The following is a 115,343-nucleotide window of genomic DNA, read 5'->3' as shown; positions in this document are numbered from 1 at the left end:
GATCGGCCGGATCGAGCATCGCGAGGGTCTGGCCGGCCTTGACGGTGTCGCCGATTCGCACGCGCCGCTCGACGATCTTGCCGCCGACCCGGAACGACAGCGGCGTCGAATATCGCGCCTGAACCTGCGCGGGCAGCACGCGCTGCACTGCGCCAGTGTCCGCATGAACCGGCAGCGCGACCACTGGTTGCAGTTCGGGCGCCGGGGCCTCGTGCGAGTGGCAAGCCGCGAGAAGAATCGCACAGCAGGCGAATGCGATCGGGGCGCGCCGAAGCGGTGGCGCGATGCGTGTCAGAAGCGGGCGCGTTGGGGTCCGCGCGTCAAGTCCGGGTGATTTCACGATGTTTCCAAGACAAGTGAGGGTCAAACTAAAAATGGTTCGGCGACCACGGCGGGTCACCCCGGTTTATGCAGGCGCGCGAGGGCGTCTCCGCCGACGGTGCGCATGACGATCAATCAGTACTCCGACGTTCGAGGTGCAGATCGTTCCGATTGCCGACATGACACGGCTTGCGCACGACGATGGCCGCCGAGTGTGCCGACGGGGCCGCCTGCGCGTCACCGACGCTCGCTGACGTGGGTCCGGAACAGTGTCCGGACAGGAACCGGTTCTGCTGTTTTCGAGATTAGACTCATAACTGATAATGGTGTCAAGTATGAGTGAGTCATCTAGAATTGCGTCATGCAGAAAATTCTTATGGAAAGGGAAGGTGCGCTCGTGGACGACAAACCGGTCCGGCCGCGTCGCCCGAATGCGTCAGTGGCCGAAGCGGAACAGCGTCAACCGCGCGGTGCCCGGCGCAAGGAGGCGACACGTATGCGCTTGCTGCGGGCGGCGTTCGGCCTGATGGCGGAAAAGGGCAGGGACAACGTCGCGATCAGCGAGATCACCGAGGCGGCGGATGTGGGGTTCGGCTCGTTTTACTACCACTTCGAATCGAAGGACGGCATCTTCGCCGCGCTGACCGAGTGGGTGTTCGACGATTTCGCGGACGGGCTCGAGCGCCTTGCGAGCGGTTTGTCGGATCCGGCCGAGGTCGTGTCGGTTTGCGTGCGTCACACGCTGATGCGCGCGCGCCGCGAGCGGCTCTGGGGGCGGTTCCTGATGCGGGAGGGCTTTTCCGCGCGTGCGCTCGACCACGGGCTGGGCCGGCACTTGCGGCGGGACAGCGAGCGCGGAATCGCGGCACGCCGCTTCGTCGTCGGCGATCCGTTCATGAGCGTGCTCGCGATGACGGGGACGATCCTGGCGGCGATCGCGGCGGAGTGCTACGCGGCCGACACGGCTGAGGGCGAAGCGAGGAAGCCGGCGGGAGACGAAGGCCGGCTCCCCGAGCGGGCTGCGGCGATGGTATTGCAGACGCTCGGCCTGACGCGCGCCGAAGCAAAGGACGTGGCGAACCGACCATTGCCGCCCGGCGACTTCTCCGCTGCGGAGAGTAGTTGACGGTTGGTGGGTGCCGACGCGGGGGCCGGCCGATCCAGTTGGGCGACGAGGCAGTGGCTATGGTGTCCCCTATGGGTTACAATTCATTCATGTTCAAAGTCCTTACCACCCCCCAATTTGATAGCTGGCTCGATGGGCTTCGCGATCCGGTCGGCAGCGCGGCAATCAGTCTGCGCATCGAGCGGGCGAAGCTCGGCAACCTTGGCCAGTGGCGCGCAGTCGGTGGTGGTGTCAACGAAATGAAGATCGACGTAGGGCCGGGATACCGGGCCTACTTCGTGCGGCGCGGAAAAATCATCATCGTGGTGTTGTGCGGCGGGGACAAGTCGACGCAAAAAAAGGACATCAAGACGGCGAAGCAAATCGCCGGTGAACTGGAGGATTGAAGATGAAAATCAGCGAACTGGCCGAATTCGACGGCTCGAAGTACCTGAAGGACGAGGAAACGATTCGTCACTACCTGGCGCAAGCGTTCGAAGATGGCGATCCGCGCCTGATCCAGGCCGCGCTCGGGAACGTCGCGAAAGCGCGCGGCATGACCGCGCTGGCGCGCGAGTCCGGCGTAAAGCGAGAAGCACTCTATCGTGCGCTGTCGGAAGGTGGGAACGCGGAGTTTGCAACGATCATGAAGGTTGTCGGCGCGTTGGGATTGCACCTGACCGTTGCGCCGGCGCAGCCGGCGGCGGAAGCGACGCCGGAGCCAGCTCCGACACGAACGCGCGCCCGCACTGCGGCGCATGCGTAGCGTCACCGGGGCCGACTGCGAATGTCGCGCCGGTCCACCGCGGTCTATCAGCCGGCTGGGCCGGCGGAATGGCGTATGGATCGAAGCTCACGACTTCTTCGACGAGCCAGTCGTTCAATCACCGCGCGAGGGCGGCGGCGAATGGGCCGTCGTGCTTCGCGCGCGAATCGCGTCGACGACGTTCCTGCCACGCACGTAGTGCACGAGGTTGCGCTGGCTCGAAAGGTAATGCGACGCGTGCACGCCGAGCCAAGCGAGCATTTCGTCGGGCGTCAGTTTTTGCCGATTCGGGGCATCGGTTTGGTCAGTCCTCGTAGTTGACATAACGTGAATTATCAACGTTGAATCGCGGAACTGAATCTGACCCCCGAAAAGATTGATCTGACCATCTGATTAAAGTCGCCGAAAGGTCGACGCCGCAACATACAAAGCCCGGATCCTCCGGGCTTTTTTTTCGGACAAAAACAACGATGCGATACCCAAACCTACGATACGGGAACCCGGCCGAGCTTCGGCATTACGCCGCCGGCCGGACCATCAAGCAACTGGCGCGCGAGCTGCGTCGATCGGAACGCACGGTGCACGACTGGCTGGCCGGCCGCGAGCGCGTTCCATTCTGGGTGCCTGAGCTGCTGCGCCTGCGCCGGTTCGAGCACTGGAACCGCGTGCGCGAAATGACCTGGGCGATACACGACGAGAAAATTTCGGCGCGCGCCTGCGCGCAACGTGCCGCTGCCGCGCCTTGCGCCGCGAATGACCCAATCATCCAATACCCGGCGCTCGTGCAGCTCGAGTTGATACCGCCACCGCCGGCCGAGCGCTGGATCGCCTGAAGGCAGAATTCCCAACCGAGAGCTTTTTCCGTTGTGTTCGGTAATAATTGCGCCCGGACAAAAGGAGACCACCTTGAAAATCACCGTTGCAACCATGCTCGCTGTCGCGTGCCTTTCCGCCCACGCCGAGGACATTTCCCCGGCGATCCGTTCGTGCAGCTCGTACGCCACCCCCGGGGAGTTTGTTTCGCTGACGGCCGCAGCGAAGGCGAAACCGCACATGACAGACGGGGTTGCCTACTTCAAGCCTCGTGCCGGAGTCACGTTCAACAGCGATCCGGTTGTTGCCGTATACGCGTACGGACATGACGTTCCGTATCCGGCGGGTGTGAAGCACCCTGGCGCTGATACCTATGGCTACGGTGTCGTCGTCGAGGGCACCATAGCTTTCGGCAAGATGCAGGTAACGGGAAGCCCCGCTCACGTGACCACATCTCCGGTGTCCGTGCCAGGACATGAATTCGTCGAGATTGGATGCAACGACTAACAGCAAAAAGCCCCGGTTTCCCCGGGGCTTTTTCACTTCCAGCTGAGATTTTCACTTCCGGCGACGGAAGCGGCCTTTGCTGTCGCGCGGCGGCGTACGGCGATGGTGCTTCGACATAGATCCTCCGATCAGTCTGCGATTCCGAGTTTGGCTTCGATCCGCGTGAGGCGTTTCTCCACCCCCAAGATGTAGCGGAAGCAGCCCACCGGCACGACCAGGATCTGCACGATGCTCACGCCGATGGTCAGCCATTGAGCTGCATCCATAGGCCCTCCGTTACTGGCCGGCCGGCGGCGTCGACGCGCTTTCCGGCGCGAAGACAGCGAACAGGCCCACGAGTGCCTGCAGGATCGCGGCGATCGCGCCGACCTTGGTCGGGTTCGCGCCGAGCTGGATCGCGGCCGTCGACGCCGCGGTTGCGATCACGCCGATGCCGGCGTGCGTGCTCGGTTCGCCGAGCCGATCGAGAAAGGACATGGTTTTTCTCCTGGTGTCACAACGAAAGGAAGTTGCCGAAATCGGTCGGCGCCGCACCGTTGCCTGGTGAAACCTCACTGGTCCCGCCGCCCCACCCTGCACTGCTGCCGGTGTCAAAGGTCGGGTCCGGCGACGTGCCGGCGGGCGTGAACCAGTTTTTCACGCTGGACCATTGCTCTCCGAGCCATTCGCGCGTCGCCTGGCCCGACGCGTAACCGGCCGCGGCCGGGTTGAAGTCGCCCGTCGCCGGATCGGTCAGGGCGGATGCGCCCGGAATCTGCAGCACGGCATCCGTCAGCGTGCCGTCGACGTTGCTGATCGCCTGGCCGGCCGACGCGACGATCGAGCCGCGCTTCGCGTAGGCCATGCCGATCAGGATCACGCCCGCGCCGATCGCGAGCCCTGCAGCGTTCGCCTTGAGACTCATGGCAGCGTGAACCCGTACGAATTGATGCCGCGCTCGTTCGCGGCCTGCAGCGCCGCGCCCAGGTCCTGCGACATGGCGGCACTCAGGGCATCCGGATTCCACGACATGGAGGCATACGGGTTGTCGACGGCGAGCGGAGACGGTCCGTTCGTCGAGCCGCCGAAGTTCAGCAGCGTCGACAGCGCGCCCGGGAAGCCGCTGCCGGTCTGCCCTGAAACGACGGCCGGCGTCGACGACGACGGCGCGGCCGCGTTCGTTGCACCCTGCCCCTTGAAGTAGCGATACAGCGCGAAGCCGAGCACGGCGACGCCGAGCCCGAGCGCGAGATTGTTGGCCGTGTCTTTCATGCGAGCGCACCCCCTGCCGCCTGATACCAAGCCTGCAGCTGCGAGGGGCTGCGGTTGTGCCCCTGTGCATTCGGCAGGCTCTCGAAGATGACGCCGGTCGCGTTGATCTGCGCGTATGCACCGCTCAGATCGCCGGCTTCGATATACGGCAGCGCGCCCAGGTCCGAGAGGTATTGCACCGCGCCGGCATCCTGGCTGGCCGGCGTGAAGTCGTACAGCCCCGCTTCGGCCGCGACCCTGTTCCAGGTGCCGATGATGAACTGGTACGCGCCGGCCGCCGTGCTGACCTTCCCGGGGCGCCACGGAATCGGCACGCCGATATTCGGATGCCGGCTGTAGTCGCTGAACGTGCGTCCGCCATTGATGACGTTGTAGCGGTTGTTCGACTCGGCCATGCGCAGCATGTACAGGAACGCGGACAGGTTCGCGTCGTAGCCGTTGTAGTTCGGGTTGTCAGCCGTGCCAAGCATCGTATTCACCGTTCCGTTTAAGTCGCTCCATGCGCCTGATGCGCTATCGAGCAGGTCAGAAAATCCAAGGTCCGTCGAGCTGCTCGAATCGCTCGGCGCGACATTCGCGCTGCTCGATTGCGAATAGAGCAGCGCGGCCGCGCCGGCTACGAGAACGAGGAAAGGCGCGGCGCTCGGCATCACGCCGACTCCAAAGCGTTGATGATGTTGCTCGCGACCATCGAATGTCCGAGCAGGTTTTCGTGCAGGCCGTCAGCCAGCACCGAACCCAAGTCCACGCCCGCGAAGATCGTGTAGTTGTCGATCACGTCGAGCGCGTTGTCGCTACCGAGCTGGTCGATCACGTTGCGCACGGCCTGCATGTCGAACGAATACGTTGACGGGCTTTCGTTTGCCGCCGGACTCGCGTTCATCAGGATCACGCCCGCCGTCGGCGTGATGCGCCCGAGCAGCGTGGTCATGTTCCGCTTGAAATTGTTGGTCCCGTTCGGCTGGTTGTGCGATGGCGCGTTGTTGCCTCGATCGTTCGTGCCGAGCTGGACGAACACATAGTTCAGGTCCGACGTGATGATCGACGGCCCGAATCCCCCGAACATGTACGTGTTGTAGTTGTACGCGGTCGTACCGATGATCCCTTGGTTCACGATCGTGCATGCCTTCAGGATCTCGATCGCTTCGAGATACAGGTACGCGACGCCGCCCGTGCCGGCCGCCGGGTACCGTGCCGCGATCTTGACCGTCTTGTTGCGCACGTAGCCGAACGTATGCGTGCGGCGCTGCTGATTCGCGAGCGCGCCCGTGTAGGTCTGGAACGTGCCCTGACTCACACCGTCCACGAACAGCTCGTAGTCCGCGCTCGACGCGGCCGTGATCGAGCTGAACACGAGGTTGAAGGTGGTGCCGGTGAATTGGAACGTCAATTCCGCCGTGGCGCCCGTCTGCGTGATGCCGATCTGATTCTGATAGCCGAGCAGCGAGCCGGCCGACGAGTTGTCGGTATTGCTCGCGGTGCCGGTCAGTGCCGTGCTGAACGGCGACAGGTTCGGGTACAGGTCGATCGTGCGCTGATAGGTCGCGGTCGACTGTCCGGCCGACGAATACGACCAGTTCGAGAGCGTCGGCGCGACACCGTCGAAATAGCGCGCGCCGATGAAGCGCTTGAACTGGTTCGCCCACGATTCGGACGCGAAATTGTCGCGCGGATCCGCGAGCGTGCCGTTGCGCGGCGTGCTCGTCGCGTTCTCCGGCAGCGCGAGCCCCCACGTTTTCGAGTCGCCCCACAGGCCGATAGTGGTCTGCTGTTCGAGCGGATTGCAAAGCGACTTGTGCAGCGCGCGCAGCTGTCCGCCGTAGGCGTGGAACTTCGCCTTGTTGCCTGCGAATGACTTCCACGTCATCGCCTGCTGCGTGACGCCGCCTACCTTGAACACGCCGTTGAAGTACGCATTCTTGACCGGCACGGCCGTGACGACGTACGTCTTGCCGAGCAGGTCCACCACGCGGCCGACGTTCTCCGCTTCGAATGCCGTGAAAGCCGCCGTGTCATCGGTCGCGCCGTCGCCCTTCGCGCCCTTGTCACCCGGCGTCGGCCGCTCGCGACCCTTGTCTTGTTCCGTGCGTGCCACGTTGTTCGCGCCTGCGGGCGTGAACGCGACCGCACTCGCGACCAACTGTCGAATCATCCCGCTCATGCCATCACCTGAACATTGATGGAGGTTCCGACGTCGCTCGTGCCGTACCACGCGGCCGGAGCGCCATCGTTATCGAGCCACACGTCGCCCGGATTCAAGGAAATGACCGCGTTGGTCGGCGTGACGCCGACACCACCGATGTATGCGATACCCGCACCAGCATTTTTGAACGCCACACGCCGGCGGCCGGCCGATGCGGCGAGCAGCGGTACCTGGTTCGGCGTTCCGGACGTGAACGCGGGCGCCGCGATCGGCGCGTTGTCCGTGATGGTGCCGGCCTGCGTGATGCCGACGTTGGTCGCGGTCAGCGTTGCGCCCGTCACGGCCACCGAGCCGTCAACGGTCACATGAAACGGCGTGCCCGAATTGCTGACCTGGAACGGTTGCCCCGGCTCGCTGACGATCGACACCGGTACCGGGTTCGCGTTCGTGTTGGCGACCGTCACCCCGAGCTGCGCCATCTGCACGTCGAAATCACCGTCGCCAACGATGAACGTCACGTTGGTGTCGACCGGCGCGGTGAACTCGACGACTGTGAAGCCGCCTGGAGGCTTTGCCTTGAACGACGCGCCCACCGGCCCGACTTCGGCGACCACTGCATTTCCGGTCCGGAATCGAATGCCCAGATTCGTGCCGTTGTCGGCCGCCATGACGAGCAGCACCGACCCGGCGATCGAGAACGGCGTGCGCATCCCTGCCTTGAGCAGCTGCGAAATGGTCTGCATTACGCGGCCTCCCGCAGCACGGGCGCGAGCACGACCAGGCCGACGACGACGAGCGCGCCGATCACAATCACGCGCTGGTTGCCGGTCTTCGCGTCCTGGTATGCAGCCGTGATAGCCGACGTCGCGCTTTGCTGCGCATCAGCTGCTTGCTGGCCCGCATTCTGGTAGGCGTTCGCGACGGCGGCCGTCGCCTTGCTGAAGGCGGCCTGCGCGCCCTGCACGCTGTCGAGCGCACCGTTGATCGCGAGCTCGGCCGTGTGCGCGCTCGCGCTCACCGACGACGTGCCGATCGCCGTCACGTCCGACAGCGCATCATGCGCGAGGCCGAACGACGCGGTGATCGAGCCCTGGTCGGTCGGCGTCACATTGATGTTGACCGAGCCGCCGCTCGAGGCGGTCGCGCCGACACCACCACCGCCGACATCGAGCCGTTGGTCGACGTTCTGGTTGTCGGTCTTCGTTTGGCTGTCCGAGCTGCCGCCGTTGCACGGCGTCGCCGGCAGGCCGAGGCGGACGAGGTGGAGCTGGTGAGGGCGAAGAATCATTTCAGGTCCTTTCGCATCAGCACGACGTCTCCCTTGCGCCAGGCAGGGTAGAAGCCGTTGTCGATGGCTTTTTTCATGAGGCCGCGCCGGCGCGTGCGGAAGGCAATCGACCGGAAGCCGTCCGCCTGGCGTTCGACGAGCGCGAGCCCGAACTCGGTCAGATCGAAACCAGCACGACCGGCGGCCGCCTGGATGAACAGCTCGTCGCCGTTGACCTTCAACGACCAGGCGAGCACGGGCAAGCCGTCCTGCTCGAGCACGAAGCAATCACCGCGCGCGGCGCACGCGGCCGCGCCCTCTTCCGTGGTCATCCAGCGGTCGACGGGCGCGAACATACGCGCGATCTCATCGCGCGTCGCCGGCCGCATGCTCACGCTTTGCGGTGCTTCAGCACGTACCATGCGACCGCCCCGAGCAAGAGGTAAGGAAGGTATTGCTGCAGGATGCCGCTGCCGACCGCCGCGGTGCCAGCCAGCGCGGTATCGAGCGAGCCGCCGCCGTTCGAGACGACGAACGAGCCGTCGTTGAACGAGCTGTTCGTCGTCGCGTATGCGCCGGACGGGCCGCCGCCGAGGCCGAGCGACAGATTCGGCATGCCGGCCCACGACGGCGCGCCGGAAGTGATCGGGGAAGTCATCAGCCCTCCCCGCGATCAAGCACCAGCACGACCAGGCCGATCAGCAGCAACATGCCGAGGCCGTTGCCGTGCGTCAGGCTCGGCCCCTGCCCGACCGGGTACGTCACGCCGTTCGGCGCGCGGTAGTACGGCGTGCTGCCTTGCGCGGTCAGCCCGTGCGAGATCGCGTCGCCGGCCACGGCCGCGCCCAGCAGCGTCTGGAAGCCCGACAGCCACAGCGCGCCGTTCGAGCCGCTCGAATCGGTGCTGCCGTTCGTCTGCAGCTGGCCTAGCGTCGACGGCAGGCTCGTGTTGTTCGACGTGTCCTGGCTCGTCGCGTACGTGTAGTTCGAATTCGTCGCATCGGGTCCGTAGATCCCGTACAGCGTCGACGCATCCGCCCCACTCGGATCGTACGAGCCGGAACCGACGTCGGTCCCGTCGAGGGAGAAGTCATAGAGCGACATGCCGCCTCCCGTCCGGTTAGCGGTTGATCGGATCGACGATCTTCGCGTAGCCCGTCAGGAACACCGGCCCGGTCTGCGTGATGAGACGGATGAACACGTTCTTCGACAGGGTCGTGTTGAGCCACTTCTCGCGCATGCCCTGCAGGTCGAAGTCGACAACGAACAGGCCGGCCTGCGGCACCTTCTGGTAGTCGGTCTGGTCGTCCTGGTACACCTGCGGGGTGCCCTCGGAAATGATCACCTGGTTGTTGCGGATCTGCAGCGACTGGATCGAGCCCGCGCCGGCCTGACCGAAGTTCGACTGGTGCAGGTAGATCTTCGTGATCACCGAGCCGGCCTGCTGCACCGGCAGCGGGATATCGTTCTGGCCGACCGTCATCAGCGCGTAGGTCGCCGACTGTTCCTTGAACACCCAGGGGTTCCGCGACGGGTCGCTTTCCTGCGCCCAGGCCGTCATGCCGATGCCGCCCGGGGCGCTCGCATTGATCTTGATTTCCATCGTGCACTGCTGCAGGCCGGACGTGGCCAGGCACGTGAACAGCTCTTCCTGCACCTGGGTCGACTGGATCACGACGCCCGCGCTGTTCTTCGTCGCCGAGCTTTTCGCGCCGCGCCGCGTGAAGTCGATCAGCGCAACGTTGGTCGGGTTCGGCTTGCCCTCGTACAGGTTCTGTGCGAGCAGGTCCGAGCCGGCCACGGCCCACACGGGCTTGCCGTTTTGCTTGATCGTGATCAGGTCGATCATCGAGATCAGCAGGCCGCCGGTGAAGTACAGCTTCAGGCGCTCGTACGTCGGGCCGCACGGGATCGACAGCAGTGCGGTCTGCCCCGGGTTGACGTTCTGCAGGTTGACGAGTTGTTCTTTGCGCATCGCGCGCTCCTATGTTCGTGAAGGTGGACCGGTGCCGCGAGGCGCTTACGCTGCGTTGGCACCGCCCGGGAGGTACGGGCCGATCACGGGAATCGGGAACACCGACTTCTGGATGAAGGCGCAAAGGGCGAAGGTGCCGAGAACGACGATGGCAGTCTTGACGTGCTGGTTTTTCATGTGGACCTCAGGGCGTGGGAAAGTCAGATTGCGACGTGGACCAGATCGTGTTTCCGTCGACCAGCTTCTTCGCGGCCGGCCACTTGGAGATGATCCAAGCCGCGACCAGGACGCCGACCGTCGTCGCGATGACTTCCTGGGCGAGCCGGTGTTTCGAGGGCAGGTAGGCAGAGAGGGACACGTAGCGCTCTATGGGGTGAAAGAGCCCCCATCGTGCGGGCGGGCGCCGCAAATGACAAAAGCCGGGAATCCCTTGTCAGATCAGGGATTCCCGACTTTCTGGTGCTGCAAAAAATGTTGTCTCGACGCTACTCGTACGACACAACGCCCGTCGTGACCTCCCCTTTCTCCGCGTCGCGATGGATGTAGTGGAACTTCTGCAGGCCGAGGATTTCGGCCTTATCGACGAACAGCACGTCGGCCATCACCTTCGCGTCGGCCACGTTCGACACCGCGTAGCAGTGAATCTCGGTGCAGTTTCCGAGGAAGTCTTTGTCGACCTGGGCGGGCCGCTGCGAGACACCGATCAGCGTCATCTCGCGCGAGTGCGCGCCGGCCGTCGTCATGCTCTTCCAGGCGGTCGGGGCCTTGTGCGGCTTCGTGACCAGCATCAGCTCTTCGACGATGACGGTCCACCGCTTGAACCCGGGATTCTCCAGGATTCTGCAGAACCGATCGAACTGCGCTTCGCGCTCCGCGTCGTCCTGGGACGGCACGAACACCAGGCGCGTCTTGCCGGCCGCGAGCGCCTTCACCAGCTCCTGGATCGTGTAGACGCGTTCGCCGCCGATCTCGCCCGCGTAGTCGTCCGGGCGGGAGATTTCGAGCGGCGACCAGACCAGGATCGGGCCGCGCACCTTCGGGAGGAAGTAGCGCTTGATCCACACGCCCTTGCCCGAGCGCGAGCGGCCGATCACGCCGATGATGCCGCCGTGCCGCGTGCCGGTGCGCCGCGTCATGCCGCCTCCAAGGTATCAGCCATCAGCGCGCCCGGGTCGACGCCGAAGGCTGGCTCGGCGGCCGGCGCGGCCGGTGCCGGTTCTGCAGCTGCAGCCGGCATCGGTTCGACGTTCTGCCCGGGCTTCGCCGGTGCCGGCGCGACGGCGTGCACGACGTGATGCTTGCCGGCGCTGCCGGCCGCCGCGGCTTCCAGCTGCGCGCGCATACGCCGGTTGCGCAGCGCGAAACCGAGGCTCCAGGCGAGCGGCACGGCGGCAACCACCAGCTTCAGCAGCGGATGCTTGATCGCGTTCGCGACGCCGCCCCAGCCGTAATACGCATCGCATTCGGCCAGCGCGTCCGCAATCTCGCGCGTGACGTCGTCGGTCCAGTCGTCCGCGCACTCCGGCAGCATCTTCAGCACGACGCCGCGCGCCTTGTTCAGCCCGAAGAAATACTGGTCCGACAGCGACGCGGCTTCCTTCGCCTCTTCGGCCTGCAGCTGCTGCTGCTGTTCTCCGGCCAGCGCCTCGCGCTCGGCCGCCTCTTCCTGCCCGATCTGGTCGAGCGCATTAACGTCCATCATGGTCAGAGCCCTGCGAAGGGAGTGCCGTCGAGCAGCGAGCGCCGCTTCGGTTTCTCCGGGGTTTTCTTGGGATCGACGGCCGGTGCCGGGCCGCCGGGAGGCGTGGTTTCCCCGGGATTCCCGGGGTTGTCGTCGTACGGGTCGGCCAGCAGCGTGACTTCCTCGCGCACGAAGCGCTGTGAGTGCGCAACGCCGTCGAACTCGAAGCGGCAGGTGCACCGATCGCACTTGCCGTAGGCGCGTCCGCCCCTGTTCAGCTTGACCCTTACGACCTCCGAGCAGCCCTTCGTTTTGCAGGGCGTGGTGCCGATGTACTTGCCAGGGGTGGACATGGGTGCGCCCTCCCCTTAAGCCTGGTTGCCGCCGGCCTGCTGTGCGGCCGTCAGCGCGTCGACGGCGGCCTTCGCGCTGTCGGCCAGGGTCACGGCCTGCTGGACCTGGGACATGTGGCTCTGCAGCGTCGACGTGACGCCCTGGGCGAACGTGTCGATCTTGCCGTTGACGAACGCGGTCAGTTTTTCGGTCAGCGCGTCTTCGAGCGCCGACAGGTCAGCCTTCGCGTCGTTTTCCAGCGTCGCCACGCGCGCGTCGATATCGGACAGCGCCTGGTGAATGACGCCGGCCAGGTCGGTCAGCGTCTGCGTGTGCGGCAGGTTGCCGGCGATCAGCTCGGCGAGCGATTCGGCCTTCGCTTTCACGGCCGCGATCAGGGATTCCAGGTCATTCATGGTCTACCTCTTGGTGATGTGCGGCCGTGGTCGGCCGGCCGCGTGCCGTTACAGCGATTCGACTGCCTCGACCAGGCGCAGCACCGCAGCGATCTCGTCGCGGGCGATCCGCTTTTCCATCGCCGACAGCTTCGCGTATTTGCTGCGCAGCGCGGCCGCCTCGACCTTCGCCTTGCGGACTGCGTCGACGATGTCCTGATTGACCATGTCGCCGTAATACACGCCGGTCTTCGATTCGAATTCGTCAGCCATGGGAGGTTTCTTTCTCGGGGTCGTAGAACTTGCGGGTGCGGGCGCTCCAGTACGGCGCGCTGATGGCGCCGCTCGCCCTGCGTTCGTGCTCGCGCGCGAACGCCATGAAGTCGTCGATATCGGCCTGGGCCGTCGACGGGTCGTAGCAGTACTCCGACACGAACGCGAGGAAGCGGCCGAGCATGCTGCGCGCGGTCAGCACGGACAGATCTTCGGCCGAGATCGCGCCGACCACCTCCTCTTCGGGCAGCTGCGCGGCCGCGGCTTCTTCGTCGGACTGTTCCAGGTCGTCCAGGCCGAGCGCGGCCTTCAGGCCAGGCGTCCAGGTCAGCATGCGGCGGCCAGTGAATGCGGCGACGTAGTCGCGGAACTGCGCGGCCGCCTGGCCGTCGCCGGCCGCCGCCCACTCGAGCAACTGGAACGGGTGCGCGCCCTTCTGGCCGCCGCCGGTCTTCGCCGCGTTCATCGTCAGCTCGCGCGACAGGCCCCACTTCGTGTCGCGGCCGAACTTCGCGACGTATTCCGCCGCGTACTGGCCGCCGCGCACGTCCAGGCCGTGGTCAAGCACGTCGGACATCTGCGACGACTCGCACAAGCCGACCTTGAGCAGGGCCTCGTACCAGGCGCGCTTCAGCTCATCGATGAGCCGCGACGACATGCGGCCGGTGTCGCCTTCCTTCACGTCGCCGAACGCGTCAGGCGTCGCGAATACCAGGGAGTGCGTGTGCGGGTGCCAGCCGTGCGTGCCGAGCGTGATTTCGAGCGCCTTGATCGAGCCGGCGCGCACGCCCTTGCCGAGGATCCGCTTGTACGTGCGGCAGTTCTGGAACTTCTGCATCGCCTTCGCCTGCAGCGCGAGCATGTCGACGAGCGGCCGCTCGCCCGCTTCGTGCGGGAAGGTGTTGGTCATCAGCCAGACGTAGCCGCCGTTGCCGACGTGCGCCTTCATGCCGTCGGCCACTTCGGCCTGGCGCTGCATGCAGACCTTCAGCGAGCAGACCGGGCAGGCCCAGACAGATCCGCACGTCGACACGCCGGCCAGGCTCGCGCCGGAGCCGTCGACGTTGCGCCGCACGCCGAGCGTCTCGCCCGGGGACGTGAGCGCGCGCTGGCACCAGCACGTGCGGTGCTGCGCTTCCTTCGCCGCGGCCGGATCGTAGATGACCGACTGCGAGACGCGCAGCAGATCGTGCAGACGGCCCTTCGCCTTCGCCCGGGAAACCGCGTCGGTATTGGGCGTGCGGGGAGCGTGTATCGATTTCGCGTTTATACCAAGAAAACCAGACGGCGATTTTTCGGGGTGGCTCATCGCGCGCGCCTCCCCATCCGGAAGGCGCGGCCGAGCGCGCCCACACGCGTGATGCGGCCGCAGCGCGGGCAACGCGGCTCGTTCAACCAGCGGCCGCCGCAGCGGCGGCACTTTCCACCGATGGAAGTCATTGCCCGCCTCCCGGCACTTCGACGTCGCCGATGAAGGCGCGCGCGCCAGGCACGTTCAGGTCGGCCGCGAAGGTGTTGTAGAGCGCCAGGGCCGAGCGCAGCCGCTCGTATGCGAGCGTGAGCTGCGTGCGCGCGAACGGGTCATCGCCGGCACGCACGCCCTGGTCGGATGGCAGATAGCCCTTCTTCGCGTCGAGCTGCGTGCGCATGGTGCGCAGCGCGGCAGCAGCGGCCGAGCGATCGCCAGGGGCGGTTTCGTGATGGGCGGGAACGGAGACGGCAGAAGCGCGGCGGCCGCGCGGGGGACGGGGGTCGGCGGGCTCGGTATAGCCCAGATCCGTGAAAGCGGAGGATGTTCGCATCAACCCTCCTGGTCGTCGGCGCTGCGCATCGCGAGCGCGATCACGCCAGCGACGGCGCCGATCGCGGCCGTCGCGCCCAGGGCGAAGCCAATTCCGAAGGCGAGCATCATCAGAACGCCTCCCCTTCGTTGAACTCCGCTTCAGCACGGCACCAGCCGGCGCGCCAGGCGTGCCAGTCGTCGGAAAGCCATTCGTGCGGGTTGTCGTCGAGGACCAGGTCGTTGTAGAAGCCGCTGTGCCCGCGCTCGTCGGGCGTCAGGCCCGTGGTACGGGGGTTTTCGCGCAGTTCGGGGAAGCCGGCCATGTCACACCCCCGAGCGAAAGAGCCGTGCGACCAGGCGGCGGAACGCAAAAAAGCGGGGCGGCTTCGCTACTAGCCCGCCCCGCTCGCCCGCTCTCGCCTGAGGTGTGTACGGCCCGTCGATCGTGTAGCCGCCCAAGGCGGCCTGGTGAATTTGTAACGGCTCTTTACGCATGATCTGCCCCTACCTGACCCCGTCCTGAAGGATGGTCGCCCGGGCCGCGCCCCCGTCAGGGCGCGCCGACGGGGTCAGAAGTCGGCCCCGGGCGATGGTCTGGAGAATAGTTCAAGTTACTTGAACACGTCAAATTCAGTTTCACGTTTGCGTAGCTTTCACGTTGTCGCAACTTGAGCGTTGAACTACCCTTGACGTCGGGTCAACGATTTTTGTAAGGGGTCTGTCATGAAAACCACTGTTCAGTGGCTCGACGCGGTGAAGGCGCGTCTCGATCTGCCGTCCGACTACGCAGCAGCGAAAGCGCTGGGCGTGACGCGCTCTGCCGTCAGCGCGTATCGCAACGGGCGTTCGGTATTTGACGAAAAGACGTGCATTAGGGCGGCCGAGCTGCTGGGAATCGATCCGTTGGAAGTGATCGCTTCGGCTCGCGTGGAGAGTGCAAAGGATCCGCTGACGCGCAGCGTCTGGACCCATGCTTTGGAGATTTTTTCCGAGGGTTTTCGCACGCTGGTGCTTCGCGCTAATGCTTGTGGGGCTTGGGTCCCGCAGGTGTAGCACCAGCTTTAGTTAGCGATTTGACGTGTCGTGAATTATCGATATGACTGGTGTGGGAGCAAAGTTGTAATGTCGCGTTCGGGCCGCGTAAGCTGTCCGGCCGCCGGGTGTCCGGGCCGGAGGCTGCGATGGCTGCAACGGAGCGGATCACGATGACGATGCGCGAGCTGGACCGATTCAAGGTCATTCAGGACGTGGCGGACGGCAAGCTCAAGCCGTGGCGCGCGGCCGAACGGCTGGAATTGACGACGCGGTAGATTCGCCGGCTGCTCGCCCGGCTGCGGGAATACGGCGCGTCGGGCCTGACCTGGGCACCGGCACTCATTCCGACGCCAGGAAGCCATTTCGCACGTCGACGACGGGCACCGGTCGATAGCAACCTCACTGCAGCCCGCCTCACCTCGATCAAATCGCCACTTCCGGCGGTGCCTGACGAAACAGCCGCGTAATCCAGCACAGATATCCCAGCCCGAGCACGAACCACGCGATGCCGAGGATCAGTGCCGCCTTCTCGAGACTCACGAGCAGCCAGATATCGGACACCGCGCCGATCACCGGGAACACGAGCCCGCCGAACACCCCGATCCTGCGCTCGCCGTGATTACCCGACAGATACAGGCGAATCACGCACAGATTGACGGCCGTAAAGGCAAGGAACGCGCCGAAGTTGATGAACGACGTCGACGTGGCGACGTCCAGCTTCAGCGCGATCAGGCCGACCACGCCCGCCAGCGCGATGTTGATCGCCGGTGTCTTGAAGCGCGGATGAATGAAACCGAAGACGCGTTTCGGCAGGATTTCGTCGCGTCCCATCGCATAGAGGAGCCGGCCGACGCTCGCTTGCGCGGAGATACCCGACGCGAATTGAGCGAGGATCAGACCCGCGAGGAATACGGTGACGAACACATCGCCGCCGATCATCTTGGCGACCTCGAACGCGGCTGAATCCGTGTCCTTGAATTCGACGCCCGGGTGCGCGAGCTGCATCGTGTACGCTGCGATCACGAAGATCGCCCCACCGATCAGCGCAATCAGCAAGATCGCACGCGGCATGTTCTTTTTTGGCTCGATCGTTTCCTCGGTCAGCGTCGACACCGCGTCGAAGCCGAGGTACGAATACGCAGCGATCGCGGCGCCCGCCATCGTCGCGCCGAACGGCACGTGCGGCTTGAAGAACGGCTCCGCCATCGCGATGCCGCCCGGCCCGGCCGCGGCCGACGCATAGTGCCAGCACAGCGCCACGAACATCACGACGATCGCGAGCTGCACGATCATCAGCACGATATTGAAGCGCGCAGCCAGTTCGATGCCGACGATGTTCAGGCCGCTCGTCAACACGATGAACGCGACGATCCAGATCCAGGTCGGCACATGTGGAAACGCGGCGTTCAGATATGCAGCGCCGATCAACCAGATCACCATCGGCAGGAAGAAATAGTCGAGCAGCGTCGCCCAGCCGATCATGAAGCCGAGGTGCGGGTTGAACGTCTTGCGCGTGTACGTATAGGCTGAGCCTGCAGTCGGATAGAGCCTGGCGAGCTTGCCGTAGCTGAGCGCGGTGAACGCGATGGCGATCAGCGCGAGCAGATAGGCGAGCGCGGCCGTGTCGTCGCTGGCCTTGGCGAGCACGCCGTAGGTACCGTAGACGATCAGCGGCGCCATATAGGCGAGGCCGAACAGCAGCACGGACGGCAGGCCGAGCGTGCGCTTCAGGCTCGGCGATTCATGGGATGACGACGCTTGCATGTTATCTCCTGGACCTTCGGGGCCGATGCGAATGCCTGTATGCCTTCGGCCGACATTTCGATTGAACGGGCACGCCCGGGCGACGCATGACGCCCGCGCGATGCCGTGAACGGACTGCGAAACCGGATTATTCGCCGCGCTGACAACGCGCTTCGATCATGAATGCGCGATGTCCGTCCGACTGTTCGAGCGGCGCGAGATCAAGCGCCACGCGCGTGTCGTGCAGGTAGCTGTAGTGTTCGCGGCTCGCTTCGAGACGCGTGAGATCGAGGTTCGCCCGCACGACCGCCTCGTCCCTGCCCAGTTCGATCGCGGTCTCGCCGAACGGATCGACGAGCGCGGAAAGGCCCGCGAACGTCAGATTGTCGTCGCCGGCCCCGCAGCGGTTCACCATCACCGCGAACATCTGGTTTTCCATCGCGCGTGCCGCGATCGCGCGGCGATGCACCGGGCCGAACGGGTCCATGTTGCCGTTCGTGACGATCAGCAGATCGGCATCGAGCGCGCCGACGGCTCGCGCCGTTTCGGGAAATTCGATGTCGTAGCAGATCAGCAGGCCGACCGTCAGGCCGTTCCAGATGCACGTCGCGAAGCGGTCACCCGGCGTGAAGACACCGACATCCGATGCCCACAGATGCGTCTTGCGATAGCGCAGCACGATGTCGCCCTGCTCGTCGACAAGTACCGTGGTGTTGTAAAACCGGTTGCCGTCGCGCTCCGCGAGGCCCACGGCGACAGCGACGCCCTTTTGTCGTGCCGCGTCGCGTACCGCGGATAATCCGGGGCCATCGAGCGTCTGTGCGACTTCGGCGACATTGTCCCGGGTCGGAAAGCCCGACAACGTCGTCTCGGGGAACACGATCAGTTTCGTGCCGCCTGCCACGTCGACGCGCCCGATCGTGTCGATCACCTTGCGCGTGTTGTGCGCGACGTCGCCGTCGATCAGCGAGAGTTGCGCGAGTTCTACCTGCATGAAACCGTCTCCTTCCAATAGCCTTTCATCGGCGCGTCGTCTGCCCTGCCCTTCTGATACGACGCGCGGTCGAGCGAAACAGGCCGTGTTACCCCTGCCTGTCGAAGTGAGGCCGATTATCGGGTTATTATTTTTGACCTGAAATTCCCCGCCAGGGTTACCCTCACCGGAGCACACGATGGACTTCGAATGGCGAGATCTCGCTTTTCATCGGGAGATTGGCTCGGCCATCGACGCCCTCGATGGCCCGCATTTCTGGGCACGCCTCACGCGTGTGCTCGAGCGGCATCTCGAGTTCGACAACTGGGTCGCGCTGCGTTTCGCGCGCGCCGCGCCGCCTCTCGTGCTTGCCGAGCAGGCGATGCCCGACGGCAAGATCGACCTGATGTTTCAGGACTATCTGGCCGCCCTCTATCAACTCGATCCGTTCTATCTCGCCGCGTTCGAAACGCAGGCGTCGGGCTTCTACACGCTCGCCGACGTCGCGCCGGACAATTTCCGGATGACCGAGTACTACCAGCGGTACTTCAAGAAAAACATCGTCGGCGACGAAGTGCATTTCAACGTCATGATCGATCGCGATCACACATTGGGCTTTTCGCTCGGCAAGACGAGCAAGTACGACGATCGCGAGATTGCGTTGCTCACGCTGTACACGCCCTGGGTCCTGTCGTTGATGCAGCAGCGCTTGCGCTTCGAGATGTTCGCGATCAAGGATGCGCCGCGCGTGACCGAAGGCGAAGCGCCCGACCCGCAGGCGCGCTTCGGGATGCTGACCGGAAAGAGCGGGCGCGGCGCGTTGACCACGCGCGAAACCGAAGTCGCGATGCTGTCATTGAGCGGATTTTCGTCACGCGCGATCGGGGAAAAGCTGTCGATTTCGTTCGAGACCGTGCGTGCGCACAAGAAGCACATTTACGCGAAGCTGGGTGTCGGATCGCAATCCGAATTGTTCGCGATGTTCTACGATCGGGGCAGATCCGGCGAATCTGCGTGATGCGCGTCTCGGTGTCACGGCACGAATACCGGCAGGCGCGCTGCCGCTTCAGGTTTAGCCGGTGAGCATGGAATCACGTGCGTCCAGATTGAGCCGGAGATTCGTGACGGACGCGAATTCCGGCTCCCGGGATAAATGACATTGCCTTGCGATGCGTTTTTGAACCGGGCAATCCTGTCACGACGCGGCGACGCTCGATCGACTACGCCGACGGTGTCTGCCGTCTTGAAACCGTTCGAATCCGCGCCTTGCCCCGTTGCTGCCGGTGCCATTACACCGCCCCATCCCCGGCTCCTTTATGCCGCCCATCGACGCGCCGAGTCGGCAATGCGGCGAGCCCGCGCACCGCCGCCGCGTTCTCGGCGCCATCGTCGCTGCGGCCGGTGATCTCATCCAGCGCCCGGTTGTTGGTGTACGGCCCGAACACACCGATCGACACCATCACGATCAGCATGCTGCCGCCGATCAGCACGAACACTGCGGACACCCCGGCGCGCTCGAGCAGCAGCGCGACGATGAAGCTGCTCGCGATTCCGGTCAGGCGGCCGATCGAATGCACGAAGCCGAGCGTGCGCCCGCGGATCTCGGTCGGAAACACTTCCGACTGGTACGCGGTGCCGTTGCTCGCGAGCACCGTGTTGGACAGCGTGACGAGCAGGCCGAACGCGATCACGAACGGCGCCTGCGCCGACATCGCGAACGCGGTGCCGAACAGCGCGACGCCGAACGCCGACGCGACGATCAGCCACTTGCGCTCGATGCGGTCGGCGAGCACGCCGGCAACGAACGGCGACACCGGATACGCGAACGCGATCACGAACGCATACCAGAGGCTCTTCGTGACACTCGCGCCCTGCGCGGCCAGCAGCGTCGGCAGCCACTGGCTGAAGCCGAAGAAGCCGATGCTCAGGAATGCGTTGAATACGATCAGCATCGCCGTGCGGCCACGATGCCGCGCATCCCACATCGACGGCGCGCGCCGCGCGGCCGGCGTTGCGACAGCCGGCATCCGGACCGCGGGCAGCGGCCGGCCGGATTCCCGCTCGACCGCCTGCTCGAGCCGCCGCAGCACGGCTTCGGCGTCGGCCTCGCGGCCGGTGCTGGCAAGCCAGCGCGGCGACTCCGGCAGCCGCGACTGCAGCCACCAGACGACGACCGCGCCGCTGCCGCCGAGCAGCACGACCCAGCGCCACCCGGACACCCCGAGCGGATCGCGCGGCACCCATAGCCACGACACCAGCGCGAGCACCGGCATCGCGAGATAGCCGATCGCGAAGCACAGCGCGAACGCACGCCCGCGCACTGCTTTCGGCACCAGCTCGGTCAGGAACGCGCCGATCGTGATCAGCTCCGCACCGATGCCGCAGCCCGCGATGAAGCGGCACACGAGAATGCCGAGCGCATGCGTCTGCACGCACATCGCAAGGCTTGCCGCCGTGTAGAGCAGCAGCGCACCGGTGAACAGCGCGCGCCGTCCGATGCGGTCCGCGAGGCGCGACACGAACATCTCGCCGACAAACAGCCCGGCGAACGTCGCCGCACCGAGTGCGCCCTGGTCCGACATGCCGAGCACGCCGTGCGAGCCCGCGTGAAAGATGCCGTCGCGGATCAGCCCGGGCGGCAGGTAGGTCATCTGGAACAGGTCGTAGATCTCGAAAAAACCGCCGACGCTCAGGAACATCACGAGCGTCCAGATGCTGGCCGTCGCGGGCAGGCGGTCGATGCGCGCGGCGATCGACGCCGCATGGGAATGGGACATGGCGATTCCTCGGTGATCCGCCCGCGCGGTCTGCGCGAAGCGGCGGACAGGGCGCCGGCGCGGGTGCGCGCGGCGCCGGCGTTCATACGGTGGCGACCGGATTGACCGGCGACCCGACGAGCCCGCGCAGGTGCAGCGGCGGCGCGGTCAGCAGGAAGCGGTTGCGCCGATGCGCGCGCAGCCAGTCGGCGAGCGGCGTCAGATGCCACAGCTCGCCGAGATGAATGCCGAGCTTGAACAGGCACTGCTCGTGCAGCGGCATCAGCGCGCCGGGCCGCTCGCGCGCCGACGCATGGCGCGGGCGCTCCTCGACCGCATGGTTGTCCGCCGCGAGCGCGGCAAGCCCCGATGCGTCGATCCAATCGAGCAGGCGCGGATCGTTGCCGTCGAGCACGCAGCACACGTCCGGCGCGGCGGGCTCGCCGAGCGCGTCGGCTTCGATCAGGCGATCGGCGAAGCCCGTATGCACGCATACGATGTCGCCGCGCTCGACGACCACATCGTCCGCGCGCAGTACCGACATCCATTCCGCGTAGCCGATCTTGCGCCGCTCGTCGCCGAAGTGGCGGCGCAGGTCGACCATCACGCCGCGCCCCTGCACGCCGGTTTGCGCCATCACCTCGATGCCGAGCGCGCGCGCACCGCCGCGCGGCGCACCCGCTTCGGGCACCCGGATGTGCTCGTCCATCCGGTAGCCGTTGTAGAACACGCGGGCGCGCTCGCCGTTGCCCGCCGGATCGAACAGCGAGCCGACGTGCGACAGTGCATCCCACTGCGTCGAGAACTGCGAGTGCATGCAGAACGAATCGTCGCAAACCACATCGGTTGCGTTGGCAACCTGTTCGTCCGCCCGATAGCCGAAGTACGGCTTGTCGCCGTGCAGCGCCGGCATGATCGCCGGCGGCCGGCGCCGCGCGTTCAGGCCGCCGCCGCGCGGCACGTCGAGCGGCAGGCTCAGCGAGAACACGCGGCCTTCGCGCACCTCCGCGACGCCGCGCAGCACCGCGTCGGGTGTCAGCCAGTTCAAGCGCCCTTTCTGATCGTCAGGGCCGAAATCCCCCCAGTTCGAGCCGGGCGGCCGATGGGTCCAGCGTGGCTTCATGGTGTCTCCTCCATGCAATGTCCAGTGTGCGGCGGCCGTCGTTCGCGGCCGCCTCGCACGGCGCGCCTAGCGCGTGCGGATCACGCCCAGCCCGGCGAGCCGCTCGTATTCGCGTTCGCCGAGCAGCGGCAGCAGGATCTCGCGATTGTTCTCGCCGAGCGCGGGCGCAGGCCGGCGGAACGCGCCGGGCGTGGCCGACAGGCGCGGCGTGATGTTGTGCATCGGCAGGCTGCCGACGTCGTCGTCCGGCAGCTCGACGAGCGCCTCGCGCTCGATTACGTAGTGATCCTGAACGATCTGCGCGATGTCCTGGATCGGCCCGACCGTCACGCCTGCTTCCTCGAAGAACGCGAGATTGGCGTCGAGATCGCGCACGGCGATGAATTCGCCGACAATCGCGTCGAGCGCCTCCGCGTGCTGCACGCGCAGCACGTTGGTCGCGTAGCGCGGATCGTCGATCAGGTCCGCTCGGCCGATCGCGCGGAACAGCCGCTCGGCCATCGCCTGCGTCGAGCTCGACAGGCACAGCCACTTGCCGTCGCGCGTGCGATACGCGTTGCGCGGCGCGGTGTTCGACGAGCGGCTGCCGGTGCGCGCCTTGATCTCGCCGGTCATCACGTAGTTCGCTGCAGCCGGCCCGAGGATCGACAGCAGCGGCTCGAACAGCGACACGTCGATCACCTGCCCCGCCGCGCCGTGCGCGTCACGCGCATGCAGCGCGACCAGCACGGCGATCGCGCCGGACAGCCCGGCCGTCATGTCGCCGAGGAACATCGGCGGCAACACCGGCTCGCGATCGGCGAAGCCGTTGATCGCCGCGAACCCCGCATACCCTTCCGCGAGCGTGCCGAAGCCCGGCTTGTGGCGGTACGGCCCTGTCTGCCCCCAGCCGGAGATCCGCGCGATCACCAGCTCGGGACGGATCGCGAGCAGGTCGTCCGGGCCGAGCCCCATCTTCTCGGCGACGCCGGGCTTGAAGCTCTCGACGAACACGTCCGCGTCGCGCACCAGCCGGCGGACGATGTCGATCCCCTCGGGCGCGCGCAGGTCGACGCACACGCTGCGCTTGTTGCGTCCGTACACCTTCCAGTTCGTGCTGATCCCGCCCGCGCCGACCGCGCGCAGCGTATCGCCGCGCTCGCTCTCGACCTTGACGACGTCCGCGCCGAAATCGGCGAGCTGCACGCTCAGCATGTTGCCCGCCATCAGGCGCGACAGATCGACGACGCGCACGCACGCGAGCGGCCCCTGCGCGCCGGCGTCGAACGGTTTCGGATGGATCGGGCCGGTGGACGCGCGACGGCGCGCGCCGGCCGCGTGAGCGGCCTGCGGGTCGGGAACGAACATGCTTGTCTCCTGGTTGGTGGGTGTGTCGTTCGATGCGGACTTCGAAGTGCGCGCGCTCGGCCGCGCGCCGGCGCTACTCGAGCAGCGCGCCGAGCTGGTCGGCTGCGCGAAACGCCGCGCCCGCGGCGGGCAGATCGCCGCCCAGCGCACGCGTCAGCTCGGCGGCGGCTGCCTGCACGCGCGGCAGGTAGTCGGCCAGCACCTTCTTGTTGAAGCGATAGCGCGGCACGCCGAGCGAGATCGCGCCGCTCAGCACGCGTCCGACGCCGAACGCCGGGCACGCGATCGCCGCGCTTTCCGGGTCGCGCTCGGCAATCGACACCGCGTAGCCCTGCTCGGCCGTCTTCTCGTAGTCGCCGCCGCGCGTGCCGCTGAACGCGAGCAGCACGCGCCCGGCCGCGCCGACGTCGAGCGGAAAGCGGTCGCCTTCGCGCAGGTGCGTGCGCACCGAGCGCTGCGCCTGGATGCGGAACAGGCACACGCGCTGATCCCCTTCGCGCACGTAGAACGCGGCCGTCTCGCCGGTTTCCGCCGACAGCGTCGACAGGATCGGCATCACGTACTCGCGCAGCTGAAACGACTCGCGATACATCATCCCGAGCTGGAACACGGCGGGCCCCAGCACGTAGCGCCCATCCGGCAGGCGCTTGATGAAGCGGAACTGCTCGAGCGACTCGAACATCCGCAACAGCGTGCTCATGTTGAGCCCCGTTTCCTCGCTGACCTGCGCGAGCATCAGCCCGCCGGGCGCGTTGCCGAATGCCAGCAGCGCGGTCAGCGCGCGGTTGACCGCGGCCACGCCGCCCTCTGCGGGATTGCTTGTCTCCATCTTGCTCATGTCCACCTCGTGCGATGCCGGCAGAGTCGTGCCGCGGCGCGGCTGCCGGCATCTAAAAATGAAAGTTGCTTTCATTATACGCAGATCATCGACGACAGCAACATGAATCAACACAGATTCACTCGCTCGTCATTTCTGAAAATCCCCTTTAAAACTAGGCGTTAACGATAATCTTGACGAATGCCATCATCCGCCTCAAAAATGAAAGTGACTTTCATTTTTATGGATCATCGATGGAATTCTCGTCTCAACCGGTCTGGCGCTCGCTGCTGTACGTCCCCGCCCACGTCCCCCGTTTCGTCGCTTCGGCCTCCGCGAGCGACGCCGATGCCCTGATCCTCGATCTCGAGGACAGCGTCCCGCCAGCATGCAAGGAGACCGCTCGCGACGGGCTGGCCGATGCCGTGCCGGCGCTGAGCGCGCCGGGTCGAGACGTGCTGGTGCGCGCCAACGGCCCGCTCGACCTGCTGGTGCCTGACCTGCGCGCGGCGGTCCGGGCCGGCGTGGACGGCGTCGTGCTGCCGAAGGTGCGCGGCGGCTCGCACGTCGAGGCGATCGACGAACTGCTGGCCGCGCTCGAAGAGGAAAGCGGCGCGCCGCCGGGCCGCACGCGGATCGTCGCGATCGTCGAAACGCCGCGCGCGTTCCAGGCGATGGACCGGATCGCGCAGGCATCGCCGCGCGTCGTCGCGATGATGCTGGGCGGCGGCGACTTCGCGCTGAACTGCGAAAGCGCCGCGAGCGCCGACGTGCTGCGCGTGCCGAAGCAACTGCTGATCATTGCCGCGCGCGCCGCCGGCGTCCTGCCGCTCGGCCTCATCGGCGGCCTCGACGAGCTGCGCGATCTCGACGCGTTCGAGCGCATCGCGCGCGCGTCCGCGGAGCTCGGCTATGCGGGCGCGACCTGCATCCATCCGCTGCAGGTCGGCGCGCTCAACCGCGCGTTCCGTCCCGACGAAGACGCGGTGCGCGACGCGAATGCGGTGCTGGCCGCCTACGACGACGCGCGCGCGAACGGGCGCGGCGCGCTGCGCGTCGACGGCAGGATGGTCGACGCGCCTGGCGTCGCCCGCGCGAAGCGCGTGCTCGCGCGTCACGCGGCCGTGCAGGCGCGTGCCGACGGCGCGCCCCGGTGATGCACGCGCCGTCCTGCATCGCCGTGCTTCACCCCGGCACATGCGCACGTCGCGCGTGCGTCCCGCGCCGACGCAGCCGGTTCGCCGCCCTGCCCGGATAGCGCCGCCCGCAGCACCACCGCGCTGCTCGACCAGCGCGGCGCCGCAATCAAACAAACAACAAACCCTCGAAGGAGACAAGCCATGGGCAAGCGAATGTCCGCATTGTGCGGACTGGGCCTCGTATCGGCCGGCGCCTGCGCGCAAAGCACGATCACGCTGTACGGCGTGGCCGACGTCTATACGGAATTCCTCACCCACCAGGCCGCGCCCGGCGACAAGTCGTCGGCATCGCTCGTGCGGATGGCGTCGGGCGGCAAGAGCGGCTCGCGCTGGGGCCTGAAGGGCGTCGAGGATCTCGGCGGCGGCTGGCAGGCCGCATTCCGGCTCGAAAGCGGCATCAACCTGAACAACGGTTCCGGCACCGGCGCGGGCGGCTTCGACCGCTCCGCGTGGATCGGGCTGCAGCACGAGCGCTGGGGCACGCTGCGGCTCGGCCACCAGTATTCGACGCTGTTCGACGTCATGGAGCGCTATTCGCCGACGGGCGCGTACTCGACGCTGTACGAGCCGGCCGGCGCGATCGTCGGCGTCAACTTCCGCGAGAACAACGTCGCCAAGTACCTGGCGAAGCTCGGCTCGCTGACGCTCGAAACGCACTATTCGTTCGGCGGCACGCCCGGCGCGTTCCAGTCGAATGCCGCCTACGGCGCCGGCTTCGATTATGCCGGCGCCGCGTTCTCGTTCGCCGCCGCATTCGACAACGTCAACACGCCGCAGCCTGGCGGCTTCGCGCATTTCCGCCGCTACGCCGCCGCCGCGATCGTGTCGGTCGACCGCGCGCAGCTGCTGGCCGGCGTCACGCACGGACAGAGCGGCGTCGCCACGCGGTCGGTCGTGACGAACTACACGTTCTGGTGGGCCGGCGTGCGCTACATGATCACCCCTTACCTGCAGGCGCTCGGCGCGTTCTATTACGAGGACATCCGTGCGCAGAATCCGCCGGACGCGCAGGCGAGCGCGCCGCACCCGGCCAACCCGCAGCAGGTCACGCTGCAGCTGAACTACTTGCTGTCGAAATCCGTCACGCTGTACCTCGCGGCCGGCTACGCGCGCCGCGCCGCGCTCGATTTCGACAACTACAACTACAACTTCCTCCACTACACGCTGGCCGCCGACCGCGCCGGCAGCGCGGGCGTGGCGCTCGGCCTGCGCAAGCTGTTCTGAGCCCGCCTCTCTCGCCCTTTCAGGAACCTTCGGAGTCTTCAAACCATGAACCGCCGCCACTTCCTTTCCACGCTGACCGGCGCCGCGCTCGCGCTACCACTTGGCCGTGCCCGCGCCGGCTCGCTGCCGGCGGCCGCCGGCCGCCCCGATCTCGCGCAACAGCTCGCCGACTACGCGGCCGGCCTGCAGTATCGCGACCTCGACGCCGCGACGATCGAGACGATCAAGGCGCATCTGATCGACGCGCTCGGCTGCGCGATCGCCGCGCACGACGAACGCCCGGTGCGGATCGCGCGCGACGCGGCGCTCGCGTCGCCGGGCGGCGTGTCGACGATCATCGGCACGAACCGACGCACGAGCCCCGATCTCGCCGCGTTCGCGACCGGCACCGCGCTGCGCTACTACGATTTCAACGACGCGTACGCCGGCAAGGAAACCGGCCATCCGAGCGACAACATGTCCGCGTGCCTCGCCGTCGCCGAAGCGCAGCATGCGAGCGGCCGCGACCTGATCCTGTCGATCGCGATCGCGTACGAGATCGCGTGCCGTCTGATGGACGCCGCCGCGATCAGCCCGCGCGGCTGGGACCACACGTGCTACAGCCTGCCCGCCGTCGCGCTCGCCGCCGGCAAGCTGATGCGCATGCCCGCGCCGCAACTGGTGCAGGCGGTCAACCTGTCGATCAACAGCCATCTCGCGCTGAACCAGACGCGCGTCCAGCAGTTGTCGAACTGGAAGGCGCTCGCGGATGCGGACGCGGCGCGCAACGCGGTGTTCTCGACGCAACTCGCGCGCGCCGGGCTGACCGGCCCCGCGCCGATCTTCGAAGGCATGGCGGGGTTCTTTCCGCAGGTGTCCGGGCCGTTCGCCGTCGATACGCGCGAATTCGGCGGGCGCGACGGCGCGTTCCGGATCGGCAAGTGCTTCGTGAAGTTCTATCCCGCGCAAGGACTCACCCAAACCGCGATTCCGGCCGCGCTCGACGTCGCCGCGCAGGTCGGCGACCTGCGCCGCATCCGACGCATCGAGATCCACACCACCGCGGTCGGCTACGTGACGGCCGGCCGCGACCGCGAAAAATGGGCGCCGTCGACCCACGAGACCGCCGATCACAGCCTGCCGTACATCGTCGCGCGCGCGATGCTCGACGGTGACATCACGACCGAGAGCTACCGGCACGACGCGCTGCACGATCCGGCGCTGCGCGCGCTGATCGAGCGGGTCACGGTGCAGGAGGACCCGGCGCTGACCGCCCGCTATCCGGCGCAGGCGCCGAACCGGGTGATGGCCGTGTGCGAAGACGGCACGACCTGCGCGAAGCAGGTGGACGAGCTGCCCGGCTCGCCGACGCGGCCGATGCGGCGCGACGACTACGAGGCGAAGTTTACGAAGAACTGCCGGCGGCACTGGAGGCCGATGCAGATCCGCGCGGCGCTCGATTACCTGTGGCGGCTCGACGAGCAGCCCGACGTCGCGACGCTGCCGCCGCTGCTCGTCGTCGGCTGAGCCGCGTGAACGAACCTTAAGCCTCCGCCGCGACGCCATGCCGCTCGAGCGCTTCCGCGACCTCGACGACGCGACCGCGCAGCCACGCGTGCGCGTCCTGCCGAGCCTTTACCTGCAGCAGACGCGCGGCGCGAGCGCGCTGCGTGCCGGCTTCGAGCTGTTTCCGCTGAGATGGAAGCCGACGGAAACCTTCGAGACGGGCACCCTGAAGACACTCGACCGGTACCTGTAGACGTTCGGACAGCATTCGGCATCGGCCGCGGGCAGGGTCAGGCGTGGCCGTGCGGCGACGTCGCGTGCCGGCGTCGTCGCAATGCAGAAACTTAATACGGATTCCGATCGACCCATCAAGGCAACGACAAACCATCAATTGCTATTGTCGTTCGCTTCGAAATGTAGCTGCGATCGAGCTCCCCGACCGAGCGGCAACCGATGAGGGCGAGCGTCCGGTCTGTTTCCCGTTTGATCATCTCGATGACGTCGCTCACGCCGATTTCCCCTCTGGCTGCCAACCCGTACAACGTGGCGCGCCCGAGCATCACGGCATGTGCCCCCAAGGCGATCGCCTTGACGACGTCAGCTCCTGTCCGTATCCCACTGTCGAGAATGACAGTCGTTCCCGAGGTGCGCTCGACAATATCCGGCAGCACATCGGCTGTCGCGGGCAGGTCGGCGAGCTGCCGGCCGCCGTGGTTCGAAACGATCACGCCGTCCGCGCCGAGCTCGACGCACCGCGCGGCATCGTCGGCCGTCACGATGCCCTTGACTAGGAGTTTGCCAGGCCATTCGTCCCGCAAACGGCGCAGGTCGTCCCAACTGAAGCTCGCATCCATCTGTCTGCGAAGAATCGCTGCCTGGGAAGCCGTGTCCGATGCATCGTCCGTAGCGAAATTTCTGAACTCCGGCATGCCGTGCATCAGATAGGACCAAAGCCAACGCGGGTGCGACAGTCCATCGACGGCCGCGCGTGCACTTGCCTTGAACGGCATGGCAAAGCCGTTGCGAAGATCGCGTTGGCGAAAACCGTTGACCGCTACATCGGTGGTGAGGATCAAGGTCGAATAGCGAGCCGCGCGGGCACGATTGACCAGGCTCTTCGCGAGGTTGCGATGAACCACATACAGTTGAAACCACAGTTCTCCGTCGGCTCCTTTTGCCACCTCTTCGATGGACATGTTGGAAGCCGTCGATAGCGCAAAGGGAATACCGGCCTTGGCCGCCGCACGCGCAAGGGCGAGGTCGCCCTTGGGCCAGAATGCGCTATTCAGGCCCGTGGGTGCGATCACCAGCGGTGATGGAATCCGCCGGCCTAAAAGCTCCACCGACTGCTCTCGCATGCTGACATCCGACAGCCGGCGCGGCAACAACTGCAATTTATCGAACGCCGAACGGTTGTGCCTCAGTCCCGATTCATCGTCCGCCGCGCCTTCCAGATAGTCGAACACCATTCGTGGCAGGCGCCGTCTGGCTTCGTCACGATAGTCGCTGACGGAGAAAATGCCGGGAAATCCTGTTGTCATGATTGACGTACTGTCGGAGTAGATCGTGATGCGAAGAACACGAGGCGCGCTGGAGTCCGGATTCGCGCGCCTCTGTCAAGCTGGAGCCTGAGGTCAGGCGCGATTGACGGGCGGAACATGACGACGCACGATCATCAGGCAGATAAAGACCATCGACATCGCCCCACCAAGCATGCCCAGGTACGCGGCCGCTCCCCCCTGCGTGATCACGAATGCCCCGGCGAACGCGCTGAGGATCGCTCCGAGCCGCCCGAATGCAAGCGCGGATGCGGTCCCGGTCGCGCGTATCTCGGTCGGGTAGACGTAGGCGCAAAGGGCATACATCGTCGACTGAACTGCATTCACGAAGAGGCCGTGCAAACCAATTCCGAACACGAGCAACGTCGTGTGGGCAGAGACGTCGATACCGCGCAGGAAAAGCGCGCTCGCGGATGCCATCAGGCAGCACACGAGCAAAGGCCAGCGTGACCCGAACCGGCCGATTGCCACTGCGCAACCCAGGGCGCCGATGACGCCACCCAGGTTGTAGGCGGTCAGGCCCGAACCTGCCACCGAAGGGCTGAGCCCCTCGCCTGCAAGCATCGTCGGCAGCCAGCTGAATGCGCTGTAGACCGCGATCAGGTTCATGAAGAAAGCGATCCAGATTGCAATCGTGTCACGGCCTTGATCGTCCGCGAACAGAGCACGAAAGCCCGGACGCTGTACCGCTTTCTGTTCCTTCTGATCGGCGAACACGGCGTCCGGCTGAATCGAGCGGGACATGCGGGTCAGCAGGAGACGCAGTTCGTTCCAGCGTGCGTCATGGCGGACAAGATAACGGGGCGATTCCGGCATGGCGAGATACAGCAGGAACGCCAGTGCCACGGGAAGCGTGCCGCCGATGAGAAAGAGCCCACGCCAGCCATAGTGAGGAAGCACGACGCTCGCGAACAGTCCCGCAAGCATGCCCCCCAGCGGTACGCACACGATGGTTGCGGTGACTGCGAGCGTCCGCCGGCGAGCCGGCGTAAATTCCGCCGTCATGGTCGTCGCGCTTGGCAGCGCACCACCGATACCCAGTCCCGCGAAGAAGCGCAGGATTGCAATGGTCATGACGTCCGGCGATAGCGCAATCGAACTCGTCGCCAGGCCAAATACCAGCACGCTTCCAATAATGGCCCAGCGCCGACCGAACCTGTCCGCGAAAAGGCCGGCGAACGCGCTACCGATACCCATGCCTACGAGGCCGGCAGCAACGGCGGGCGCAAATGCGTTGCGCGTAATGCCCCATTCCTTGATCAAGCTGGGAATCGCGAACCCGATGAGTTGCCCATCGAAGCCATCCATCACGATCGCGAACGCGGCGAGAAAGACGACCATTCGCTGAAACGCCGAGAACGGTCCGTCATCAAGGGTGCGGCCTATGTCGACGATCGGCAGACCGGGATTACGATCGTTCATTTCGCCCCCCCGACCAGAGCAGTGAAGCCTGAATCGCAGGCCTGGGTAATCCGTTCTCCGACGTGATGGCCCGACTCGAACCGGGTGCGATCGAGCGACCACTCCAAATTGACAATAGGCATTGCAGTCTCCTTAAGCCGATCGCTCGTTGTTCCACGAGCGAAGGCTACTCACCGGTACAGGGTTGTTGTTTTGTTCGCGCCCACGATCCAGCGGCCCGTCTCGTCCGTCGCGAACAAGACGCGGCCCGACCGTGGCAACCATCAGAACGGATAGTGACGAGGCGTCGTTTGCACGGTGATCCAGCGCAAATCGGTAAATTCCGCGATTCCCGCCTTGCCGCCGAAGTGCCCAAAACCACTGGACTTCATCCCGCCAAACGGCATTTGCGCCTCGTCGTGAACCGTCGGCCCATTGACGTGGCAAAGCCCGGACTCGATACGCTTCGCTACCGTCAACGCACGCGCGACGTCACGGCTGAAGACTGCCGCCGACAGACCATATTCGTTGTCGTTCGCGCATGCGATGGCCGCTTCGTCTCCCTCGACGCGGACGATCGCCTTGACTGGCCCGAACGACTCCTCCCGGTAGATACGCATGTCGGCCGTGACGTGATCGAGCAGCGTGGCCGGCATGAGCGTGGTCTCGGATTTTCCTCCGCAGACCAACGTCGCACCTTTCCCCAGCGCGTCGTCGATCAGGTCGTTGCACTTCCTGACGGTCGCCATGTCTACAACGGAGCCGAGTACGGCCGGGCCCTTTCTCGGATCGCCAAGCGGCAGGCTCTTCGCCTTTTCGGCCAGGCGCGCGACGAATTCGTCGGCGATGTTCGCGTCGACGACGATGCGTTCGGTGGACATGCAGATCTGACCGGAATTTGCGAACGCCCCGAATGCCGCGCCTTGAACCGCAGCGTCGATATCGGCATCGTGAAGAACAAGAAACGGAGCCTTTCCGCCGAGCTCAAGTACCGAGGGCTTCAGATACTTCGCGCACTGGGTGGCGATGATGCGGCCGACGCGGGTCGAGCCCGTGAAGTTCACCCGCCTGACCGCGGGCTCGGCAATGAGCGCTTCGACAATGGCGCCGGCATTCGCCGGCGCATTCGTGACGAAGTTCACGACGCCGCGCGGCAGCCCGGCGTCCTGCAACGCCTCGATGATGAGGCCGTGGGTCGCGGGGCAAATTTCCGAACCCTTGAGCACGACGGTATTGCCGCAAGCCAGCGGCAACGCGATGGCACGCACGCCGAGGATGACGGGCGCGTTCCACGGTGCGATCCCGAGCACGACGCCGGCGGCCTGCCGAACCCCGAGCGCGAGATTGCCGGGCACGTCCGACGGAATCACTTCGCCCGAAATCTGCGTGGTCATCGCAGCAGCTTCGCGCAATCCGTCGGCCGCAAGCTTGACGTTGAAATCGGCCCACAGGCGGGACGCGCCCGTTTCGGTCGCCATTGCCAGCGCGAAAACGTCGCCCTTTTCTTCGAGCGCATCTGCGGCTCGATTCAGCAATGCGCGTCGCTCGCCGGGCCCCATCGCCGACCAAGCGGGAAAAGCGGCGGCCGCAGCGTGCACTGCGGCCTGTGCATCGGCGACGGTCGCGGCGGGTGCCGTCGATGCAACCGTGCCATCGAGCGGATTACGGCGCTCGAATGTCGCCCCATCGCGAGCCATCGTGCGCTCGCCGTTGATCAACATCGATACCTGATTCATAGCCGCCTCCTGGAATATGTTTGAAAAGCCAGCCTGTCGAACCACCGACTCGCGGTCAGGCCACGACAATTTCTACAAGGCGCGTTTTGCCCGAAGACAATGCGTCTTCCAGCGCGGACTTCAGCGACGGCGCGTCGCTCACTCGCACCCCTTCGCAACCCATGCTGTTGGCCAGAGAAACGAAATCCAGCCCCGCGAGGTCGGTGCCCTGTACCGGATCCGACGCGGAGAAGCCAAAGACGGGCGCAAATTCCTGCAAGGCGGCGTAGCGGGCGTTATTCAGGATGACAAAGGTGATCGGGAGATCGAGTTGGACCGCGCTATAGATCGCCTGCGGCGAATACATCGTCGAGCCGTCACCGATGAGGCCGATCACGCGGCTGCCGGGTTTGCCCAACGCCACGCCCACCGCGGCGGGCATGCCGTAGCCCAGACCGCCGCTTGCCATCGTGTAAAACGTCTGACTGCGCGTGAACGGCAGATACCGCTGCATGACGGGCCGCGAGCTTGGCGCCTCCTCGACCACGATATCCGCTGCGTCGCGCACCTCGGAGAGCGTCTGCAACGCATACGCGACCGACATGACCGCCGTGGGCTCGGCTCGCTCGACGACCTCGCGAGGCGCCGGCAACGGCCGGCCGCGCGGCGCCGGACGGGCGAGCAGGTCCGCCAGCCCCAGGCGAACGTTCGCCACCACCGACGTGCCGACCGGGGTCCACGCCGCGGTAGCCGGATCGTCGATCAGCTGGTACAACGCCGCGCCATCAGGCACATGCGGCCCACTGCCTTCGACGTGATACGCAAAAGCCGGCGCCCCGACGACGAAGATCAGGTCATGCCCATCCAGAATCCGAACGATTTTTTCGCGCATCGCCGGAAGGAATCCGGCGAAAAGTCGGTGATCTTCAGGGAAGCTGCAGCGTGACGACATCGGCGCGACATAAACCCGCGCGTTGTGGCGCTCGGCGAGCTGGATGGCCTCGCTCCAGGCGTCGGCACGATCGAGTTCCGCGCCGACGACGATGGCCGGCCGTTTGCAGTTGTCCAGCGCGTCACCGATCTCCGCGATCGATGCCGGATCGGGGCGGAACCGGGTGCTGACCCGTGTCGCCTCGACGAGGTCGGCCGGCTGATCCCAGTCGTCGACCGGAATGGAAACGAACACCGGGCCACGCGGCTCCTGCATCGCCACGTGATAAGCACGGGCGAGCGCACGCGGAACATCCGCGGCACGAGCCGGTTCGATGCTCCACTTCACATAAGGCCGCGGCAACTCGGTTGCTTGCGATGCCGACAGAAACGGATCGAACGGCAGAATTGAACGGGCCTGCTGGCCGGCAGTAATGATCAGCGGCGTCCGGTTCCTGAAAGCCGTGAATATGTTGCCCATCGCGTTGCCGACACCGGCCGCCGAATGCAGATTGACCAGAGCGGCATTGCCGGTGGCCTGGGCATATCCATCCGCCATACCGACGACGACGGCTTCCTGCAATCCCAGCACGTACCGGAAGTCCTCCGGGAAGTCGCGGAACATGGGCAGCTCGGTCGAGCCGGGATTGGCAAACACCGACGTCATTCCGAGGCGCCGCATCAAGTCCACGACGGCATCGCGAACGGTCGGCTGCCCACTTGTGTTTCGTTGCATCTCGAGTCCTCTGCGGTTCGCCACTCAGGCTGGCGGTGATTGGATGAGCCGCAGTATGGGATTCGGTGCATTGTTTGAAAATTGCCAAAATTGCTCAAAGTCATTACTTTCTGGCATGGGTCCATCGGGCTGCCGGATGCGTCCATTCCGCCCGGAAGCCTTGCGGGTCAAGGCCGTACGCCGTCATCGCCGGCTCTGCGGCAGCCGCGGTGAGCGGCCATGGCGATCCCGTTCAGGGAAGACACCTAGTACCGGACAACTCGGGATCTTGTTCTCGCGTCCCGACCAATCGTCCGATTGCGCCGCGCGGCCACGCGCGGCGCGCAATGCCGATGAAGAATCGACTCCGAACCGCCCTCTTCCGGCACGCTCGCGATCGCGGGAGCTGTCGCGTTCGCCGCCTGCGCGCAGATTGCGCCGCCCGCGACCGTTCCTCACCCCGACGCACACGCCGACCTGCGCCGCTACGACGATGCATGGTTTGCCGCCGCGCGCCTCGGCCGAACCGCACTGCAGGACGCCATCCTGCAAGGCAACGACGCCGCGGTTGCGGCGCTCGAAAAGGTGGGCGCGACGCCGAATGCCGATGTGACGTTGCGAGCGAGGCCGTGACCGCTCGAGCTTGCCGTCGAGGTTGACTGCCTGTCGATCGTCATGCGGCACAAGGTCACGAAGGCACACGTTCCGGCCTTAACACCGGAGCCGGCTTGCCGGCGCGTCGGTCATGCCGCTGATCGTCGCGCCTCGCGCCCTTCCCGCCGGCTCTCACGCGCGCTGGCACAGCCATCCGGAAGCCGCCATCGTCTCGACATTGCTCACGTTCGTCATGCTGATTTCGAACAGATCGCGGCCGGGCATCACCGGTATCTGCACCGTCATCCCGCAGCGGTCGTCGGCCAGCGGCTTCAACAACTGGTAGTTGAAGTGGGCGCCGCCGCTGGTGCTGTAGGCGAACAGGATATAGCCCGGCAACGCGTCGAGGCTGCCGAGCGACACCCGCAGCTTGCCGCCCGAGAACACCGACTGCGCCGATTCGTTGATCACGTTCCACGACGTGTTCACACGTGCCTGCCAGGCGGCGTCGAGCCGCGGCAGCGCCGGCAGTTGCTGCGCATACGGCGTGACGCGGAACACATAGCCCGAGCCGTCGACGACACGCTTGGTCAGATACCGATTGCTCACCGCGTTGCCCGCGTCGTCCGTGCCCGGCAGGATATCGAACCGGTACGACACGGTATCGCCGTCGCTCCACCACCAGCCGTCGCTGCGATACACGTACGGCGCGCTGTTCGGGCCGGCGTCCATCCACGCCGTGCCGTTCCATTGCGTCAACGCCAGGCTGCCGTCCGCGTTCACGGCGACCTGCATCGGCGCCGATTCGTTGCCGTAGACGCCGCCGACCGCGGAAACGTCCGGCGACGCAGCCGCCGGCGGTGCAGCGACATTCACCTTCGCGGGCGCACCGGCGATGCTGCCGTCTTCCTGCAACGCCTGCAGCAGGATCGCGGGCGCGATGCCGGCCGCGTCATAGCCGGTGCTGCCGGTGATCATCAGCGCCATTTGCGCCGCCGGCAGCACGTAGAAATGGCTTGAAAAGAACTGCGTGCCGCCGCTCTTGTACGCGCCGGCGGCGCCGGCCGCGCGCAGGACCGGATCGTCGACGTCGTCCCAGCCGAGACCATAGGCATACGAGTAACCGAGCCGGGTCGACTTGATCTGCCACCGGTCGGTCTGGTCCGTCAGCATGTCGGCGATTCCGGCCGCCGACGCGATGCGCCGCCCCTGGAACACGCCGTTGCCGATGAACAGTTGCGCGAGGTTCATCATGTCGAGCGGCGTCGTCGACAGGCCGCCGGTGGCGTACGGATTCGCGAATTCCTGCCCGTACTGGATGCCGTTCGCGTACGCCAGCGCGAACTGGCCGCTCGTCGGCACACTGGTCAGGAAGCCGGAATTCGTCATGTTCAGCGGCGCGAGAATGTCGCGCTGAACGAAATCGGCGAAGCTCAGCCCGGTGACGGCCGCGACCACCAGCTCGAAGATCGTGAAGCCGTCGTTGCAGTACACCGCGAACTGGCCCGGCGGATGATTCAGGTGTTCGTTGGCGAGCACCTTTTGCGCGGTTGCCGCATAGCCCGGAATCGGCGCATACGAGAACATGTCGTCGACGTTCTGGCCGGGCAGCCCGGACGAATGCGACAGCAGATGACGCGACGTGATCTGCGCATACTGCGGCGACAGCATGGTGAACGACGGCACGTACCGGACGATCGGCGCGTCGAGGTCGATCAGCCCGCGATCCTGCAGGATCACGCCGGCCAGCGCCGCGATCACTTTGGAGACCGAACCGATGTTGTAGCGCGTCGTCGGCGTGGCGGTGACCGCCGGGTTGATCGACGCATTCCCGAACGCCTGCGCCCACACGACCTGATTGCCCTTGAGCAACGCGACCGAGATGCCCGCGAGGCTCTGCGGATGGGCATCGAGAGCGGCCTGGATCGTTTGCCGCCCCGCCGCGATGGTCGCGTCGTAGGTCGACCGCTGAATCGTGTCCGCGCCGCCGCACCCGGGCAGCATCGCGGACAACAACCCCGCGCCCGCGTATTCGAGGAATTGCCGGCGGCCGGCGCTGGATGGCGCCGCATCGTGGCGCCGGTCGTGTGGATCGCGTGTGTGAGCCATATCGCCTTCTCAGGAAACCTGCTGTGCGGCACGCCGCGCGTCGCGCGTCGTCAGGGAACTGCCGTCGGGACTCCAGCCGGGCGGCCGGATCAGATACTGGATCGCGGTGTGCAGGCTGTCGGCTTTCGCGAGGTCGCGCGCGATATTGCGCCACTCGTAGAACGCGATCCTGAACGGATTGTCGGTGCCGATGCTCGACGTCAGCCCGTAGTGCGGCGTGAATCGCTCGGGCGTGTACGAGCGGAACAGCCGATCCCAGATCATCGTGGTGCCGGCGTAGTTGGTATCCAGATAGTCGAAATCGCTGCCGTGATGGACGCGATGCTGCGACGGCGTGTTCAGCACCGCCTCGAACCAGCGCGGCATCTTGCCGATCGCTTCGGTGTGGATCCAGAACTGGTAGATCAGGCTCACCGACTGCATGAACAGGATCATCTTCGGATGGAACCCGACCCACGGCATCCACGCCCAGAACAGGAACGATCCGGTGATCGTGCCCGTCCACGTCTGGCGCAGCGATACCGACAGGTTGTATTGTTCCGACGAATGGTGGACCGAATGCGACGCCCAGAACCAGCGCACCTCGTGACTCAGGCGGTGGAACCAGTAGTAGCTGAAATCGTCCGCGAAGAAGCACAGCACCCACGCCCACCAGACGTTCGTCGGGATCGTGAAGAGCCGGTGCGCGTACACCCAGCTCAGCACCGCGAGCACCAGCCCGCCGGTCAGCACGCTGGCGACGAATGCGCCGGCAGCGAGCGCGAGGTTCGCCAGCGTGTCGCGGGTCCGGTACAGCGACCGGCCGAGCACCGCCGCGAGTACGATTTCCACGGCGATCAGCACCGCGAAGGCCGGGAACGCGGCCACCATGATATTGGGCAGATTGTCCATCACCATTGCGCTCCAGACAGGCGGGCGGCGAGGCCGCGCCATGGCCGTTCAAGGATTCGACCGCGAGAGGCCGGTCGGCTCGTGCGCAAGGCGAGCGCGATTCAGGGTGCAGGCACGGCACCCTGTCGCGATGCTTTCAGAAAGGACGGCACCCGGAACAGGATCGGCCACACTGCGACCGATCTGTTCCGCGGCGTCGGGCCGTGCCGGCGCCGTGCCGATTCGATCGGACGTGCGGCCCGAACCGTGGGTTGGTCTCCCCGGCTGTCCTGCCTTCTTCGCTACCCCGCGCGACTGTTTTTTACGATTGCCAGCAGGTGCGAAGGTACTGCACCCGTTTCGTTTGGGAAATACCGCAGATGCAGTAGTGCCGTCGCCGCTGCGCCGGCCGCGCCGGCTGCCGTCGCGAACGCGTCGCATTCGCGTGCGGGTGCCGAGCGGGCGCGGTGCGACGACATCGCAGCGCCGTCACGCCGACGCGTCGATCAAGGTCTGCATTTCCTGCGGGTCGAGCGGCTTGTGCATCACGCTGAAGCCGCTCGACGAAGCGGCATGGATGCCCTCGGGCGACGTATCGCCGGTAATGATGATGGCCGGAATCTCGCGTTCGATGACGCGGAACACCCGGTGGACGACATCGGCGCCGGTCACGTGCCCCGCCAGCCTGAAGTCCGTCACGATCATGTCCAGTTCGGCGCGCCGCGGCGCGGCAAGCTCGATCGCACGCTCCAGCGATGGCGCGGCGATCACGGTGTGCCCCCAGGTCTGAAGCAGCGTCTGCATGCCGGCCAGCACGTCGCGATCGTCGTCGACGACGAGGATGGTCTTGCGCGCCTGTCCGCGCCCTGTGTCCGCACGCTCGCCCGGCGGGTGCGCGCCGGTGGCGCGCGACGGAGCATGGTCGGCCATGGCCAGCCGCAGCGAGAACAGCGAGCCGCGGCCCGCGGTCGAACGCACCTGCACGCTCGCATTGATCAGCGCCGCCGTGCGCTGCACGATGGCGAGCCCGAGGCCCAGCCCCTGCTCGCGGTCCCGCGCCGCGTTGCCGATCTGGTAGAACTCCCGAAAGATATGCGGCAGTTGATCGCCCGCGATGCCGATGCCGGTATCGAAGACCTGGATCTCGACGTCGGTGCCGCGACGCCGGCAGGCCAGCAGGATGCCGCCGCGCTGCGTATAGCGCACGGCATTCGACAGCAGGTTCGACAGGATCGTGTGCAGCAGCACCGCATCGGTTTCCAGCCAGATCGCGGTCGGCCGGATCCTGAGCGTCACCCCCTTGGCCAGCGCGGCCTGACGAAACTGGCTGTCCAGCGCGTCGAGCGCCTGCTGCAGCGCGAAGCGGCGCGGCTCGACATCGATCACGCCCGCGTCGAGCCGGGAAATGTCCAGCAACACGTTCAGCAATTGCGACATGCCTTTCAACGCGGTGCGGAGCCGTTCGGCGATGTCGTCGAGAGCGGTTCCGTCGACGCTCGGCGCGCGCGCCATCGCCCGCAGCGTCGCGATGTAGAGGCCGAGCGCATGCGTCGGCTGACGCAGGTCATGGCTGGCGGCGGCCAGGAATTGCGATTTGCTTCGATTGGCGAGTTCGGCCCGCTCCTTCTCCTGCGTCAGTTGCCGGATCAGGTCGACGTTCTCGAAGCGCAGCGACACGGCATCGCGCACGGTACGCTGCAGCGTCCGGCTGAAGGCGAGATTGACCGCGAGCAGGAACAGCGACAGGAAGCCCAGCACCGAAAACAGCGCGCTGCCGTACGCGAACGAGCGGATCGCGAACGGCAGCACCGTCGGCAACGCATAAGCCACGTAGGTCGGCCACCACGACGAGAGCGACGCCACCGAGCCGCCGGTCATGCCGGCCAGCACGATGCAGATTAGCGCGGTCACGATCGTGTTGTCCGGCGAAAAGAACAGCACGCCCATGGCGCCCCACAGGCAGCCGGACACGCCCGCGAACACCATGTATTTCCGCGCGCGGCGCGTGGCCGTCCCGGCAGGATGTTCGCCCGCGCGGCGATCCCGCCAGACCATGACGGTACGGATCGCGGTCAGCACGCAGATCGCCGCGGCCCACGCGAGCAGCGCATGCCGCGACACCTCGTGCCACAACAGAAAGGTAGTCAGGCTGACGACGGCGATGTTGCCGAACAGGATCGGCGGAGACTGTCGGTACAGCGTATTGACCAGTTCCAGCTGCACGTCGGCACGGTATTCTTGCGCTATCCTGTTTGCCATTTCAAAATCGCGTAGCGGGTCCGGCGTTGAACGGGGCGGGCGTCGATCTCGCCCGCCGCGTGACACGTCGCAACGGGGTTGCATCGTATTGTCGCAAAGGAACGAGCTTCCGGGTGCCCCGGGAGAAGGCGAAAGAAAAATGAAAAAAATCGTGCTTGCCGAAGATCACGCCATCATTCGCGACGGGCTGAAGTTGCTGCTGAAGACGCGAGCGAACTGGACCGTCGTGGGGGAGACCGGCGACGGCCGGATGGTCGGTCGGCTGGTGTGCGATACGCAGGCCGATTTGCTGCTGCTCGATCTCGATCTACCCGGCTTCCCCGGCATCGAACTGGCGAAGCAAGTCAAGACGCAATCGCCGCAGACCAGGATCCTGGTCGTCACGGGCAATCAGAACCCGGCCACGGTCCGGGCGGCCGTGGCGATCGGCGTCGACGGCTACATGCTCAAGCACGAAGACGGCGACGAGCTGCTGCGTGCCGTCGCGCTGGTGCTGTCGGGCATCCGCTACGTCAGCGATTCGCTCGCCCATGTCCTCGAGCACACCGGCGCCGCCGCCGTGCCGCCGGTGACGGCCCGGGAGAAGGAAATCCTCGTGCTGATCGCCAACGGGCACTCGAGCAAGGACATCGCCATCAGGCTGAATCTCAGCGTGCTCACGGTACGCAAGCATCGACAGAACCTGATGTCGAAACTGGCGCTGCACAACGTCGCCGAAGTGATCGCGTATGCGCTGCGCGACGGCCTGACCGTGCTGCCGCGGTCCGACGATGTCGGCGCGGAGGCAATGCTGCGCTGACGCACGGGCCGGCGACGACGACGCATGCATGCGCGTCGTGGCGCGGCCGCCCGTCGGTCGTCGTCACGCGCGACGTGTCGCTTGCTTCCGCCCCGCACACGTTCCGCGCGCCGCCCTCGTCACCCGACCACGACCAGCTGCCCCGGATCAATCTCGCCCGGCTTGCTCGCCAGGTTCGGGTTCAGTTGCAGGATCTCGTTGAGCGCGACATTGATCCGCTGACCGTCCGACATCCGCTGCTGCTGGTCGGCCGGCACGTGTGCCGCGGCAAGCAACGATCCTTCGTGACTTTGCGCGATCGTCCACAACGAATCGCCGGCCGCCACGGTCACCGTCAGCGGCGTGGGCGCGGGGCTCGGTGCACCCGTCGAAGGCTGCGCCGGTTGCGATGACGTACCCGACGGCTGCGCGCTCGCCGACGCCGATGCCGTCGCCGATCCCGACGGCGTTGCCGACGCATTCGGCTGCACCGGTGCGCTCGTCGTGCCGGGCGACGGCGCAAACGACGCACCCGGCGTCGGCGCCCCGGCACTCGAACCCGACGGTTTCGGCGACGAACCCGGCGCCTTGTGTTGATCGTCCGACGCGGTTGCCGACGTGTACAGGCTGATCCCCTGCATGATCCCGAAGATCGCCACGGGCGCCAGCGCGATGCCGGTCGGCAAGCGCTCCATCCACGGCGTCGCGTTCGGGAAATGCGAATGCAGCCGCCCGGCGCCGAGCAGCGCGCCGGACATCGCGGTCAGCGTGCCGGTCACCGGATCCACCGTCAGCGCGGTATGCACGCCGGTTGCGATGCCGACCGCCGAGGTCAGGTAGTCGCCGGTCGCGCTCGCGATCCGCGCCAGCTGGCTGCGGTTCTCGGCATTCACGCCGCGCAGGCTGCCCTTGTAAACGATGCCGGTGTAGACGGCGCTGAACGCGCCGCCGATCGCCTGTCCGCCGGCCAGCAGGTCGCCGTGCGTGATCGCCCTGAACGCATTCATCGTGATCGAACCGCCGTAGCCGCCGAGCGCCAGCACGCGACCGACGCGGCCGACCGAATGGCGCGGGCTGCCGTGATGCAGCAGCTTCAGCGACGTCCCGCCGACCACGCCCTGCATCTGCGCGAGCATGTCGGCGGCGATCGCCTTCGTATGCGCGACGGTATCGTCGAACGACAGCATCCCGTCGTCGTTCAGCGCGCGCAGCTGGGCGGCCATCGCCTTGCCTTCGTGCGCGATCTGCTCCAGCTGCGCGCCGCGTGCGTCCACGTCGAAGCCGTTCGCCTTCAGTTGTGCCTGCAGCCCGCGCACGAGCCGGTCGACGACGCGATCGAACACGCGCGGATCGCCGTTCTTCAGGCTGGCGACCGCGCCGTGATGCAGCGCCTGGAACACGCGCCCGACCCGCAGGCCCGCATACAGCGAGTTCGTCGCGGTGCGCACCGACTCCCGGCCGACCGCGACGAGCACGCCCGCGCCGGCGCCGCCGGTCACGGTGGCCGCCGCGATGTCGCCGGCGATCCGCCTGGACGACGGCGGCGGCGTGTTCTCGCCGATCGGTTCGTCGTGCACCCGCAACGCATGCAGTTCCGCCTGCGCGCGCTTCGCGTCGGGAATGTCGACCTTCGCGAGCTGCGCCGCTTCCCGGCGGCTCGTGCCGATCGGCTTGGTGCCGTCGTTGATCAGCGCCGGATCGTGCACGACCGCGCGCCAGTGGTCGAGCGGGTCGGCGGCGGCCGGCCGCTTGCCGGTGGTCACGCGGTCGGGCACGCCGGCGCCGTAGTCGGCCAGCCAGCGGCCGCCGAACCTGCGTGCGCCCTCGTCCGTCCCGGTGCGCGGCGGGTTGCCGTCGGCATCCCACAGCGGCATCGCATGCTCGATCGTCGCCTTGCGCGCCTGGTTCAGCCAGACGGTCGTGTTGCCTTCGTAGAGCTTCTGGCGCAGCGCGGCGATGTCCGCGGGCGTCATGCCGTCCGCGGCGCCGAGCCGCTCGACTTCCGCGAACAGCAGCTGATGCTGGTTCGCCAGCGTCTGCTGGTCGACCCGCTCGAACACGCGCGTGAGCGCATCGGCGCCATGCAGGCGGTCGATGATCTCGGGCCGGTTGCGGTTCTCCACGATCAGCTTCGCGAGCGCGCCGGTGAGATCCTGGTTGCCGATGAAGTCGGCGCCGTGGGTGCCGTACGACAGCCCCATGTGCACCCATTCGAGCCCCTTGCGCTCGAGCACCGCGCGCAGCAGCTTCTCGTGTCCGCCGCCCGGCACCGATTCCGGCACCGCGTCCCAGCCGTGGAACGTGACCATCACGTTCGGCGCCTTCGTGTCGGGATGCGCGTTCGACCAGCGTTCGAGGGCGGTCATCACACGCACGTAATCGTGATACGTGTCGTTGGTGCCCGACTGGAACCGGTAGTCGGCGCCGGACACGAGCGCGCGCGACGGCGCCGTCTCGAGCCGGATCGCGAAACCGGTGCGTGCGGCCTCGTCGAGCCAGCGATGCAGATGCGCGAGATCGTCGAGCGCGAGCGCCTTCCCGTCGGAGCCCGGCGCCGGATGGATCATCCCGTTCTCGCCGTCGAACACCGCGTGCTTCTGGTCGCCGAGCGCGCGTACCGCGCGCAGGAAATCCGGATCGTGCGCCTTGCCGAGCACCGCCGCGAGCGAATGCGGATCGATCACGAGCGTGGCGACCGGCATCACGCCGCCATACCGTTCGACCAGCGCACCCATCAACGCCGGATCGTCGCTCAGCGAGAACGAGCGCGCCATCGGCACCATGCGATCCTGCAACGCTTCGCTCGAGCGCGTGAAGATCTGCCGGATCCGCTTGTCGGCGACGGTCGCCGCGCCCAGGTTGCGCGTCCGCGCGCGCAGCTTGCCCGGCACCGGCAGGAACCGCGATGCGGACGTCGACACGTCGCGCGCGACGTACAGCTTGTTGAGCAGCGTGCGCCACATGCCGACGTCGACCATCACGGCCTGCGGCTCGCCCTTCAGCACGAGGTTCACGTCGCCGGGCCGCTGCGCCTGCTTGTTGTATGCCTCGATCTGCTGGTGCGTCGCGAAATACTGCTCGGGCTTCGCCGCGCCGTGGCGCAGACTGAACTCGACGGAGGTCGCCGACGACAGCCCCGGCTGGTACGGCTCGATCGACAGCGGCTCGGGCGCGGTGCCCTTGCTCCTCAGGCGCCGCAAGTCCGCGAGCACCTCGTTGTAGCCGTGCCGCGTGCGGGCCGCGAGCGCGCGGAACGGCGCCGAGTGCAGGCCGCGCGCTTCCGCCGCCTTCCATTGATCGTGCAGCGCCTTCGCGCGCGCTTCGAGCGCGGCGACGCGCGTCGGCCGCGCGCTGTTCAGGAAATCGCGCGGCGACAGTTGCGTGAGCAGGAAATGCACGTCCGTGCCGAAGCGATCGTTGCCGATCGGCATGGCGTCGAGCGGCACGCCCGGATGGTTCTTGTTGCTGACCTGCGGGATCTTGTCGAACCAGCGCATCTCGCCATCGCGCTCGGCGATCACGCCGAGCGGATCGCCGAGCGCCTCGGCCACCGCGCCGTCGGTCCTGAACACGTAGATCACATGGCGGCCGCCGTCCAGCGCGCCGTTGCGGATCGCGGTCAGCAGGTGCGACACGCTGTTGCCGCTGAAGTCGACCGCGTTGAGCGCGGACTTGTCCGACGGCAACAGATGCGGATCGACCGGCGCCAGCGGCGCGGCGTTCGCGTCGTCGCCCTGCTCCGCGCGCGATAGCGGCCGGCGCACCGGCACGATCGACTGGAACAGGTCGCCGGCCGAGCGGATCGGTTTCTTCTCGACGGCCGGGGCCGCCTTCGCCGGCCGGAACCCGCCGATGCGGTCGACGGTGGCCGGCGCCACGTCGCTGACGACGAAGCGGATCCCGCGGCGCGGCGACCGGCCGACCGGAATGCCGCCGCGGCGGCGGCGCCGGAACACCGTGCGCAGATCCTGCTCGGGAATCTCCGTATCGCCGACCGACGCCTTTTCGAAATATTTCCACTCGTGGTTTGTGTTGCGCTCCGCATGGCCGAGCACCTTGCCCGTCTCGTCGTCGACCACGTGAATCCAGCGCTGTGCGCCGGAGACCGCACGCACGGCCTGGCGCGGCCGCTTGAAGACCGGCGCGTCCTGCAGCTTCGACACGTCGCCGGCGAGCGTCGTCTCGATCGCATGGCCCGAGCCCGTCACGTCCCACGAAGTCTTGCCGTCCGGCGTCTCGATCTTCGACGGGCCGCCGAACGCCACCAGTTCGTCGTGCGCGACCGGCGACACATGGAAATCGAACTTGCCGCGTGCGCGTCGGCCGCCGCTGTTGGCATTTTCCAGCGCCTTGGTGAGCGCGGGCGGCACGCGCTTGCCGTTCAGCATCCGCACCGGACCGAGCGCGCCGTTCGCGTCGGTCTCGAGCACCGCGACGAAGGCCGGCGGCGTATAGGCCGCGGCGCCGTCGGGCGGCGTGTGATGCGCGGTGACCAGCACATGCGCGTTGGGGCCGAGCTGCCGGGCGAGTCCGTCCAGCGTGGGCGCATGCCGGCCGTCGACACGCGTGAGCGTGCGGCGGCCCAGGGTGTCGAGCCAGTCGGCGGCGCGCGCCTGATGTTCCGCCTCGACCGCCGCGGCACCCTGCGGCGCGGCCGGGGCGGCTGAATGACCGGAAACGGTAGCCGGGGTCACTGCAGCGGACGGGTTGCTTGCCGGGTCGCCGGACGGGCTCGCCAGACGGCCGGCCGGCCCCGCGTGGCCGAACCTCGGCCAGGTCGGGTTGCCGTCGACCGCGCCGAGCGCGCGCGTTCCGCCGGCATGCACGGCCGCATAGCCTTCCGGCAAGCCGGAACGATCGACGCCGACGAGCCGGTACGACACGTCGCCCGTCGCCGCATCGCGGGTGCGCACGACGTACATGTCGACGCCGGCCGGCTTGAACAGCGAGCCGCCGTCGGGCGTGGTGATGCGCAGCGCACTCGCCGGATCGTGGCCGAGTGTCGACAGCAGCGCGACGTCGGCCGGTGCGGCGGCCTCGACCGCGGCCAGGTGCGCGGTGGCGCTGGCCGCGACGCGTTCCGCCGGCGTCAGGTCGCCCTGCGCGAACGCGGTGTCGGCCGGCAGCGCATCGGCCGGCACGTACGCGTGATTGCGCGGCCCGGCTTGCGCCGCATCGAGCGCCTGCCCGAAATCGTCGTGCGCGACCGTCCTCACGCCGTCCGGCAACGCGCGCCGCGCGTCGGCGGCCGTGCGGCCCGTCGCGTGCGCTGCCGACGCCGTCGCATCCGGCACCGTGCCGCTGAACCGGAACCAGCCCGCCTCGGGATCGAGCGCGCCGAAGTCGGTGCCGCTGCCCAGCACGATGCTGCCGTCGGCCGTCACGAATTCGACGCGCAGGTTCGTCAGGCCGGCCGCGTCGAACGCCTGCATCACGTCGTCGATCACGCGGGTCGGCTCGGGGCCGTCGAGGAAATAGCTCGGCCAGTGCTGGCTCACGGTGCCGCCGGCCTGCGTCACGCGCGCGGCATCGCCGATCACGCCCGGCCGGTCGGCCAGCGCGCTGCGGAACGGATGATCGAGCGTGACCGATTCGAACGTGCCGTCCGGAATCGGCGTGAAGTCGTAGCCGGGATCGGCGAACGTCGGATCGGGCACGCGCGGCACCGTCGGACGCGCCGGCCGCTCGACTCGTGGCGGCGGCGCCGTATGCGCGGCGCTCGGCGCCGGTTCCGCGTCCGGTCCGGCGGGCAGTGTCGGGCGGCCCGCCCGCGCGGGATCGCCGACGAAGCGCTGCATCGGCAGGCGATCGGTGTCGACCTCGCCGGTCCGGCGCGTCACGCGCACGGTGGCCGAGCCGTCCGGCTTGACGAGCAGGATGTCCTGCGGCGCCCAGACCGACGTCGGCCGCCCGGTGAGTTCGGACAGCCGCTGCGCGAGCGCGGCCGCGAACGTCCCGCTCGCGGCCCGCACCTGGCCCGGCGCGACGCGCAACGGATCGTGCTTGTCCGACCCGCCGAAACAGGAATACAGCGTCACGTCCTGCCCCGCCTCGAGCTGCGGCGCGACACGCTCGGCCACCTCGTCCGGCGTCACCGGCCGGCCGTCCGGGCCGAGCATCGCATCGGCCGACATGCCGTGTCCGAACACGACGTGATGGCCCGGCGGCGACATCAGCCCGCGCGCGCCGACCGGATGCAGCGGGTCGCCGGCCGGCATCAAAAGCGTGTCGGCCGGACGCAGGAATTCGGGGTGCTGCGTCGCGTCGACGCCGGTCACGTCGTCGAAGCCCGGTTGCAGTACCGACTCGCCGCGAATCGTCGTCGTCATCACGCCGTCGTTGGCGATCGTGCGGTCCGTATAGACGCGGCTGTTGTTCCGGTACGTCTTCTGCGGAATCCCCGACAGGCCGTCGTCGGCGTCGGCCTCGGCGGCCTGCTCGGTGCGCGCGGCCCACTCGTCCGCCGTGAAGATCTGCCCCGGCACCACGTCGACGACAGGAACCGGCTCGTCGACGGGCGGCTCGCCCGCGTCCGGCTCCGGCGCGAGACGCGGATGCGCGCGGGGCTGCGGCTGGGCCGGCCCGTGTGCCGTCGCGCCCGGCCGCGCGGCGTCGCCCGGCGTGCCGGTGTTGCCGCGCCGCCCGCTGTCGGCGTCCGGATCGATCTGTGCGTCGATCGGGCGCACCGGTTCGACCGGCGCGCCGTCGTACCCGTGCGCCACCGCGCCTTGCACGGGTTCGCCGCGCCGGGCGAACACCAGCGGCGGTTCGTTCGCGTCGGGCGCCTCCGGGATATGCAGGTAGAGCCGCGTCGACACATCCGGATCGTGTGCCGGCACGACGATGTCGTCGCTGTTCGGGTGCAGTTCCAGCGCACCGGTGCCTCGTATCGAATTGGACGCGATCGACGCGATCACGGGCACCTGAAGTTCATACGCGAGCTCCTGCGCGAACGGGTAGCCGCCGGAGCCGAGATAGCAGCCGGTCAGCAGCACGCCGTTGCCTTCCGTGTAGGCCGGATCCTCGAGCAGGCTGCGCGCGAATTCCCTGGGCGACATCGTGTTGCCGTCTTTCGTGATGGCGATCGCGCTGTCCCAACTCACGTCGCGCGGCTTCGTACCATGCGATTCGGCGATGTCGAAGCCCGACACCTTCAGGAACTGCCGCGCGGTCGCGTGGCCCAGCAGGTTCACGACATTCGAGCCCGGCACCGGCCGCAATTCCAGCGGATTGACGCGAACCGGCTGCGCGCGGCCCGGCGAGAACTTGCCGTTCACGTCGGGTTCGATCTGGAAGCGCGCGAGCCGGCGGCCCGGATCGGGGATCGCGCGCCGCCAGCCGGCCGCGTCGTCGTCGCCGAGCCGGCCGAACACCGGCGCCTGGATCAGGTCCGCGAATTCCTGCAGCAATTCGGGATCGGCGCCGCTGTGCGGCCCCTCCAGCGCGATCGGCGTGCCCGGCGTATAGCCTTTCCACGCCAGTTCCTCGAGCGCGTGGGTCATCTCGAGCGCGCTCGCCGGGCGGCGGCTGCGCGGATTGATGACCGCGCCGCCGCGATTCGTCAGCACGCGCCAGACGTAGACGCCGAGCGGCACGCGCGCGTCGCCCGACGCGCCGCTGGCGCCCCAGCGATTCGACACCGGGCGCGGCGCCACGGTGCTCCAGTCGACCGCGTGCGCGCCCTGGTCGATGACCGCCAGCGCCGGCGAGAAGCGGTAGGTGCGCGGCGCATGCTGCACCGAATGGTCCGGCTTCCCCGCGAGACTGGGGGCGCCGGGCTCCACCACGATGCCGGTCGTATAGCCGGAGTCCGGGCTGCCGTCGCTGCGATAGCGCGGCGAACGCCACGCGACGAAGCCGCTTGCGCCGTACACGTCCACCCCCAGCACGTTCGCGAGCAGTTGCGCGAGCGGGCTTACCCGCGTACCCGCGCCGCATGCATAGAGGATCACCGGCGATTTGCCGTCCCAGCCGCTCTGGCGCACCAGCTCGGCCAGGTCTTCGGCGCTCATCGGCTTGCCGGTCGCGCTCGCGAACGCGTCGGACCACGCATGCGCGTACACCGCGAAGTAGCCGGGCGGCACCGGCATCAATGGCCGCTCGCCCGCCGGCAGCCGGTTCTCGGGCTGGTCCGGATGGTTCGAATAGATCGCGAGGTCGGCTTCGCGGCGCGGATACGCGCCCCATTGCGTTTCGTCCATGCCGGGCGGCGCGTTGATCACGTCGACACGCCGGCCGTCCTCGCTGCGGATCAGCGGCTTGGCGGGATCGAACCCGCGCGGGTACATCACGCGCAGCGTGCGATCGTACGCGTCGTTCATCGACAGCATCAGCGCGTCGCCGGCGTCGTTGAGCCCGACCCGGGCGACCACCGCTTCGGGCGGCACCGTACCGTCCGCGGCGAGCGCACCGTGGTCGACCAGCGCGACCTGGTAGCGGCGCGCCGCCACGCCGCCGCGGGCGACCATCATCGCGTCGTGGAACGACGCGTAACGCGTGACGCCGATCGTACCGTCCTCGCTGGAGGCGGCGGCCGCGAGCTTCACCGGATCGTCCCCGGCCGCCGCGCGCCGCGCGTCCGCGTTCGCCGCCCGGATGTCGTCTCCCAGGTTGCCGCGTTCGGTCGACGGGAGTCCGTCTTCGTCCGGCTTGCGCACGTTTCCTTCGCCGTCCTCCAGCGCGTACACGTAGTATTCGACGTCCTCGAGGCGGTTGCCGCTGTCGAGAATCGACCCGACCACGCCGGCCAGCGCGTCCGGATCGGCCGCCACATGCGCGGGAATGGGCCACGACGCGGGGCGTCCCGCCGTGGCCGGCGTGCCGGCCCCGGCCGGCGTCGCATCATCGCCCGCGATCGCGGCGGCAACGGCCGGCGTCGCTTCGCCGTCGATCCCTTCGGCATCGGGCGCGAGCCGCAGCAGGATCGCGTCGCCGTCGTCCGGCGTGCCCTGAGTGCGGCGCGCGCGCAGCCACGCGGTGAAGCGCGACCGCAGGCCGCCTTCCGCCGGCGACACCGGCTCGCCGTCGCCGGCGGGCTCGCCGAAGCTGGCCGCCTGTTCCTCGGCGTGCTGCCACGGGTTGCCGATCTCGCCGACCGCGAGGCGCTGGTTCGCCAGCCCGTTGGCGAACATCGCGTTCGCCACGTCGATCGCGATCGGCCGCTGCGTCGCCGGCGGGGCCGGCGTCTTCGTGATCGCCCGAATCGGCCGTTCCATCAGCGTATGCGAGCCGAGGCCCATCTGCGCGACGCCGATCCCGAGGTTCAGCAACTGCTGTGCGCGATCGGAGTCGGACATCGCGTCCCAGTTCTTCACGAGCGACACGCCCTGGTCGACCATCTGATAGCCGCCGATCGCGCCGCCCGTGACGTTGAGCACGCCGGCCGTGCGGCCCGTCGTCTGCGCGACCGACTGGAACGCATCGGCTTCCTGCGCGAAACGGCCGAGACCGGCCACGTCGGCCGTCACGCCCTCGCCGCGCGATGCCAGCGTGACCATGTCCGAGACCTGGCCCGTCGTGCGCAGCAGCGACGACGCCTCCGCGAGCGACTTCGCCGCGACGCCGAGCCCGCCGCCCGCGATGCCCGCGCCGCTGCCGATCAGGCTGATCCAGTCGCCGCGCGCCTGCGCATTGCCGAAGCCGATCGACTGCCCGTGCTCGCTCAGATTGTTCAGGTCGCCGATCGCGGCCGGCACGCCGACCGCCATCCCGGCGCCGACTGCGGTCCACGCGGCGCCGAGCATCAGGCCGCCGACCGGCGCACCGATGCCGCTCGCGACCAGCACGACACCGCCGGCCGCGGCGAGAATGCCCGTGCCGATCTCGAGATAGTGTTCGACGTGCTGGTACCACTCCGTCTTGTGTGCGTCGATCGATTCGTATTGCGCGTAACCGCCGGACGCCGCGCCGTTCGTCAGGCTCTTCGGCACGTACAGCTTGCCGTCGTCCGACAGCGCGTTGTTGTGCTGGTAGTCGTCGACGGTGTCGTACTTCCAGCCACGATCGTCGATCAGCTTGATCTGGTCCGGATGGTTCGCGACCTGTACCTTGAACAATGCGCTCGGCGCGGTACCGGTCCCCTTCGACACGTAGTAGATCGGCACCAGCGACACGACCGCGTGGTCGCCGCCGACCTTGCGGATCTGGTCGACGACGGTCTGGATCATCTGCGTCGCCGCCGAATTCCTCGCGTACAGCGACCGACTGTTGACCGCCACACCGTTCTGCAACTGCCCGTTGCCGACGATCAACTGCTCGAGCATCGCCATCGACGGCACGTCGTTGCGGTCGGTCGGCATCGCGGCCGGATCGTCCGGCTGGATTCCGAGCCCCGCGCCGACGAAGTTCGTCATCTGGTCGGAGCCGGTGGTGAACGTGTAGGACTTGTCGTCGAAGTTCTTCTGGAAGTCGTCGAAATACGCGTTCAGCTGCTTGTCCGGATCGGCCTGGAACAGCTTGTAGCTGGCGTTGGCGGCGTCCTTGTTCTGCTTGTTCTGCGCACTCTTGGTGCCCTGGTCGTAACGCAGCTTGAAGTCGTTCGCGAAGCCCGCCTGGAACCGGTCGTCGTTCTGCATCTTCGACAGCAGCGCCTTCGACAGCGCCGGATCGACACCCGACGACAGCGCCTCGCGCACCGTGTCGAAACCGTAGCCGGTGTTGCTGCCGCGCAGCGTGTAGATCAGCGTCTTCGCGTTGCCCTTGTCGTCAAGCAGCCAATTCGCGACGTCGTCCTCGCGCCGCACGGGCACGCCGCTCGCGGTCGGCTGCTGGTCCGCCAGCCCGACCGCCTTGCTGAGCCCCTTGTAGAACTCGGTGCCTTGCCCGTACGGCTGCGGCGTGCCCGTGTTCGTCTGCATCCACTTGTTGCCGAAATCGTGCTCGACGGTGTCGAGCACGACGCCCGCGAACTCGGGCGGCGCATTGTTCAGGATGTCCTGCATCCACTTGCCGGCCTTGTCGGCGTTCATCGTGTCGTCGTAACGCGCACGCATGCTCGCCTGATCCGTTGCATCCGCATCGGGCTTCTGCATCAGCGGATCGATCTGCGAATGGATGAACTTCGCGTCGAAATGCGGCTGGCCGGCCTGGGTCCACAGCGTCTGGCGCTCGTCGAGCGAGAACGACGCGTCCATGTTGGTCTTCAGCACCTCGAGTGCCGCGCCGGGATTGCTGCCCGGGCCCTGCATCAACTGCGCGACCTGCTGCTTCGTGTACTGCAGCCGCACCTCGGGCGCCGCCGCAAGCAGCGTCTGGATCTTCTGGTAACCGGGATTGTTCTTGTCCGCCTGCGCCTGCGCCATCGCGTACGCGAACACGCCGCCCGCCTGGTCGATCTTCGCGTTCAGCGCCTTCGCGTCCGCGTCGCTCTTGCCGTCGGTGCTCACCGGAATGCCCGTCAGCTTGACGAACGCTTCCGCGAGCGGATTCTGCTGCGCGAGCGCCTTCTCCTGCGGCGACAGCTTCGGATCGTTCGGATCGACGGTCACACCGGTGTCCTGCAACAGCGCGAACGTGACCGGATCGGATTGCGCGAGCTGCTTCATCTGCGACGACAGCGACGGATCGTCAGGGTTGATCGTCGCGATCGTGCGCTTGAGCTGGCTTTCCTCGCCCAGCGCGTCGACGAGGCCGGTGTACCACATGCCGTCGTGATTCTGCTTCACCGACGCGACGACCTGCTTCTGCTCGTCGGCCGTCACGTAGGTTAGTGCGGTGTCGTCGCCGCCCGTCACGACCTTGTCGTACTGGCTCTGCGCCTGCGCCAGCGCCTGCGTGACGTCGGCCTCGTCGGCACGGCGCAATCCGCCCGGCTCCTTCTGCCACGCCGCGTAGTCGGCCTTCGCGTCGTTCAGGCGCAGCGTCGCGGCCGACGTGCTGTACTCGTGGCGCAACGCGGTGGTGAGGGCCGTGTACGCGTTGTTGGCATTCGTGTCGGCCGTGCCGGCCGCCTGGCGAAGTTGCACGCCGGTGTCGGGATCGGCGCGCCGGACTCCGCCCGGCAGCGCGTCGTACTGCTTCACGTCGGCGTTCGCGGCCTGGTCCTTCTGCATCGCCAGCGCGAACTGGAACGCCTTCACGTTGGTCGCCCGCTCGGGCGCCGATTCGGCCGACACCGCCTTTTGCGCATCGTCGAGCACCGAGCCGAGCACCGGATCGTTCGGCGTCGCATTGCGCAGATCCGAGGCCACGCCCGCGATCGCCTTGTTCGTGTCGCCGCCGCCGTCGGCCGCGACGCGCATCTGGTTCTCGACGGCCGCCTGCACCGAGCCCCATGCCGCTTCGGCCTTCTTCACCTGGTTGTCGAGATCGGCCTGCGACGCGCCCTGGTCGTGCAGGCGCTTGAGTGTCGCCATTTCGGCCTGCGCGAGCTGCAGCAGGCGCTGCGTCTCGGCCTGGGCGGCCGCGAGGGCCTGCTGTTCCGGCGTCTGCGCCGGCGGGGTGCTGCCGGCCCCGTTCGTCGGTGCCGGATCGTTGTCATCCTGCGGCTGCGGCACGTTCACCGGTCCGCCCCCGCCCACAGCCATCAACACCATGTCCGTTCTCCCGCGGCATGCGTGACGTGCCGGCACAGCGGCAGGCGGGCCACGCGCAATGATCCATTGTGCCGAACGGGCGCGCGTGAAAAAGCCGCGCATTACGTAGTCGCCGGGCCGGTTGCGGCAGCGCGGGAAGACCCGCGCTACGAACGCAATCAACCCGATGCCGCCATTCGGTCGTTGCCGCTTCGGGCGGAAAATTTTGCTGGCTGCCGCGCATCGGGTCAGAAATACACGATGCCGCCGACCGGCGACACACGACCTTTCGCGACGCGTCACCACCCCGCCGCGCTCCGCCGCCTGCTCCTGACCGCGCCGACGCTCACGCTGAACCGCCCCGGCGCTGCCGAATCGTTCCGCACGCGAGACGGCCGTATTTCGCGCAGATTCGACCGAAACACCCCGCGTCGAAACGCCGCGATTCCACGCGATCCCGCAGAGGACCTTTCCTGTGCAGCGCCTTAATCGCCGGTCGCACGTTCTCCAATAATGCCCACTCGATCCGTCGGCCCGCGCGCCGATACGACCCACCGGCGATCGGGCCGGAGACCAACGAAAAAAGTCATATGCATTCCTATAAAACAACCAAGCCCGCCGGCGTGCGCGTCGCCGTGCCGCTTGCCGCCCGCCGCGGCCGTCGTACCGGTGCGCTCCCGCTGAGCGTAATTGCCGCCTGTGCGGCCGGCTTCCTGATTCCCTGCGTCGCGCGAGCACAGAGCAGCGTGACGCTGTACGGCCTGATCGATACGTCGATCACCTATGCGACCAACCAGCGTACGCAAGGCGCCGGTTCGCCGGGCAGCGGCAGCGTCGCAATGACGAGCGGCGCGTTGAACGCGTCGCGCTGGGGGGTGCGCGGCCGCGAGGATCTCGGCGGCGGGACGGCAGCGGTCTTCACGCTCGAGAACGGCTTCTCGGGCACGACCGGCAAGCTGTCGCAGAAAGGCGTCGACCTGTTCGGCCGTCAGGCGTGGCTCGGCCTGAGCTCGCGGACGGCCGGCACGCTCACGTTCGGCCGCCAGTACGACCTGATTCTCGATTTCGTGACGCCGCTCGGCGCGTCGGGCCCCGGCTGGGGCGGCAACCTCGCGGTGCATCCGTACGACAACGACGACTCGAACCGCAACCTGCGCATCAACCATGCGGTGAAGTACACGAGCCCGACGTATCGCGGGCTGACGCTCGGCGCGATGTTCGGATTCTCGAACACGGCCGGCGCGTTCTCGAACAACGCCGTGTGGAGCGCGGGGCTCGGGTATGCGAACGGGCCGCTGAAGCTCGGCGCCGGTTACCTGAAGATCAGCCGCGACCGCAACGCGCCGAATCCGGACGGCGCACTGAGCACGCTCGACGGCTCGGCGACGATCACGGGCGGCAACCAGCAGATCTGGGCCCTGGCCGGCCGTTATGCGTTCGGCCCGCATTCGGTCGGCGCCGCATGGTCGCACTCGGCCACCGACGGCGTGAGCGGCGTGCTCCAGGGCAGCGGCATCACCCCGCTGAAGGGTGAATCGCTCGTGTTCGACAACTTCACGGTCGACGGCCGCTACTTCGTCACGCCGGCGTTCAGCGTGGCCGCTGCGTACACGTACACGATGGGCCGTTTCGACACGCGCACGGGCCAGACGCGCCCGAAATGGAACCAGGTGGTCACGCAGGCGGACTACGCATTCTCGAAACGCACGGACGCGTATCTCGAAGCCGTCTATCAAAGCGTGAGCGGCGGCAACGGCAACCCCGCGTTCAACGCGACCGTCTGGACCATGACGCCGTCGGCCAACAGCAACCAGGTCGTGGTCGCGCTCGGGCTGCGGCACAAGTTCTGAGTGCGCCGGCGACGCGCGATACGCCCGCACCGGAAGGTGCGGGTCACGCATATCACCTGAAACCGGTCATCCACCTTCCCCGGCTACACAACGACGATCCAATAAAGGAAGCCGCACACGCCTTCAAGCGTGTGCGGCACGAAGCCGTGGGGAATCAAACACGGCGATCCGCGCACATGGATCAATTTGCCGAGCGCGTGATCGGTCACGAGGGTCTCCCAACGACCTGCCTACCCGTCATGCCCGATCACCACCTTACCGAGATGCGTCTGGCTCTGCAGATAGCGATATGCGTCGGGCGCGCGCCCGAACGGAAAGCGCTCACCGATGATCGGGCGAAGGCCATGCTGCTCGATGGCTCGGTTCATCGCTTCGAAATTTGTCCGGCTGCCCGCGTGTACCGAGACGACGGTCAGATCACGCACGAACATCGTGTAGAACAATTCGGATACGGTACCGGCCTCCTCGCCTTGGGCAAGCAATCCCATCAAGATCAGCCTTCCCCCGATGCGCGCAGCCGCACACGAATTGGCGAGCGTTCCTCCACCGCCACTGTCGACCACGACGTCGGCGCCACGACCGTCCGTCAGTCGCAGGACCTCGTCCGCCCAATCGGGGCATGCCTTGTAGTTGACGATCTCGTCCGCACCCAATGCGCTCAGCCGCTCGCCTTTTTCAGCACTTGACGTGGTCATGATGACTCGGGCGCCGAGGCGCTTTGCGAACTGCAACGCGAACACCGCAACGCCGCCGCTCCCCTGCAGCACCACTGTGTCTCCTACCGTCACCCGTCCCTTGCCGACGATAGCCATCCATGCCGTCACACCGGCGGTTGGAAGCGTCGCGCCTTCCTCATAGGACAGATGCGACGGCAGGCGTACCAGGCCTTGCTCGTCCAGGACGACAAACTCAGCAAGCATCCCGTCGATGCCGCTGCCGAGGTCCGTCTGCGCGCCTTCGTGCCGGTAATCACCGTCGATCCAGTCCTGACGGAAGATCGCGGCAACGCGCTCGCCGACACGCACACGCGTCACGTTCTCCCCGACCTCGACGACCTCGCCGGCGCCATCCGACAACGGCACTCTCCCCGGCGGCAGATCTGCGCCAACCGGAATGCCACGCATGACCAGAAGGTCGCGATAGTTCAACGCATTGGCGCGCACTCGAACCAGAACCTGGTCGACTCCGGGCCTGGGTCGATCATGCTGTCGTATCCGGATGCCGTCGATCGTGCCGTAGTGCTCGATGTGGTACGCACGCGCTACCTGACTCATGCTCATACCTCGATGAAGAGACTGCGAAACCCATGCATGCCGGCAAGCAGGCCACGTACGGCGCGGGTTTTGTCCACCTTGTAGTCGGGGGCGTGGCTCAGCAGCCATTCGAGCATCATTCGGCTTTCCAGCCGAGCCGCGTGCATGCCAAGACATACGTGGATGCCTGATCCAAACGCAACTTGCGGTATGAAAGCGCGTTCGACGTCGAATTCATCCGGGCGTTCGAAAGTACGTTCGTCGCGATTCGCGGCCTGATAAAGGAACATCACCGCCTGACCAGGCCGAATCGTGTGGCCATGCCACGTCACGGCATTCACCGCCCGGCGTCCAAGCATTGGAGCGGGCGCATCGAAGCGCATGGCTTCCTCCACCGCTTTCCCACACAGTGCGCGATTGCTCGCGACCTTGGCGCGCTGCTCGGGAAACTCGGCCAGCCAGTACAACAGACTGCCGAAATGCTTGGGAAACGTCTCCATCCCGCCGATGAAAAGCGGCAGCGCGTTTTGCGCGACCGTCAGGTCGTCCAGGCGGTGCCCGTCGATGTCTGCCAGAAGCAGCATCCCGATCACATTGTCGGGCGACGGACCTTGCTTGCGGTGACGGTCCACCAGTCGCAGAAAGTAGTCGATCAACTGGCCTCCGGCCGCGTCGGCGCTGGTCGCCGATGCATCCGAAGTACCCTGCGGCGGAATGTCGTGGAAGAACGGCTCGAACACCTCGACCCACTTCACCAGCATCGGTCCGTCCTCGAGCGGAATGCCGGTCAGGTGCGCCGCGACGTCCGTCGCGACCGGTAACGCAAATGCCTTGACCGCATCGAATTCCCCTTGGCTCAGCAGCGGTGCGCCGTATTTCTCGATGCGCTCGGCGATGAACGCCGGCAGCCGCGCCTGTACCTCGGTCGGACGGAAGGCGGAGGCAACCGCTTTACGAAAGCCGGTATGCTCGGGCGGGTCCATCGACATGAACGTACTGCTGTCCGGGATCAGGCGCTTCTTCAGCAGATTGCCCGTGGCAATGCCGGCTTTCGCCGTGTAGTTCTCCCGATCGAGCGAGGCTTTCTGAATATCGTCGAAGCGTGACAGCACCCACGCGTCGTACTTTTCCATGTAATAGGCGGGAGCCTCATCGCGCAATTGGCGATACGCGTCCCAAGGATTTTTCATCAGTTCCCGGTCGTAGGGGTCGTAGTACACCATGTCAGTCTCCTCACGAGGATCAGGGGCGTCGATGGCGATATCGGCACCGAGCCTGGTCGAGATATGAGGTGCCATTTAATGACAGTGCGAACCACCAACCAAGGCTGGAAACAGGCAATCCACCGGACAAAAACGATCAATGCTTGACGCGTGTGCCAGGCCAGCACAAGCTCGATGTGCTGTTCAGACATGAGGCCATCATGCACAAGCGCGAATTCTCGAACACGATTCCGATCGGTTATGCCCAGCCCTTGCTCAATGAGCTCAGGAAAATGGGCGGCGACGTGCTGCCCGAACTGTGGCGAAGCGCTGGAATCAATACGCCACTGGACGCCGTGCTGAAAGGCGTGGTGGCCGCATTGCCGACACCGGAGTTTTCGCGGCTGTATCGACATGGCATCGGCACGCTGGAAACATGGTGCTGCGAGCGCGACGGGCATCGGCCGCTCGGCATCCTCGCGGTCAACATGCTGTGCTACTGCGTGATTCACTGCTCGACTTTAGGGAAGGCCGTAGAACGAGCGGCGCGATTCAACGAAGCCATGGAGGAACGCGGCGGCCGGCTGGCGACGGTCGAGTATGGTGCGACGGCGCAGTTCACGATGGAAACCCGGCGTGGCAGCCTGGACCATGCCGCGCTACTGGTCGATCTTACCGGCCTCTATTTCTACCATCAGCTGTTTTCCTGGCTGATCGGCCGCCCGCTGAATCTGAAGGAAGTGGCGCTCGCGTATCCGCCACCGGATCCGTTGCATCAATTGATCGACGTGTTCGGCGCGCCACTGCGCTTCGATCAACCGGTCAACTCGTTCAGCTTCCCAGCTCGTCTGCTGAACCATAAGGTGGTCCGTTCGTATTCCGAGCTGGAAGCCATCATCGACTACTTTCCATTCGATTTCGGTCTGGCAGCGATTCCCGAATTCAAATTATCGGATCAAGTGCGCCTGCTGTTACTCGACGCGCTGCAGCACCGAGGGGACGCACCCAGCTGCGAAACCGTGGCTCAGCTGTTCCACATGAGCACGGCGACACTGCGTCGGCGCCTGCGAGCCGAACACTGCTCGTACGGAGACTTGCGCGCGCTCTGTCAGCTTGAGGCCGCGCAGCATCTGCTCACGTCCACCGATATGCACCTGGCCGACATTGCAGCGCGGATCGGGATGAGCAGTGACCGGGCGTTCCGACGTGCATTCCGGGACTGGATGGGCATTGCGCCATCGGAATATCGGCTGGGCGCCAACAAGTCCTGAGCGCGCCGGCGACGCGCGACACGCCCGCACCGGAAAGGCGCATCACGCATGCGCGGCGCATGCTGCGCGCGTTCGCGCAAGCAAGAATGCGTCCTGCGTCGTTTCCGCGCGAAAAAGACGAAGAAACTGGTCACGCTGTGACATTTTTCCTAATCTTGTTGCAGCGGCGCCGTGCGTCGGCGTCTGGCCAACACAATCTTTCATCTGGCACGCCGCCGGCTTACGAAAGCGCATCGCGCACGGAAGCCGGCGCTTTCGTGCCGTCTCGCCGCATGCGTGATGCGGCAGATCGCCCGCACCACGCTTTCCATGCAGTCAACCGCAGGAGACGCACGATGAGCAAAACGAACCGATTCGCGGTCATTGCGGCGTTCGCGCTGCTGGCGGGTTGCCACCACGCGGCGAAAACGCCCGAGAATGCCGAGATGGCGCCGGCGCCATCGAGCGAAGCGGTCGCCACGGTGGCGGCCGACGATCTCGACAACCCGAACAGCCCGCTCGCGAAGCGCAGCGTCTACTTCGATTTCGACCAGTACTCCGTGAAGCCGGAATACCAGACGCTGCTGCAGGCGCACGCCGACTACCTGCGCAGCCATCCGTCGCGCCGCGTGCTGATCCAGGGCAACACCGATGAACGCGGGACGTCCGAATACAACCTCGCGCTCGGCCAACGCCGGTCGCAAGCCGTGATGAGCGCGCTCGAAACGCTGGGCGTGCAGGCCACGCAGCTCGAAGCGGTCAGCCTCGGCAAGGAAAAGCCGGTCGCGCTCGGCCACGACGAAGATTCGTGGGCGCAGAACCGCCGCGCCGATCTCGTCTATCGTTGACCGGATGCCGCCGCGACGGCGACATTCCGGCCCCCGTCCCCCGTTACCTGTCATGCGGCGAATCGCCGGGGCGCCCCGGCTGCGTGCTCGTGCCGTGGGAGCGCGTGCGCCGCTACGCGAGCACGGCGCCGCCCGACGCGCGTGCGCCCCGCGCGCCGATTCGTGTCGCTATATGCCGCGACGCGCCGATACCCAAAAAACATGGAATAAACCGCCTGACGGAGACGTTTCGTCATCGCGCGGTCGCCGGTTCACGCGAACCGCCCTGCCGCGCGGCCTGCGCGGTCCAAGGAGAGTGAAATGAAATCGGCAAGATTGGCCGCGGCGCTCGTCGCGGCGCTGATGCTGGTGCTGTCGGCGGGATGTACGTCGTCGGGCAGCGGGATGTCGCAAGGATCCGGCATGAGCCGCTACGGCGGCGCGGGCGGCAACGGAGGGGGTAGTGGTGGCGGAGGAGGAGGCGGCGGCTACTGAAACACCGCCTCCCGGAATCGGGCGAGGCATCGCGCGGGAACACGGCCGGGAACCGGCTGCGTTGCGCGCGACGCCCCGCCCTGCCGCTCGACGGCTCAACGCATGGCCTTCACGTCGGCCGGCGTGACGCTCGCGGGCTGGCCGCCCCACGTCGCGCGCAGGTAGTTCGCGAGCTGCGCGAGTTCGTCGTCGCTCAGCGTGTGCGAGAAACCCGGCATCGGCTGCAGGTTTTCGTAGCCGGCAAACTTCTGCTCGTCGACGCCGTCGAGCATCGCGACCAGCAGGTTGCGCGCGTCGCCCTGACGCAGCGTCGAATTGCCGTTCATCGGCACCGCCACGTGCGGCTTGCCTTCGCCGTTGAAGCCGTGGCAGCCCGCGCACACCGCGAGATACACCGAGCGGCCGGCCGCGAGCTGCGCGGCGTCGGCCGACACCGGCTTCACCGGCTGCGGTGCCGGCGGCGTATCGCCGAGCAGGTACACGGACAGCGCGCGCAGGTCGTCCTTCGCCAGGTACTGCGTGCTCAGGTGCACGACCGGATACATTTCGCCGAACGCCGAGCCTTGCGGCGCGATGCCGACGCCGAAGAACGTCTGCAGGTCGGTGCCCGTCCAGCCGCGCGCGGCGAGGCCGGCCGGCGTGATGTCCGGTGCGGCCACGCGGCCGAGCGCCGCGCCCGCGAACGGCTTCGCGCCGTCGAGCTGGCCCGTGAACGCACGCGGCGTGTGGCATTCCGCGCAGTGGCCGAGCGCGCCCGCGAGGTAGCGGCCGCGCTGCCAGTCGGCGGACTGGCCGCGCGACGCGTCGGGCAGGCTGTCCTTCAGGAACACCATGTCCCAGAACACCATGCCGAAGCGCAGGTTGTACGGGAACTTGAGTGCGTGCGCGCGGTTCTCCTGCGCGACCGGCTTCACGGTCCTCAGGTACGCGTACATCGCGTCGCTGTCGGCGCGCGTGAGCTGCCGGTACGACGTGTACGGCATCGACGGATACAGCCGCTTGGCCGGAGCCTTGCCGTCGTGCAGCGCGGCGTAGAAGTCGTCCGCGCTCCAGCTGCCGATCCCGTGATCCTTGTCGGGCGTGATGTTCGAACCGTAGAACGTGCCGAACGGCGATTCGAGCGGCGCCCCGCCGGCGAACGGTGCGCCGCCCTTCGCGGTGTGGCACGCCGCGCAGTCGGCGGCCTTGACGAGATAGCGGCCGCGCGCGACCGGGTCGGCACCGGGCGCGCCGGAAGCCGCGTTCGAGGCAGGCGCGTCTTGGCCGCCGCAGGCGGCGAGCAGCAGCGCGCAGGCGGCCGCGAGCGCGGGCAGGCCCGCGGCCCGCGCGGCACGATGGGCGAATGTGCGTTTCATGCGGCGTCCTTCACGAGTCCCGGCGTCGTCAGGATCACGTCCTTCACGGCCTGGTAGTAGCGGACGTAACCCGTGCAGCGGCAGAGGTGTGCGTTCAGCGCGTCGGTGATCGCGCGCTCGACGTCGGCCTTCGCGACCGGCTCGCGCGCCAGCCGCTCGATCAGCACCGTCGCCGCGTTGACGAAACCCGGCGTGCAGTAGCCGCACTGGAAGCTGAAGTGCTCGAGGAACTTCTGCTGGATCGGCGACAGTTCCACCACTTCGCCGGCTTCGTTGCGCTTCGCGTGGCCTTCGATCGTGCGGATCGAACGGCCGTGGAAGAAGTGCGCGCCGGTGATGCAGGTGCGCATTTCCTCGCTGGTGCCGTCCGGCTTGTCGACGATCACGACGCATGCGTGGCAGATGCCCTGCCCGCAGCCGAGCCGCGAACCGGTGAGGCCCGCGTACTCGTGCAGGAACTCGATCATCATCAGCCCCTCGGGCACCTGCATAGGGCCGACGGACTTGCCGTTGATCTTCAATGACAGCGGCTTCAGCTGAAAGCGCACGAGCGGACGCTCGACGGCGGCCGGAGCTGCGGCGGATACAGCCGATGCAGCCGGCACCGCGGCGGATGCGGATGCCGGCGCGGCCGAAGCCGCGTTCGGCGCGGACGCGGCGGTCGCGGCCGCGCTGGCGCTCGCGGCCGACGCGGCGGTTTGGGCGGTCGTCATGCGAGCACCTCCTGAATCTTTTGCGGGGTCACCGGCAAGTCGGTGAAACGATGGCCGATCGCGTGCGCGATGCCGTTCACGATCGCGCCGACGACAGGGATCATCACCACTTCGGCGACACCCTTCGGCGGATCGGTCTCGGACAGCGGCGGCAGGATGTCGCCCGTCTGCGACCACACGGCGACGTCGCTCGCGCGCGGCAGCTGATAGCGGTTGAAGTTCCACGTGCCGTTGCCCGGGCCGTCTTCGTAGAGCGGCAGGTACTCGTGCAGCGCATGGCCGATGCCCATCGCGAGGCCGCCCTGCAGCTGGCCCGACACGAGCTGCGGCGAGATCTGGTTGCCGCACTCCATGATCGAGTGATGCGTGAGCAGCTCGACCTTGCCGGTCGCTTCGTGCACGGCCAGCTCGACGAGCGTGCCGACCGCCGTGTAGTACGTGACGGCCGCGTTGTTGCGGCTCGTCGGCGGGATGAACACGCGCTTGCGGTCCAGCACGCGATAGCCGTTCGCGGTCGGCGCCAGCGTGCCGCGCAGCGCGGTCGCGCCGGCCGGCGCGACGGTGCCCGGCAGCGGGCCGTCGGCGCCCGACTTCGGCGCGCCGACACGCAGCGACAGCCCGTCGATCGGCAGACGCTCGACCGCGCCGCCCACGTCGAACTCGGCGTCGGTCCATTGCCAGCGGTTGAACACGTGCACGACGGCGCCGGTCGGCAGGCCGAGCGCATGCGCCTGCTTCGCGAGCTGCTCGAACGTCAGCGGCTCGAGGCCGTCGGCGCTCAGCTTGCCGTCGACCCAGCGCGCGTCCTCGATGCGGATCGTGTACGGCGCGGCCTGGCCGCCGCCGAGGCCGCGCGTCCAGATCGACATCGCGGCCGGCCACAGCCCGTAGCGGAACACCGCGCGCGCGGCCTCGCGCGTGCTGTGCGTGAAGTAGTACGCGGAGTTGGTCGCGCTCGACGGCGACGCATAGCCCGGCGACCAGCGCGGATTCGCGCTCAGCCGATCCTGGTCGGCCTGCGACATCAGGTACGGATCGCCGCTCGTCTCGACCGGCAGGTCGGGCCATTCGGTCACCGCGACGCGCACCTCGGTTGCCGGACGGCCGAGCCACTTCGCGACCGCGACGGCCTGCGACGTCGACATCCCGGTGCCGATCTCGGCAGCCGTGTGTTGCAGCGACACCTTGCCGTGCTCGTCGAATTCGACCTTCGCGAACGATGCCTCGGCGCCCGTGCCGAAGTCCTTCTGCACGCACGCGAAGCCGACACCGTAGCGCTTGCCCGGGTTCGCGGCCTCGAATTCGGCCTTGCGCGCCGCGCGACGCGTCCACAGCGGATGCTGCCTCGCGCGTTCCAGCACTTCGTCGACGCGCAGCGCGCCGGCGGGAATCGCGCCCTGGGTGTTCTTCATCCCCGAACGCAGCGCGTTGCGCAGGCGGAATTCGATCGGATCGAGGTTCAGTTGCGCGGCGATCTCGTCGACGGCCATCTCGGTCGCGGCCATGCTCTGCAGCGTGCCGTAGCCGCGGGCGGAGCCGGCATCGATCGCACGCGACGCGATCGCGACCGCCGCGAGGTCGCTCTTCGGGAAGTAGTAGATCGATTGCGCGGCCGTCGCGCCGACCATCGCCACCGACGGCGAGAAATTCGAGCGCCCGCCGCCGTTCGCCTCGAAGTCGCCCTTGAACGACTGCAAGAGGCCCGTGTTGCGGTCGACCGCGATCCGGTAACGCATCCTGAACGCGTGACGCTTCAGCGACGTCTGGAACTGCTCGTAGCGGTCGTTCGCGAACCGCACGGGGCGGCCGTCCGCGTACAGCGCGCAGACGAGCCCGTAGAACGGCACGTTGAAGTGATCCTTCGAACCGTAGCCGACCGTGTAGCACGGATGCACGAACAGCTTCTTCACCGGGAAACGGCATTTCGCGACCATCGCGGCCGCGTTTTCCGACACTTCGAGCGGCGACTGGGTCGGCACGACGAGGTGCAGCGACTGCGTCGCGGCGTCGTACCAGCAGTTCGCGTTGTCGGGTTCGAGCGCGGCGGTGTCGACCGACTGCGTGTTGTACTCGCGGTCGAACACGAGCCAGTCGGCCGACGGATGGTCGAGTTCCGCGGCGATCTGGCCGGCGAGAAACATCCCCTGCTCGTCGAGCTTGCCGTGCTCCTTGCCGTCCGGCCAGACCGGCAGGTGCTTGCGCATCATGCTCGGGAAGATCGGCGCATCCTTCAGGCTCGAATAGAGATCGTCGTCGTAGGCCGTCTTGCCGCCCACCCGCACGTAGCGGAACGTACCCCACGGATCGCGCTCGAGCGGGCCGGTGACCGCGCCGTAGCGGATCACATCGTCGCGGAACTTGAGCGCGTTCTTCGCGAAGCGGAAGCGCGCGAAGTCGTGGTAGATGAGGATCGCGACCGCATGGCCGAGATACGCGGGCGTCTTGCCGGCGGGCAACAGCATGTCGTCGCCGTAGAACGTCGGGAACGCGACGCCGTCGCGCGCGAGATCGTCGGCCGTGACCACGCGGTCCGGCTTCAGCTCGTCGCCGAGCAGCGACAGGTCGAAGCCCTCGTAGGTGCGGTCGGCCTGCGTGACGCGCAGGATCAGCGCGTGCGACTGCTGCTGCGGCCAGTGCGGCATGTCGGCCGCGCGCACGTCGCGGGCGAACACTTTCGAGCCCGTGACCTTCGCGATGCCGTCGATGCGGAATTGGGGGATGCCGGTGACGCTATCCCATTTGACGGGAGTGAGGAGTTTTTCTTCGAAGAGCGCCGCGAACGCGCGGCTGCCGATGGGCGCGACGTAGACCGCGACGCCCGCCAGCACGCTGGCTTTCAGAAAACCCCGCCGTGACAGGCCGTGGTTTTTCATTGGGGGGAACCTCCTGATGCGGCTCGGACGGCGATCGGGTGTCGCGGCGTTCGGAGCGGCGCGCATTCTGGCATTGTTTTTGATATATCGCCTATAGTATTTCTCGCATGAATTGCTTATTGGATTTCTTATAACGGGATTCGGACGCGCTGCGGCGCGCGGTCGCGGGCGGCACACGCGTGCGACTGCGCAGTGTCGCGCCGGCCGCATCGATGGCTGCCAGCGGATCGTGCGCCATCGGCGGCCCGCGTGCGGCGCGCGCTGAAACCGGTCCGCGCGCGGCGGCCCGAGATCGTTCCGTCGGCAACGATCCGGCCTGCGCATCGGCGAATCCGCAAGATGCGCGCGAACGACGTTGACGTCGACGCGCCGACGTCCCCGCACGGCACGCGCGGCCGATGTTTCATGGTAATGTCGTGCGCATTCGGTTCGCCGGTCATCCCGCCCCGTGCCGGGCGGGGCTGCCGGCGATGCACCGCATCGTGTCGAGGTCAAAATAGCCATGGCAGTCAAGGCACGCCTCCTGAACGCCGTTCTCGCCACGCCCCCTTGCGGCGATCACCACGTGACGGCCGCGCTGCGCCCATCGATGCTCGTCACGCTGTTCGAGGACGTGCGTCCGATGGCGCTGTCCGGCCTCGCCAGCGCGTTCGTCGCGGCGATCGCGCTGATCCGGCTGCAACAACTCTGGTGTTTCGTGTGGCTCATCATCGACGTCGGCCTGCTCGCCGCGCGGCTCGCGATCGCACGTGCGTATGCGGTACGTCGTGCCGCCGGCGACGATCGCGCCGAATACTGGGCCCGGCGCTATGCGCCCGTGTCGCTCGCCGCGTGCTTCGTGCTCGGCCTCGGCGTGATGGGCTGCGTGGATGCGCCCGACGTCGAGCTCGGCACGCTGGCCGTGATGGTCGCGGGCGGCGTGTTCGGCGGGATCGCGTCGCGCAATTCGGCGCTGCCGTGGCTCGCGATGACGCAGGTCACGCTCGGCGTCGTGCCGATCGGCGTCGGCGCGCTGCTGGTCCAGCGGCCCGGCGCATGGCTGCTGCTGCCGCCGCTCGTGATCTATCTCGCGGCCATGCGTACGGTCGTCGAACGCCATTACCGCGTGCTGGTCGCGCTGATCGCCGCACGCCAGCGCAACGCCGAGCTCGTCGCGCGCTTCGACGCCGCCCTCACCTACATGCCGCACGGCCTGTGCATGATCGACGGCGAAAGCCGCGTGATCGTCGCGAACCGGCGCACCGCGCAACTGTTCGGCTCGCCGCGCGAGATCATGCTGGACACGCCGCTGCCCGACGTCGTCGCGGCGCTCGGCGCGAACGCGCTCGCCGATCCCGACGGCGCCAGTCTCGCCGTGCAATGCGACCTCTGGCTGAACCACGACGAACCGGAGCCGCTCGACATCGCGCTCGCCGACGGCCGCCAGCTCGAACTCACGCGCCACCGCGTGCCGGACGGCAACGCGGTGATCATCGTCGAGGACGTCACCGCGCGCCGCCAGACCGAGCAGCATATCCGGCACCTCGCGCGGCACGACGCGCTGACGGGATTGCCGAACCGCCACGAGTTGCATGCGCAACTCAAACGGATGCTCGCGCACCGGCCGCACCCGCCGCACGTGCCGAGCCCCGCGCTCGCCGTCATGTATCTCGACCTCGACGGCTTCAAGGCGATCAACGACCGCTTCGGCCACCAGGCCGGTGACGAAGTGCTCATGCAGGTCGCCGAGCGGCTCGGCAAGACGCTGCCGCCCGGCGAACTGGCGGCGCGGGTCGGCGGCGACGAGTTCATCGTCGCACTCGACGCCACCACCATGCAGGCGTGCTCGGTCCTCGCCGCGCGGATCATCCGGCAGATCTCGGCGCCGTACACGCTGTCGATCGGCGAGACCGTCGTCTTCGGGATCAGCATCGGCATCGCGCTCGACGACGGGCACGGCTCACCCGACGAACTGATCCGGCAGGCCGACAGCGCGCTGTACGACGCGAAGTCGGCCGGCAAGGGGATCTACCGCTTCTATTCGGCCGGAAGCAGCCGCGTGGCGCCCGCGACCGCGAGCTGAGCGCGCGCTCGTTCCCGCCGGCGGCCGCCGCGCTGTCCGGCTTGCCCGTTCGCTTCCCGCGATTCATTCCGGAAACGCCTTGCATGGTTCGACGCGTGCGCGCAGATGTTCCGCCGCGGCCGCCCGTGTCACGTGACGTGTTCCGTAACATCGGCGCGCGCCGCGCGTAGCGTTCGCTGCAGAAGCCCGCACGATCGCGACGGCGCGCGGCATTTGATGGCTGGCACTCTTATTGCTCCTTGACCGGGAAACAGGATGTCAGGGAGGCCACTCATGAATACCGTCGAAGTCCTCAGCCGCGCGGAAACGATCGATCAACTGGACGTGATCGACGGTGCCTCGCTGATCCGGCGGCTCGTTTCCGAGCGCCGCATGCCCGCGGCGCGTGAAGCCGCGTGCGTCGCCAATCCGCCGCTGACGCTGTACGGCGCGTTTCGCCAGGGCGTCACCGACCACGCGGCGCGGCGCGCGAATCCGTATCGCGCCGGCAGCCGTTTCTGGACGCTGTGGGAAGAAGGCCGTATCGAGGCTGAAACATCGGGCCGCTGACGCGCTCGCGCGCCGGCCCCGTCGCCGCAAGGGGCTGACGCACCACGCGGCGTGCGCAGGCGGCCGGCCCGCACGCCGGCATGCGTTTCAGCGCTGCAACATCGCGCGCGGCTGCTCCGGTTGCGCTTGCCGCGCGTTCGCACACGGGCCGCCGGACGGCGCTCGACATCGGCCGCGCCACGCGCCGCGCGGCGGTCGTTTCCCGATAAGATGGCGGATTCCCGTTCTCCGAACGATGTCGCCATGACCGCCTCCTCCTCACACCGAAATCCCATCCACTGCGAAATCGATCTCGATGCGCAAGGCAAGCATGCGGGCTATCTGCGCCTGCCGCATTCCGTGCATCGCTCCGCGTACGGCTGGCTGCCGATCCCGATCGCGTCGATCCGCAACGGCGACGGCCCGGTCGCGCTCGTGATGGCCGGCAACCACGGTGACGAATACGAAGGCCAGATCATCGTGTCGCAGCTGATGCGCGAGATCGACCCGGAGAGCGTCACCGGGCAGCTGATCCTGCTGCCGATGGCCAATTTCCCCGCGGCCGACGCGGGCCTGCGCGTGTCGCCGCTCGACGAAGGCAACCTGAACCGCAGCTTTCCCGGCAACCCGACCGGCACGCCGACGCAGATGATCGCCCACTACATCGAGCATGCGCTGCTGTCGCGCGCGCAGTATCTGGTCGACCTGCATTCGGGCGGCAGCTCGCTGCTGTACCAGGGCGGCAACATGCTCGCGATCGACCCGCTCGACGACGACGAAGCGGCGAAGCTCAACGGGCTGCTCGTCGCGTTCGGATTGCCGAACGCGCTGCTACACGCGCCGAACCCGGTGCATTCGGCCTCGGCCGCGCGCCGGCAGGGCGCGATTTCGATCGTGACCGAACTCGGCGGTGCGGGAATGGCCGATCCGTCGCTGATCCGGCTCGGCCGCCACGGGCTGCTGCACTATCTCGGCTACATCGGCCTGCTGCACGGCGAACTCGTGCCCGATGCGCCGCCGACCGTCACGCGCTTCCTGCGCGTCGACGGCGATCGCCACTTCGTCTACGCGTACGAACGCGGGCTGTATGAACCGCTCGTCGAACTCGGCGACCAGGTGAAGGCCGGCCAGCCGGCCGCGTGGGTGCACTTCCCCGATACGCCGCTGCGCGAACCGGCGCTGCACCGCTTCAAGGGCGACGGCGAAGTCGTGTGCAAGCGCGTGCCCGCGCAGGTGCAGCGCGGCGATTGCCTGTTTCAGCTTGCGGAGGCGTCGACGCCGCCGCGGGTCATCGGGTGATGTGCGTGGGGTTGGCCAGACCGGACGGCGATCGCTCGGCGCTACACGTAGACATTTGGAAGATCAACAACATGCATCTTCCTCCAACCGAATTTTCCAGTAGCGCGACAGAGCTACAGCACGCTCGACTCGCCGCCCCGCGCAGACAAACGATTGTCGGATAGACAAAGGCACAAGCCTTGCTCTATGCAAGGATCGGCATCGACCGATGATGCCCTCGCATAGCAACGAATCCCCAATCATTGCGCCACGACGCGGGGAGGACAACTTGAAGATGCGTTCATCTCCTGCGACACCGGCGCTGCCCGTCGTCCTCGTCTATCGTGGGCAACGCAAATCCGTTCAATCCGGCCACGACGTCGGCACGCTCTGGGCGCTCGCCCGACAGATCGCTGAGATCAAGGGCACGGAACTGGCGGGCGAGTTCGATGAAAAGCATGCGTACCCCGCGCATCGATATCTGGTCCCCGACGATACGCTGACGTTGGCGCAAGCGCGCAAGCTTGGCGTGCGATCCGAGCGCTATCTGTTCGGCGGCGTCGTGCCGTTTGCGTTTGTCGCGACGAAGCTGATCGCACATGCGCTGCCTGATGACGCGCAGGCCTCGCCGCCAGGCTGGTCACGCGTATTCGGCGAGCACATTGGTTCGCTGGTCCTGCCGGGCTACGCGGCATTTTCGCGGGTCGATGCCTGCAACGCGGCGCGCATGCTTTGGCAGGAGGGCCGCGTACGGATCAAGCGCCCTTATGGGGTCGGCGGAGCAGGACAGTCACTCGTCGCCGACATGGACGAACTGGAAGCAGAACTCGACGCGCTTGGTGACGCGGCGCTGCGAGCCGAAGGCATCGTCGTCGAAAGGCAGTTGGATAGCATTGAGACGCTGAGCGTCGGTCAGGTGACGCTCGACGATCTGGTCGCGAGCTACTATGGCGTGCAGCATCTAACAGTCAATAACCATGGCCACCACGTCTATGGCGGCACAGACCTGGTCGTCGTGCATGGTGGCTTCGACCTGCTTATGCAGCTCGATGTCACGAGCGATGTCCAGGAGGCGATTATCAAGGCGCGCGCATTCGATGCCGCCGTGCAAAACGACTACGCCGGTTTTTTTGCATCGAGACGCAACTACGACGTCGCCTGGGGCATCGATGCACAAGGCGTGCGCCGTTGCGGGGTACTCGAGCAGTCGTGGCGGATCGGCGGCGCAACGGGCGCCGAGCTTGGCGCGTTGCGAATGTTCAGGGCAGATCCTCGGGTGCATGCGGTGCGTGCGTCGACGCGTGAGATTTACGGAGGCGATGTGCAGGTGCCTGATGGCGCCTGCGTCATCTATCGAGGCGTCGATCCGCAAGCGGGAGCCATCACGAAGTACTACACGGTGGATCGTAATACCTTCCAAGGGAGCAACGGCATATGACAGCGGAGCGTTATGGCGTGCGGATCAAGGTCGAGAACGGTTACCTGGACGGGACCCTGCTCGCTCCGAAGACAACGGTGCCGGGCATTCTTTTCGTGCACGGCTGGGGCGGCAATCAGGAACAGTATCTCGAGCGCGCCCGGCAGGCATCGGCATTCGGCTGCGTTTGCCTGACCTTCGATCTGACGGGACATGGGCGTACGCAGGACGAACAACAAAACGTGACCCGGGAAACCAACCTGCGGGATCTGCTGGCCGCCTACGATACGCTCGTTGCACATCCATTGATCGATCGCGATGCGGTTGCAGTGATCGGCAGCAGCTACGGAGGCTATCTCGCAGCCATCCTGACGGAACTGCGCCCAGTGCGCTGGCTGGGTCTGCGCGTACCAGCGCTTTACCTCGACGAAGGATGGAACACGCCGAAGCGCGCCTTGCATGTCGAACATGATCTCGTCGCGTATCGCAAACGCACCGTGCCAGCGTCGGAAAATCGGGCGTTGCGTGCGGCGGCCCGCTTTCGAGGCGATGTGCTGCTCGTCGAATCGGAACACGACGAGATCGTGCCGCATACCGTGATCGCCAGCTATCTGCAGGCGTTTTTGCAAGCCCATTCGCTCACGTACCGGATCATCGACGGTGCGGACCATGGACTATCGGATGATCCCAGCCAACGTGCCTATACCGCGCTTGTCGTGAACTGGCTGAACGAGATGGTTGCGGGCCTGCGCGCAGGCGACCGCGGAGCTGCGCCCGCTCAGGCAGAGACGTAGCAGCCCGTCAGTGCACCGATCGGACCGATCCGGCCCGCCCTGAAGAGCCGGGATTTTCCAACGAAGAACGGGACGGAAATCGGGCTTGCCTCAAAGCTATCAAACTTCCTGCTGTACGTGGATTCGACGCATGGTCACCGTGCCGGCGTGCGAAGTCACGCCGATGCATCTCGCTTGTCGAGCCACGCCCCTGCCGCGCATAGCATCGCTTCCAGCCCCGTACGCAGCGTCGGGTCGAGTACCGGCGCGAACTTCGGCGAATGATTGCTGGGAATCTCGTTGAGTTTTTTCTCCGCCAACGCCTTTCCAAATGTATCCGGATCGGTCCCGCCGATGAACCAGAACCCATATGGCACGCCCCATTCGCGCCCGAAAACGCTGAAGTCCTCGCTCGCTGCTGCCGGGGGCGTTTCGTAGGCGCGCTCGCCAAAGTGCGCTTCGAATGCCTCCCGCACACGCTCGCTTGTCTGCGCGTCGTTGATCGTCAGCGGATAGCTCGAGAGCGTCGTGAATTCGGGCTCGCGTGGTGCGTTGGAGGCCATGCATTCCGCGCAACAGATGCGACGGATCGCACCCAGCATGTATTCGCGCACGTCTTCGTCGAATGTGCGCATGTTGAGCTTGAGCGTCGCGTCGTCGGGGATAATGTTCTCTTTCGTTCCCGCCTGCAGCGCACCAATCGTCAGCACCGCACTATCGCGCGGGGAGATTTCCCGCGATACGATCGTCTGCAGACGGAGCGTCGTCGAAGCCGCCATGATGACCGGATCGATCGAGGTTTGTGGCTGCGATCCGTGCGAACCGCGTCCAAACAGCCTCACCTTCAAACTGTCGCCCGCCGAAAGAATCGTGCCGCTCCGATAGCCGACCGTGCCCGCCGCGCCAACCATGACGTGCTGGCCAAGGATCACGTCAGGCTTCGGGAAGCGTTCGGCCATGCCGTCGTCGATCATGCTGCGGGCGCCGCGCGCCACTTCCTCGCCCGGCTGAAAGACCGCCATCAGCGTTCCGCGCCAGGCGTCCCGGTGCGCAGCCATCAGGTGCGCCACACCCATCAGCCAGGTCACGTGCATGTCGTGGCCGCACGAGTGCGCGACGCCCACTTCGAGGCCATCCTCGTCCTTCGCCCTCGCCGTGCTGGCATATGGCAATCCGGTCGCTTCTTCCATCGGAAGCGCATCCATGTCGGCGCGCAACATTACAGTCGGACCGTCGCCGTTGCGTAACACCGCCACGACGCCGGTCACGCCGACACCCCGCGTAACGTCATAGCCGACATTTTCGAGATAATCGGCTGCAATACGTGCGGTGCGCACTTCCTGCATCGACAGTTCGGGATGCTCGTGCAGGTCCTTGTAGATCGCTTCGAGCTTGGGCAGGAGGCTTTCGATGGCGTCCCTGGTCGCTTCCACCAATGCAGGCATGATCGATCCTTTCAAATGGTTCGTTGCGGTGGCCGATGTTGCATCGCACGCGTCGGCCGTCGTTGAAGCGTGGCAGCGCTTGCGCCCGATCTGGCGACACGGCGGCAGGAGCGCGGTACGCAATCCGCCGACTAGTCCGATGGATGCGACAGGGGAACACGGAACATCCGGGCGAGCCCGCTCTACCCTGGCACTTCGTATTACGATTCCGTCAAGTCGCCTGCTGCCCGAAGCGGGACAGGATAGAAGAGAACCATAGTCTCGATAGCGGCAATCCGGAAGTTCCTGTCGAGTCATAAGACAAAGCGGTCGCCCGCAGGTCCGGCTCGGCGAGACGGCGTATGACTCCTTCTGGCCGCCATCTGCCCGATGCGATCGGCCGTCCCCGACCCGTTTCAGACAATACGAGAGTCCTGTCGAACGGCCGAATTCAAATGTACAACCGCCGTCTCGACAAGCGTCTATGTTGAAAGTGACAGGAGATAGTCGGCCCGACCACTGTCGTCATTCCACGCGTCTGTCATTGCCTTTTCGGTCCACGCCTCGCGCCCGCTGTCACGCATCATCATCGTCCTGCCGGCCGACGAGTCTTCTATCCAGGGCGTAGTCTCCAACTGAATTTCAGTGACGACCCAATCAACGAAAAGATCCGGCATGCCAGGCATTCGATGCAGACGATCTTTGTAGAAAAACGGGTCGACACCTATCCATACTTCACCCTGAACCCATTGTCCGACCGTCGCGAACCGAGGTGGTCTGGACTCACAATAAACCTTTATTCCGAAGTCGATGACCCACACCTCCGGTGTCGAGAATATTACCTTCGCCACTACCTCGTACCGGGACGTGTCTTTGTGTTGGCATTGCATCTCCCTCTTATCTGAAGGCGTCAATGCTGAACCATTGAACTCAAGGGCAAGTCTGCGTGACTCGCCGCGTATGAATTCTTCATAGTTCCCGTCCTGGATGATCCACGCGTTCAGTCCTACTACGATCTCATTCATATTGTATTTTCGATTAGCGAAGATCGGTCATTGTATGACCAACTCCGTCCGCCTTCTGCGTATCAGCGGTCGGTTTGGTGATCGCCAAGCCATGACAGCTCCTGGCCGAACCTCGCCGATCGGCTACCGATCGACGCTCACCCCACGGCCAGGGCAGAACGCGACCCACAACGGCCAGTCAAATTTATCGGAAGCAGACGTTCGACGGAGTGCGTCGGCAAGTTGGCTGGATTGTTGGGTGCGTCATTGGAGAACGATGACCTTTCCGCCATTGCGCTCAAAATCAGAACGAGTCGTACGACGGACTTCCTGTGCTAATGACTCGCGGTGAAGAATGTCCCGAAAAAACAGTTTTGGTGGCTGATACGCTTTCCTGAACCCTTGGAACGAGGTGCCTTTGACGCTCGAAGTTACTTCTTCAACACGCGTCAGCCATGAGCACTTGAGGTCGGACCGCTTAAGAGCGGCGTTTACTCGGTGTTCAACCGCCAGGTAACCGTCTGGTCCATCTGCTATTGATCGGAACTCTTCTGCCGTTACCTGAGTAACTACGATTTCCGGTCGATCTGTGCTCGTTAATGACACCCATCCGAGAGTCGCCATGTCGGTGTCAGCAGAAAATTCAACAATGGGGAATTGCTTCGCGCTGGTGTTCGACTGTAACCATACGATTGTGTCGTAGATAGTGGCCATGGCGGAGAATTCCCGAATTAAGAAGCACAACCATTGTCAACGGTCTGAGAGGTGAAGTCGAACGGCAGAGACTGGCGTCGACGTAGACATCCAGTTGCAGCCCGCGCGGGGCGGGGCTTCCGTGCCTCCCCCCCAAAAAAACTTGGCCGACTGCAGATCTACCGACTATCCGGCTTCTCTAGTCCTCGTGAATCGTACGTGTAGCGCAAACGCGCGATGCCGTAGCCTCTGCGGAAAGCGTCGGTTTTCGGAAATTTCTTGCAGTATGTCGCCTATCTCTTCGTCAACGGCCAGGCCTTGCTCCAACCAACCGATCGCGAGGTCACACCAATATGGAGTTGGCCATCGTAGTCCAGCGATAGCGACGTCGCGCGCAGAATCGGTGTTCGAAGCGAACGCCGCCAAGGGATGTTCAAGTGGCTTGACTATTGAGGGCGAATTCATCTCGGATCTTGTTCAACTTGGTGAAGGACGTCGCTTGCAAGGTGAGTCTGATCGATTGTCATCAATATAGGCGCCCACGTCGACTGACCGCTTCTGGCCGGTAGCGGTCTCTCCCCATCGCCGGCGACAACTGGCCGGATGGTGAACTTCGAGCGGTCACGTCCGGCCCACTGGTAAACTCGGGCAGCCAAAGCAACTTTTCCCGGTCACATGAGCACGCATCCCACCGCAGCACCTGCCCCCGTCACTCCAATGATGCAGCAGTACCTGCGCCTTATCTGACACGGCTAGATACGCGAAGCTACGCCAAGACCTACGCCACCCCGTCGGTCAGGAGAATGACGAGCGGCATTCGGCCACGGCTACAGCAAACTCGTTGCACCCAGAATAGCCCGCTCCCAGCGGGCTTTTCGTTGTCTATGCACTCGCCGTCCGCATCCAGTTGCAATACTGCATCCCGTATCCGATGATGAATGGACGAGACACATGATAGGCGCGCCCGCGACATTCTTCGCCCCGTCGTGCACACACCATCACCGCTTTTGAAGCCTTCAAACAGGAGGTGCAAGATGGAAAAAATTGCGGCAGATCAAACCAAGATCGTAATCAGCCTACTCGTTCTCCATGTTTTTCTTGCGCTCTGTCTGCTGGTATCGATTATTTTGTTTAGATTTGCGCCGATTCTCATCGTTGGTCTCCTTACGATCGGTTGCAGCATCTTACTTAGCCGGATCAGTCGCGATAGCGAGGCCGCGCGTCACATAATCAAGAGCCGCGGTGGCAAGGTGTATCTGTACTGCATGTGGGGTATTGCGGCATGTTCGGCGCTCGTTTTGGTTGTACCGAATTACCTAGGAATATTTACGCATCACCGTTAAACAACTGCCCCATGTGGGCTCACTGGTAATCTGGCTGCCAAAGCAACTTTTCCCCGTTACGTTGCCCCTGGAAAGGACGGAGGGTCCACATAAAATGCCGACAGTTAGAGCACTGGTGCGAGCATGGACAATCTGGGGTGTCATCGCCGCGTTCTCACTGATCTATTACGGACTTTGGAGAATCGCGACAGCGGCACCTGAAGTGGCGGTTGTCCTGCGTCCAGGCGAGACTGCACAGCTTGAAGTCCCAAGCCTTTGGGGACATTCGCTTGAATTCGAGGCATGGTTCCGCCATGAGCCAGGGAGGCACCGAGAAGCCAACCTCGGTAGCTATCGAAGGCTCGACGGGACGCCCGGAAAACTGGCATTCCCTAATCCGGGAGAACCGCTATATATCGCCGTCTCGGTGAACGGAGGCCCGACCGTGATGCTTGAGGCTATGCCGGCAAGTGCGTGGACAGATACCGAAATTGCACGAAAGCTAACGCCGGATCACGCAACAGCGGCGGGCGAATGGAAATGGCCTCCACGAGGATCGCCGCGGCTGAAGGCAGTTCCCGGAAGAAACGACATCTCGGTCACAGTGGCTGAAGTCGGCACCCCGTTGGTGGGTGAGAGGATCAGGTTGCTCGCGCGCCCGCCACTTACCTTTAACAGCGTGGCGCCGTACTATGGCTGGCTTTGGTACGCATGGCTGCTATGCCCGCTCGGAGCTGTATGCCTTGCATTAGCGGCGCTGCCCTTGATATCTCGAACCCTGACGGCAGTTCGTCGCCGGGCAGAATAGTTCTATCGCAAATCAAGGCGATACATACGCAATCCAGATGGCGCGCGGATGATGCCGGCCAACGCTGTGCATTGGCCGTCTTGCAAGCGTACCCTTGTTCCATGGCACACGGTGATGAACGACGACATTCTCGGATTCCATGACAATCTCCTTTCAAGCGAAGGGAGATTGAGTGTGGCGGCCGTTCGCTCGATTAGGTTGGTCGGTGGCTGCTCGGCGCCCCTGTCGAGAACTTGTGGCACACGGTTGTCGAATCGCCGGCAGAAAATTCGGGCCCTCAGATTGGCCTACAGACCGCTCGCAAACATTGGTTATGCATTGCGACAGAACCGATTCGACGCTACGCGACGAACCGGATCGCGCTGTTCTCGATGGCAGCCTGGTTGCCGTATTGCCAAGTGATGTTGCAGTGTTCATGTCCGATCGGCAGACCCGAGTAGATCGGCAGGCCGAAGCCGCCCAGCACGTCGACAAGCATCTGCTCGAGCGTGAAATCCGCGCCGTCCGGGATCGGGCAGCGCGTGAATTGCCCAAGCACGAACGCGCGGGCCCCGTCGAACGCGCCGCTCAGACGCAGTTGCGTCAGGCTGCGGTCGAGCCGGTAGCCGAATTCCGTCACGTCCTCCAGTAGTACGATCGCGTCGCGTGAGCGAAGCGACCAGCGTGTACCCGCGACGCTCGCGAGCACCGTCACGTTGCCGCCGCACAGACGTCCCCGCACCGCACCAGGGGCGCCGGACAAATGCCGCAGGCTCAGCGGGGAGCGTTTGCCACCGGTCAGCACGGCGCGCATGTCGGCACGCGTCGCGTCGTCGACCTTGGTCGCTAGGCTGTGGAATGTCGGACCATGCAACAAGCGCACGCCGGGCCGGTCGGCGAGCGCGCAGAAAAGCGACGTCGCGTCGGAAAAACCGATGATCGTCTTCGGCGTCGCGATCTCGTCGGGCAGGTGCTCAAGCAGGTGCGCGCAACCGAATCCTCCCCGCGCGAGCCAGACGATGTCGATTGACGGGTCCATCAGCATGCGCCGCAGATCGTCCGCGCGCTCCTCGGCGGTACCGGCGAAATAGCGGTACCGGCTGCCGAGATGCGCGCCTGTCGTGACCTTGAAGCCCCAGCTCTCGACCAGCGCGATGCCACGCTCGATGCCTTGCGGATCGGGCACACCTGCGGGCGCGACTACGCCCACTGTCTTGCGTCTTGATTCCATTGAACGGATACCGTAAGGATAAAGAACCCGCTGACTATACCCGACACCGCCCGCGCGCAGCTCACCGCTGCAAGGCGGCATCGAACGCGTGGGGAGGCCCGCCTCCGGCGTCCGCGAATCCGTTTCGCTGCCAGCGCCGCTTCAGAATTACCGTCGATGCGAAATCGCCGACCGAACGATTGAATGGCCGTTTGCACAGTGCAACTGCCATTGGGGCGGTCGCGCAACGCATCGGCCGAAGATCCGTTGCTGGCCGCTTCCTGCCAAACCTGATCGCCCCCAAATCGGCAATGCCGATAGAACATCGAGCAATAACAGCGTGCAAACCCACGGCATTCATATGTATTGCACACACATCTAACTGGCTCGGCTCTGCACTACTGTCAATCGCCTCCCCACCCCACTCCCCCTGCAAGCCTTCTGACGCTCCCCGCGAAATCCTTATCGAAATTGCTTCGTTCGCCTTTGCCGGCCGCGCCGCTAACGTGTTCGAAACGGCGGCGGCACGCCGGATGCAGCGCAGGAAGCACCGCGGCCGCCGTCATCACGACAACCGCGTCGCGATAACGGAACAGACCGGCCGGGCGATGTGCCCCGCCCCCGCCAGGAACGTCCGCATCGCGCGCCCTTCGCGATGCCCATGGCCACGAACGACCGCATCATCGACACGACGCCGCTCGACGTCCGCGCCCAGCCGTTGATCGACGCGCTGATCGACGAATACGCGACGCGCTACGACGCGTACCGCCCCGACAGCCGTGCGTCCGCACGCGACGAACTCGCGCGCTACCCGGCCGAGCTGTTCGCGCCGCCCGAAGGCGCGTTCGTGCTGCTGCTGCGCGACGGCGAGACGATCGGCGGCGGCGCATTCAAGCGCTACGACGCGCAGACCGCCGAACTCAAACGCATCTGGACCCGCGCGGACCTGCGCCGCCAGGGGCTCGCGCGCCTGATCGTCGACGCGCTCGAACTGCGCGCCGCGCAGCAGGGCTATCGGCGCGTGTACCTGACCACCGGTTTTCGCCAGCCCGAAGCGTGGGCGCTGTACGACCGCACCGGCTATACGCGGCTGTTCGACTCGTCGATCGACCCCGAAGCGTATTTCCACCTGCGCTTCGGCAAGGATCTCGCCGATCCGTCGCGCACGTCGACGCTCGCCGACCTGTGGGCGCCGCTGCCCGAAGCGGTGCTGCCGCGCTGAACGCATCGCGTCATCCGATTCCGCTCTCTCGCTCCCGACGACAACACAACAAGGACGCATCCATGCAACGAGCCGTACCCTTCACGCCGCGTGCGCTCCGCACGCTGGCCGCCGCGCTGATCGGCGTGACCGCGATCGCCGCGGCCGCCGCGACCTTCGACCTGAGCCCCGAGCAGCGCGGCCGCCCGCGCGGCACGGCCGATGCGGCCGTCGAGCGCGCGGTGCCCGCGTCGTTCAAGTTCGCCGAAGCCGGCACGCTGACGATCGGCGTCGCGCCGAGCCTGCCGCCGATCAGCACCTATGCGACCGACGCGCGCACGGTGATCGGCTTCGACGCGGACGTCGGCCAGCTGGTGTCCGACAGCCTCGGCCGCAAGCTGAAGATCGTCCCGCTCGCATGGGCCGACTGGCCGCTCGCGCTCGAATCGGGGAAGGTCGACGCCGTGATCTCGAACGTCACCGTCACCGAGGAGCGCAAGCAGAAATTCGATTTCTCGACCTACCGCAAGGACCAGGTCGGCTTCTACGTGCGCAACGACAGCAAGATCCAGTCGATCCGCGAGCCGAAGGACGTCGCGGGGCTGCGCATCGTGACCGACGCCGGCACCAACCAGGAAAAGATCCTGCTCGCGTGGGACCGCGAGAACGTCGCGCACGGCCTGAAACCGGTGCAGGTGCAGTACTACGACGACCAGGCGATGCGGATCGTCGCCGTGCAGTCGGGCCGCGCCGATGCCGTGTTCAGCGTGAACTCGGTGCTCGCGTATCAGAGCGCGCAGCAGGGCAAGACACGGCTCGTCGGCGCGATCAGCGGCGGCTGGCCGCGCACGGCCGACATCGCGATCGCGACGCGCCGCGGCAGCGGGCTCGCCGATCCGCTGACGGTCGCGCTGAACGGGTTGATCAAGACCGGCCGCTATCAGCAGATCCTCGACCGCTGGAACCTCGCGTCCGAAGCGATCGACCAGTCGCGCACGAATCCGCCGGGTTTGCCGAAGAGCTGAGCGCCGCCCCTTCACGCCTTCGCAGGAACGCCGAACACCATGGCTTACTCGCTTTCATTGCTGGACAAGAGTCCGATCGCCGACGGCGCGACCGCCGCCGACGCGCTGCGCTTCACGACGACCCTCGCGCAGCGCGCCGAAGAGCTCGGTTACGAGCGCTTCTGGGTCGCCGAGCATCACGGCGCGCCCGGCTTCGCCAGCTCCGCGCCGGAGATCGTCGTCGCGCACCTGCTCGCGCACACGTCGCGCATTCGCATCGGTTCGGGCGGCGTGATGCTGCAGCACTACAGCCCGTTCAAGGTCGCCGAAACCTTCAAGCTGCTCGCCGCGCTCGGGCCGGGACGCGTCGATCTCGGCGTCGGCAAGGCGCCCGGCGGGCTGCCGCTGACCACGCGCGCGCTGCAGTGGTTTCACGACAAGGCGAAGAAGCCCGGCTTCGCGGGCCAGCTCGCCGAACTCGATGCGTTCCTGGGCTGGGGCGTCGCCGAAGATCATCCGCTCGCCGGCGCGGTCGCGATGCCGGTGCCGCCGCACGCGCCCGAACGCATCCTGCTCGGCGGCTCGCCCGACAGCGGCACGCTCGCCGCCCGCCACGGCTGGCGCTTCTGCTACGCGGGGCACTTCAACGGCGACGACGCGAACCTCGAACGCTCGCTGGCCGCCTACCGCGACGCAGGCGGCACGCGAGCGCTCGTCGCGCTGTACGCGGTCGCCGCACCGACCCGCGAGGAGGCCGAGCGACTGATCGGGCCGCTGAAGATCTTCAAGCTGCAGTTCGCCGGCGGCCAGAGCTTCAACCTGCCGAGCGCGCAGGCCGCGGCCGAATTCGCGCGGCAAAGCGGCGCGTCCGACTACCGGATCGACGAGTTGCGCCCGACCGTGCTGGCCGATACGCCCGAGCGCATCCACCGCGCGCTCGACGCGCTGAGCCGGCGGCTCGACGTCGATGCGTTCGTGATCGACTCGCCGGTGACCGATTACGCGGCACGGCTCGCGTCGGCCGAATGGCTCGGCGGCGCGCAGTCGATCACCCCCGTGCAGGCGGCCCTCGCGGCCGACCGCTCCCTTCGCTCCCTTTCCCCCGACCAGAACGCGTGACGCGCCCATGACGACCCGACGATCGATTCCCTTCGGCCTGATGCTGCAAGGCGCAGGCAGCCACATGAACGCATGGCGGCACCCGAGCAACCCGCCGGACGCGAGCATCAACCTCGACTTCGCGATCGGCATCGCGCGCAAGGCGGAAGCCGCCGGCATCGCGTTCGCGTTCGTCGCGGACGGCCTCTACATCAACGAGAAGTCGATCCCGCACTTCCTGAACCGCTTCGAGCCGCTCACCGTGCTGTCGGCGCTCGCGGTCGCGACGAAGAAGATCGGCCTCGCGGGCACGATCTCGACGTCGTACAGCGAGCCGTTCACGGTCGCGCGCCAGCTCGCGTCGCTCGACACGATCAGCGGCGGGCGCGCGGGCTGGAACGTCGTGACGACGCCGCTCGAAGGCACCGCGAAGAATTTCGGCAAGGCGCATCCCGATCACGAGTTGCGCTACGAGATCGCCGACGAATACCTCGAGGTCGTGCAGGGGCTGTGGGATAGCTGGGACGACGACGCGTTCGTGCGCGATCGCGCGACCGGTCGCTTCTTCGATCGCGACAAGCTCCACACGCTCGATCACCACGGCCGCTTCTTCCAGGTCGCCGGCCCGCTGAACATCCAGCGCTCGCCGCAGGGGCAGCCGGTGATCTTCCAGGCCGGCTCGTCCGACACCGGCATCGGGCTCGCGGGCAAGTACGCGGACGCCGTGTTCACGCACTCGCCGTCGCTCGACGAAACGGCCGCGTTCACGCGGCGCGTGAAGCAAAGCGCGGTCGAGCACGGGCAGCAGCCCGGCGACGTGAAGATCTTCCCGGGCATCGGGCCGATCGTCGGCCGCACGGCCGCCGAGGCGGAAGACAAATACCAGGCGATCCGCGACCTGCTGACGATCGACGAAGCGCTCGCGTATCTCGGCCGCTATTTCGACCACCACGATTTCACGCAGTACGCGCTCGATGCGCCGTTCCCTGAACTCGGCGACATCGGCCGCAACAGCTTCCGCTCGACCACCGACCGGATCAAGGCCGACGCGAAGCGCAAGCACCTCACGCTGCGCGAGACTGCGCTCGCCGTCGCAACGCCGCGCCCGAACTTCATCGGCACGGCCGAGCACGTCGCCGACGAGCTGATCCGCTGGCACGACGCCGGTGCCGGCGACGGCTTCATCCTCGGCTTCCCGGTACAGGCGCAGGGCGTCGACGACTTCATCGACCTCGTGATTCCGGCACTCGAGGCGCGCGGCCGCTACAGCCGCGACCTGCCGGGCAGCACGCTGCGCGACCACCTCGGCCTGCCGCGCAAGGCGAGCCGCCATGCGGCGCCCGGCGCGGTGCAGCAACAGGACGACGCGGCCGAAGCGCACGCATGACGCCGACGCGCCGCCTCGCGCGGCGCTTCCGGCCAACTCGATCGAGGACCCTCACCGACATGAGCGACACGACCCATCTCGGCGGCGCAGTGCCGCCGCTCTCCCCCTCCCGCGCCCGCGACGCCGGCACGCACCTGCGGATCGTGCCGGCCCGGCACCGGTCGCGCACCGTCGGCACCGTGCTCGCGCTCGTGCTGATCGCACTCGTGCTGTATTCGATCCTCGGCAACCCGCAATGGGGCTGGCCGGTGTTCGCGGAGTGGTTCCTGTCGCCGCCGGTGCTATCCGGGCTCGCGCGCACGCTGGTGCTGACGCTGCTCGGCGCGGTGTTCGGCTTCGCGCTCGGCGGGTTCGTCGCGCTGGCGCGGCTGTCGCGCTCGCGTCTGCTCGCGGCGAGCGCATGGACCTTCGTGTGGCTGTTCCGGTCGATTCCGCTGATCGTGCTGCTGCTGATCCTCAACAACCTCGGCTACCTGTACGAACACGTGCGGCTCGGCGTGCCGTTCACCGACATCGTGTGGTTCGACACGCCGACCACCGACCTGATCAGCCCGTTCCTCGCGGCCGTGCTCGGCCTCTCGCTGAACCACGCGGCGTTTTCCGCGGAAGTGATTCGCGGCGGCATTCTCGCGGTCGACCAGGGGCAGCTCGAAGCGGCCGCCGCGCTCGGCCTGCCGCGCGGCCGCCAGACCACGCGGATCGTGTTGCCGCAGGCGATGCGCGCGATCCTGCCGACCGCGTTCAACGACCTGATCTCGCTCGCGAAAGGCACGTCGATGGTCTACGTGCTCGCGATGCCCGAGCTGTTCTACACGGTGCAGGTGATCTATCGCCGCAATCTCGAAGTGATTCCGCTGCTGATGGTCGCGACCGTCTGGTACCTGATCATCCTGACCGTGCTGTCCGCGATCCAGGTGCAGGTCGAGCGCCACTATGCGCGCGGCGCGCTGCGCAACCCGCCGCCGTCGGCGCTGACGTTCGTGCTGGCGCGCGTCAGTGCGCTGTGGCGGCATGCGGCGGCGCGCAACGCAACGGCAACCGGCGCGGCGGCTCACGATGACGCCGCGGCCGCTCCGGTGCCGCGCATCGGCGGCGAAGTCGCCGTGCACAACGTATCGAAGCAGTTCGGCATGCAGCGCGTGCTCGACAACGTGTCGTTCGTCGCACCGCGCGGCAGCGTGACGGTGATCGTCGGGCCGTCCGGTTCGGGCAAGTCGACGCTGCTGCGCACCATCAACCATCTCGAGCGCGTCGACGACGGCTTCATCGACATCGACGGCGAGCTGATCGGCTATCGGCGCGACGGCGACGTGCTGCACGAGTTGAAGGAGCGCGACGTGCTGAAGCGCCGCACGGCGGTCGGCATGGTGTTCCAGAACTTCAACCTGTTTCCGCACCTGACGGTGCTCGAGAACCTGATCGAGGCGCCGGTCGCCGTCGGCGGCGCCACGCGCGAGGCCGCCGAACGCACCGCGCGCACGCTGCTCGCGCGCGTCGGCCTCGCCGATAAAGCCGATGCGTACCCGCGCCAGCTGTCCGGCGGCCAGCAGCAGCGTGTCGCGATCGCGCGCGCGCTCGCATTGCGCCCGAAGGTGCTGCTGTTCGACGAGCCGACGTCGGCGCTCGATCCCGAACTGGTCAACGAAGTGCTCGACGTGATCAAGGAGCTCGCACGCTCGGGCACCACGCTCGTGATCGTCACGCACGAAATCGGCTTCGCGCGCGAAGTCGCGGACAACGTGCTGTTCATGGAGCGCGGCCGCATCGTCGAGTCGGGGCCGCCCGCCGTCGTGCTCGACGCGCCGGCCCATCCGCGCACGCGCGCGTTCCTGTCACGGGTGCTCTGATGCACGCCGCTCACGACCTGCGAGGCAACCGACGATGATCGACCGACGCCAGTTCATCACCGCCACGCTGGCGGCCGCCGCCGGCCTCCGGTGGCACACGGCCGAGGCCGCCGCCGCGACGGCGGACCTCGATCCGCGCCAGGCCGGCCGGATCCGCGCATCGCGCGACGATGCGGCGATTCGCGCGGCAAGCAACTACCGCTGGGTACGCGACGGGGCCTTCACGGTCGCAATCTCGCCGCACGCGCCACCGGTATCGACCTATGCGACCGACGCACGCACCGTGGTCGGCGCCGATCCCGACTATGCGCAGCTCGTCGCCGACGCGCTCGGCCGCACGCTGGTGCTGGTGCCGATCGCCTGGGCCGACTGGCCGCTCGGGCTCACGTCGGGCAAGTACGACGCGGTGATCTCGAACGTCGGCGTGACCGAGAAGCGCAAGGAGAAATACGACTTCACGACCTACCGGCTCGGGCTGCACGGCTTCTACGTGCGCACCGCGAGCCCGATCGCGAAGATCGCCGAACCGAAGGACGTCGCCGGCCTGCGCGTCATCACGGGCGCGGGGACGAGCCAGGAGCGCATTCTGCTCGAATGGAGCCGGCGCAACGTCGCGCAAGGGCTGAAGCCGACCGAACTGCTCTATTTCGACGACGATGCGGCGGCACGCGTCGCGCTGCTGTCGGGCCGCGCCGATGCCGAGCTGAATCCGAACGCGTCGCTCGCGTACGAGGCCGCGCGCGACGGCAAGATCCGGCGGGTCGGCGTCGTCAACGCGGGCTGGCCCGCGAATGCGGACGTCGCGATCGCGACGCGCCGCGGCAGCGGGCTCGCGCCGGCGCTGACGCTCGCGACGAACGCGCTGATCGACAACGGCCGCTACGGGCAGGCGCTGGCGCGCTGGGGGTTGCAGAGCGAGGCGGTCGCGCGCGCGGAGACGAATCCGCCGGGATTGCCGTCGTTTTGATTCGATGTGTCGATGTGTCGATGTGCCGACGCGTCGTTGCGTCGGCACAGCGAGCTGCGCATCGGTCGCGCAGCAAATGAAATCGCCCCGGCATCCCGTAAAGAAGATGCCGGGGCGAACCGACGTGGGCGGGCCGTCGTTTCCTACGCCGTCAGCGCCGCGCGATCGCGATGGTGGTCGAGTTCCGCGATGTGCGCGTGGATCGCAGGAATCAGCTTGCGTCCGTAATCCAGCGCATCGTCGAGCGGATCGAAACCGCGAATCAGGAACGTCGATACGCCGAGCTTGTAATACGCACCGAGCGCACGCGCGACCTGTTCCGGCGTGCCGACGAGCGCGGTCGAATTCCAGCGCGCGCCGGTCAGGTTCGCGACGCCCATCCACAATCGCTCGTCGAGCACGTCGCCCTGCGCGGCCGCGGCCATCAGGCGTTGCGAGCCGGCGTTCTGCGGCGCATGGCCGTCGATCGGCTGGCCGTTCGCGAGCCGCGCCGCGCGCACGCGCGCGCGGATCGCCTCGGCCTTCTCCCACGCGGCGGCTTCGGTGTCCGCGACGATCGGCCGGAACGACACGCTGATGCGCGGCGCGCGTCCGAACGGCACTGCCGCGGCCCGCACGCGCGCGATCTGCTCGCGCACGGCCGCGAGCGGCTCGCCCCACGTCATGTAGACATCCGCGTGCTGCCCGGCCACGGCCAGCGCGGCCGGCGACGAACCGCCGAAATAGATCGGCACGTGCGGCTGCTGCGCGCCTTTCACGACCGGCGACGCACCATGCAGCCGATAGAACTCGCCGTCGTGATCGACCGGCGTGTCGGCCAGCCAGATGCGTTTCAGCACGTCGAGATATTCGCCGGTGCGGCGGTAGCGCGCGTCGTGCGGCACGAAATCGCCGTCGCGCTGAAGATCGGCATCGTCGCCGCCCGACACGACGTTCAATGCGAGCCGGCCGCCGCTGAACACGTCGAGCGTCGCGATCTGCCGCGCGGCGGCCGATGGCACGATCACGCCCGGCCGGTGCGCGAGCAGGATGCGAATATGTTCGGTCGCGGCGGCCGCGAACGACGCGACGATGAAGCCGTCCGCCGCGTTGCTGAAATGGCCGACCAGGATCTGGTCGAAGCCGGCGGCTTCGTGCGCCTGCGCGAAGCGCCGCACGTAGTCGGGCTGGACGGCGGCCCCGCCCGGTACGTCGACCTCCGCGCCGGGCGTCGCGGTGATCATGCCGATGATGTCGACGGGCATGTCGATGGTCCTTCTTGTGGTCGATCGGAAATGGCTGCGTGCTGCGGCACGCTCACTGCGCGGCGGCCGTCTTCTGCGCGGGCGCCGCGAACGCGCCCGCATACGAGCGGTCGAGCAGCTTCGCCGTGTCGTACGCGACCGGAATCACGCCGGCCTTGTGCAGGAAGTCGGCGGTGTTCTGCGCATCCTTCGCGGCCGTGTCGTCGACCGGGCCCACACGCTGGTGCGCGTTGTTGAGCCAGCGGTACGCGACGTCCGGCTCCAGCTTCGCGCGCTTCGCCCACAGGTCCGCGTACTCGCGCGGATGACTGTCGACCCACTGGCGCGCCGCCACCACGCGCTTCAGGAAATCGGTGATCTCCGCGCGCCTGGCGGTGGCCGCCTGCTCGTTCGCGGCGACGAAGCTGAGCGCGGGCATCAGGCCCTGCGCGGTCGTCACGGGACGGGCGCCCTGGCGCAGCGCGAGCGTGCTGACGAAGGGCTCCCACAGCGACACGGCGTCGACCGAGCCGTTCGCGAGCGCGTTGGTCGCATCGATCGGCATCAGGTACGCGTACTTGACGGAATCCGCGCGCAGGCCATCGTGTTCGAGCGCGCGCAGCACGAGCTGCTGGCTCCACGCGCCGCGCCAGACCGCAATCGTCTTGCCCTGCAGGTCGGCGACGGTGCGCACCGGCGAGTTCTTCGGCACGAGGATCGCGACGCCGTCGAGGCTCTGCCGCGACACCGCGACGACTTTCACCGGCGCGCCGCGCGCGGCCAGCGTGAGCAGCGCGGAATCGCCGAGGAAGCCGACGTCGATCGCGTTGCCGTTCAGGCTTTCGGCGACGGGCGCGGCGGCCTGGAAGTGCTTCCACTCGATCGTGTAAGGCAGGTCCTTCAACACGCCGGACGCCTCCATCGATGCCTGGATGTTGAAGTAGTTCTGTTCACCGACGCGCAGCGTGACGGTGTCTTTCGCGATGCCCGGCTGCGCGGCGAGCGCGAGCAGCAGCGCCGTGACGATTCGGCTCAACAACGTGATCTCCCCGGAGGTTGGCGGGCGGCCGCGCGACGGCGTCGCCCCTGGGTCCGCCTGGCGCGACGGCTGGCGGACGGGATGGAACTGGTGAAGATACGGCGATCCGCGTCATGAGACAAACGCAATATTCTGCTATGCAAATATGCAAATATTTTATGGAGTGATCGCCGCGCAGCGACCCCGCTCACCGGGCTTCGCGGGACGCCGTTCGAATGATCCCTCGACAGATATTTCGCACGCGAAATACATGGCGAACTATATTTCGCATACGAAATACCCACCCGGAACGAGGACGGCCATGACGTCAGAACCCATCGAGTTTTCCGCCGCCGACGGCTACACGCTGCGCGGCACGCTGTGGTCGCCGGACGCGCCGCCGCGCGCGCTGGTGTTGATCCATCCGGCCACCGCCGTGCCGGAGCGGCTCTACGCAGGCTTCGCGCGCTTCCTGACCGAACGCGGCTTCGCGGCGCTCACCTACAACTATCGCGGCATCGGCGCGTCGCGGCCCGCGCGGCTGAGCGCGCTGCAGGCCCGCATGCGCGACTGGGTCGAGCTCGACGTCGGCGCCGCAATCGCGTGGGCGCGCGCTACGCACGACGGGCTGCCGCTGCTGGCGGTCGGGCATAGCGTCGGCGGCCATGCGATCGGGTTGTCGGCCGGCACCGCGCACCTGCGCGCGGCCGTGCTCGTCGCCGCGCACGCGGGCAGCACGCGGCTGATCGCCCGCGCGGCCGAGCGGCTGAAGGTGCGGCTGATCCTGCGCGTGCTCGGCCCGCTCGCGTCCGCGCTGCTCGGCTACGTGCCCGGCAAGCGGCTCGGCCTCGGCGAGGACCTCCCGGCCGGCGTGTTCCGCGAATGGAGCCGCTGGACCACGCTGCCGCGCTACTTCTTCGACGATCCGACGCTCGGCGCGGCCGAGCGCTTCTCGAAGCAGCAGTTGCCGATCCTCGTGCTCGGCTTCGACGACGATCCGTGGGCGAACCCGCCCGCGATCGACCTGCTGGTAAGCTACCTCACCCGGGCGGCCGTCGAACGCCGCCAGATCGATCCGCACGCCGCGGGCAGCGGGCCGGTCGGACACATGGGCTTCTTCCGCAGCCGGCCAGGCACGGTGCTGTGGCCCGCGGTCGCCGACTGGCTCGCGCAGGCGCTCGACGCGCCGCGCGATGCGGGTCGCCCGTCCCTTTCCATTGCAGCCGGGAACCGAGCTTGAGCGAAGACCGACGACTGTTTTTCCTGTTGAACATCGGCCAGCGGCGCGTGCAGCGCTGGGTCGACCGCAAGGCCGAGACCGATGCGCGCGCGAGTGCCGCGCAGGCCGGCGTGCTGTTCTGCCTCGCGAGGCAGGACGGCGCGCTGATCGGCGAAGTCGGCGCGGCGCTGCAACTGGCGCCGTCCGCGATGACGGGGCTCGCCGACAGGATGGCGAAGGCCGGCCTGCTTGCGCGTCACGCCGATTCGGACGACGGGCGCGCAACGCGACTGTTCCTGACCGACGAAGGACACGCGGCGCTCAAGCGCGCGCGCGTGGCGCTGCGCGAGCTGAACGGCAAGCTGTGCGACGGCTTTTCCGACGCCGAACTCGACGTCGTCGCGCGCTGGCTGCACGCATTGCAGGACCGCTTTCCGGCCGAGCGCTGAACCGTGCCGGCGGCGCGCCGCATCGGCACAAATCCGCGTAATCGATAGCGATTTCGATTCGTGCTTTCGATTCGCGCTTTCAATTCGGTTTCCGAACTTTCAGGCGGCAAATTTTGCATTCCGGCGGCATTGCTTCGGCAACGCTTTCCGGCTACGTACTGTTACAAAAAATTGCCTGCCGCGCCGCATATCGATCGCCTACATTGCAATCCACTTCGACGCATTCGTCGTCTGCACGGCCTGGCCTTCCCGTTGCGTCCGCAACCCTGGACGCACCCGACAAGCAATGAAAACGAAGAGGTGTCTTGACCGACGTGCTGGCGGCATCCAGCACACGCGGATTGCGATGACCGCGGCGGCTTCCTGAACGACACGATCCGACGCATGGCACGGCATTCATTGCCGCGCGTACCGGTGCGCGTCGTGCCGCCGTGCCGCGCCATCGCCGCCGCACGTCAACGAGGAGCAGTCCATGCGACGCACGATCGTGTCCCACTCGCTTGTCCCCAGCCTCACCCGCCTGTCCGCCGCGATGGCCGTGGCGATGGCCGCCGCCGCGGCCGCGCATGCCGATCCCGTGGTCGTGTCCGGCCCGAGCCCGTTCGCCGCCTGTACCATCGGCGGCCCCGGCACGAACTACGTGAACGCCGAGGTCGAACCGTGGCTGTCGGTCAACCCGGCGAACCCGACCAACATGATCGGCGTGTGGCAGCAGGACCGCTGGTCGAACGGCGGCGCCCACGGGCTCGTCGCGGGCTATACGTTCGACGGCGGCGCGACCTGGGCGCGCACGCCGCAGCCGTTCAGCGCCTGCGCGCCGGGCGGGCTCAAGTACGAGCGCGCGTCCGATCCGTGGGTGTCGTTCGGTCCGGACGGCACCGCGTATTCGGTATCGATCTCGTTCAACCAGTCGAACAACAGCAACGCGGTCGCGGCCTCGGTGTCGACCGACGGCGGACAGACATGGAGCAGCCCGGCCGTGCTGATCGCGAACGACGAACCGACGACGCAGTTCTTCAACGACAAGGAATCGGTGACGGCGAACCCGGTGAAGGCCGGCACGGCCTACGCGGTGTGGGACCGCCTCGAACTGCCGAACGGCAACCCGTACGCGAACCTGCACACGCAGGCATACCGCGGGCCGACGTTCTTTTCGAAGACGGTCGACGGCGGCAAGACGTGGAGCCGTGCGAAGGTGATCGTCAACGTGCCGTCGCGCCAGCAGACGATCGGCAACCAGATCGTCGTCGATCCGAAGACCGGCACGCTCTACGACTTCTTCGACCTGATCCAGCCGCCGTTCAACAAGGCGGCCGGCAAGGTCGCGTTCGTCAAGTCGACCGACGACGGCGCGACCTGGACGAAACCGCAGGTGATCGCCGGGCTGCAGACGGTCGGCGTGACCGATCCGAACACCGGCGAACCGGTACGCACCGGCGACATCATTCCGGAACCCGCGATCGATCCGGCGTCGGGGCAGCTCTACGTCGTGTGGCAGGACAGCCGCTTCAACGGCGGCAACTACGACGAGATCGCGCTGTCGACGTCGAAGGACGGCGGCGCGAGCTGGAGCGCGCCGCTGCAAGTGAACACGCCGACCGGGCGTCCCGCGTTCAATCCGTCGGTGCGCGTCGACAATGCCGGCGCGGCAATGGTCACCTACTACGACTTCCGCGACCTGCAGGCCGGCAACACGACGACGCTGCCGACCGGGTTCTGGCGCAAGATCTCGCATGACGGCGGCACCACGTTCGCGGACGAGCGGCGCGTCGGCGGTCCGTTCGACATGAAGCTCGCGCCGAATGCGGAAGGCTTCTTCATCGGCGATTACCAGGGGCTCGACGTGCTGCCGTCGTCGTCTTTCCATCCGTTCTTCGTCCAGACCAACGCAGGCAACCTGACGAACCGCACCGACGTGTTCTTCGCGCCGTGATGCGCGGGTGAGCGCAGCGCTGCCGCGATGTCGACCGTCGCGGCAGCGTGCGGGCATCGACGCGCGCTCAGCCCCCCTGCACCGATTCCTGGAAGAACTGCCGGTACCAGTCGCGCAGCTGGAACAGCGGACCGTCGCCGTCGCACAACAGCGGCGCCGCGCGATAGATCTTCCTGCGCCACAACACGACATCCTGATCGAATGCGTCGTGAGCGAATCGCGCGTATTCCTGCGCGATCGCATCGGTGTCGGGCAGCGTCGGATCGCGCTGGATCTTGATGCCGTAGCAAACGTCCACATGCTCGGTATCGATCGGCGTGTGAATGTTCACCTGCTTGCTCGCGTACGTTCCCTCCATCGATACATGCATCACGGCCTGACCGTAATAGGTCGCCTCGGTCGTCAGTTGCTTGCCGAGCGTCGGATGCCCGCCGATCGTCGAGCGTTGCGACGCGATATGACCGTCGAAGTGCACCGAGATATCCTCGATCGGCGACCCGTGAACGTACGTGAAATGCGGCGCATCGACGAGGTTCTCGATGATTTCCTTGCCCTGCGTGCGCACCCGCCACCGCTTGAAGTACCAGCGCGTCCAGCCGTCGGCACCGTTCATGGCAGGATCGACCGGCAGTTCCCAGCTCGGCGGCCCGCCGGCCGGATCGAACCACATGTGGACGATCTGGTTGATCTCGCGCACCGGGTGGGCGGCCAATGCGCCCTCCTTCGCCTTGATCGGAATGCGTTTCGCGTAGGGCACGCCGACGCAGGCGCCAGTCTGCGAGAAGCGCCATTCGTGGAACGGACAGACGATCGTATCGCCCTGGCAGCGACCGTCGCCCAGATGCGCGCCGAGGTGCGGACAGAATGCATCGAGGATCGATACCTGCCCGCTCTCGCCGCGAAACGCGATGTACTCCTGGCCGAAGTAGCTGAGCGATTTGATCTCGCCCGGCTTGATTTCATCAGAAAATAGGACTGCGAACCAGCCCTTCGGGTATTTGCCGGTGAAATAGTCCGATGTCATGCGTGTCTCCTGTCTATTTACTTGCCAACGATGGCAATTTCCCGCGCCTTCGCGGCGCCGCTCGACTCGTCAAACGAGCGTACGATCCGGACGGGATCCTGTTTGTCGAGATCGAAACCGTGTTCCTCCAGCACCCAAGTGTAGAGAACGCCCAACAACCAGAAAATGAGTTTATTTGCACCCCTACCATGCAAAAACACACACATACCGCGGTGAAATGGGATGACCTCCGGTATTTCCTCGCCGTCGCGAATTCGGGCTCGTATCTTGCCGCCGGCAAAGCACTGGGCGTCGACCGAACCACCGTCAGCCGGCGAGTAGACGTGCTGGAGAAATCGGTGGGATCACAACTCTTCGTGCTCGACGACGGCGGCTTCCAGTTGACGGTCGCCGGCCGCGCGGTCCTGTCGATCGCATCGCGCATGGAGGAGGAAGCGAGCCTGCTGGCCACGCTCCGCCAGCGGCCGCACGGCGGCGTCGAAGGCACGGTGCGGCTCGCCGTTTCCGCCTCGCTCGGCGATGCATTCATCGGCGACATCGTCGCGTTTCATCATCGCAATCCGTTCGTCAATCTCGACGTGAGCAACGTCGGCGATCCGCTTGCGGTCGTCGCGGAGCGCAGCGCCGATCTCGGCATCTGCGTATCGCACGAAGCCCCCGCAAGACTCGACAGCGTGGCACTCGGCGAAGTCGAGGTCGCGGTGTACGGGCCGGCGGACCGGCACGGCGGCGAAATGACCGGCACCTGGATCGGCTGGGGCGGCGACATCCCGAAACCGTTCGCGGACTGGCTGCGCGAATACGCGCCGCACGACGCGCGCGTCAGCACCAAGGTCAATTCATGGGATGCATTGAAGCGTGCGGTCTTGTCCGGCGGGGGCGTCGCGCCGCTGTGGTGCATGCTCGCGGAACGTGAACCGGGTCTCGCCCGCGTTTTTCCCGACGCGCAGAAGCATTACCTGACGCTCTGGCTGGTGTCGCACGAGAGTGCCAAGCGCAACGCAGCCCAGCAGGCGGTATGGCTCTTCCTGACCGAACAGCTTCGCCGGGCGTTGCGCGCCGACGATGAGCGCACGCAGCGCGAATGAAGGGGTGCACGCCGGCCGAATGCGGTCGTGCCTGAGGTCGACAAGATCGGATAGCCGCCGTCGCAAGCCGGCGCATACGCCCCGGCGCCCCGGTCATCCACGAACCGATCGCGCTGACCGACACTCACGCCCCCCCTCCCGCCGCCCTTTCATCCGTCCGACATACGCGGGTGAGCATAGCGCTGCCGCGACGTCCATTGCGTCGCGGCAGCGCTCCCGAATGCACGTCAATGCATGTCGGTCAGCACGATGCGACCGTCGACTTTTCCTTCGCGCAGCCGCGCGAATATGTCGTTGATGTTGCCGAGCCGGTCGCGATGGATATGCGCGCGCACCAGCCCGTCCGCCGCGAAATCGAGCGATTCCTGCAGGTCGCGCCGCGTGCCGACGATCGAGCCGCGCACCGTGATGCCGTTCAGCACCGTCGAGAAGATCGGCAGCGGGAAATCGCCGGGCGGCAAGCCGTTGAGCGCCACCGTGCCGCCGCGTCGCACCATCCCGAGCGCCTGCGCGAACGCGCTGCGCGACACGGCCGTCACCAGCACGCCATGCGCGCCGCCGATCTCCTTCTGGATCACCTTCGCCGGATCGTCGGCCGTCGCATCGATCGTCAGCTCGGCGCCCAGCTCGCGCGCGAGTGCGAGTTTGGCGGGAGACACGTCGATCGCCGCGACGTGCAGGCCCATCGCGCGCGCGTACTGCACGGCCACGTGGCCGAGCCCGCCGATGCCCGAAATCGCGAGCCACTGGCCCGGGCGCGTGTCGGTGACGCGGATGCCCTTGTAGACGGTCACGCCCGCGCACAGGATCGGCGCGATCTCGTCGAACGCGACCTGCGCCGGCAGATGGCCGACGTAGTCGGGATCGGCCAGCACGTATTCCGCATAGCTGCCGTTGACCGAATAGCCGGTGTTCTGCTGCCCGTGGCAAAGGGTTTCCCAGCCGGTGTGGCAGTACTCGCAGTGACCGCATGCCGTATAGAGCCAGGGCACGCCGACGCGGTCGCCCTCGCGCACGTGCGTGACGCCTGCCCCGACCGCCGCGACGACGCCCACGCCTTCGTGGCCGGGAATGAACGGCAGCGTCGGCTTCACGGGCCAGTCGCCGTCGGCTGCGTGCAGGTCGGTATGGCAGACGCCCGAAGCCTTGATGTTGACGAGGATCTGGCCCGGGCCCGGCGTCGGGACCGGCACCTCCTCGATGCGCAACGGTTCGCCGAACGCGTGGACCACCGCCGCCTTCATGGTTTGAGTCATGCGTCGCTCCTGTCTGGTCGATGACCGGGCCAGTATCCGGGCTCGAAACCGGAACGACTTGATACGTATCAACGGAGCGGGAAACGCGCGCGACGGTGACGGATTCATCGCGAGACCTATTGCGTGGGCCACCGGTGCCGGCGGCGCGGGTTTGACGGCCCGGCTCTGCTTTCGCCGCCGTTTCCGCAGCTTGTCGGAAACCCTGCGGCATGCCGCCGTTTCGCTTGGAATTTGAAATGATATAACATATCATTTCGCGATCTCGTCCACCTGAAGCTCGCTCATCCGGGTGGCCGGGCTACGCCGAGTCCAATCCAACCGGGTCACTGCGCACCGAAAATGCAACAATATATCGTATCCAGCCTTGACCCGCATGGCTCGCTTTCCGATCCGAGACCAACCGATTCACCGACCATGCGCGACCTCCCTCGTCTACCGCTTCGCCCGCTCTCGCCCGTTTCGCTGATGCTGTTCGCCGCCGTCGCGCACGCGCAGGCCGAGACGCCCGCCCCGTCTTCGCCGCCGCAGACCACACCGCTCGCGCCGATCTTCGTGACCGCGAACCCGCTCGGCGACACCGAGCTGATCGCGCCGACCGCGCAACTGTCCGGCGATGCGCTGACGCGCCGCCAGGCCGATTCGCTCGGCGAAACGCTCAACGGCCTGCCCGGCGTGTCGACCACCACCTACGGGCCGATGGTCGGCCGCCCGATCATCCGCGGGATGGACGGCGACCGGATCCGGCTGCTGCAGAACGGCGTCGCCGCCTACGACGCGTCGTCGCTGTCGTACGACCACGCGGTGCCGCAGGATCCGCTGTCGATCGAGCGCGTCGAGATCGTGCGCGGTCCGGCCGCGCTGCTGTACGGCGGCAACGCGGTCGGCGGCGTCGTCAACACGATCGACAACCGGATTCCGCGCGAAGCGATCGAAGGCGTGACGGGCGCGCTCGACGCGCGCTACGGCGGCGCGAACTCGGTGCGCGCGGGCGCGGCGCAGGTCGAAGGCGGCAACGGCCGCTTCGCGTTCCATGTCGACGCGTTCGACCGTGAAACGAGCAAGCTGCGGATTCCCGGCTACGCACGCAGCAGCCAGCAACGCGCGATCGACGATCCCGATACGCCGCAACCGTACGGCAACGTGCCGAACAGCGACGGCCGCGTGCATGGCGGCGCGCTCGGCGCGTCGTACACGTGGGCCGACGGTTTCGCGGGCCTGTCGTACAGCGGCTACGAGTCGAACTACGGCTCCGTCGCCGAGGACGACGTGCGCCTGCGGATGCGCCAGGAACGGCTCGCGTTCGCGTCCGAGATACGCAACCTGAGCGGCCCGTTCACGAAGCTGAAGTTCGACTTCGCGTACACCGACTATCGCCACAAGGAAGTCGACAACGGCGAGACCGCCACCACCTTCCGCAACCGCGGCTACGAGGCGCGCATCGAGGCGCGGCATCGCAGGATCGGCCCGTTCGAAGGCGCGATCGGCGTGCAGTTCGGCCAGAACACGTTCTCGGCGCTCGGCGACGAAACGCTCGTGCCGTCGACGCGCACGAACAGCGTCGCGCTGTTCGGTCTCGAGGAATGGCAGGTCGTCCCGGCGCTGAAGCTGAGCGTCGGCGGGCGCTTCGAGCACGTGAAGGTCGATCCCGATCCGGCCGGCGTCGAGAAATTCGCGCTCGCGCAGCCGCGCGACTTCAATGCCGGCAGCGTCTCGGCCGGCGCGCTGTTCTCGCTGACGCCCGTGTGGTCGGTCGCGGCGAACGTCGCCTACACGGAACGCGCGCCGACCTTCTACGAGCTGTACTCGAACGGCCCGCACGATGCGACCGGCCAGTTCCTGATCGGCAACCCGAACGCATCGAAGGAAAAGGCCGTGTCGACCGACCTGTCGCTGCGCTATGCGAGCGGCCCGAACCGCGGCAGCGTCGGCGTGTTCTACAACCGATTCTCGAACTACCTGACCGAGTACAACACGGGCCGCGTCGTGAACGGCGACGGCGAGCCGGTCGCGCCCGGCGCCGGTGATACGCTCAACGAAGCAATCTATCGCGGCGTGCGCGCCGAGTTCTATGGCGTCGAGCTCGACGGCAAATGGCGCGCGTTCTCGCAGCGCGGCCATACGGTCGACCTGGAACTGACCGCCGACTACACGCATGCGCGCAACGTCGACACCGGCCAGCCGCTGCCGCGCATCGCGCCGCTGCGCGCGACGCTCGCGGCCGACTACGGCTACGGCCCGTTCGGCGCACGCGCGCAGGTCACGCACGCGTGGTCGCAGCATCGTGTGCCCGACAACGACTTTCCGACGGACGGCTACACGTCGCTCGGCGTGATGCTGACGTACAAGTTCCGTGTCGGCGCGACGCACTGGCTCGCGTACCTGCGCGGCGACAACCTGACGAACCAGGAGATCCGCTATGCGACCTCGGTCGTGCGCGGCTTCGCGCCGGAAGGCGGCCGCAGCGTGATGGCCGGCCTGCGCACGACGTTCTGATCGCGGGCCGGTGCGTTCGCGCCACGCGTCCCGCGCGTCGCCAACGCCTGCCATGATCGATCGGCGCAGTTCGCCTGCGTCGATCGAAACCGTCGCGATCGACCGCGCCGGCGTGACCGAACACGATCGATCGCCCTCGCCTTCGCTCTCCCTTCTCCGGCCCTCCACCTTCCGTTGCGCACACGGCCGCTGCGGGGCCGTGCAATTTCCGGTCCTGCCGGTCGAACGCGCGGAACGCCGCGCATCGCACTGCATCGCACCGACAGGCAGGATCATTGATCCCGGTCATGCACTTTTAAATCAGCCGAATGACGAGTATCCTAAAAAAAGCACTCCACGTTCGAACGGCGAATCGCGCGCCCTGATTCCCGTCCGCTCGTATCGCGGCCCCATCGCGCCACGCGTCGATGGCGGCGTCCGCCTCACGCCCTGGCCGCACGAACCTTCCCCAACCATTCGCAGGAGAGCTGGTGAGTCGACTCGTCGTCGTATCCAATCGTATTGCAGATCCCCGTAAAGCCGCGGCAGGCGGGCTTGCCGTGGCCGTGAAAGACAGCCTGCAGGAATCGGGCGGCGTCTGGTTCGGGTGGAGCGGCAGGCTGCGCGGCGACGGCGACCATCCCGCGCACGGCGAAGACGTGCAGATCCAGAACGTCGGCGGCATCCAGCTCGCGACGATCGATCTCGATCCGCAGGATTACGACGCGTACTACCTCGGCTACTCGAACAACGTGCTGTGGCCGGTGTTCCACTACCGCCTCGATCTCGCACAGTTCGACCGCCGCTTCGCGGACGGATACCGGCGCGTGAACCAGCTGTTCGCGCGCAAGCTGAGCACGCTGCTGCGCCCCGACGATATCGTCTGGGTCCACGACTACCAGCTGATTCCGCTCGCCGCCGAGCTGCGCGCGACGGGCTGCACGAACCCGATCGGTTTCTTCCTGCACATTCCGATGCCGCCGCCGCCGATCATGGCCGCGATCCCGGAGCACGAGTGGCTGATGCGCTCGCTGTTCGCCTACGATCTCGTCGGCTTCCAGACCGAATCGGACCTGCTTCACTTCGAGCACTACGTCGAGGCGGAAGCCGGCGCCGCGCGGCTGCCGGACGGCCGCCTGCGCGCGTTCGGCCGCACGTTGTCGGCCGGTGCATTCCCGATCGGCATCAACGTCGACGAGTTCACGGCGCTCGCGGAGAATCGCGACGGCATCGACATGTTCGAGCGAATGCGCGACGAGTATTCGCGCCGCCAGCTGCTCGTCGGCGTCGACCGGCTCGACTATACGAAGGGGCTGCCGCAGCGCGTGCACGCGTTCCGTCAGCTGCTCGAACAGTATCCGGAGAACCGCGACCGCGCGACGCTGATCCAGATCGCCGCGCCGAGCCGCGAGGATCTCGGCGCGTACGACGACCTGCGGCGCGAGATGGACAGCCTGTGCGGCGCGATCAACGGCGATTACGGCGAACTCGAGTGGATGCCGATGCGCTACATCCACCGCACGGTCGCGCGCAAGCGCTTGCCGGGCCTCTACCGCGCGAGCCGTGTCGCGCTCGTCACGCCGCTGCGCGACGGGATGAACCTGGTCGCGAAGGAGTTTCTCGCCGCGCAGGACGAGGCCGACCCGGGCGTGCTCGTGCTGTCGCGTTTCGCGGGCGCGGCCGAGCAGCTGAAGCCTGCGCTGCTCGTCAATCCGTACGACACGCAGGGCACCGCGCAGGCGATCCAGCGCGCGCTCACGATGCCGCTCGACGAACGCCGCCAGCGTCACGACGCGCTGATGGCGATCGTGCGCAAGACCGACGTGCACTGGTGGCGCACGCGCTTTCTCGAGGCGCTCGCCGAGGCGGCGGAAGTCGCCACCGCGACCGTGTCCTGACGCGCCGGGTCCTGCCGCTCGCTCACACGCCGGTCATCTCGCGGTCGAGCACCGCGCCGTTCACGTCCTGCACCGCCACCGCGATCGGAATGCCTTCGCGCATGCTCTCGGTCACCACGCAATACGCATCGAACCGGTCGAGCATGCGCGTCGCCGCCGCGAGATCGGCCCATGCCTTGCCGACCGACAGCGTCACGGCCATCGCGCCGACGCGCACCCTGCCCGCCTCGTTCTGCACCATGTCGACGTCGATATGCGCGGTGACGGGCTGCGGATCGACGCGCTGTTTCTCGAGCGCGAACAGCAGGCTCGCCGCGAGGCAGCTCGCGACCGCCGCGGCCAGCAGCCGGACCGGGTTCGGGCCGCGGCCGGCACCGAGCGGCGGCGGCTCGTCGGTGAGCACCGGCGAAAGTTCGGTGCCGGCAAACGTGACTTCGAAACTGAAACGCGCATGCTGCGCGACATCCACCGATACGTGTGCCTCGCTCATGGCGACTCCGTGACTCGATAAAGGGAAAGGAAACGCCGGCGCGACGCCGTGCCGGCAAGTGCGAATTGCAGCGAAGGCGCGGCGCGATCATGGCCGCCCGCCGTCTGCGTGAGCGGTCCGCGCTTCAGCGTTCGGGTTCGCGCGGCGGCCCGTATGCGACGAAATCGCGCTCGATCGCCGACGCCTTCTCCGGCGCATTCGCGCTCGTGCATGGCCCGCGATCGGTCAGGGAAGATTCGGCGACCGGCGCCTCGCGCCCGTCGATCAGCGCCTGCAACGCGTCGCGTTCGAGCACCTCGCGCTCGAGCAACCGTCGCGCGATCCGTTCGAGCGCATCGCGGCGTTCGCCGAGCGTTGCCGCGACGCGCGCATGCGCGTCGGTCAACAGCGTATGCACCTCGTCGTCGATCATCCGTGCGGTGTGCTCGCTGCAGCGGCCCTCGCCCGCATGCCATGCGCCCGGGATGCCGGTACGCGTTTCGCCATCGTCGAAGCTGACGAGCCCGATCTTCTCGCTCATCCCGTACTGCATGACCATGTGGCGCGCCATCGCGGTCGCGCGTTCGAGGTCGTTCTGCGCGCCCGTCGACACGTCGCCGAACACGAGTTCTTCCGCGACGCGCCCGCCGAGCAGTGCATCGATCCGATCGAGCAGCTCGCTGCGGCGCAGCACGTAGCGATCCTCCGTCGGCACCTGTTGCGTGTAGCCGAGCGCGGCCACGCCGCGCGGAATGATCGACACCTTCTTCACCGGATCGCAATGCGCGCGGCTTTCCGCGACGAGCGCATGGCCGGCCTCGTGATAGGCGATCGTCAGTTTCTCCTGCGCGTTCATCACGCGGCTCTTGCGCTCGAGTCCCGTCAGCGCGCGGTCGATCGCCTCGTCGAAGTCGTCCATCCCGATCGCCGGCTTGCCGAGTTCCGCCGCATGCAGCGCGGCTTCGTTGACGACGTTCGCGAGATCGGCGCCGACGAAGCCCGGCGTGCGCGACGCGAGTTCGCCGAGATCGACCTCGGCCGCGAGCTTCACCCGCTTCACGTGCACGCCGAGAATCTGGCGGCGGCCGTTCACGTCGGGCCGGTCGATCGCGATGTGACGGTCGAAGCGGCCCGGGCGCAGCAGTGCGGGATCGAGAATCTCCGGCCGGTTGGTCGCCGCCATGATGATCACGCCGGAGCCGGCCTGGAAGCCGTCCATTTCGACGAGCAGCTGGTTGAGCGTCTGCTCGCGCTCGTCGTTGCCCGACATCGGGCCGACGCCGCGCACCTTGCCGAGCGCGTCGAGCTCGTCGACGAACACGATGCACGGCGCCTTCTGCTGCGCCTGCTCGAACAGGTCGCGCACGCGCGCCGCGCCGACGCCGACGAACATCTCGACGAACGCCGAGCCGCTGATCGAGAAGAACGGCACGGCCGCCTCGCCGGCCACCGCGCGCGCGAGCAGCGTCTTGCCGGTGCCGGGAGCGCCGACGACGAGCACACCCTTCGGGATCTTGCCGCCGAGCCGCTGGTAGCGATCGGGGTTGCGCAGGAACGCGACGAGCTGCTGCAGTTCGGCCTTCGCTTCGTCGATGCCCGCGATGTCGTCGAACGTGATGCCGGTTTCCTGCTGCACGTACACGCGTGCGCGGCTCTTGCCCATCCCGGTGAAATCCTGCAGCCCGCCACGCTTGCGCAGCATCAGGTTCCAGATGAACACGAACGCGACGAGCGGCACCAGCCACGACGCGAGCGACGCGATCCAGCCGGTGTCGGACGCGCCGTGAAACCGGATGCCGGCGGCGGTCAGCGTATCGATCAGCTGCGGGTCGGTCACGCGGTTGGTGCTGAAGCGCGGCGGCGTGCCGTCCGACTTCACGGCCGCGACTTCGGACGCCGGCAGCAGCGTGCCGGCCTGCGGCATCGTCAGCGTGCCCGTGATCGTCGCCGGTCCGATCTCGAGATCGTCGACGAGCCGCGCGGCGACGAGCCGGTGGAAGTCGCTGTACGCGATCAGCGTCGACGCCGGACGCAGCATCAGCAACTGCGCGGCGAACAGCACGAAGAAGCCCGCCGCGATCAGCAATCCTGCGTAATCGAATTTCCTGTCCATGGCATCGGGCCGGCCGCGCGCGTCGACGCGCGCGCTTACGCGTGCACGCGCGCCCGGTCGGCGCGCGGCATCGCCGGCCACGCGCAAACGGAATGGATCCGCGCCATCGTCGCCTCGTTTCGTCGCATGAATGACACCGCGACGGCGCCGCCGGGCGCCATTCGCGCGGGCAACGCGCCGCAACGCGCCGCCCGTGATTCAAGTCTAGTTCGCGCGCGGACGTCGCGCATTGTCCGACAAACGCCTTTCATCGACGCCGCCGGCCGCGTTATAGTCGCGTTCGTGACATTTTAGTGACAGCCGGCGTCGCCCGCGCCCGGGCGCGACGCCGGCCGTTGCGTCCCGCCGCGCGTCGCGGCAGGCTGTGCGACGCTGCCGCGCATCGAACGACAACTGCCCATCCGAGGAGCACACGACGTGAACGACACCCCCGATCGCCCCGACGACCTTCCCGCCGATCCCGACCGCCGCCGCATGCTCGGCGGCCTCGCCGCGCTCGGCGCGGGCGTCGCGCTCGGCGGCTGCGAGACCACGCCGGGCAGCGCGCCGCGCTCGGCCGCCGACCTGCGGCTCGACGACGCGCTGCGCCGGCAGGTGCGCCACATCGTCGTGATCTATGCGGAGAACCGCAGCTTCTCGAACCTGTACGGCGATTTCCCGGGCGTGCAAGATCCGCTGAGCGAGGTGAAGCCCGACCACGCGCGGCAGCTCGATCGCGACGGCAAGACACCGCTGCCGGTGCTGCCGAAGATCTGGGGCGGGCTCGTGCCGCAGGCGCAGGAAGTCGGCGGCCAGCGCTACGCGATCGCCGAGCGCGACATCGACAAGCTGCCGAACGCGCCGTTCCGGATCGCAGACGCGCAGGGCAAGCCGCTGCCGAACGGCGTGATCACGCGCGACCTGTGGCACCGCTTCTACCAGAACCAGATGCAGATCGCCGCGGGCCGCAACGACCAGTTCGCCGCGTGGGCCGATTCCGGCGGCCTCGTGATGGGCCATTACCGCAATTCCGCCGACACGCTGCGGCTGTGGAACCTCGCACGGCAATACACGCTGTGCGACAACTTCTTCATGGCGGCCTTCGGCGGTTCGTGGCTGAACCACATGTTCCTGATTTCCGCGCAGCCGCCGATGTACCCGGATGCGCACAAGCATCCGCACGCCGCGAAGCTGCTGTCGAAGGTCGACGGCGACGATCCGGCCGGCACGCGCCTGACGCTCGCCGCCGATTCGCCCGCGTCCGCGCTCGACGGCCCGCCGAAGTTCGCGGTCGACGGCCCGCTGACGCCCGATGGCTACGGCGTCAACACGATGGCGCCGCCGTATCAGCCGAGCTACGTGCCGCCGGCCGATCCGGGCAACGCCGCGTATGCGGATCCGTCCGATCATCGCGTGATCCCGCCGCAAGGCCATGCGACGATCGGCGACCGCCTGTCGGAGAAGAACGTCGACTGGGCGTGGTACAGCGGCGCGTGGCAGTACGCGCTCGAGCACCGCGACACCGGCATGGTGCCGGATTTCCAGTACCACCACCAGCCGTTCAACTACTTCGTGAACTACGCGCCGGGCACCGACGCGCGCCGCAAGCACCTGCGCGATGCGGGCCTCGGCGACGAGCCGTTGACCAATCATTTCATCGCCGACATCGACGCGGGCCGCCTGCCCGCCGTCGCGTTCTACAAGCCGCAGGGCAACCTGAACATGCACGCGGGTTATGCGGACGTCGAATCCGGCGATCGCCACATCGCGCACGTGATCGAACGCATCCGGCGCGGCCCGCAGTGGGCGAACACGGTGATCGTGATGACGCACGACGAGAACGGCGGCTGGTGGGATCACGTCGCGCCGCCGGTCGGCGATCGCTGGGGCCCCGGCTCGCGGATTCCGGCGCTCGTGATCTCGCCGTTCGCGAAGAAGGGTTACGTCGACCACACGATGTACGACACGAACTCGATCCTGCGCTTCATCAGCCGCGTGCACGGGCTCGCGCCGCTCGACGGCGTCGCCGCGCGCGACAAGGCGTTCGCGTCGCGCGGCGCGACGCCGCCGGGCGACCTGACGAACGCGCTCGATCTCGGCTGACGAACGACTGACGCCTCGCTGAAACGACGACGCCCCGGTGCAACGCGGTTGCCCGGGGCGTCGTGTTTTGCCGTGTGCGTTCTGCGTTCTGCGTTCTGCGTTCCGCGATCCGCGATCCGCGATCCGCGATCCGCGCAGGCGACGCTACGCGACGCTGTGCAACGCGTCGCTCGCCGCACTTGCGGCATGACGACCTGCCTGCCGGCCGAAGAACGTCGCATCGGCCAGCGACAATCCCGAGCTGTACCCGGCGCCCCAGCGCGGCAGCCCGCAGGTCGTGCGGCCGGCCGCATAGAGGCCCGCCACCGGCGTGCGCGCCGCGTCGAGCACCTGCCCGGTCGGCAGCGTATCGAGCCCGCCCAGCGTGAAATGCGGGTAGAACGCGTAATCGATCCGGCAGTCGAGCGCGACGAACGGCGGCTCGATCAGCGGCTGCAACCATTTCTTCGCCTTGTGGAACAGCGGATCGACGCCTTCGGCCGCGTGACGGTTGTAGACGTCGACGGTCGCCGTCAGCGTGCCGGCCGGCATCTGCAGGTCGCGCTCGACTTCGTCCCATGTCTCGCCGGCCGCCGCGATGCCGATCCGCGCAATGTCCGGCGGCTCCTGGTAGGTCGCCTGGTCGACCAGCAGGTAGATCCGGTCGTCGGCCTGGTGGAACGCGTGGTGGCCCGTGCGGCCGTGATAGCCGTCCTCGTTGATGAACCGCTGCCCGCGCGCGTTCACGAAGATCCCGCGGATCAGCGATTCGGGCGCGTAGAACGGCAGGCTGACGAAACCCTGATCCATGTGGATCGCGGCGCCGCCGGCGCTCTGGCCGAGCAGGATGCCCGAGCCGTCGTCGCCGGGGCTGCCGATCGGTTCGGCCGAGCGCAGGAACTGCGGCGCATGCCGGCGCACCATGTCGCGGTTCATCGCGAATCCGCCCGCGCACAGGATCGTCGCGCGGCCCGCCCGCACGAACGCCGTCTCGCCATACGCGCGCAGCACGACGCCGCGCACCGCGCCGGCATCGTCGACGATCAGCGCCTGTGCGCGCGTGTCGTAGCGCGTCGACACGCCGAGCGCCTGCACGCGCTCGGCCAGCACGCGCATCAGCATCTGCCCGCCGCCCCAGCCCGGCCATTGCGGCGTATGACCGCGCGGACACGGCTTCGCGCTCTCGCTGAACGGCCAGGCCTCCTCGCTGCCCGACCAGATCAGGCAGTCGTCGGTTTCCGGCTCGACGATCCGCTCGGCAATGAACGTGTTCTTGTACGTGACGCCCTGCGCGACCAGCCAGTCGTGATGCGCGAGGCTCTCGTTCGCATAGAGGCGCACCTTCGCCTCGTCGGCGTCGCGGCCGCCCGCGAGCATCAGGTAGCGGTACAGGTCCTCGGTGTCGTCGCTGAAGCCGGCCTGCCGCTGCGCGGGCGTGCCGCCGCTGCCGCCGAGGTAGATTTCGCCGCCGGACAGCGCGCTCGTGCCGCCGTAGCTCGACGCGCGCTCGACGATCAGCGTGTCGGCGCCGGCGCTCGCGGCTTCGATCGCCGCGCACGCGCCTGCCGCGCCGAAGCCGACGATCACGACGTCGTGTTCGGCGTCCCAGCGATGGACGTCGCGGACGTTCAGGGGGCGAGTGAGGGAGTATTCGGATGACATGGAGGCAAGGGTCTGCGTGAAGGGATTCGGTGAAAGGCGGTGGTCGGGGCGCTGCGCGGCCGGCCCGGCAGGCCGGCGCGACGTCGATGCGAGCGATCGCAGGCACGCGAACGCCGCGTCGTCGACGGGGAAATCGAGCGGCAGCGGCGAGCCAAGCCGGGGGCATGCACACGCCGGACGAACTGCCGCGAGCGCGCCGCGACACTGCGCTGCGCGAACGCCGTCCACCCGGTCGCCGTCGCATCGTGACGGCGTCAACGTGACATCGAGTCGGCGCGGCGCGCGGCCGCGCCGTCGTCACATGCCGCGCAGTGCGGCGAAACCGAAGCGCGAAGGATCGATCGGCACGCAACCGGTCGGCAGGCCGTTCGCATCGAGCGAGCGGCATTGCAGGATGCCGGCCGCATACGGCGGCGCCGGGACCTGATCAGCGCCATATCGCGCGATCACCATCGCCGCGAACGCACCCATCGCCAATACGCACAGCTTGCGAGTCGTCAGTCTCATGATCGTGTCCCCTCCGGTTGGCCGCTATCGCGGTTCGTGTCCGGCGCACTGGCCTCAGGCAAACAGGCAACCGCACCGGATGACTGCACGGTAGCCAGCGCCGGGCCGCCGGCCATCGTCCATTTCGACTAGGGGCAAACGCGAAGCGGCGCTGACGCGACGTGCGGCGCCGCAGCATCGCCGAGCGGTGGCAGCGGCGCCACGATCGGAAAACCGCGTGCCTCAGCCCGTCGTGACGGGGCGCGCGATCTTCGGGCGCACGCCGCGCGTTCGCCGCCGCATCGCACCATCGGACGATGCACGGCCGTCGCGCCGGTGTTTTCCCTGATCGTGCCCCTGCTCCGTATGGATGATGAGGATCGCGCGGCCGGATGCGAACCTGCGGGTCGACGTCGCAATGCCGTCGCGTCCGCGCTCGCGGCGCGGCCGAGTCTTTCCGTTCATTCACGGGAGTACCGCATGACCGATTCGAATCCCCGCCACGCGCTGTACGAACTCGCGTGCCGTTACGCGCAGGCCGTCGACCGGCGCGACTGGCCGCGCCTCGCCACCCTCTTCACCGCCGACGCCCAGCTCGACGGCCCCGGTTTCCGTTTCGACGACCGCGATGCGATCGTCGCCGGCATGCGCGTGATCGAGCGCTACGAAACCACCCAGCATCACGTGCACAACCAGCTCGCCACGCTCGACGGCGGTGAGGCCGACGTCGAGACCTACTGCCTCGCGTGCCACGTGTACGTGCGCGACGGCGTGAAGCGCAAGCTCGACTGGGGGCTGCGCTATCGCGACCGCTGCGTGCTCGACGGCGGCACGTGGCGCTTCGCCGCGCGCACGCTGCACGTCGACTGGTCGCAAGACCTGCCGCTGGGGGGCTGAACGATGCGCGCATCCCTTCCCCTCGCCGGCCGCACCGCACTCGTCACGGGCGGCGCCGGCGGCATCGGCGCGGCCTGTGCGCACGCGCTTGCCGCCGATGGCGCGGCCGTCGTGCTGATGGGCCGCCGCCGCGATGCACTCGAACGCACGCAGCGGCACCTGACCGACACGCTGCCCGGCAGCCGCGTCGCGATCCACGCCGGCGACGCCTGCGACGACGGCGACCTGCAGGCGGCGCTGGATACCGCGTGGGCGCTCGACGGCCGGCTCGACATCGTCGTGCCGACCGTCGGCGGTGCCGGGTTCCGGCCGCTGCTGATGCACGACGCCGACAGCTTCCGCGCGGAAATCGAGCTGAACCTGAACAGCGCGTTCGCCGCGATCCGCCACGCCGCGCCGAGGCTCGCCGACAGCGGCGGCGGCACGATCGTCTGCATCTCGTCGACGGCCGCGCAGATCAATTTCCGCTGGCTGACCGCGTACTGCACCGCGAAGGCCGCGCTCGAAGCGCTGGTGCGCGGGGCCGCCGAGGAACTGGCCGGCGCGAGGATCCGCGTGAACGCGGTGCGGCCGGGCCTCACGCGCTCGGAGGCCACCGCGCCGATGTTCGACAACCGGGCGCTCGTCGACAGCTTCCTCGACCAGATCCCGCTCGGCTCACTCGGCGAGCCGGAAGCGATCGCGCACGCGGTGCGCTATCTCGCCGGCCCCGAGTCGGGCTGGGTCACCGGCCAGAGCTTCGCGGTCGACGGCGGCCACGAGCTGCGCGCCAACCCGCGCGTCGACGCCACCATCGCGCAGATCTACGGCGCGGCCGCGCTCGACGCGGTCAAGGCCGGCCGTGCGCCGGGCGCCGCATGAGCGCCCGCCTTCTTTCAACGTCACAGGAAATCGACCGGACATGAATCGAGTCGCAAACAAGGTCGCGCTGATCACCGGCGCGGCGAGCGGCGTCGGCCGCGCGGATGCGCTGCTGCTCGCCGCCGAAGGCGCGCGCGTGGTACTCACCGACATCGACGAGGATGCGGGCCGCGCACTCGCGCGCGAGATCGGCGACACCGCGCTGTTCGTCCATCAGGACATCGCCGACGAAGACGGCTGGCGGCACGCGATCGCGTCGACGCTCGAGCGCTTCGGCCGCCTCGACGTGCTCGTCAACAACGCGGCGATCTGCCCGGTCGGCTCGATCGAGGACACGAGCCTCGACACCTGGCGACGCGTGCTGCGCGTCAACGCGGACGGCTATTTCCTCGGCTGCAAGTATGCGATCGGCGCGATGAAGCACAACGACACGCCGGGCTCGATCGTGATGATGTCGTCGGTCGCCGCGCTCGGCGGCCTGCCGATGATGTGCGCGTACACCGGCTCGAAAGGCGCGGTGACGGCGCTCGCGCGCAGCGTCGCCGTCCATTGCAAGCGCAGCGGCTACCGGATCCGCTGCAACTCGATCCATCCGGACGGCATCTGGACGCCGATGACGCAGGCGCTGATGCCCGGCCTCGATCCGGCCGAGCTCGGCATCGGCAACGATCCGATGGCACGCATGTGCGATCCCCAGGACGTCGCGAATCTCGTGCTGTTCCTCGCATCCGACGAATCGCGCTTCGTGAACGGCGCGGAGCTGCGGATCGACAACGCGCAACTGGTTGCGTCGCTGTGATGCGGCGCGTGGCTTTTCCGTTCGAAGGAGTAGCGTTCCGATGATTTCCTTTTCCGGCAAGACCGTGCTGGTCACCGGCGGCGGCGCGGGCATCGGCCGCGCGTGCGCGCAAGCGTTCGGCGCGGCGGGCGCGCGGGTCGTGGTGGCCGAGGTCGATCCCGCCCGCGCGCAGGACGTGCGCCAGGCACTCGAAGCCGCGGGCGTCGACGCGCTGGTCGGCACCGTGGACGTCACACGCCGCGACGAGGTCAACGCGTTCGCGCGGACGATCGACGCCCGCTTCGGCGGGCTCGACGTGCTCGTCAACAACGTCGGCGATTTCCTGCAGATCGCGAAACCGTTCGACGACCATACCGACGACGACATCGCGCGGCTGTTCGACGTGAACCTGCGCCAGGTGTTCGTCGTCACGCGCGCGATGCTGCCGTTGCTGCGCAAGCGCGGCGCGGGCAGCAGCATCGTCGGCGTGTCGTCGATCGAGGGCTTTCGCGCGATTCCGAACTGCACCGTGTACGCGTCGTTCAAGGCCGCGCTGACCGGCTTCACGAAAAGCCTCGCGCTCGAACTCGGGCCGGCCGGCATCCGCGTGAACCAGATCGCGCCGGAGACCACCGAGACGCCGCAGGTGCCGGTCAGCGCGATGGTCGCGGCCGAGCATCGCGCGCACGTCCCGCGCTGGATTCCGCTCGGGCGCTTCGGTGCGGCCGGCGACATCGCGGGCGCCGCGCTGTTCCTCGCGAGCCCGCTCGCCGCATGGGTCACCGGCACGACGCTGCACGTCGACGGCGGCGCACTCGCGGCGGCCGGCTGGTATCGCGATCCGAACGGATTCTGGACCAACATGCCGGTCGTCACCGGCAACGGCTTCAATTTCTGAGCGACGTTCCGCACGGATTCGTCCGTTCAATCGTCGGTTCAATTCAAGCGGCGCAGCGGCGCCGCCACCGGAGACACCATGAAAATCCTGATCATCGGCGGTACCGGCCTCATCGGCGGCCACGCCGCATTGCATCTGCGCGCGCAAGGCAACGACGTGACGCTCGCCGCGCGCAAGCCGCCCGCGCCGGGCAGCGCGCTCGCGCAATTCGACGTGCTGCTGCGCGACTATGTGGCCGGCAACTTCACGCGCGACGATCTCGCGCCATTCGACGCGGTCGTGTTCGCGGCCGGCAACGACATTCGCCACCTGCCGCCCGGCACCGACGAAGCCGCGCACTGGGAACGCGCGAACGTCGACGCGGTGCCGCGCTTCTTCGCGCTCGCGCGCGACGCGGGCGTGAAGCGCGCGGTGCTGGTCGGCAGCTTTTATCCGCAGGTCGCGCCGGCGCTCGTCGACACGGTGCCGTACGTGCGCTCGCGCCATCTCGCCGACGAACGCGTGCGCGCGCTCGCGTCGCCGTCGTTCGCGGTGTGCAGCGTGAATGCGCCGTTCGTGGTCGGCTCGGTGCCGGGGCTGCGCAACGAGATGTTCGCCGCGTACACGGGCTATGCGCAGGGCAAGCTCGCGGGCCTGCCGGTGTACGGGCCGGCCGGCGGCAGCAACTTCATCTCGACGCAATCGCTGTCGGAAGCGATCTGGGGCGCGCTGCAACGCGGCGAATCCGGCAAGGCCTATCTCGTCGGCGACGAGAACCTGAGCTTCGCCGACTACTTCGCGGCATTCTTTCGCGCGGCCGGCAATCCGCAGCCGGTGCCGTCGCTCGACCAGGAGCATCCGCTGCTGCCGGACATCGCGATCTATACGGGACGCGGCAACGTCGTGGCGTACGAACCCGATCCGGCCGATATCGCGCTGCTGCGCTACCGGCGCGGCGACGTGCAGCGCGCGGTGAACGAAGTGGTCGCGCAGTGCGGCGCGTAAGCGCACGGCCGGCGTTGCACGCGCGACGCTGAAACGAAGCAGAAACGAAAACGTCCCGCCACCGGCGATGCATGCCGGCGGCAGGACGTTCGTGCCACAACGTCGTTACGTCGTTACTGCGTGACTTCGACTCACATCGTCAGCCGCCGATACGCTGTTCGATCTTCTTCATCGTCTCGGTCAACTCCGCCGGCAGACGCAGCTTCAGCGTGTCGAACAGCGCCGCATGCAGCTTCAGTTCCTCGCGCCATTCGCCTGCATTCATCGACGTGACCGCCTCGAACTGCTCGCGCGTGAAGTCGAGCCCGTCCCAGTGCAGGTCGTCATACGCCGGCGACACGCCGAACGCATGTTCGCCGCCGCCGCCGTTGCCTTCGAGGCGATCGAGCATCCACTTCAGCACGCGCATGTTCTCGCCGAAGCCCGGCCACACGAACTTGCCGTTCGCGTCCTTGCGGAACCAGTTCACGCAGTAGATCTTCGGCAGCGTCGCTCCCGCGCCTTCGAGCTGCTTGCCGAGCTTCAGCCAGTGTGCGAAATAATCGCTCATGTTGTAGCCGCAGAACGGCAGCATCGCGAACGGGTCGCGGCGCACCACACCCTGCTGGCCGGCCGCGGCGGCGGTCGTCTCGGAGCCCATCGTCGCGGCCATGTACACGCCTTCGACCCAGTCGCGCGCCTCGGTCACGAGCGGCACGGTCGTCGAGCGACGGCCGCCGAAGATGAACGCGTCGATCGGCACGCCGGCCGGGTTCTCCCAGTCCGCATCGATCGACGGGCATTGCGACGCCGGCGCCGTGAAGCGCGAGTTCGGATGCGCGGCCTTGCGGCCCGTTTCCTTGCCGATCTCCGGCGTCCACGGGTTGCCCTGCCAGTCCGTCAGCTTCGCGGGCGGCGTGTCGGTCAGGCCTTCCCACCACACGTCGCCGTCTTCCGTCAGCGCGACGTTCGTGAAGATCACGTTCTCCTTCAGCGTCGAGATCGCATTCGGATTGGTCTTCACGCCGGTGCCCGGCGCGACGCCGAAGAAGCCGGCTTCCGGGTTGATCGCATACAGGCGCCCGTCGCGGCCCGGCTTCAGCCACGCGATGTCGTCGCCGATCGTCGTGACCTTCCAGCCGTCGAAGCCCTGCGGCGGGATCAGCATCGCGAAGTTGGTCTTGCCGCACGCGGACGGGAACGCGGCCGCGACGTGATACTTCTTGCCGGCCGGCGACGTCACGCCGAGGATCAGCATGTGCTCGGCGAGCCAGCCCTGGTCGCGGCCCATCGTCGACGCGATGCGCAGCGCGAAGCACTTCTTGCCGAGCAGCGCGTTGCCGCCGTAGCCGGAGCCGAAGCTCCAGATTTCACGCGTATCGGGGAAATGCACGATGTACTTGACCGGGTTGCACGGCCACGGCACGTCATTCTGGCCCGCTTCGAGCGGATGGCCGACGCTGTGCACGCACGGCACGAATTCGCCGTCCTCGCCGAGCACGTCATACACCTCGCGGCCCATGCGCGTCATGATCCGCATGTTCACGGCCACGTACGGGCTGTCGGACAGCTCGACGCCGACGTGCGCGATCGGTGAACCGAGCGGGCCCATCGAGAACGGCACGACGTACAGCGTGCGGCCGCGCATCGCGCCGCGGAACAGGCCGTTCAGCGTCTCGCGCATTTCTTCCGGCGCGATCCAGTTGTTGGTCGGGCCGACGTCGTCGGGCGATTCGGTGCAGATGAAGGTGCGGTCCTCGACGCGCGCGACGTCGGACGGATCGGACTGCGCGAGATACGAGTTCGGGCGCTTCGCCGGGTTCAGGCGCGTGAGCGTGCCCTGGTCGACCATCGCCTGGCACAGCGCGTCGTTCTCTTCCTGCGAGCCGTCGCACCAGACGACACGCTCGGGCTCCGTCAGCGCCGCGATCCGCGACACCCAGTCGATCAGCTTGCGATGTTTGACGTATGCCGGGGGAGCGATCAGCGGGCCGTGCGTCGCTTCGGCCAAAGAGTTTTGCGACATGGGAATGTCTCCAGATTATTGGGCAGGGATGGGGGATGCGGGGCGAGCCCGCGAGATGGGGAATGCGGTCGGAGCGCAGGTTGAAGCGACGCGCAAGGCGGGACGCGCGAGCGGAGCGCGTGTCGATGCCGCGATGCGGGCGAGAGAATGTGATGTCTCGTATGAGTGTGCGAACGCGAGTTTCGCCATGCAAGCAACCTGCCGTACAACTCCATATCGGCCAGCATACCATCGCCGTTATTGGGGTGGCGTTGCGTTGCAACAAGAAACAACTGTGTCGACGCGCCGGCACGCCGCTTGCGGGGAAGTCTTTTTTTCTGCGCCGCCGTGTGCGCTTTGGGGACGAAACGGCTGGAACGTCCGTCCGGCAAGGGTTTCGCAAAAGCGCAAAATCGGCGCGACAGGTTCGCATGCGACGCACCCGAACCGTCGCCGTCCGAATTCACGTTTTCGCTACTCAGGCAAACCCTGAATTAGGTTGCGTACACAAACATCCGTCGCGCACGCGTTGGGTACGCTACCGCTCAAAACGGCGCGCCGGGCAATCCGGGGTAATACGCGCCCGCAGCCATCCCGCCGTCGACCGACAGCTCGGCGCCGTTGCAGTACGACGCTTCGTCGCTCGCGAGAAACAGCGTCGCGCGCGCGATTTCCTCAGGCAAGCCGACACGCTGCAGCGGCACGTGCGTGTAGTGCTTGTTGACTTCGTCGAGCGGCGCGCCGGTCGGATTCGACATCGCGGTGTTCACGCCGCCGGGATGGATCGAATTCACGCGCACGCCCTGGTGGCCGAGTTCGAGCGCCGCCACCTTCGTCAGCCCGCGCACGCCCCATTTGCTCGAGACGTAGGCGGCCAGCGCATTCACGCCGCGCAGCCCGTCCACCGACGAAATGTTGACGATCGACCCGCGCTTTTGCGCGATCATGCGCGGCGCGATCGTATGGATGCCGACGAACGTGCCGACCAGATTGATCGAAACCGCACGCTCGAAATCGCGTTTCGACAACTCGGTGATTGCGCCGAACATCAGCACTGCCGCGTTGTTGACGAGCACGTCGATACGGCCGAACTGCTCGACGGTCGCGTCGGCCACGCGTTGCCAGTTTGCTTCGTCGGCCACGTCGAGCCGCATGAAGCGCGCGGCGTCGCCGAGCTCGCGCGCGAGCGCCTCGCCTTCCGCGTCGAGCACGTCGGCGATCACGACGCGCGCGCCCTCTTCGACGAACAGCCTGCACGTCGCCGCGCCCATTCCGCGCGCGCCGCCCGTGACGATCGCTACCTTTCCTTCCAGTCGACTCATGTCGTTCTCTCTTCGATGCGTTTCGATTTCAGTTCCGGTTCCGGTTCCGTTTGCTGGCCGCCACGCCCGGCTGCACGCCGGTGCGCGGCCGATCACGAGCTGACGACGACGCGACGATCCCGCGCCAGCCGTCAGCCCCAGTACGCCTGCCCGCCGTCGAGCGGCAGCGTCGCGCCGGTCAGGTAGGCCGCATCGCGGCTCGCGAGAAACACGATCGCGCGCCCGATGTCCTGCTCGCAGTCGCCGACGCGGCCGAGCGGGATCGTGCGGAAGAACGCGGCGGCCTCGTCCGGGTTCGCGTCGACCCAGCCCTTCAGCCCCGGCGACAGCGCATGCGGCGCGACCGCGTTCACGCGGATGCCGTCGGCGCCCCATTCGCATGCCGCCGCACGCGTGAGCGCACGAATCGCTTCCTTGGTTGCCGCATAGGCGCCGTAACCCGACGTGTCCCAGCGCACCGCGGCCGACGATGCGAAATTGACGATCACGCCATCGCCCTTCAGATGCGGATGACACGCGCGCATCATCCGCAGCGTGGCGATCGGCCCCGATTCGAGGCCCGCGAGAAAATCCGCGTCGGTCACGTCGAGCAGGCGGCCGAGCGGCACGACCTGCGCGTTGTTGACGAGAATCTGCACGCCGCGAAACCGCTCGACCACCGCATCGACGCACTGCGCGATCTGCGCGGCGTCCATCACGTCGCACACGAACGGCTCCGCGACCCCGCCGCGTGCGCGAATCGCATCGCACGTCGCGACCAGCTTGTCGCGTGTGCGGCCGACCACGGCCACCTGCGCGCCTTCGGCTGCGAGCGCGTGCGCGACACCTTGCCCGACGCCCTGCCCCGCGCCCGTCACGAGCGCGACCTTGCCCTTGAGCATGCCCATGCGCGCTCCTTAAGCGACGATTGCCGGATGCGCCTGCACGGGGCCGCCGAGCAGTTCGCGATACGACGGCGGCTGTTTGCCGTCGAGATCAGAAATGCCGTACTGCAGCGCGGCTTCCGCGCCGACCAGCACCTGCCCGGACAGCGCCATGCGCTGCGGATCGGCATGGATCGCGTGAATCACGCGGCCGGTGAATTCCGGGCTTTCGGCGACGAGCGAGAATTCCTTGTACAGGTCTGGATGCTCGTCCCACACGCGCGTCGTGCGCTCGGTGCGCAGCGGCCCCATCCAGATCGACACGGCCGCGACGTCGAACGGCTTCAGGTCGACCGCCATATCCTTCGCGAACTTGTCGACACCGGATTTCTGCGCGCCGTACGCGGCGCCGTGCATGTAGCAGCTTGCGCCGAACGACGACGTGAACGCGATCAGCCCGCTGCGGCGCTTCGCCATCAGCGGCGCGGCATGCCAGCTCGCGACATAGGCCGAACGCAGCCCGACGTCGAGGATGTTCACGAGGTCGAGCGACTTCTCCCAGAACGGGCCCGGCAGGATCAGCTGGTCGTGCAGGTACGTCGCGTTGTTGACGAGGATGTCGAGCCGCCCGCTTTCCCGTTCGACACGCTCGAACAGCGCCTTCACCTGCGCGTCGTCCGCGTGGTCGCACGCGACCGCGATCCCGCGGCCGCCGAGCGCGTCGATCTCGCGCGCGGTCTCGTGGATCGTGCCGGGCAGCGGCGCATCGCCTTCGTTCTGCGAGCGGCCCGTCACGTAGACGGTCATG

The 115,343-nt window shown here is 67.0% G+C and carries 100 protein-coding genes (2 of these 100 running past the window's edge); 41 read left to right on the top strand and 59 right to left on the bottom strand.

Translation table 11 applies throughout. The features are described from left to right. Nucleotides 1-340, bottom strand: the 5' portion of a protein-coding gene (locus U5A56_RS04605) for an efflux RND transporter periplasmic adaptor subunit (RefSeq protein ID WP_321921396.1). The gene continues 827 nt to the left of window position 1, outside the view; the window shows 340 of its 1,167 coding nt (coding positions 1-340); its start codon is at nt 338-340; the stop codon falls past the left edge of the window. A gap of 342 nt (nt 341-682) precedes the next feature. Between U5A56_RS04605 and U5A56_RS04600 the strand changes: the two genes are divergently transcribed. The 5 genes from U5A56_RS04600 to U5A56_RS04580 all read left to right on the top strand — a co-directional run bounded on the left by U5A56_RS04600 (nt 683) and on the right by U5A56_RS04580 (nt 3,512). After that, entirely contained in the window at nt 683-1,447 is a 765-nt protein-coding gene (locus U5A56_RS04600) for a TetR/AcrR family transcriptional regulator (RefSeq protein WP_415749089.1), read from the top strand. A gap of 89 nt (nt 1,448-1,536) precedes the next feature. Further along, a complete protein-coding gene (locus U5A56_RS04595) occupies nt 1,537-1,833 on the top strand; it encodes a type II toxin-antitoxin system RelE/ParE family toxin (protein WP_257772617.1) in 297 nt (98 codons plus the stop codon). Between the two features lie 2 nt (nt 1,834-1,835). Then, nucleotides 1,836-2,192 carry an addiction module antidote protein gene (locus tag U5A56_RS04590; RefSeq protein WP_257772618.1) on the top strand — a complete coding sequence of 119 codons (357 nt, stop codon included), beginning with the start codon at nt 1,836-1,838 and terminating at the stop codon, nt 2,190-2,192. Between the two features lie 470 nt (nt 2,193-2,662). Then, nucleotides 2,663-3,025, top strand: a complete 363-nt coding sequence (locus U5A56_RS04585) for a helix-turn-helix domain-containing protein (RefSeq protein WP_321921070.1) — start codon at nt 2,663-2,665, stop codon at nt 3,023-3,025. Between the two features lie 73 nt (nt 3,026-3,098). After that, a complete protein-coding gene (locus tag U5A56_RS04580) occupies nt 3,099-3,512 on the top strand; it encodes a hypothetical protein (protein WP_321921069.1) in 414 nt (137 codons plus the stop codon). Between the two features lie 128 nt (nt 3,513-3,640). Here U5A56_RS04580 and U5A56_RS04575 read toward each other — a convergent pair whose 3' ends face one another. The 22 genes from U5A56_RS04575 to U5A56_RS04470 all read right to left on the bottom strand — a co-directional run bounded on the left by U5A56_RS04575 (nt 3,641) and on the right by U5A56_RS04470 (nt 14,936). Then, a complete protein-coding gene (locus U5A56_RS04575; RefSeq protein ID WP_155623362.1) occupies nt 3,641-3,778 on the bottom strand; it encodes a hypothetical protein in 138 nt (45 codons plus the stop codon). 10 nt (nt 3,779-3,788) lie between these two features. Next, the gene (locus tag U5A56_RS04570) at nt 3,789-3,989 is read right to left on the bottom strand and encodes a hypothetical protein (RefSeq protein WP_059728464.1); all 201 of its coding nucleotides are present in this window, start codon (nt 3,987-3,989) and stop codon (nt 3,789-3,791) included. A gap of 16 nt (nt 3,990-4,005) precedes the next feature. Continuing rightward, entirely contained in the window at nt 4,006-4,416 is a 411-nt protein-coding gene (locus tag U5A56_RS04565) for a hypothetical protein (RefSeq protein ID WP_321921068.1), read from the bottom strand. Next, on the bottom strand, nt 4,413-4,763 hold the full coding sequence (locus tag U5A56_RS04560; protein WP_321921067.1) for a hypothetical protein: 351 nt from the start codon (nt 4,761-4,763) through the stop codon (nt 4,413-4,415). The genes U5A56_RS04565 and U5A56_RS04560 overlap by 4 nt, the downstream gene beginning before the upstream one ends. Next, entirely contained in the window at nt 4,760-5,413 is a 654-nt protein-coding gene (locus U5A56_RS04555; protein WP_321921066.1) for a glycoside hydrolase family 104 protein, read from the bottom strand. The genes U5A56_RS04560 and U5A56_RS04555 overlap by 4 nt, the downstream gene beginning before the upstream one ends. After that, the gene (locus tag U5A56_RS04550) at nt 5,413-6,924 is read right to left on the bottom strand and encodes a GDSL-type esterase/lipase family protein (protein WP_321921065.1); all 1,512 of its coding nucleotides are present in this window, start codon (nt 6,922-6,924) and stop codon (nt 5,413-5,415) included. Before U5A56_RS04550 ends, U5A56_RS04555 begins: the two co-directional genes overlap by 1 nt. After that, complete coding sequence (locus U5A56_RS04545) at nt 6,921-7,649, bottom strand: hypothetical protein (RefSeq protein ID WP_321921064.1); 729 nt, start codon at nt 7,647-7,649, stop codon at nt 6,921-6,923. The genes U5A56_RS04550 and U5A56_RS04545 overlap by 4 nt, the downstream gene beginning before the upstream one ends. Beyond that, nucleotides 7,649-8,194, bottom strand: coding sequence for a hypothetical protein (locus U5A56_RS04540; RefSeq protein WP_321921063.1), 546 nt, complete (start codon nt 8,192-8,194; stop codon nt 7,649-7,651). The genes U5A56_RS04545 and U5A56_RS04540 overlap by 1 nt, the downstream gene beginning before the upstream one ends. After that, nucleotides 8,191-8,529 (bottom strand): hypothetical protein, encoded by a 339-nt coding sequence (locus tag U5A56_RS04535; protein WP_321921062.1) that lies wholly within the window; start codon nt 8,527-8,529, stop codon nt 8,191-8,193. Before U5A56_RS04535 ends, U5A56_RS04540 begins: the two co-directional genes overlap by 4 nt. Nucleotides 8,530-8,564: 35 nt before the next feature. Further along, a complete protein-coding gene (locus U5A56_RS04530; RefSeq protein WP_321921061.1) occupies nt 8,565-8,831 on the bottom strand; it encodes a hypothetical protein in 267 nt (88 codons plus the stop codon). After that, entirely contained in the window at nt 8,831-9,277 is a 447-nt protein-coding gene (locus U5A56_RS04525; protein WP_321921060.1) for a hypothetical protein, read from the bottom strand. The genes U5A56_RS04530 and U5A56_RS04525 overlap by 1 nt, the downstream gene beginning before the upstream one ends. 16 nt (nt 9,278-9,293) lie before the next feature. After that, nucleotides 9,294-10,148, bottom strand: coding sequence for a major capsid protein P2 (locus U5A56_RS04520; RefSeq protein WP_321921059.1), 855 nt, complete (start codon nt 10,146-10,148; stop codon nt 9,294-9,296). A gap of 45 nt (nt 10,149-10,193) precedes the next feature. Beyond that, entirely contained in the window at nt 10,194-10,325 is a 132-nt protein-coding gene (locus U5A56_RS04515; RefSeq protein ID WP_321921058.1) for a hypothetical protein, read from the bottom strand. Nucleotides 10,326-10,332: 7 nt separating this feature from the next. After that, on the bottom strand, nt 10,333-10,506 hold the full coding sequence (locus U5A56_RS04510; protein WP_321921057.1) for a hypothetical protein: 174 nt from the start codon (nt 10,504-10,506) through the stop codon (nt 10,333-10,335). Between the two features lie 127 nt (nt 10,507-10,633). After that, on the bottom strand, nt 10,634-11,284 hold the full coding sequence (locus U5A56_RS04505; RefSeq protein WP_059728446.1) for a hypothetical protein: 651 nt from the start codon (nt 11,282-11,284) through the stop codon (nt 10,634-10,636). After that, nucleotides 11,281-11,850 (bottom strand): hypothetical protein, encoded by a 570-nt coding sequence (locus U5A56_RS04500; protein WP_321921056.1) that lies wholly within the window; start codon nt 11,848-11,850, stop codon nt 11,281-11,283. Before U5A56_RS04500 ends, U5A56_RS04505 begins: the two co-directional genes overlap by 4 nt. Nucleotides 11,851-11,852: 2 nt before the next feature. Next, nucleotides 11,853-12,182 (bottom strand): hypothetical protein, encoded by a 330-nt coding sequence (locus tag U5A56_RS04495; RefSeq protein ID WP_321921055.1) that lies wholly within the window; start codon nt 12,180-12,182, stop codon nt 11,853-11,855. A gap of 15 nt (nt 12,183-12,197) precedes the next feature. Continuing rightward, the gene (locus tag U5A56_RS04490; protein WP_321921054.1) at nt 12,198-12,578 is read right to left on the bottom strand and encodes a hypothetical protein; all 381 of its coding nucleotides are present in this window, start codon (nt 12,576-12,578) and stop codon (nt 12,198-12,200) included. A 48-nt stretch (nt 12,579-12,626) separates the two neighbouring features. Next, nucleotides 12,627-12,830 carry a hypothetical protein gene (locus U5A56_RS04485; protein ID WP_321921053.1) on the bottom strand — a complete coding sequence of 68 codons (204 nt, stop codon included), beginning with the start codon at nt 12,828-12,830 and terminating at the stop codon, nt 12,627-12,629. Beyond that, entirely contained in the window at nt 12,823-14,139 is a 1,317-nt protein-coding gene (locus U5A56_RS04480) for a protein rep (protein ID WP_321921052.1), read from the bottom strand. The genes U5A56_RS04485 and U5A56_RS04480 overlap by 8 nt, the downstream gene beginning before the upstream one ends. Before the next feature lie 127 nt (nt 14,140-14,266). Continuing rightward, complete coding sequence (locus U5A56_RS04475) at nt 14,267-14,632, bottom strand: hypothetical protein (RefSeq protein WP_321921051.1); 366 nt, start codon at nt 14,630-14,632, stop codon at nt 14,267-14,269. Nucleotides 14,633-14,741: 109 nt separating this feature from the next. Next, nucleotides 14,742-14,936 (bottom strand): hypothetical protein, encoded by a 195-nt coding sequence (locus U5A56_RS04470; RefSeq protein ID WP_321921050.1) that lies wholly within the window; start codon nt 14,934-14,936, stop codon nt 14,742-14,744. 400 nt (nt 14,937-15,336) lie between these two features. On the opposite strand from U5A56_RS04470, the gene U5A56_RS04465 reads away from it, so the two are divergent. Next, the gene (locus U5A56_RS04465) at nt 15,337-15,666 is read left to right on the top strand and encodes a helix-turn-helix domain-containing protein (RefSeq protein ID WP_321921049.1); all 330 of its coding nucleotides are present in this window, start codon (nt 15,337-15,339) and stop codon (nt 15,664-15,666) included. A 128-nt stretch (nt 15,667-15,794) separates the two neighbouring features. After that, on the top strand, nt 15,795-15,923 hold the full coding sequence (locus U5A56_RS04460; RefSeq protein WP_044844633.1) for a hypothetical protein: 129 nt from the start codon (nt 15,795-15,797) through the stop codon (nt 15,921-15,923). 148 nt (nt 15,924-16,071) lie between these two features. On the opposite strand, the gene U5A56_RS04455 is transcribed toward U5A56_RS04460, so the two are convergent. Together U5A56_RS04455 and U5A56_RS04450 are read right to left on the bottom strand one after the other, a co-directional pair. After that, nucleotides 16,072-17,412 carry an APC family permease gene (locus U5A56_RS04455; RefSeq protein WP_044844550.1) on the bottom strand — a complete coding sequence of 447 codons (1,341 nt, stop codon included), beginning with the start codon at nt 17,410-17,412 and terminating at the stop codon, nt 16,072-16,074. Nucleotides 17,413-17,539: 127 nt separating this feature from the next. After that, the gene (locus tag U5A56_RS04450) at nt 17,540-18,385 is read right to left on the bottom strand and encodes a carbon-nitrogen hydrolase family protein (protein WP_044844551.1); all 846 of its coding nucleotides are present in this window, start codon (nt 18,383-18,385) and stop codon (nt 17,540-17,542) included. A gap of 178 nt (nt 18,386-18,563) precedes the next feature. On the opposite strand from U5A56_RS04450, the gene U5A56_RS04445 reads away from it, so the two are divergent. Continuing rightward, entirely contained in the window at nt 18,564-19,382 is an 819-nt protein-coding gene (locus U5A56_RS04445; protein WP_321921048.1) for a helix-turn-helix transcriptional regulator, read from the top strand. 271 nt (nt 19,383-19,653) lie between these two features. On the opposite strand, the gene U5A56_RS04440 is transcribed toward U5A56_RS04445, so the two are convergent. From U5A56_RS04440 to U5A56_RS04425, 4 genes are all read right to left on the bottom strand, one after another. Further along, on the bottom strand, nt 19,654-21,141 hold the full coding sequence (locus tag U5A56_RS04440) for an MFS transporter (protein ID WP_321921047.1): 1,488 nt from the start codon (nt 21,139-21,141) through the stop codon (nt 19,654-19,656). Between the two features lie 82 nt (nt 21,142-21,223). Beyond that, complete coding sequence (locus tag U5A56_RS04435) at nt 21,224-22,243, bottom strand: cyclase family protein (protein ID WP_321921046.1); 1,020 nt, start codon at nt 22,241-22,243, stop codon at nt 21,224-21,226. A 66-nt stretch (nt 22,244-22,309) separates the two neighbouring features. Beyond that, a complete protein-coding gene (locus tag U5A56_RS04430) occupies nt 22,310-23,590 on the bottom strand; it encodes a CoA transferase (RefSeq protein WP_321921045.1) in 1,281 nt (426 codons plus the stop codon). A gap of 73 nt (nt 23,591-23,663) precedes the next feature. Next, on the bottom strand, nt 23,664-24,428 hold the full coding sequence (locus U5A56_RS04425; protein WP_185500287.1) for an IclR family transcriptional regulator: 765 nt from the start codon (nt 24,426-24,428) through the stop codon (nt 23,664-23,666). Between the two features lie 233 nt (nt 24,429-24,661). On the opposite strand from U5A56_RS04425, the gene U5A56_RS04420 reads away from it, so the two are divergent. The 4 genes from U5A56_RS04420 to U5A56_RS04405 all read left to right on the top strand — a co-directional run bounded on the left by U5A56_RS04420 (nt 24,662) and on the right by U5A56_RS04405 (nt 28,568). Further along, entirely contained in the window at nt 24,662-25,564 is a 903-nt protein-coding gene (locus tag U5A56_RS04420; RefSeq protein ID WP_321921044.1) for a CoA ester lyase, read from the top strand. Nucleotides 25,565-25,747: 183 nt separating this feature from the next. Further along, entirely contained in the window at nt 25,748-26,830 is a 1,083-nt protein-coding gene (locus U5A56_RS04415) for a porin (RefSeq protein WP_321921043.1), read from the top strand. A 45-nt stretch (nt 26,831-26,875) separates the two neighbouring features. Next, nucleotides 26,876-28,336, top strand: coding sequence for an MmgE/PrpD family protein (locus tag U5A56_RS04410; RefSeq protein WP_321921042.1), 1,461 nt, complete (start codon nt 26,876-26,878; stop codon nt 28,334-28,336). Nucleotides 28,337-28,373: 37 nt separating this feature from the next. After that, entirely contained in the window at nt 28,374-28,568 is a 195-nt protein-coding gene (locus tag U5A56_RS04405; protein WP_321921041.1) for a hypothetical protein, read from the top strand. A 115-nt stretch (nt 28,569-28,683) separates the two neighbouring features. On the opposite strand, the gene U5A56_RS04400 is transcribed toward U5A56_RS04405, so the two are convergent. The 7 genes from U5A56_RS04400 to U5A56_RS04370 form a co-directional block, all read right to left on the bottom strand. Next, nucleotides 28,684-29,856: an alpha-hydroxy-acid oxidizing protein gene (locus U5A56_RS04400; RefSeq protein WP_321921040.1), complete on the bottom strand. Its 1,173-nt coding sequence runs from the start codon at nt 29,854-29,856 to the stop codon at nt 28,684-28,686. Between the two features lie 93 nt (nt 29,857-29,949). Next, nucleotides 29,950-31,296, bottom strand: a complete 1,347-nt coding sequence (locus U5A56_RS04395) for an MFS transporter (protein ID WP_321921039.1) — start codon at nt 31,294-31,296, stop codon at nt 29,950-29,952. 263 nt (nt 31,297-31,559) lie between these two features. Further along, nucleotides 31,560-33,011 (bottom strand): aldehyde dehydrogenase, encoded by a 1,452-nt coding sequence (locus U5A56_RS04390; RefSeq protein WP_321921038.1) that lies wholly within the window; start codon nt 33,009-33,011, stop codon nt 31,560-31,562. 55 nt (nt 33,012-33,066) lie between these two features. Then, on the bottom strand, nt 33,067-34,656 hold the full coding sequence (mdlC, locus tag U5A56_RS04385) for a benzoylformate decarboxylase (protein ID WP_321795611.1): 1,590 nt from the start codon (nt 34,654-34,656) through the stop codon (nt 33,067-33,069). A gap of 765 nt (nt 34,657-35,421) precedes the next feature. Then, complete coding sequence (locus U5A56_RS04380; protein ID WP_321921037.1) at nt 35,422-37,338, bottom strand: serine hydrolase domain-containing protein; 1,917 nt, start codon at nt 37,336-37,338, stop codon at nt 35,422-35,424. Nucleotides 37,339-37,347: 9 nt separating this feature from the next. Further along, entirely contained in the window at nt 37,348-38,229 is an 882-nt protein-coding gene (locus U5A56_RS04375; RefSeq protein WP_321921036.1) for a sterol desaturase family protein, read from the bottom strand. A gap of 468 nt (nt 38,230-38,697) precedes the next feature. After that, nucleotides 38,698-40,467 carry a hybrid sensor histidine kinase/response regulator gene (locus U5A56_RS04370; RefSeq protein ID WP_321921035.1) on the bottom strand — a complete coding sequence of 590 codons (1,770 nt, stop codon included), beginning with the start codon at nt 40,465-40,467 and terminating at the stop codon, nt 38,698-38,700. A gap of 88 nt (nt 40,468-40,555) precedes the next feature. On the opposite strand from U5A56_RS04370, the gene U5A56_RS04365 reads away from it, so the two are divergent. Next, nucleotides 40,556-41,266, top strand: a complete 711-nt coding sequence (locus U5A56_RS04365; protein ID WP_321921034.1) for a response regulator transcription factor — start codon at nt 40,556-40,558, stop codon at nt 41,264-41,266. A gap of 119 nt (nt 41,267-41,385) precedes the next feature. On the opposite strand, the gene U5A56_RS04360 is transcribed toward U5A56_RS04365, so the two are convergent. Continuing rightward, on the bottom strand, nt 41,386-53,778 hold the full coding sequence (locus U5A56_RS04360; RefSeq protein ID WP_321921033.1) for an LWXIA domain-containing protein: 12,393 nt from the start codon (nt 53,776-53,778) through the stop codon (nt 41,386-41,388). Between the two features lie 569 nt (nt 53,779-54,347). Here U5A56_RS04360 and U5A56_RS04355 point away from each other — a divergent pair. Continuing rightward, the gene (locus U5A56_RS04355) at nt 54,348-55,607 is read left to right on the top strand and encodes a porin (RefSeq protein ID WP_321921032.1); all 1,260 of its coding nucleotides are present in this window, start codon (nt 54,348-54,350) and stop codon (nt 55,605-55,607) included. An 83-nt stretch (nt 55,608-55,690) separates the two neighbouring features. On the opposite strand, the gene U5A56_RS04350 is transcribed toward U5A56_RS04355, so the two are convergent. Genes U5A56_RS04350 through U5A56_RS04340 form a run of 3 tightly spaced genes read right to left on the bottom strand, consistent with a single transcriptional unit; the run spans nt 55,691 to nt 58,083 of the window. Further along, on the bottom strand, nt 55,691-55,816 hold the full coding sequence (locus tag U5A56_RS04350; RefSeq protein ID WP_268906942.1) for a hypothetical protein: 126 nt from the start codon (nt 55,814-55,816) through the stop codon (nt 55,691-55,693). A gap of 21 nt (nt 55,817-55,837) precedes the next feature. Further along, complete coding sequence (locus U5A56_RS04345) at nt 55,838-56,881, bottom strand: NAD(P)-dependent alcohol dehydrogenase (protein ID WP_321921031.1); 1,044 nt, start codon at nt 56,879-56,881, stop codon at nt 55,838-55,840. A gap of 2 nt (nt 56,882-56,883) precedes the next feature. Beyond that, nucleotides 56,884-58,083, bottom strand: a complete 1,200-nt coding sequence (locus U5A56_RS04340) for a cytochrome P450 (RefSeq protein WP_321921030.1) — start codon at nt 58,081-58,083, stop codon at nt 56,884-56,886. 200 nt (nt 58,084-58,283) lie between these two features. On the opposite strand from U5A56_RS04340, the gene U5A56_RS04335 reads away from it, so the two are divergent. The 3 genes from U5A56_RS04335 (at nt 58,284) to U5A56_RS04325 (ending at nt 60,634) form a co-directional block, all read left to right on the top strand. Further along, nucleotides 58,284-59,333 (top strand): AraC family transcriptional regulator, encoded by a 1,050-nt coding sequence (locus U5A56_RS04335; protein ID WP_321921029.1) that lies wholly within the window; start codon nt 58,284-58,286, stop codon nt 59,331-59,333. Nucleotides 59,334-59,668: 335 nt separating this feature from the next. Then, the gene (gene pal / locus U5A56_RS04330) at nt 59,669-60,160 is read left to right on the top strand and encodes a peptidoglycan-associated lipoprotein Pal (RefSeq protein ID WP_044844571.1); all 492 of its coding nucleotides are present in this window, start codon (nt 59,669-59,671) and stop codon (nt 60,158-60,160) included. A 300-nt stretch (nt 60,161-60,460) separates the two neighbouring features. Next, complete coding sequence (locus U5A56_RS04325; RefSeq protein WP_185643512.1) at nt 60,461-60,634, top strand: hypothetical protein; 174 nt, start codon at nt 60,461-60,463, stop codon at nt 60,632-60,634. 95 nt (nt 60,635-60,729) lie between these two features. Here the strand turns inward: U5A56_RS04325 and U5A56_RS04320 are convergent, their stop codons facing one another. Genes U5A56_RS04320 through U5A56_RS04310 form a run of 3 tightly spaced genes read right to left on the bottom strand, consistent with a single transcriptional unit; the run spans nt 60,730 to nt 65,575 of the window. Continuing rightward, on the bottom strand, nt 60,730-61,989 hold the full coding sequence (locus U5A56_RS04320; protein ID WP_321921028.1) for a cytochrome c: 1,260 nt from the start codon (nt 61,987-61,989) through the stop codon (nt 60,730-60,732). Continuing rightward, on the bottom strand, nt 61,986-62,702 hold the full coding sequence (locus U5A56_RS04315) for a (2Fe-2S)-binding protein (protein WP_321921027.1): 717 nt from the start codon (nt 62,700-62,702) through the stop codon (nt 61,986-61,988). The genes U5A56_RS04320 and U5A56_RS04315 overlap by 4 nt, the downstream gene beginning before the upstream one ends. Continuing rightward, nucleotides 62,699-65,575, bottom strand: a complete 2,877-nt coding sequence (locus tag U5A56_RS04310; RefSeq protein WP_321921026.1) for a xanthine dehydrogenase family protein molybdopterin-binding subunit — start codon at nt 65,573-65,575, stop codon at nt 62,699-62,701. Before U5A56_RS04310 ends, U5A56_RS04315 begins: the two co-directional genes overlap by 4 nt. A gap of 502 nt (nt 65,576-66,077) precedes the next feature. On the opposite strand from U5A56_RS04310, the gene U5A56_RS04305 reads away from it, so the two are divergent. The 5 genes from U5A56_RS04305 to U5A56_RS04285 all read left to right on the top strand — a co-directional run bounded on the left by U5A56_RS04305 (nt 66,078) and on the right by U5A56_RS04285 (nt 71,654). Next, nucleotides 66,078-67,637 (top strand): diguanylate cyclase domain-containing protein, encoded by a 1,560-nt coding sequence (locus tag U5A56_RS04305; RefSeq protein WP_321921025.1) that lies wholly within the window; start codon nt 66,078-66,080, stop codon nt 67,635-67,637. A gap of 273 nt (nt 67,638-67,910) precedes the next feature. Then, nucleotides 67,911-68,186 carry a hypothetical protein gene (locus tag U5A56_RS04300; protein ID WP_044844576.1) on the top strand — a complete coding sequence of 92 codons (276 nt, stop codon included), beginning with the start codon at nt 67,911-67,913 and terminating at the stop codon, nt 68,184-68,186. Nucleotides 68,187-68,429: 243 nt separating this feature from the next. Then, nucleotides 68,430-69,464, top strand: a complete 1,035-nt coding sequence (locus U5A56_RS04295) for a succinylglutamate desuccinylase/aspartoacylase family protein (protein WP_321921024.1) — start codon at nt 68,430-68,432, stop codon at nt 69,462-69,464. A 274-nt stretch (nt 69,465-69,738) separates the two neighbouring features. Beyond that, entirely contained in the window at nt 69,739-70,881 is a 1,143-nt protein-coding gene (locus U5A56_RS04290) for a DUF3182 family protein (protein WP_321921023.1), read from the top strand. Next, entirely contained in the window at nt 70,878-71,654 is a 777-nt protein-coding gene (locus U5A56_RS04285; RefSeq protein WP_321921022.1) for an alpha/beta hydrolase family protein, read from the top strand. The genes U5A56_RS04290 and U5A56_RS04285 overlap by 4 nt, the downstream gene beginning before the upstream one ends. A 155-nt stretch (nt 71,655-71,809) precedes the next feature. Here the strand turns inward: U5A56_RS04285 and U5A56_RS04280 are convergent, their stop codons facing one another. From U5A56_RS04280 to U5A56_RS04270, 3 genes are all read right to left on the bottom strand, one after another. Then, the gene (locus U5A56_RS04280) at nt 71,810-73,078 is read right to left on the bottom strand and encodes a M20 family metallopeptidase (RefSeq protein ID WP_321921021.1); all 1,269 of its coding nucleotides are present in this window, start codon (nt 73,076-73,078) and stop codon (nt 71,810-71,812) included. 461 nt (nt 73,079-73,539) lie between these two features. Next, the gene (locus U5A56_RS04275; protein WP_321921020.1) at nt 73,540-74,082 is read right to left on the bottom strand and encodes a hypothetical protein; all 543 of its coding nucleotides are present in this window, start codon (nt 74,080-74,082) and stop codon (nt 73,540-73,542) included. 243 nt (nt 74,083-74,325) lie between these two features. Next, the gene (locus U5A56_RS04270) at nt 74,326-74,775 is read right to left on the bottom strand and encodes a hypothetical protein (RefSeq protein ID WP_321921019.1); all 450 of its coding nucleotides are present in this window, start codon (nt 74,773-74,775) and stop codon (nt 74,326-74,328) included. Nucleotides 74,776-75,788: 1,013 nt separating this feature from the next. Between U5A56_RS04270 and U5A56_RS04265 the strand changes: the two genes are divergently transcribed. Continuing rightward, a complete protein-coding gene (locus U5A56_RS04265; RefSeq protein WP_321921018.1) occupies nt 75,789-76,097 on the top strand; it encodes a hypothetical protein in 309 nt (102 codons plus the stop codon). A 1,127-nt stretch (nt 76,098-77,224) separates the two neighbouring features. Here the strand turns inward: U5A56_RS04265 and U5A56_RS04260 are convergent. Next, nucleotides 77,225-78,175 (bottom strand): LD-carboxypeptidase, encoded by a 951-nt coding sequence (locus U5A56_RS04260; protein ID WP_321921017.1) that lies wholly within the window; start codon nt 78,173-78,175, stop codon nt 77,225-77,227. A gap of 559 nt (nt 78,176-78,734) precedes the next feature. On the opposite strand from U5A56_RS04260, the gene U5A56_RS04255 reads away from it, so the two are divergent. The 6 genes from U5A56_RS04255 to U5A56_RS04230 all read left to right on the top strand — a co-directional run bounded on the left by U5A56_RS04255 (nt 78,735) and on the right by U5A56_RS04230 (nt 85,577). Next, nucleotides 78,735-79,295 (top strand): GNAT family N-acetyltransferase, encoded by a 561-nt coding sequence (locus U5A56_RS04255; protein WP_124484744.1) that lies wholly within the window; start codon nt 78,735-78,737, stop codon nt 79,293-79,295. 62 nt (nt 79,296-79,357) lie between these two features. Next, nucleotides 79,358-80,299 (top strand): ABC transporter substrate-binding protein, encoded by a 942-nt coding sequence (locus U5A56_RS04250; protein WP_044844580.1) that lies wholly within the window; start codon nt 79,358-79,360, stop codon nt 80,297-80,299. 39 nt (nt 80,300-80,338) lie between these two features. Beyond that, the gene (locus U5A56_RS04245) at nt 80,339-81,397 is read left to right on the top strand and encodes an LLM class flavin-dependent oxidoreductase (protein ID WP_321921016.1); all 1,059 of its coding nucleotides are present in this window, start codon (nt 80,339-80,341) and stop codon (nt 81,395-81,397) included. Nucleotides 81,398-81,404: 7 nt separating this feature from the next. Beyond that, nucleotides 81,405-82,763, top strand: a complete 1,359-nt coding sequence (locus U5A56_RS04240) for an LLM class flavin-dependent oxidoreductase (protein WP_321921015.1) — start codon at nt 81,405-81,407, stop codon at nt 82,761-82,763. A 59-nt stretch (nt 82,764-82,822) separates the two neighbouring features. After that, entirely contained in the window at nt 82,823-84,610 is a 1,788-nt protein-coding gene (locus U5A56_RS04235; protein ID WP_321921014.1) for an amino acid ABC transporter permease/ATP-binding protein, read from the top strand. A 34-nt stretch (nt 84,611-84,644) separates the two neighbouring features. Continuing rightward, nucleotides 84,645-85,577: an ABC transporter substrate-binding protein gene (locus U5A56_RS04230; protein WP_321921013.1), complete on the top strand. Its 933-nt coding sequence runs from the start codon at nt 84,645-84,647 to the stop codon at nt 85,575-85,577. A 143-nt stretch (nt 85,578-85,720) separates the two neighbouring features. Here U5A56_RS04230 and U5A56_RS04225 read toward each other — a convergent pair whose 3' ends face one another. Together U5A56_RS04225 and U5A56_RS04220 are read right to left on the bottom strand one after the other, a co-directional pair. Beyond that, a complete protein-coding gene (locus tag U5A56_RS04225; RefSeq protein WP_321795666.1) occupies nt 85,721-86,821 on the bottom strand; it encodes an LLM class flavin-dependent oxidoreductase in 1,101 nt (366 codons plus the stop codon). Nucleotides 86,822-86,873: 52 nt separating this feature from the next. After that, complete coding sequence (locus tag U5A56_RS04220; protein WP_044844585.1) at nt 86,874-87,839, bottom strand: ABC transporter substrate-binding protein; 966 nt, start codon at nt 87,837-87,839, stop codon at nt 86,874-86,876. Nucleotides 87,840-88,140: 301 nt separating this feature from the next. On the opposite strand from U5A56_RS04220, the gene U5A56_RS04215 reads away from it, so the two are divergent. From U5A56_RS04215 to U5A56_RS04205, 3 genes are all read left to right on the top strand, one after another. Further along, entirely contained in the window at nt 88,141-89,058 is a 918-nt protein-coding gene (locus U5A56_RS04215; protein WP_044844586.1) for a serine aminopeptidase domain-containing protein, read from the top strand. After that, the gene (locus U5A56_RS04210; RefSeq protein WP_124519389.1) at nt 89,055-89,486 is read left to right on the top strand and encodes a MarR family winged helix-turn-helix transcriptional regulator; all 432 of its coding nucleotides are present in this window, start codon (nt 89,055-89,057) and stop codon (nt 89,484-89,486) included. Before U5A56_RS04215 ends, U5A56_RS04210 begins: the two co-directional genes overlap by 4 nt. Before the next feature lie 472 nt (nt 89,487-89,958). After that, on the top strand, nt 89,959-91,419 hold the full coding sequence (locus U5A56_RS04205; RefSeq protein WP_321819090.1) for a sialidase family protein: 1,461 nt from the start codon (nt 89,959-89,961) through the stop codon (nt 91,417-91,419). Between the two features lie 67 nt (nt 91,420-91,486). On the opposite strand, the gene U5A56_RS04200 is transcribed toward U5A56_RS04205, so the two are convergent. Next, entirely contained in the window at nt 91,487-92,443 is a 957-nt protein-coding gene (locus U5A56_RS04200; RefSeq protein WP_321921012.1) for a Rieske 2Fe-2S domain-containing protein, read from the bottom strand. A 2-nt stretch (nt 92,444-92,445) separates the two neighbouring features. On the opposite strand from U5A56_RS04200, the gene U5A56_RS04195 reads away from it, so the two are divergent. Then, nucleotides 92,446-93,531, top strand: coding sequence for a LysR family transcriptional regulator (locus U5A56_RS04195; protein ID WP_321921011.1), 1,086 nt, complete (start codon nt 92,446-92,448; stop codon nt 93,529-93,531). A 227-nt stretch (nt 93,532-93,758) separates the two neighbouring features. Here U5A56_RS04195 and adhP read toward each other — a convergent pair whose 3' ends face one another. Beyond that, complete coding sequence (gene adhP / locus U5A56_RS04190) at nt 93,759-94,787, bottom strand: alcohol dehydrogenase AdhP (RefSeq protein ID WP_044844589.1); 1,029 nt, start codon at nt 94,785-94,787, stop codon at nt 93,759-93,761. A gap of 414 nt (nt 94,788-95,201) precedes the next feature. Here adhP and U5A56_RS04185 point away from each other — a divergent pair, with 414 nt between their 5' ends. Together U5A56_RS04185 and otsA are read left to right on the top strand one after the other, a co-directional pair. Beyond that, the gene (locus tag U5A56_RS04185; RefSeq protein ID WP_321921010.1) at nt 95,202-97,280 is read left to right on the top strand and encodes a TonB-dependent receptor; all 2,079 of its coding nucleotides are present in this window, start codon (nt 95,202-95,204) and stop codon (nt 97,278-97,280) included. Nucleotides 97,281-97,750: 470 nt separating this feature from the next. Continuing rightward, entirely contained in the window at nt 97,751-99,157 is a 1,407-nt protein-coding gene (gene otsA, locus U5A56_RS04180) for an alpha,alpha-trehalose-phosphate synthase (UDP-forming) (RefSeq protein WP_321921009.1), read from the top strand. A gap of 22 nt (nt 99,158-99,179) precedes the next feature. On the opposite strand, the gene U5A56_RS04175 is transcribed toward otsA, so the two are convergent. Further along, a complete protein-coding gene (locus U5A56_RS04175) occupies nt 99,180-99,647 on the bottom strand; it encodes an OsmC family protein (RefSeq protein ID WP_321921008.1) in 468 nt (155 codons plus the stop codon). Between the two features lie 124 nt (nt 99,648-99,771). After that, on the bottom strand, nt 99,772-101,739 hold the full coding sequence (ftsH, locus tag U5A56_RS04170; RefSeq protein ID WP_321921007.1) for an ATP-dependent zinc metalloprotease FtsH: 1,968 nt from the start codon (nt 101,737-101,739) through the stop codon (nt 99,772-99,774). 417 nt (nt 101,740-102,156) lie between these two features. Here ftsH and U5A56_RS04165 point away from each other — a divergent pair, with 417 nt between their 5' ends. After that, complete coding sequence (locus U5A56_RS04165) at nt 102,157-103,821, top strand: acid phosphatase (RefSeq protein ID WP_321921006.1); 1,665 nt, start codon at nt 102,157-102,159, stop codon at nt 103,819-103,821. 144 nt (nt 103,822-103,965) lie between these two features. Here the strand turns inward: U5A56_RS04165 and U5A56_RS04160 are convergent, their stop codons facing one another. After that, nucleotides 103,966-105,462, bottom strand: a complete 1,497-nt coding sequence (locus U5A56_RS04160) for an FAD-dependent oxidoreductase (protein WP_321921005.1) — start codon at nt 105,460-105,462, stop codon at nt 103,966-103,968. Nucleotides 105,463-105,759: 297 nt separating this feature from the next. Further along, nucleotides 105,760-105,969, bottom strand: a complete 210-nt coding sequence (locus U5A56_RS04155; protein ID WP_044844596.1) for a hypothetical protein — start codon at nt 105,967-105,969, stop codon at nt 105,760-105,762. Between the two features lie 459 nt (nt 105,970-106,428). Here U5A56_RS04155 and U5A56_RS04150 point away from each other — a divergent pair, with 459 nt between their 5' ends. The 5 genes from U5A56_RS04150 to U5A56_RS04130 all read left to right on the top strand — a co-directional run bounded on the left by U5A56_RS04150 (nt 106,429) and on the right by U5A56_RS04130 (nt 110,366). Then, entirely contained in the window at nt 106,429-106,845 is a 417-nt protein-coding gene (locus tag U5A56_RS04150) for a nuclear transport factor 2 family protein (protein ID WP_321921004.1), read from the top strand. A 3-nt stretch (nt 106,846-106,848) separates the two neighbouring features. Next, entirely contained in the window at nt 106,849-107,706 is an 858-nt protein-coding gene (locus U5A56_RS04145; protein WP_321795691.1) for an SDR family NAD(P)-dependent oxidoreductase, read from the top strand. A gap of 40 nt (nt 107,707-107,746) precedes the next feature. Continuing rightward, on the top strand, nt 107,747-108,505 hold the full coding sequence (locus tag U5A56_RS04140) for an SDR family oxidoreductase (protein WP_014899307.1): 759 nt from the start codon (nt 107,747-107,749) through the stop codon (nt 108,503-108,505). Nucleotides 108,506-108,545: 40 nt separating this feature from the next. Then, a complete protein-coding gene (locus U5A56_RS04135) occupies nt 108,546-109,382 on the top strand; it encodes an SDR family NAD(P)-dependent oxidoreductase (RefSeq protein WP_415749084.1) in 837 nt (278 codons plus the stop codon). Between the two features lie 78 nt (nt 109,383-109,460). Then, on the top strand, nt 109,461-110,366 hold the full coding sequence (locus U5A56_RS04130) for an NAD-dependent epimerase/dehydratase family protein (protein WP_044844601.1): 906 nt from the start codon (nt 109,461-109,463) through the stop codon (nt 110,364-110,366). 139 nt (nt 110,367-110,505) lie between these two features. On the opposite strand, the gene U5A56_RS04125 is transcribed toward U5A56_RS04130, so the two are convergent. From U5A56_RS04125 to U5A56_RS04110, 4 genes are all read right to left on the bottom strand, one after another. After that, nucleotides 110,506-112,371: a phosphoenolpyruvate carboxykinase (GTP) gene (locus U5A56_RS04125; protein WP_321921002.1), complete on the bottom strand. Its 1,866-nt coding sequence runs from the start codon at nt 112,369-112,371 to the stop codon at nt 110,506-110,508. 524 nt (nt 112,372-112,895) lie between these two features. Beyond that, on the bottom strand, nt 112,896-113,672 hold the full coding sequence (locus tag U5A56_RS04120; RefSeq protein WP_124484724.1) for a glucose 1-dehydrogenase: 777 nt from the start codon (nt 113,670-113,672) through the stop codon (nt 112,896-112,898). 131 nt (nt 113,673-113,803) lie between these two features. Continuing rightward, nucleotides 113,804-114,559: an SDR family oxidoreductase gene (locus U5A56_RS04115; protein ID WP_321921001.1), complete on the bottom strand. Its 756-nt coding sequence runs from the start codon at nt 114,557-114,559 to the stop codon at nt 113,804-113,806. A gap of 9 nt (nt 114,560-114,568) precedes the next feature. Next, nucleotides 114,569-115,343: the 3' portion of an SDR family NAD(P)-dependent oxidoreductase gene (locus tag U5A56_RS04110; protein WP_124570851.1), read on the bottom strand. Its footprint extends 92 nt past the window's final position; 775 of the gene's 867 nt are visible here — the last part of the coding sequence; its start codon lies beyond the right edge, outside the window; it ends in the stop codon at nt 114,569-114,571.

This window comes from Burkholderia sp. BCC1998 (assembly GCF_905339875.1).
GTDB lineage: Bacteria > Pseudomonadota > Gammaproteobacteria > Burkholderiales > Burkholderiaceae > Burkholderia.
This window is presented reverse-complemented; position numbering and strand designations above follow the sequence as displayed.

Excerpts from the sequence above, each read along its gene's own strand:
- U5A56_RS04600 (WP_415749089.1), top strand. The coding sequence starts at position 683 with ATGCAGAAAATTCTTATGGAAAGGGAAGGTGCGCTCGTGGACGACAAA.
- U5A56_RS04595 (WP_257772617.1), top strand. The coding sequence starts at position 1,537 with ATGTTCAAAGTCCTTACCACCCCCCAATTTGATAGCTGGCTCGATGGG.
- U5A56_RS04590 (WP_257772618.1), top strand. The coding sequence starts at position 1,836 with ATGAAAATCAGCGAACTGGCCGAATTCGACGGCTCGAAGTACCTGAAG.
- U5A56_RS04585 (WP_321921070.1), top strand. The coding sequence starts at position 2,663 with ATGCGATACCCAAACCTACGATACGGGAACCCGGCCGAGCTTCGGCAT.
- U5A56_RS04575 (WP_155623362.1), bottom strand. The coding sequence starts at position 3,778 with ATGGATGCAGCTCAATGGCTGACCATCGGCGTGAGCATCGTGCAGATC.
- U5A56_RS04570 (WP_059728464.1), bottom strand. The coding sequence starts at position 3,989 with ATGTCCTTTCTCGATCGGCTCGGCGAACCGAGCACGCACGCCGGCATC.
- U5A56_RS04565 (WP_321921068.1), bottom strand. The coding sequence starts at position 4,416 with ATGAGTCTCAAGGCGAACGCTGCAGGGCTCGCGATCGGCGCGGGCGTG.
- U5A56_RS04560 (WP_321921067.1), bottom strand. The coding sequence starts at position 4,763 with ATGAAAGACACGGCCAACAATCTCGCGCTCGGGCTCGGCGTCGCCGTG.
- U5A56_RS04555 (WP_321921066.1), bottom strand. The coding sequence starts at position 5,413 with ATGCCGAGCGCCGCGCCTTTCCTCGTTCTCGTAGCCGGCGCGGCCGCG.
- U5A56_RS04550 (WP_321921065.1), bottom strand. The coding sequence starts at position 6,924 with ATGAGCGGGATGATTCGACAGTTGGTCGCGAGTGCGGTCGCGTTCACG.
- U5A56_RS04545 (WP_321921064.1), bottom strand. The coding sequence starts at position 7,649 with ATGCAGACCATTTCGCAGCTGCTCAAGGCAGGGATGCGCACGCCGTTC.
- U5A56_RS04540 (WP_321921063.1), bottom strand. The coding sequence starts at position 8,194 with ATGATTCTTCGCCCTCACCAGCTCCACCTCGTCCGCCTCGGCCTGCCG.
- U5A56_RS04535 (WP_321921062.1), bottom strand. The coding sequence starts at position 8,529 with ATGTTCGCGCCCGTCGACCGCTGGATGACCACGGAAGAGGGCGCGGCC.
- U5A56_RS04530 (WP_321921061.1), bottom strand. The coding sequence starts at position 8,831 with ATGACTTCCCCGATCACTTCCGGCGCGCCGTCGTGGGCCGGCATGCCG.
- U5A56_RS04525 (WP_321921060.1), bottom strand. The coding sequence starts at position 9,277 with ATGTCGCTCTATGACTTCTCCCTCGACGGGACCGACGTCGGTTCCGGC.
- U5A56_RS04520 (WP_321921059.1), bottom strand. The coding sequence starts at position 10,148 with ATGCGCAAAGAACAACTCGTCAACCTGCAGAACGTCAACCCGGGGCAG.
- U5A56_RS04515 (WP_321921058.1), bottom strand. The coding sequence starts at position 10,325 with ATGAAAAACCAGCACGTCAAGACTGCCATCGTCGTTCTCGGCACCTTC.
- U5A56_RS04505 (WP_059728446.1), bottom strand. The coding sequence starts at position 11,284 with ATGACGCGGCGCACCGGCACGCGGCACGGCGGCATCATCGGCGTGATC.
- U5A56_RS04500 (WP_321921056.1), bottom strand. The coding sequence starts at position 11,850 with ATGATGGACGTTAATGCGCTCGACCAGATCGGGCAGGAAGAGGCGGCC.
- U5A56_RS04495 (WP_321921055.1), bottom strand. The coding sequence starts at position 12,182 with ATGTCCACCCCTGGCAAGTACATCGGCACCACGCCCTGCAAAACGAAG.
- U5A56_RS04490 (WP_321921054.1), bottom strand. The coding sequence starts at position 12,578 with ATGAATGACCTGGAATCCCTGATCGCGGCCGTGAAAGCGAAGGCCGAA.
- U5A56_RS04485 (WP_321921053.1), bottom strand. The coding sequence starts at position 12,830 with ATGGCTGACGAATTCGAATCGAAGACCGGCGTGTATTACGGCGACATG.
- U5A56_RS04480 (WP_321921052.1), bottom strand. The coding sequence starts at position 14,139 with ATGAGCCACCCCGAAAAATCGCCGTCTGGTTTTCTTGGTATAAACGCG.
- U5A56_RS04475 (WP_321921051.1), bottom strand. The coding sequence starts at position 14,632 with ATGCGAACATCCTCCGCTTTCACGGATCTGGGCTATACCGAGCCCGCC.
- U5A56_RS04470 (WP_321921050.1), bottom strand. The coding sequence starts at position 14,936 with ATGGCCGGCTTCCCCGAACTGCGCGAAAACCCCCGTACCACGGGCCTG.
- U5A56_RS04465 (WP_321921049.1), top strand. The coding sequence starts at position 15,337 with ATGAAAACCACTGTTCAGTGGCTCGACGCGGTGAAGGCGCGTCTCGAT.
- U5A56_RS04460 (WP_044844633.1), top strand. The coding sequence starts at position 15,795 with ATGGCTGCAACGGAGCGGATCACGATGACGATGCGCGAGCTGGACCGA.
- U5A56_RS04455 (WP_044844550.1), bottom strand. The coding sequence starts at position 17,412 with ATGCAAGCGTCGTCATCCCATGAATCGCCGAGCCTGAAGCGCACGCTC.
- U5A56_RS04450 (WP_044844551.1), bottom strand. The coding sequence starts at position 18,385 with ATGCAGGTAGAACTCGCGCAACTCTCGCTGATCGACGGCGACGTCGCG.
- U5A56_RS04445 (WP_321921048.1), top strand. The coding sequence starts at position 18,564 with ATGGACTTCGAATGGCGAGATCTCGCTTTTCATCGGGAGATTGGCTCG.
- U5A56_RS04440 (WP_321921047.1), bottom strand. The coding sequence starts at position 21,141 with ATGTCCCATTCCCATGCGGCGTCGATCGCCGCGCGCATCGACCGCCTG.
- U5A56_RS04435 (WP_321921046.1), bottom strand. The coding sequence starts at position 22,243 with ATGAAGCCACGCTGGACCCATCGGCCGCCCGGCTCGAACTGGGGGGAT.
- U5A56_RS04430 (WP_321921045.1), bottom strand. The coding sequence starts at position 23,590 with ATGTTCGTTCCCGACCCGCAGGCCGCTCACGCGGCCGGCGCGCGCCGT.
- U5A56_RS04425 (WP_185500287.1), bottom strand. The coding sequence starts at position 24,428 with ATGAGCAAGATGGAGACAAGCAATCCCGCAGAGGGCGGCGTGGCCGCG.
- U5A56_RS04420 (WP_321921044.1), top strand. The coding sequence starts at position 24,662 with ATGGAATTCTCGTCTCAACCGGTCTGGCGCTCGCTGCTGTACGTCCCC.
- U5A56_RS04415 (WP_321921043.1), top strand. The coding sequence starts at position 25,748 with ATGGGCAAGCGAATGTCCGCATTGTGCGGACTGGGCCTCGTATCGGCC.
- U5A56_RS04410 (WP_321921042.1), top strand. The coding sequence starts at position 26,876 with ATGAACCGCCGCCACTTCCTTTCCACGCTGACCGGCGCCGCGCTCGCG.
- U5A56_RS04405 (WP_321921041.1), top strand. The coding sequence starts at position 28,374 with ATGCCGCTCGAGCGCTTCCGCGACCTCGACGACGCGACCGCGCAGCCA.
- U5A56_RS04400 (WP_321921040.1), bottom strand. The coding sequence starts at position 29,856 with ATGACAACAGGATTTCCCGGCATTTTCTCCGTCAGCGACTATCGTGAC.
- U5A56_RS04395 (WP_321921039.1), bottom strand. The coding sequence starts at position 31,296 with ATGAACGATCGTAATCCCGGTCTGCCGATCGTCGACATAGGCCGCACC.
- U5A56_RS04390 (WP_321921038.1), bottom strand. The coding sequence starts at position 33,011 with ATGAATCAGGTATCGATGTTGATCAACGGCGAGCGCACGATGGCTCGC.
- mdlC (WP_321795611.1), bottom strand. The coding sequence starts at position 34,656 with ATGCAACGAAACACAAGTGGGCAGCCGACCGTTCGCGATGCCGTCGTG.
- U5A56_RS04380 (WP_321921037.1), bottom strand. The coding sequence starts at position 37,338 with ATGGCTCACACACGCGATCCACACGACCGGCGCCACGATGCGGCGCCA.
- U5A56_RS04375 (WP_321921036.1), bottom strand. The coding sequence starts at position 38,229 with ATGGACAATCTGCCCAATATCATGGTGGCCGCGTTCCCGGCCTTCGCG.
- U5A56_RS04370 (WP_321921035.1), bottom strand. The coding sequence starts at position 40,467 with ATGGCAAACAGGATAGCGCAAGAATACCGTGCCGACGTGCAGCTGGAA.
- U5A56_RS04360 (WP_321921033.1), bottom strand. The coding sequence starts at position 53,778 with ATGGTGTTGATGGCTGTGGGCGGGGGCGGACCGGTGAACGTGCCGCAG.
- U5A56_RS04355 (WP_321921032.1), top strand. The coding sequence starts at position 54,348 with ATGCATTCCTATAAAACAACCAAGCCCGCCGGCGTGCGCGTCGCCGTG.
- U5A56_RS04345 (WP_321921031.1), bottom strand. The coding sequence starts at position 56,881 with ATGAGTCAGGTAGCGCGTGCGTACCACATCGAGCACTACGGCACGATC.
- U5A56_RS04340 (WP_321921030.1), bottom strand. The coding sequence starts at position 58,083 with ATGGTGTACTACGACCCCTACGACCGGGAACTGATGAAAAATCCTTGG.
- U5A56_RS04335 (WP_321921029.1), top strand. The coding sequence starts at position 58,284 with ATGCACAAGCGCGAATTCTCGAACACGATTCCGATCGGTTATGCCCAG.
- pal (WP_044844571.1), top strand. The coding sequence starts at position 59,669 with ATGAGCAAAACGAACCGATTCGCGGTCATTGCGGCGTTCGCGCTGCTG.
- U5A56_RS04325 (WP_185643512.1), top strand. The coding sequence starts at position 60,461 with ATGAAATCGGCAAGATTGGCCGCGGCGCTCGTCGCGGCGCTGATGCTG.
- U5A56_RS04320 (WP_321921028.1), bottom strand. The coding sequence starts at position 61,989 with ATGAAACGCACATTCGCCCATCGTGCCGCGCGGGCCGCGGGCCTGCCC.
- U5A56_RS04315 (WP_321921027.1), bottom strand. The coding sequence starts at position 62,702 with ATGACGACCGCCCAAACCGCCGCGTCGGCCGCGAGCGCCAGCGCGGCC.
- U5A56_RS04310 (WP_321921026.1), bottom strand. The coding sequence starts at position 65,575 with ATGAAAAACCACGGCCTGTCACGGCGGGGTTTTCTGAAAGCCAGCGTG.
- U5A56_RS04305 (WP_321921025.1), top strand. The coding sequence starts at position 66,078 with ATGGCAGTCAAGGCACGCCTCCTGAACGCCGTTCTCGCCACGCCCCCT.
- U5A56_RS04300 (WP_044844576.1), top strand. The coding sequence starts at position 67,911 with ATGAATACCGTCGAAGTCCTCAGCCGCGCGGAAACGATCGATCAACTG.
- U5A56_RS04295 (WP_321921024.1), top strand. The coding sequence starts at position 68,430 with ATGACCGCCTCCTCCTCACACCGAAATCCCATCCACTGCGAAATCGAT.
- U5A56_RS04290 (WP_321921023.1), top strand. The coding sequence starts at position 69,739 with ATGCGTTCATCTCCTGCGACACCGGCGCTGCCCGTCGTCCTCGTCTAT.
- U5A56_RS04285 (WP_321921022.1), top strand. The coding sequence starts at position 70,878 with ATGACAGCGGAGCGTTATGGCGTGCGGATCAAGGTCGAGAACGGTTAC.
- U5A56_RS04280 (WP_321921021.1), bottom strand. The coding sequence starts at position 73,078 with ATGCCTGCATTGGTGGAAGCGACCAGGGACGCCATCGAAAGCCTCCTG.
- U5A56_RS04275 (WP_321921020.1), bottom strand. The coding sequence starts at position 74,082 with ATGAATGAGATCGTAGTAGGACTGAACGCGTGGATCATCCAGGACGGG.
- U5A56_RS04270 (WP_321921019.1), bottom strand. The coding sequence starts at position 74,775 with ATGGCCACTATCTACGACACAATCGTATGGTTACAGTCGAACACCAGC.
- U5A56_RS04265 (WP_321921018.1), top strand. The coding sequence starts at position 75,789 with ATGGAAAAAATTGCGGCAGATCAAACCAAGATCGTAATCAGCCTACTC.
- U5A56_RS04260 (WP_321921017.1), bottom strand. The coding sequence starts at position 78,175 with ATGCCGCCTTGCAGCGGTGAGCTGCGCGCGGGCGGTGTCGGGTATAGT.
- U5A56_RS04255 (WP_124484744.1), top strand. The coding sequence starts at position 78,735 with ATGGCCACGAACGACCGCATCATCGACACGACGCCGCTCGACGTCCGC.
- U5A56_RS04250 (WP_044844580.1), top strand. The coding sequence starts at position 79,358 with ATGCAACGAGCCGTACCCTTCACGCCGCGTGCGCTCCGCACGCTGGCC.
- U5A56_RS04245 (WP_321921016.1), top strand. The coding sequence starts at position 80,339 with ATGGCTTACTCGCTTTCATTGCTGGACAAGAGTCCGATCGCCGACGGC.
- U5A56_RS04240 (WP_321921015.1), top strand. The coding sequence starts at position 81,405 with ATGACGACCCGACGATCGATTCCCTTCGGCCTGATGCTGCAAGGCGCA.
- U5A56_RS04235 (WP_321921014.1), top strand. The coding sequence starts at position 82,823 with ATGAGCGACACGACCCATCTCGGCGGCGCAGTGCCGCCGCTCTCCCCC.
- U5A56_RS04230 (WP_321921013.1), top strand. The coding sequence starts at position 84,645 with ATGATCGACCGACGCCAGTTCATCACCGCCACGCTGGCGGCCGCCGCC.
- U5A56_RS04225 (WP_321795666.1), bottom strand. The coding sequence starts at position 86,821 with ATGCCCGTCGACATCATCGGCATGATCACCGCGACGCCCGGCGCGGAG.
- U5A56_RS04215 (WP_044844586.1), top strand. The coding sequence starts at position 88,141 with ATGACGTCAGAACCCATCGAGTTTTCCGCCGCCGACGGCTACACGCTG.
- U5A56_RS04205 (WP_321819090.1), top strand. The coding sequence starts at position 89,959 with ATGCGACGCACGATCGTGTCCCACTCGCTTGTCCCCAGCCTCACCCGC.
- U5A56_RS04200 (WP_321921012.1), bottom strand. The coding sequence starts at position 92,443 with ATGACATCGGACTATTTCACCGGCAAATACCCGAAGGGCTGGTTCGCA.
- adhP (WP_044844589.1), bottom strand. The coding sequence starts at position 94,787 with ATGACTCAAACCATGAAGGCGGCGGTGGTCCACGCGTTCGGCGAACCG.
- U5A56_RS04185 (WP_321921010.1), top strand. The coding sequence starts at position 95,202 with ATGCGCGACCTCCCTCGTCTACCGCTTCGCCCGCTCTCGCCCGTTTCG.
- U5A56_RS04175 (WP_321921008.1), bottom strand. The coding sequence starts at position 99,647 with ATGAGCGAGGCACACGTATCGGTGGATGTCGCGCAGCATGCGCGTTTC.
- ftsH (WP_321921007.1), bottom strand. The coding sequence starts at position 101,739 with ATGGACAGGAAATTCGATTACGCAGGATTGCTGATCGCGGCGGGCTTC.
- U5A56_RS04160 (WP_321921005.1), bottom strand. The coding sequence starts at position 105,462 with ATGTCATCCGAATACTCCCTCACTCGCCCCCTGAACGTCCGCGACGTC.
- U5A56_RS04155 (WP_044844596.1), bottom strand. The coding sequence starts at position 105,969 with ATGAGACTGACGACTCGCAAGCTGTGCGTATTGGCGATGGGTGCGTTC.
- U5A56_RS04150 (WP_321921004.1), top strand. The coding sequence starts at position 106,429 with ATGACCGATTCGAATCCCCGCCACGCGCTGTACGAACTCGCGTGCCGT.
- U5A56_RS04145 (WP_321795691.1), top strand. The coding sequence starts at position 106,849 with ATGCGCGCATCCCTTCCCCTCGCCGGCCGCACCGCACTCGTCACGGGC.
- U5A56_RS04140 (WP_014899307.1), top strand. The coding sequence starts at position 107,747 with ATGAATCGAGTCGCAAACAAGGTCGCGCTGATCACCGGCGCGGCGAGC.
- U5A56_RS04135 (WP_415749084.1), top strand. The coding sequence starts at position 108,546 with ATGATTTCCTTTTCCGGCAAGACCGTGCTGGTCACCGGCGGCGGCGCG.
- U5A56_RS04130 (WP_044844601.1), top strand. The coding sequence starts at position 109,461 with ATGAAAATCCTGATCATCGGCGGTACCGGCCTCATCGGCGGCCACGCC.
- U5A56_RS04125 (WP_321921002.1), bottom strand. The coding sequence starts at position 112,371 with ATGTCGCAAAACTCTTTGGCCGAAGCGACGCACGGCCCGCTGATCGCT.
- U5A56_RS04120 (WP_124484724.1), bottom strand. The coding sequence starts at position 113,672 with ATGAGTCGACTGGAAGGAAAGGTAGCGATCGTCACGGGCGGCGCGCGC.
- U5A56_RS04115 (WP_321921001.1), bottom strand. The coding sequence starts at position 114,559 with ATGGGCATGCTCAAGGGCAAGGTCGCGCTCGTGACGGGCGCGGGGCAG.